Origin of the sequence: Paenibacillus sp. FSL R5-0713 (assembly GCF_037973325.1) — a bacterium.
Taxonomy (GTDB): domain Bacteria; phylum Bacillota; class Bacilli; order Paenibacillales; family Paenibacillaceae; genus Paenibacillus.
The window spans coordinates 634,386-749,728 of the sequence record NZ_CP150229.1; the positions used below are offsets into that span (position 1 = coordinate 634,386).

Below are 115,343 nucleotides of genomic sequence, written 5' to 3' on the forward strand. Positions count from 1 at the left end.
GACTTTGGTAGTGGAACGAATCTGTTGCTTGGATTCGGTGTACTGTTATTTATCATCCTGATGACTCGTTTTACAACTGGATTCATCCGTTCCATCTCGGTACTGATTGGTCTGCTCGTTGGTACGGTGGCGGCAGGATTTATGGGCGAGGTTAATTTTGCTCCTATTCGCGATGCAGGCTGGTTCCATGTTGTTCAGCCGTTTTACTTCGGTACACCGACCTTTGAGATTGTGCCTATCTTGACAATGATTCTGGTGGCGATTGTCAGCGTGGCTGAATCCACAGGTGTATTTATGGCTTTGGGTAAAATTTTGGACAAGGACCTGTCCTCCAAGGATCTGGCCCGTGGGTATCGTGCAGAGGGCCTGGCCATTGTGTTAGGTGGTATTTTCAACTCATTCCCGTATACAACGTATTCGCAAAATGTAGGGCTGGTACAGATGACACGTGTGAAGACACGTGATGTCATTGTTGTGGCTGGTGGAATCCTGGTGGTCATCGGATTTGTGCCAAAGATTGCGGCTCTCGCACAGCTCGTTCCAGGGGCAGTTCTTGGTGGAGCTATGGTGGCTTTGTTCGGCATGGTGGTATCATCCGGTATCCGAATTATCGGTAGTCAGGTCGATCTGAATCGTCATGAAAATCTGTTTGTCATTGCTTGTTCTGTAGGCATGGGGCTGGGAGTTACCGTTGTACCTGAGTTATTCGCTGGTGCACCGGACTGGGCTCAGATTATGCTCGGTAACGGCATCATAGCAGGAAGCTTCACAGCGATTTTCATGAACCTGCTGTTCAACGGTCTGGGCACCAAGGAAACGGCTGCCAAGATGGCTGAGCAACAAGCAGATGCCATCCTTGGAGAAGCAGATAAGTCGGCTTAATCGCCGAACTAGACCTATAATCCAGCATGATTGTTATGTTAACGTCTTGGAAATTAACCTTAACAAGATGAACATTTAAGCAGGTTGATACATCGTGATTTACAGCATGAATGGTTTATGACATACATCATTTATATTGTGAATGTTCAACCACATGAATAAAGTCATTTTTACATGCTAAACAACGAATGTATATAGAAGCCGATATATAATTAAAAGACGATCCACACCCTGTTTGAAAGGGGGGATCGTCTTTTCTTTTGCATCATGTCTTCCTAAAGTTACAGATGGCGCATCTGTTTCTCTGCAAAATCGCCAACCCACGGCAGCTTTAGCCATTTCCCCTGCAAGCTGGTGACCACCATGATGAGCCAGACCACCACACCGAGCAGGGATAACAAGGATGCCACCAGTGGTCCAAATAAGGGAAGAAAAGTCGATAATACATGCCCAACCATAATGATGCCAAAGACGGTTACGGATTGCAGCGCATGAAATAGCACGAACCGACTCCGCTTCTCTACCGCGAGAAAAACAATCCCGCCTACAAAGGTAAACAGATAACAGAGCATACCGGCAATATTTTCATCCAGACCGCTAGACGATTTCATGGGGGACATCCGGTCCAGCCTCCTTTAACCTTTTTTTATTAGGCTATGAAGGAGATGGACAGAACTGAACCTGTGAATTTATCCGACTAACAAATCAAACAATATTATCTTCCGCCCTCGATCTGTCTACGAGGGTTTGTGATCTTGCCCATTTTATCTGTATCGTTTTCCTTGGGAACCAATCTTTCATCGGTACGTCCTTCATGATGATTATCAAAAGCATACTCCGTCAGCTTCCATTCTGACTTGCCGAGAACGGGATCTGCCGGGAAGTGTTGCCCACGATGCAGATGTTCCTCACGTCCAGCTTCGTTGATATATACTCCGTCGACTTCCACCTTTTCATGTGAAAGGGGCAGCATATCCTGTTCTTTGCGTTCCATGAAACGGCGCCTCCTTTTAGATACCATTAATTTAACTGTATGGGTTGTCCGTGATAATATCCCCCGAATAGTTCAGTGTTATGCTGGATATATTAATTCCGTATAGAATGGTGGCATTCATAACACATGATTCGGAATTAAACTTTTTGGGCATGAAAACCGTTATATTTATTAGAGGAAATCGTCAAGTCGTAAGATACTTCCGAATATGATACAATAAGATTATGATTCATTCCGAATCATATCGGGTATTTATAGTGTCAGGTACTTGCTTTCTAGCGAGGTTCCCGACCTAAAGCTTGCTTTAAGCCGCGCACACAACTTCATGGATGGCATTTAAGACTTATTCGGCATTCTCTAAACGGAGCATTCACTTTCAACGTTTTGGGAGGGAATTACAATGGCAACGAAAGGTCACAATGAGGTCAAAGAAAGTTTGAGGGAAATGACTCGGATTTTCCGTCCTAAAGATCCAAAAAAATTCGTGAAGGAGTACGTGAGAAAATACCGGATTACGGGTGGATACGAGGAAGAATTGACTTCTGTGGTTGAGCATGAGCTTGTCAAGATGGATTCTTCCGTGTCCTGAAACAACACACAACTCTGATTATACTGTTCCGATAATGAATAGAACCGTCTTCCGGGCGATAAGCTCCGGCAGACGGTTTTTTTTGCGTTCCTGCTGCATATATATGGGAGTACACCTACAGCGGGAAGGATGAATGCATGTGGACCCTATTTTAAAAACCAAAGAAGAGATTGGCTACATGCGGGAAGCTGGACGAATTTTGCGAAGTTGTCACCAACATATTGAGCAGTGGATGATACCTGGGATCACGACAGCGGAGATCAATGAGCGGGTGGAAGGGTTTCTGGCAGCACATGGGGCCACACCGGAGCAGAAAGGATATAAAGGATATCCGTACGCCACATGTGCCTCTGTCAATGAAGTGGTCTGCCACGGATTTCCGGGAGAAGAAGAACTGGCGAGCGGGGATGTAGTGACCATCGATATGGTGGTGAACAAAGACGGCTGGCTTGCTGACTCGGCCTGGACATATGGCATTGGTGAACCAAGCAGATCCATTCGCAAGCTGATGAGACGCACGGAGAAGGCCCTTGAGCGGGCGATTGCCCAGGCAGTTCCAGGGAATACGCTCGGAGATATTGGAAGTGCCATTGAACGAACAGCCAGATTGTATCGTTACGGAATTGTAAAGCCCCTCATTGGTCATGGAATTGGTCAATATATTCATGAGCCGCCAAATGTGTTGCCGTATGGCAAACGCAGAACGGGCACGATGCTCACCGAGGGCATGGTCATTACCATTGAACCCATATTTACGAAAGGCAGTTCCGGGGCCGTTGTATGGGATGAAGATGGATGGACAGTAAGGACGGTAGATGGCAGCTGGGGAGTGCAGTATGAGCATACAGTTGCGATTACTGGGGATGGCCCCTTGATTCTGACCAATGGTACATGAGAAGAATTAAGGTGAAGGTGAAGATGAGGAAATGAATTGAACCTTTCGGAGGAATGCTCCATGCTGTTTTGAGCTTGAATGTAGCGGTATGGAGCGATAGGCATGTTTTCTGAATGGACATGGAAGAGGTCTTCCATAAAATCGGACCTTTCTTTTGCATAATATCGCATGTTTTGAATGTGAGAAAAATCACCAATAAATCGAGTTTTATCACCGAAATTTGGCAAAAATTTTCAAATGTAGAGTGTAATACTTTTAACTGAAATCGTTTGCAAATCAAGTTGTAGAGCGGTTTTTTACATAAAGTGAACAATTTGTGAACATGTGTCCAAAGATTGACAAAATCATACCCTCAACTTATATTTAATAAGTGATTGAAGCATATAGAATGAATTGGAAGAATGCGCAGACATGCCCTGAGCAGGAAATCACGGGAGTACTGGAAGCGTTATTTTTGTAAGCGTTCTGTATGATGAAGAGGATTATGCGTATCGTGCTGAAACGTACCTTTTGTTGCCTTTCTACTGAACGACAACGGTAATCTACGAAAACGTAAAAAAGTGGGGTAGATCAATGATGAAACAGTGGCAGGTTGCAAAGCGAATTCTCCCCTTGCTGGCGGTGTTCTCTTTGCTGCTATCCGCATGCGGGCGGGAAGACTTGTCGGTAATGAAACCTCAGGGTCCTGTGGCGCAAGGCCAATATGATCTGATGAAGTTATCCATCACGATTATGATCGTGGCGCTCATCATTGTATTTGCTATAGCGGCCTATGTTCTGATCCGGTTTCGTAGAAGATCCGGGCAGACCGACATGCCTGAACAGGTTGAAGGTAATTTCAAGCTGGAAGTAATATGGACAGCCATTCCGTTATTGCTGGTTATTGTGCTGGCAGTACCGACAGTCCAAACGATTTTTGCCCAAGGCGAAGATCTGTCCAATGACAAAAATGCACTTAAGGTCCAAGTCACCTCGCATCAGTACTGGTGGGAATTCACTTATCCTCAATATGACGTAACCACCGCTCAAGATCTCATCATCCCGACCGGAACAAAAATCGCATTTGAACTTAAAACCGCTGACGTGCTTCACTCCTTCTGGGTGCCGTCACTTGCGGGCAAAATGGACACAAACCCGGATGGAACACTTAACAAGTTCAGTTTCTCTGCACCGAATGAAGGCGTTTACCGCGGTAAATGTGCCGAGTTATGTGGCAGATCGCATGCCTTCATGGAATTCAAGGTAAAAGCAGTGAGTCAGGAATCCTTTGACAGATGGGTGAATCAGATGAAAGCACCTGCAGTCCTTCCTGAAGATACTCAATTAGCCGAGAAATTCAAAACAAACTGCCTTTCTTGCCACGCTGTTGGCGATCAAGGTGGACCCGTAGCACCTAACTTGACGGGAATCGGCGGCAAGGAATCTGTCGCAGGCATTTTGCTGAATTCTCGTGAGGGACAGGAAGAAGGTAGTCCGGTACTGGATAACATGAAAGAATGGCTCCATGATCCACAATCCGTGAAGCCGGGCAATACCATGCCGAATCCCAAGGATCTTGGGTTGACGGATGAAGAAATCGACGGAATTGCCGAATATCTGGCCAACTACAAATTGGACTATGAATAGAACAGCAAGGACGAAGAAGGGGGTACACAACCTTGGCTCATGCGCATAGCGTCAAGAGGTACAGGGGCTTGATGGATTGGATCACCACCGTCGATCACAAAAAAATCGCCATTCTCTATTTGGTTGCGGGTGGATTTTTCTTTGGAATCGGCGGCATTGAAGCCATTTTGATTCGGATTCAACTGATGAAGCCTATGAATGATTTTGTATCGGCACAGGTCTTCAACGAATTGATCACCATGCATGGAACAACGATGATTTTCCTTGGTGTCATGCCACTTATTTTTGCCATTATGAATGCAGTCGTGCCTTTGCAGATCGGGGCACGGGACGTTGCCTTTCCTTTTCTTAACGCACTTGGTTTCTGGACGTTCCTTTTTGGAGGACTGCTGCTGAACCTGAGCTGGGTTATGGGGGGAGCACCGGATGCGGGCTGGACCTCATATACGCCGCTTTCGGGCAGTGAGTACAGTGGAACGCATGGTGTGGATTTCTATACCATCGGTCTTCAGATCGCGGGTCTGGGAACACTCATCGGGGGCATTAACTTTCTCGCAACGATTATTACAATGCGTGCTCCAGGCATGTCCTACATGCGGATGCCGATGTTTACATGGACGACATTTATTACATCTGCCATTATTCTTTTTGCTTTTCCTGCCATCACGGTAGGGCTTGTACTTTTGACGTTTGATCGTATACTGGGAGCGAATTTCTTCGATGTAGCAGGGGGCGGTAACCCCGTACTCTGGCAGCACATCTTCTGGATTTTCGGGCACCCGGAAGTATACATTTTGATTTTGCCGGCATTTGGTATCATCTCGGAGGTTATTCCGACCTTCTCGCGTAAACGGCTGTTCGGTTACAGCTCCATGGTATTTGCCACCATCCTGATTGCCTTCCTGGGCTTCATGGTATGGGCGCATCACATGTTTACAACAGGTCTCGGAAATGTAGCCAACGCGCTATTCTCCATCTCGACAATGTTGATTGCCGTACCTACCGGGATCAAAATCTTTAACTGGCTCTTTACGATGTGGGGTGGACAGATCCGCTTTACAGCGGCGAACCTGTTTGCTGTTGGATTCGTTCCAACCTTCGTTATGGGTGGTGTTACCGGTGTCATGCTGGCATCTGCTCCGGCGGATTTCCAATTCCATGATACGTACTTTGTTGTAGCCCACTTTCACTACGTTATTGTAGGGGGACTTGTACTCGGCTTGTTCTCGGGACTGCATTACTGGTGGCCGAAGATGTTCGGACGTATTCTGAGTGAAACACTTGGAAAATGGACATTCTGGACATTTATGATTGGTTTCCAATTAACGTTCTTTGTACAGCATTTCCTCGGTCTGATGGGAATGCAGCGCCGGATCGTTACATATTTGCCGAATCAGGATTTTGATCTGCTCAATCTGGTCAGCTCCGTCGGGGCATTTCTGATGGGTGTGGGAGTTATCTTATTCCTCGCGAACATCGTAATCACCATGAGAAAACCGGCTGGTGCGCCAAACGATCCGTGGGAAGACGGTCGTACTTTGGAATGGTCCATTCCTTCACCGCCGCCGGAATACAATTTCAAGCAGACTCCGCTGGTACGTGGAATTGATGCGTACTGGAAGGAAAAGATGGCAGGACATACGGAGATGACACCAGCAGAACCCGTGGGTTCGATTCATATGCCATCAGCAACGCCGTTGCCGTTTGTAATGTCTGTGGGGATCTTTATTGCCGGACTTGGTCTGATGTTCAGCAAGGATGAATTCGGTAATGCGTTTATGAATGTATTGTTTAACAATTATATTGTAGTTGTTATTGGTCTTCTGATTACATTTGGATCAATGGCACTGCGTTCACTTTATGATGATCATGGCTGGCATATTGAACCGGAGGATCAGGATGAAAAGGGGGCTAGAACATGACAACCTCACATGCCGAACCGGTGAACGACAAATTGCCGCATGAACCGGAGAAAGCAACGCTGGAGGGACGTAACAAGCTAATTGCCTTCTGGTTGTTCCTTGGCGGAGAGACGGTACTGTTCGGTACGCTCTTTGCTACCTTCCTGGCTCTTCGTGGCCAAACCAATGATGGACCTACGGCGAATGAACTGTTTCACCTGCCACTCGTGGCCGCTGCAACGTTCATTCTCTTGGTCAGTAGTTTGACGAGTGTATTTGCAATTCAGGCCATGCATAAGGGCAAGCGAGATGCACTGGCATTGTGGCTTGGCATCACGGTGGTACTGGGTATGGGATTCCTCGCGCTGGAGATATACGAGTTCTATGAGTATGTGAAACATAAAGAGTTTGGCATGACTACCAGTGCCTTTAGTTCAGCATTCTATACACTGGTCGGGTTCCACGGAGCGCACGTTGCTTTCGGTATTGTGTGGATCGGAATCATTATTGGGCAGCTGTTCAAAAAAGGATTGACGGTCGTAACTGCACCTAAAGTATACGTCTCCGCAATGTACTGGCACTTTATTGACGTGGTCTGGGTGTTCATCTTTACGGTCGTGTACCTGCTCGGAAAGGTGGGGTAACACATGTCAGCACAGGATAAGACAGATCAACAGCCTGTGAAGCACCGTCACCGGACGGAAGGGCCACAGAAACACGTCGTGGTGTTTGTTTTCTCCATTATTCTCACGCTGATTGCGTTTGCGGCTGCTTCTGCCGGAGGGGTCAACACAACCTTTACGATAATTATTTTGCTCGTGATGGCTATTCTTCAGGTATTCGTTCAGTTGGGTTACTGGATGCACATGAAGGATAAAGGGCATTTGATGCCAATCCTGTTCATGGCCTTTGGTTTCTTCGTAGCCTTTACGTGCATCATTATGGCACTTTATTGGGTCTGGTGGTAAAAGAGATGGCGGCGGCGCAATGCCGCCGTCTTTTCCCCTTTTTGGCGAATGAATCTTCACAAAGAAATAAAGGCAACAACCAAATCAGGTCACGGGGAGGTTTCCCGTATGCTCGGGTTGCAATATTTTAGCTTCAACGACTTATGGAGTCCACTTATATTGGCTTTATTTCTGATCATTGCTGCGGCGTATTTAGTGCTTGTGGGACCGTTAAGCGAGCAAATAAAAGATGCAGAGCCTGCGACTGCCGGTCAGAAAATCATGTTTATTACAGGGCTGTTTGTCCTCTATCTGGCTCAAGCTGGACCATTTAATCTGCTTGGTCACGTGATGTTTAGTTTTCACATGGTAAGCATGGCGTTCTCTTATCTGGTAGCACCGCCGCTGATGATGAAAGGTTTGCCGATCTGGGTATGGCGCAGAATCGTACGCTGGCTACCAACACGCCAGCTATCGTTCCTGGCTCATCCGATCGTTGCGGCAGTGATCTTTAACGGGCTGTTTTCGCTGTATCACTTACCGATTGTACATGATTACGTTATGCTGAATTTTACCGTTCACCGGTTGTATTATATTGCACTGTTTATCACCTCGATGCTCATGTGGTGGACATTGCTGAATCCGTTACCAGAAGGCAGACAAGCTTCGGGTCTATCCAAGATCGGTTTTATTTTTCTGAATATGGTGCTGCTCACACCTGCGTGTGGATTGATTATCTTTGCGTCCGAGCCGTTGTATCAGACGTACAGCAACCCGGCAGTATGGGCTGAAGCCATGCGGTATTGTGTGTCTGGGGATTCTACGGCTTTACTTCGCTCATTTGGTGGACCGGCCTTCTTCAACTTCCTGTCCTCGGCGAAGGAAGATCAGCAGGTCGGTGGCATTGTAATGAAGTTTATTCAGGAAGGGATCTTCGCCTCTATGCTGGCCTATGTCTTTTTCCAATGGTATCGGAAAGAGAAGCAGGAAGATGATGATGATTCGTATCCTGCTGGAGGCGCTGGGGGGCCACTCAATCCGGCTGCCAAATAATTAAGTCAATGTTCTGACAAGAGGGGGAACACACGATGGATATGTATTTTTGGCTACCTACGATCAGTACTTCTTTCATTGTGATAAGTGCAGTACTGGTGGGGATTGGATGGGTACTGATTATTCGGGGCAAACGCGAGGCTCATCAGTCCGCCATGGTAGCAGGTGCGATTGCAGCTCTAATCTTCTTTGTGATCTATATGTCTCGCACAATATTCGTAGGTAATACGGCTTGGGGTGGAGACCCGGATCTGGAGATCTTTTATCGGATATTTCTAATTTTTCATATTATCCTGGCTACCGTGGCAGCGATATTCGGTATTTCAACACTGGTGTTGGGGTTCAAAAAGAAGTTCGGAACACATCGCCGCTGGGGCAGGTTCACGTCCATGATCTGGTTCGGGTCAGCATTAACAGGTGTTGTTGTGTATGTTCTTCTATATCTCTTATATCCTGGTGGTCATACACGTCCGGTGTGGGAAGCTATTCTCGGCGTGTAAAAGTGGGGGCACAACCTCGGGCTAATCGTGCGTGCGTCACTATGATCTTCTGAAAATATGAAAATGGACGAATCTAGCAGAAGATTCGTCCACGCTACCTCTCTCATTCATTCATAGAATGAGTTCGAGAGGGGGAAACAAAATGAAAAAAACAGTCAATGTCAGTCAAACGTATCCACGCCTTACCGTGTATTCAGAAGAGAACTACAGAGGAAGAAGCCGCATCTATCGTGGCAACACGGGTCTTCGTAACCTGGACAATATTTTGGATGGGGTGGAGAGCCTGCGTTTTTTCTCAACAAGTTCCAATGCAACACTCGTTGTGTTCACACGGCCTAACTTTCAGGGGGGATTCCGTGTCTTCCGCGGCAACACCAACTTGAGAGATTTGGATGATCTGATCCGTGGCAATGACGTGGAATCCCTGATCTCCACGAATGAGCGGCTGACTCTGGCCGAGATTCGTGCGATCCGCGCCAACCGCAGTCTGCCTAGTGGTTATAACCTCGTTTAATCGCAAGGCCTCTTCTTCTAACAGGTGCTAGAGAACGGCAAAGGGCTGTACCCGAATTGTGTTTACACAATAACGGGTACAGCCCTTCTTTTGTGATCGGGAATGATGTTTGTTTAATCCCCGCCACCCCCACTGTCGCCACCGCCACTATCTCCTCCAGAATCGCTGCTACCACTATCGCTGCCGTGATGAGAATGTATGCCTGATGAAAAATCTGAATCATGATGTTTGTGATCCGGTGTGTGTCTGACATGTCGATCGTAGGATTCATCTCCTGTAATGACCGGATATCCCGAAGCAGAGTCGGCATAACCGTTGTTACGGTGTCTGCGGTGTCTGCCTTTTTTGGCAGAATGACGATGAGGTTCATCCCGGAGGATCAACCAGATAACGACGATAAGGAAAAGGAGCACAAACCCGATCTCGACCAGCCAATCCATAGTTGTAATCTTCCTTTCTTTGATCCGTGACTATAATTTATTTTAACGTAAATTTGAACCGTGTCCCATCCCATCTTCCTGATTCAGGAAAATTAGGGGTTGACGGGATCAGAATTCGGTCTGTATACTGTGTATATTGATATATACAGTAAACACAGTGATTACAGTGCGCAAGATGAGTGAATGACAACTGAAAGGCAGGCATGCATATGAACGAATGGAAGCAGGCGTGGTGGTTGACCCGCAACCAGACGAGTAAGGATAAGCTCCAATGGCTATGGTCTGCAATATTCATGATATACACTGGCGGCATGAGCGGTGTGATGTTATTGGGACAACAACAGACAGATTTCATTAATCCTGTAGTGGATTCCTTCTTTTTAATCATGTTGCCATTTCAAGGGTTCATGTTCTGCAGGCGCTCCTTCCGTTACATACAGGAGGATTCCTATACGCAGATGTTGGCCTACTATCGCAGAATCCCGATCCCTGAACAAGCGGTGATGTGGTCCAGGTTACAGCAAGCTCTAATGGCGTTTGCTTACAATGGTATTTTTTTCTACGGATCGTTATACGTGGTTAGCCTTCATGCCGAAGGATTCCGATGGGATCAATATCTAGCTTTTAGCCTGACCTGTACAGGTTATGGACTTTTGGTAACAGGATTATATATTTACGGAGAGTTTCTGAACAGTGGCAAGAAATACTTGGTTCTCAGTACGCTTTTTGTACCCCTTGCGATTGGCATATCCTTATTGATTCGAATGTCAGGCAGTTACGGCTTTCGAATGGTGATGGATGCGAGTAAATCATGGGGGTTGCTTTCCCCGATCATGTGGATTGCTCTGGTGGCCGGTATCGCAGGATTATGGTTGTTTAGCCGCTTGACGCTGAAGAAGCTGGTTCTTCGGGATTTAAATTAAAATGAGAGTTGAGCTTATGTACGAATACAGGATGAGACCGGCACGGTCAGGCAACAGACTGGAGTGTACCGGAGGGCGAGGTGCAAGATGTGAAAATACCCATTCAAATTAATGAAAATAGCGCTGAACCTTTATACCACCAAATTGAAAATCAATTAAGATCTTTAATTATAACGGGTCAATTGGAGGAGGGAACACATTTGCCGTCCATTCGTGAGTTCGCCGGAGCGCTGAATTGCAGTGTGATTACGGTTAGACGGGTCTATCAGGATCTGGAGAATGAAGGCCTGCTTCGTACGAAGCAGGGGACAGGTACATTTGTGGCCCAGGTAGAAGCCGGCGATAGAGAAAATTATAGATTGAAGGCCGCACAGGAAGCGATGCAGGCTGCGGTGCAGTCTGGAAAATCGGTAGGTTGTACGGAAGAAGAGATGGAGAGCCTGTTCCGGGAAGTCCTGAAGGCTATTTACGCGAAGTAAGGGAGTGATTCATACATGGAACCCATAGCAGTTCAGTTGAACGGTGTATCCAAGATGCGAAAACGCAGAGTAATTGGCCCGATTGATCTGACCATCCCGGAAGGGTATGTAGTTGCTATTCTCGGTCATAACGGTTCTGGCAAAAGCACACTTCTTAACATGCTGCAACAAGTGGTGCTGCCAGATGCCGGGCAGATTATATGGTTTGGGAAGGAACATGAGGGACCACTTCCCCTTGAACTGAGACAACAGATCGGTTTTGTGGCTGACAATGCCGGGCTTGAAGAGAATCGGATAACAGCACAGGAAGCAGCTGAATTTCGGGCCTACTGGTACCCGCGATGGGATATGAAGTTGTTCGATCAACTGATTCACGATATGGAAGTACCCGTTGATGTGAAGCTGAACAAAATGTCCAAGGGAGAGCGGCGGAAATTCGAGATTGCTGCTGCGATTGCAGCTCGCCCCAGATTATTGCTTTTGGATGAGCCTTCATCAGGATTGGACCCCTTTGCCTGGAAAGTGATGGTTGAGCAGTTCCGTACCTTCATGGCTGAGGGGGACACCACGATTCTGATTGCCACACATATAGCAGATGAAGTCAAAAGACTTGCGGATTACATCGTCTTGATGCACCGTGGTCAGTCACTAGGTATGGCCGAGAAAGATATGGTGCTCGATCAGTGGAAAGAAGTCTGGTATGAAGGAGACTTAAGGCCAGAGAGTATCCCGGGTGTTGTGGAATCTTCTTTGGAAGAAAGAGGGCTGGTTCGTGTCATTACAACCCGGGTCAGCGAAGCGCAGGAGAGACTGGAGCTATCGAATAACCGGGTATTGAAAATCCGCAACTTGGAATTGGATGAAGTGCTGGCGTTCTGGATTGCCGGGTATGCACCCGTACAGTGGAAATAACCGAAGGGAGACGATAAATGATGAACCGATTGGAATTGAAGCAAGTCGTCAAGCAATATGCAGACAAAACAGCCGTTAATGGAGTTACGCTCAATGTAAAAGAAGGGGAGATTTACGGACTGCTCGGAGCCAATGGTGCAGGCAAAACAACAACGATGCGCATGGTGCTTGGACTGATTCACCCGGACGGGGGGAATATCCTGTACAATGGCAAGCCTTACAACACAGAGTTGCAGCAGATTATGGGTTATCTTCCGGAAGAGCGTGGATTGTACCCGAAGGTGAAAGTCAGCGAACAGATTAATTATCTGGCACGGCTTCGTGGCATGAATGGTAAGGATGCAGATCAAAGCCTCAAATACTGGTTGGATCGGTTCGAAGTTCCGGAATATTACGATAAGAAGATTGAGGAGTTATCCAAAGGTAATCAGCAGAAGATGGGCTTTATTGCAGCTGTAGTGCATAGACCGCAGATTCTCATTCTGGATGAAGCGTTCAGCGGACTGGATCCGGTGAATGTGGAATTACTCAAATCCACTGTCAAGGAATTGCGTGATGAAGGTACAGCTATTCTGTTCTCGACACACCGCATGGAACACGTTGAAGAGTTGTGTCGTCAGATCACCATTCTGCATCGTTCCAACACGGTGGTACAAGGTGAGATCAAGGAGATTAAGAGCCGTTATCCACGTGAGCAGGTATTCCTGGGTACAGTTGGAAGTGTGGAGGGGCTTGAACAGTTGCCTGGTGTGAAGAAAGTCGAGCGGAATGAGCGTGGTTACCTGATACATATTAGTCAGGTGGAAGCAGCTCAAGAGATTTTGAGAACAGCCATGACTCAGACGACAGTGGAACACTTTGAACTGAAGGAACCAACGCTTAACCAAATCTTTATTCGTGAGGTAGGTGAGTCGAATGAATAAAATGGGAACGATTACGGGTTTTACATTTAAAAACAAGGTTAAAACGAAATCATTCATGGTGACGACCATTGTACTTGCACTTTTAATCTCAATCGGACTCAATGTTCCATATTTCATTACCTTATTCAATGGAGGTTCCATTGGCGGAGCTTCGAGTAGCAATCCTGTAAATATTGGTCTTCTGAGCGCAGGGCAACCTGAAGTTTCCGAGAAACTGGAGAGTTTCTCGTCGGCGCAAGGAGAGCAGGCCTATCGATTCATTGCCAGTGGAGACAAGGATGAAGCGGCTCTTGCAGCGGATGCGGAAGCAGGGCTTACCGATGGCTATCTGAAGTTTGAACCGGTTGCTGGACAGGAGTTCCCACAGCCCATTCTATATTCAGCAGAAGATGTATCACCTCAGATCATTGCATCCATTGAAGCTGCATTGCAGAGTGTGAAGCTGGATGTGGTTGTGAAGGATGTACTCACAGCGGAGCAGAAGGAACTGATTACAACACCTGTGAAGCTCACCGAGCAAAGCTTGAGTACGGATGGAAGTGGGGCCGGTGCTGAATCGGAAGGTGCGATGAGCCCGATTAACTATATTGTGGTGTACTTGCTGATCATCCTGCTGTTCACCTCGACCATGATGACAGGCAACATGATTGCTTCAGAGATCACAGCGGAGAAGAGTTCGCGTATTATGGAGATTCTGATTACGAGTGTATCCCCGCTCAGTCAGATGTTTGGTAAAATCATCGGTATTTTCATGGTGGGCATGCTGCAAATCGGGATCTTCGGAGCAGTGGTTGCCGGAAATATCCTGCTGCCGCATAACCGTGCAGTGTTAGGTGATTTCAATATGAGTCTGAGTGATGTGAATATTGCGGTTATTGTGTACGGACTCATATTCTACATTCTGGGCTACTTCCTGTATGCCGTGTTGTTCGCTGCCATTGGCTCAATGGTAAGCCGTACGGAAGAACTGGGTCAGGCTGTTCTGCCGATTACGATGTTGTCGCTTGTATCCTTCTATATTGCGATCTTCAGTATTTCTACACCGAACATTCTGTTGTTGAAAATCGCAAGCTTCATTCCATTCACGTCGCCGACCGCGATTCTGGTACGGATCGGTGCGGGAGTTGCACCGACTTGGGAGATTCTAACTTCATTAGCGATTCTCATTGTGTCCATTATCATCTTCGGATGGCTTGCAGCCAAAATCTATCGCACAGGTGTGCTGATGTACGGTAAACGTCCAACCTTTAAAGAGTTATTTAAGGCCATGAAGGCTTATAAGATCTAAGTAGAGTTCAGGAGAGGGCGGCTGATGATCATGCAGCAGTTAAAAGGGTTCTTTATACAGTTCTGGAGGGACCCGCTGTGGTTTAAAGCACTAATTCTCTCTACACTGCTACTTTCAATTGTGTTTAGCAGTTCGGCCTTTTCAGAGCAGGGCTACTACCAAAGCATCTCTAAACTAGCTATCGCTATTTTCTTCGTCTCATATGGAGTGAAGCTGCGGGGGAATCGGAAGGTTTCTATAGCATTCTTTTTCCTGGCTCTAATCAGTATCTATTTATCATGGAATAGCTTGGACTTTGCGAATATCTAGCATCGAAACTATGTGACGGATTCGTTTCTGTTATTTCTTATCTATTGAGAGTAATGAAGGGAAAGAGTGCTGCTCCGTTTGTGAGTGGCACCAATTCCCGCCTTTATCCGTAGTATCTAAGTATGTCCATTCTATCAAAATGATTGGAAATTATATTCATAAAGGAGAATACATAATATGAAGAATTGGAAACGCACGCTCTTATCTCTTACCATCTCGGTAGGCTTGCTCACATCTGCAGTACCGGCTATGGCTGCTCCACAAGAAACTTCTGTCAAGGTCAATGACCAGGCAGTGAAATATGCTACAGGAGCACCAATCCTAGATAAAGGTACAACCTTGGTTCCATTGCGGACTACACTGGATGCGATGGACGTGAAGCTAACAACTGCGACAGATGATACGATTACGGCTGTGATTGATGGCAAAACGATTACACTGAAAAGCAAACTTACACGTATCAACGGTGTGACGTATGCTCCAATCCGCATCGTTGGAGATGCAGCGGGTTATGAAGTGCGCTGGGATGCTGCAACACGCACCGTGCTGCTGGTATCCAAAGGTGGAGCAACGGAAACTCCTCAAACGGGTGGACGTGGCTTCATGTGGGAAGTGGAAAGCAATGGCAACACGGTCTATCTGGTAGGGTCTATGCATATTGCGGATGAGAGCTTCTATCCATTGCGTCCGGAGTTTGAGGAAGCATTTGCGGAAGCTGACTATCTTGGGGTAGAGATTGATATTAGCAAAGCGGCTGACGAAGAGCAGCAAAAGCTGGTTCTAAGCCTGGGTTCATATCAGGATGGAACAACACTGAAAGATCACATTTCCAGTGAAACCTATACGAAGCTGGGCGATGTACTGAAGAAAAATGGTTTAGAGCCTAACGCTTTGGATGCATTTAAGCCATGGGTAGCAGAGAGCACACTCGCAAGTTTGAAGTCCGCAACGGCTGGATACGAAGCGTCAGCAGGAGTGGATCTGTATTTCATCCAGAAAGCAATCGAGCGCAAACTCCCAGTTATTGAGTTGGAAAGTTATCAATCTCAACTTGGCATGTTTAACGACTTTTCCAAAGAAACACAAGAGGAAACTTTGAAAGCGACAATCGAGAACTTCGACGTGTTGGATAACAGTGTGAATCAGATGGCTGAGATGTGGAAAACGGGTAATGACGAGCAATTACTAGAACTGACTAACAGCTTCTCCACGAACGAGGAGTACAACAAAGCAATGCTGGTTGATCGTAACATTGGTATGGCGGACAAAATCGATGGTTACTTGAAAAACGGCAAAGGCGAGGAGTATTTCATTGTTGTTGGCGCGGCACACTACCTGGGCGAACACGGTATCGTGAAATTGCTTGAGGATAAAGGATATAAAGTAGAACGTAAATAAATATAGATTATTATAGAAGGTAACCCTTTCGTCTCGAATAAGAGAGTTGAGAGGGTTACCTTCTTATATATAGAAGAAAGACAGATTAGATAGTGAAGATCAAGTGTGCATGATAACACAAATGAATAGAGGATAACATTGTAAATTCAAGAGCCTTTAATAGGGTTAGATTGTAAAATTAATATTTTTAGAAATTAACTCTTTACAAGTACGTATGCTGCATGGTATATTCTATTTCCGGCCAAAAAACACGAGAAACACGGTGCGGCAAGCGAATCAAATAAGCTTCGAAAGAAACTTAAAAAAAGAGCTTGCAAAGTTGGTTCGGACATGATATTATATAAGAGTTGCTGAAGAGAACGACATTCGGTAACGAAACAAGTTTGATCTTTGAAAACTGAACAACGAGTGAGTAAACATTCTGCTTGCAGAATGAACGCGAAAGTTTGAAACAAGCCTTGGCTTGAATCGACTGGAGCACAAATGAGATGTTTAATCTCGTCAGATTCAAAATGAGCTTATCGCTCTTTTCAATACTTTATTGGAGAGTTTGATCCTGGCTCAGGACGAACGCTGGCGGCATGCCTAATACATGCAAGTCGAGCGGAGTTGATAAGAAGCTTGCTTCTTTGAGACTTAGCGGCGGACGGGTGAGTAACACGTAGGCAACCTGCCCTCAAGTTTGGGACAACTACCGGAAACGGTAGCTAATACCGAATAGTTGTTTCCTTCGCCTGAAGGAAACTGGAAAGACGGAGCAATCTGTCACTTGGGGATGGGCCTGCGGCGCATTAGCTAGTTGGTGGGGTAACGGCTCACCAAGGCGACGATGCGTAGCCGACCTGAGAGGGTGATCGGCCACACTGGGACTGAGACACGGCCCAGACTCCTACGGGAGGCAGCAGTAGGGAATCTTCCGCAATGGGCGAAAGCCTGACGGAGCAATGCCGCGTGAGTGATGAAGGTTTTCGGATCGTAAAGCTCTGTTGCCAGGGAAGAACGCTTGGGAGAGTAACTGCTCTCAAGGTGACGGTACCTGAGAAGAAAGCCCCGGCTAACTACGTGCCAGCAGCCGCGGTAATACGTAGGGGGCAAGCGTTGTCCGGAATTATTGGGCGTAAAGCGCGCGCAGGCGGTCATTTAAGTCTGGTGTTTAATCCCGGGGCTCAACCCCGGATCGCACTGGAAACTGGGTGACTTGAGTGCAGAAGAGGAGAGTGGAATTCCACGTGTAGCGGTGAAATGCGTAGATATGTGGAGGAACACCAGTGGCGAAGGCGACTCTCTGGGCTGTAACTGACGCTGAGGCGCGAAAGCGTGGGGAGCAAACAGGATTAGATACCCTGGTAGTCCACGCCGTAAACGATGAGTGCTAGGTGTTAGGGGTTTCGATACCCTTGGTGCCGAAGTTAACACATTAAGCACTCCGCCTGGGGAGTACGGTCGCAAGACTGAAACTCAAAGGAATTGACGGGGACCCGCACAAGCAGTGGAGTATGTGGTTTAATTCGAAGCAACGCGAAGAACCTTACCAGGTCTTGACATCAGCATGACCGGGCTAGAGATAGTCCTTTCCTTCGGGACATGCTAGACAGGTGGTGCATGGTTGTCGTCAGCTCGTGTCGTGAGATGTTGGGTTAAGTCCCGCAACGAGCGCAACCCTTGATCTTAGTTGCCAGCATTTCGGATGGGCACTCTAAGGTGACTGCCGGTGACAAACCGGAGGAAGGTGGGGATGACGTCAAATCATCATGCCCCTTATGACCTGGGCTACACACGTACTACAATGGCCGGTACAACGGGCTGTGAAGCCGCGAGGTGGAACGAATCCTAAAAAGCCGGTCTCAGTTCGGATTGCAGGCTGCAACTCGCCTGCATGAAGTCGGAATTGCTAGTAATCGCGGATCAGCATGCCGCGGTGAATACGTTCCCGGGTCTTGTACACACCGCCCGTCACACCACGAGAGTTTATAACACCCGAAGTCGGTGGGGTAACCGCAAGGAGCCAGCCGCCGAAGGTGGGATAGATGATTGGGGTGAAGTCGTAACAAGGTAGCCGTATCGGAAGGTGCGGCTGGATCACCTCCTTTCTATGGAGAATCGTTTCCCGCGTGGAAACATTCAAATACGCAGCTTAGCTGCAAACTACTCACTCGTTGCTCAGTTTTGAGAGCTCAAACTCTCAAACAGCTTGCTTTTGCATGGAGCTTGTTCTTTGAAAACTAGATATCGAAACGAAAGTAAATGCGAATTAGAACATTCCTTTTTAGCTGAACTTGTGTATAACAAGTTTCAATAAAAACGGTAGATTGCACGTACGATGGTATCGAATGGGAGCGACTTTTGGCTTTGCGCAAGCAAAACAAGGGAAGCGAGCAGTCGAAACCGGAGCACGAGGTTAAGCTACTAAGAGCACACGGAGGATGCCTAGGCGCTAGGAGCCGATGAAGGACGTGGCGAACAACGAAACTGCCTCGGGGAGCTGTAAGCAAGCTTTGATCCGGGGGTGTCCGAATGGGGAAACCCAGCTGGGGTAATTTCCAGTTACTCATAACTGAATACATAGGTTATGTAGAGGCATACCAGGGGAACTGAAACATCTAAGTACCCTGAGGAAGAGAAAACAATAGTGATTCCGTCAGTAGCGGCGAGCGAACGCGGAGAAGCCCAAACCAAGGAGCTTGCTCTTTGGGGTTGTGGGACGTCTCACATGGAGTTACAAAGGAACCGGTTAAGCGAAGAGGTCTGGAAAGGCCCGCCAAAGAAGGTAAAAGCCCTGTAATTGAAAGTCTGTTCCCTCCGAGACGGATCCCGAGTAGTGCGGGGCACGTGAAACCCCGTATGAATCCGGCAGGACCATCTGCCAAGGCTAAATACTTCCTAGCGACCGATAGTGAAGCAGTACCGTGAGGGAAAGGTGAAAAGCACCCCGGAAGGGGAGTGAAATAGAACCTGAAACCGTGTGCTTACAAAAAGTCAGAGCCCGTTTTAGGGGTGATGGCGTGCCTTTTGTAGAATGAACCGGCGAGTTACGTTCCCGTGCAAGGTTAAGGTGAAGAGCCGGAGCCGCAGCGAAAGCGAGTCTGAATAGGGCGAATTAGTACGTGGACGTAGACCCGAAACCGGGTGATCTACCCCTGTCCAGGGTGAAGGTGCGGTAACACGCACTGGAGGCCCGAACCCACGCACGTTGAAAAGTGCGGGGATGAGGTGGGGGTAGCGGAGAAATTCCAATCGAACTCGGAGATAGCTGGTTCTCCCCGAAATAGCTTTAGGGCTAGCCTCGGAAAACAGAGTCGTGGAGGTAGAGCACTGATTGGGTGCGGGGCCCGCAAGGGTTACCAAGCTCAGTCAAACTCCGAATGCCATAGACTTACTTCCGGGAGTCAGACAGTGAGTGCTAAGATCCATTGTCAAAAGGGAAACAGCCCAGACCATCAGCTAAGGTCCCCAAGTGTGTGTTAAGTGGGAAAGGATGTGGAGTTGCACAGACAACCAGGATGTTGGCTTAGAAGCAGCCACCATTGAAAGAGTGCGTAATAGCTCACTGGTCGAGTGACTCTGCGCCGAAAATGTAACGGGGCTAAACACACCACCGAAGCTATGGCTTGATGCTTGCATCAGGGGTAGGGGAGCGTTGTATAAGGGTTGAAGGTGTACCGTAAGGAGCGCTGGACATTATACAAGTGAGAATGCCGGTATGAGTAACGAAAAGATCAGTGAGAATCTGATCCGCCGAAAGCCTAAGGGTTCCTGAGGAAGGCTCGTCCGCTCAGGGTAAGTCGGGACCTAAGGCGAGGCCGAAAGGCGTAGTCGAAGGACAACAGGTCGAAATTCCTGTACCACCGTAAGCCGTTATGAGCAATGGGGGGACGCAGTAGGGTAGTGACGCGGACTGATGGATGTCCGTCTAAGCAGTAAGGCTGATGTGTAGGCAAATCCGCACATCATAAGGCTGAGCTGTGATGGGGAGCGAAAATTGTAGTAGCGAAGGTCATGATCTCACACTGCCAAGAAAAGCCTCTAGCCAGGTGAAGGTGCCCGTACCGCAAACCGACACAGGTAGGCGAGAAGAGTATTCTAAGGCGCGCGGAAGAACTCTCGTTAAGGAACTCGGCAAAATGACCCCGTAACTTCGGGAGAAGGGGTGCCCCGGTAGTGTGAATAGCACGAGGGGGCCGCAGTGAAAAGGCCCAAGCGACTGTTTAGCAAAAACACAGGTCTGTGCGAAGCCGTAAGGCGAAGTATACGGGCTGACGCCTGCCCGGTGCTGGAAGGTTAAGGGGAGTGGTTAGGAGCAATCCGAAGCTGTGAACCGAAGCCCCAGTAAACGGCGGCCGTAACTATAACGGTCCTAAGGTAGCGAAATTCCTTGTCAGGTAAATTCTGACCCGCACGAATGGCGTAACGACTTGGGCGCTGTCTCAACGAGAGATCCGGTGAAATTTTAATACCTGTGAAGATGCAGGTTACCCGCGACAAGACGGAAAGACCCCATGGAGCTTTACTGCAGCTTGATATTGAATTTGGGTACGATCTGTACAGGATAGGTGGGAGCCTTTGAAGTGGGAGCGCAAGCTTCCATGGAGGCAACGTTGGGATACCACCCTGATCGTATCTAGGTTCTAACCTGGTACCGTAATCCGGTGCGGGGACAGTGTCAGGTGGGCAGTTTGACTGGGGCGGTCGCCTCCTAAAGAGTAACGGAGGCGCCCAAAGGTTCCCTCAGAATGGTTGGAAATCATTCGAAGAGTGCAAAGGCATAAGGGAGCTTGACTGCGAGACCTACAAGTCGAGCAGGGACGAAAGTCGGGCTTAGTGATCCGGTGGTACCGCATGGAAGGGCCATCGCTCAACGGATAAAAGCTACCCTGGGGATAACAGGCTTATCTCCCCCAAGAGTCCACATCGACGGGGAGGTTTGGCACCTCGATGTCGGCTCATCGCATCCTGGGGCTGAAGTAGGTCCCAAGGGTTGGGCTGTTCGCCCATTAAAGCGGTACGCGAGCTGGGTTCAGAACGTCGTGAGACAGTTCGGTCCCTATCTGTCGTGGGCGTAGGAAATTTGAGAGGAGCTGTCCTTAGTACGAGAGGACCGGGATGGACGTACCGCTGGTGTACCAGTTGTTCCGCCAGGAGCACCGCTGGGTAGCTATGTACGGACGGGATAAACGCTGAAAGCATCTAAGCGTGAAGCCCCCCTCAAGATGAGATTTCCCAGTATGTAAGACCCCTTGAAGACGACGAGGTAGATAGGCTGGGGGTGGAAGTGCAGCAATGCATGGAGCTGACCAGTACTAATCGGTCGAGGGCTTATCCAATAGCAAGTGATAGTTCGCATGTTTCGTTTCGAATCTAGTTTTCAGAGAACGATCTCTGAAATGAAAATTGGTACATCACAGAATGTGTGTATGATTTTCAGTTCCATATCTGATTTCAAGAAGCTATGCTTCGACAAATCGCGTTTGGTGGCGATGGCGGAGGGGTTCCACACGTACCCATCCCGAACACGACCGTTAAGCCCTCTAGCGCCGATGGTACTTGGACCGCAGGGTCCTGGGAGAGTAGGACGCCGCCAAGCAATCGAAGGACACACTTGATCATATCGAGTGTGTCTTTTTTGTTTTTATTTACACAGGGAAACAACTAACTTTACAGATCAGAGTGCACCAGGGCCTACACTGTATGATTAGACTGACTATTGTTAAAGCTGCTATATGTGGACTCTCATAGCTTCGTTCAGCAACCTTTCAGTTGATTTTAACGTACGTTTCAGTGGGATGGGATATAGTGAAGCCATGTAAAGAGGAGGAGGACCATAATGAATATATCTTCTGCAGCCAGCTCCACAACATCATACATATCGGCATTTTCGAGTTCGGAAAATTCAAGTAGTTTAGAGAAACAAAAGACGAAGCTTGAGGCTCAACTGGAGAAAGTCCAGTCCAGCAAGGACGATGAGAAGACAAAGGAGACAAAGACCAAACAGCTTGAACAGCAGATCAAGCAGATTGAGGCGCAGATTGCACAGCAAAGCTCTCAAGGAGCAGGTACAACCGTTGCTAAGGAGGCGCCACCTGCCCAACCCTCAGCCAATGGAAAGGGCATAGCTACCCCTAAGGAAATTGCAAACGCAACAACGGATAGCAATGGCCGATTCGATATACGTATCTAATTGCTTATATCTAATATAGTGCAAAACATAACAAAGCCCTGACCGATCTTTATGGATCGTGCAGGGCTTGTTTAGATTTTTGTTAAATTATTTATGGGGTCTTCCTGCATGTTATCTACGTTTCATTTATCTCCCATCTAATGCCGTTAACTCATCTGATAACGTTATTCAGCCTGCAACGCGTTTATTCGTTCCGTAAGGGATCGTTTTCTATAGTATACGGCTATAGTTGCAAGAACGAGCATCTCAGATAACGGTACGGCAAGCCATACACCCGTTACACCAAAGAGGGAAGGGAGGACTGCAATCAGTGCAATCATGATGATCATCTCACGTGCAGCTGTAATCCAGATGGCCATTTTGGCATTACCTACAGATTGAAAATAGGTGCTCATGACAAAGTTAACACCCATAAACACATAAGCAAATGTAAATATACGTAATCCGTATACGGCATTATCCGTTACGCCGCTACTGAAGTTTCCAAAGATTTGCACGAAATAAGGTGCACCGATTTGAACAATAAGCAGTAACAGTAGACCGCATGCCAGAGCCGTTTTCGTGGCTAAACGTATCGTTTGTTGTACCCGTGTAACCTGACTGGCACCGTGATAATAGCTTATCAGAGGTTGGGCAGCGGATGCCAGACCCAGGAAAGCCAACAATACAACACCATGAATGTAGTTCAGCACGGTAAAGGAAGCTACACCATCCGTACCCGCAATGCGGTCCATGGAGATATTGTGAGAGACAGAGAAGACCGACATGCCAAGTTCAGCCAGAAAGCTGGGGAAACCAATAAGAAGTAGGGAAGCCAGCAGTTTGTTGTTCCATTTGAACCGGGTGAACGTGAGATTATTTGTTTTTTTGAAAAAGTGAGTGAACAGGACAAGCAGCGCAAGAGACGCCGATACAATTGTACCGATAGCCACACCGCGTACACCCCATTCGAGCACATACAATGTTACATAATTAATGACGATATTGGCCACAGCAAACGTAATCTGAGCGTACATGGACGTGTTGGGATTCCCATCGTTTCGTACAAAAACAGAAAGAGCATTCTCAATAGTGAAGACAAATCCGAACAACAACATGATATTCATGTAGTCCGAAGCAAACGGGAAAGTCTCGGCATTAGCACCGAGGGAGTATACCAGCTTGTCTTTAAACGTAAATGCAGTATAACCAATAGCCATCGTAACGAGCATTATGAGCATAATGGATTTGGTAAAAATTTGTTTGGCTGATGTGATATCTTTTCTACCCATCGCGTTAGAGTACAACGTTGCCCCGCCCATACCAATCCACAGCGACATGGCAACAAAAAGCGTGTAAACAGGAGAGGCAATGCCGATCCCTGCCATCGCGGTAGAACCCAGTTTGTGTCCAACCATAATACCGTCGATAATAAAATTAAAAGCAACCACCAGCATCCCCAATACAGAAGGCACAAGGTAGCTAATAAAAGCTTTGCCTACCGATTGCCCTTCCAATGGATGCGTCCAATTCGTATTCATAATGACCTCCGTTAGTAAACTGAATGTTCATTCTGTATGCAATAATACTGAACGTTCGTTCTGTATGATAACACGGCTTGAATTCTCTTGGCAACTTTTGCGTTTGAATATCGTTTATGTGGTAGAGTAGGTTGATATTTTATAAGGCGGGAGGAATCTCTTGATGAAACAAAATAAATACGATGAATCGGAATTTTTTGATAACTACAGTAAGATGGCTCGTTCTGTTCAAGGGCTGGAGGCTGCTGGAGAGTGGCATGAACTGCAGACCCTTCTGCCGGATTTGAAAGACAAGCGTGTGCTGGATTTGGGATGTGGTTTTGGTTGGCATTGCCGGTATGCACGCGAGCAACAAGCGAGTTCAGTAATTGGTGTAGATTTGTCTGAGAATATGCTCCAACGTGCTCGTGAGATGACGGACGATCCACAGATCCAGTACGAGCAGCTGGCGATTGAAGATATTGATTTTGCACCGGGACAATTCGACGTTGTGATCAGTTCGCTGGCTTTGCATTATATTGAACAGTTAGACACGGTGTATGCCAAAATCAATGACTGTCTTGTTCAAGGTGGCACGTTTGTCCTTTCCTCTGAACATCCCATCTTCACCGCTCGTGCGGCGCAGGATTGGCATTACGGACCCGAAGGTGAGATTCTTCACTGGCCCGTGGATGATTACCATGATGAAGGCAGGCGTGTGGCGAACTTTCTGAATCAGGATGTGGTTAAATATCATCGTACACTGGCAACACATATCAATGAACTTATTAAGGCCGGGTTTGCCATTCAAAAGGTGGCTGAGTCCAAACCATCACCGGAAATGATTGAACAGGTTCCTGGGATGAGAGACGAGAATCGGAGACCGATGTTTCTGATGATTGCTTCGGTTAAAGTATGAAGGAGTAAGGAGAAATTTGATAGTAACAGCGATCAGAAAGTTGATCGGTCATTCAAATGACCGGAACTACTTGAATAAATCGGTGTGTTCAGTGATATTGAACACGCTGTTTTTTATTTTGCTACAATAATAAGAAATAATGTTCAAAACAGGGAACCAAACCACAATTGATCCAGTCATATTAAGTGAGGTGAACAACAGTTGGATTATCAATTTCTGGCACAGGCTCAGACCATCGACAATTACACACTTAGCAGCATGATGGATGACTACGGAAACGACGTGTGGAATTACGCTTATTTTCTGACCAAAAGTGCCGAACAGGCAGATGAATTGTCACAGGAAGTTTTTATTCGGGCGTACTCGGGGGTTGCTCATTATCGCGGAGAGTGCTCACTAAAAACATGGCTGTTGACGATTACTAGAAACACGACTTTTACATATCGAAAATCTAAATTTTTTCGTAGCAGTCTGTGGGGAGAGACCTTACCCATGGAGACAGAGTGTGTGGGTTCGAGCCAAAGAGTCATGATTGCAGAGCAGCCTACACATCCTTCGGCTGAGATGGAAGTGATGCGTAAGGAGCATGTCCATGAAATCTGGGATATTGTTCTGGCTTTGCCGAAGAAGTTCAGGGAGATTCTTTTGCTGAATCTGAAGTATGAGCTTACGACAAGTGAGATTGCAGAGATGTTGAAAATCAGCTCAGGCACAGTAAAATCCAGACTATCCCGAGGTAAGGATAAGGTACGGAAACAATGGGAGGAGCGAAGCGAATGAAACACAAGGATGAGCAATGGGAAAAGGAGATCCGAAAGGGACCGTTTGCATCGTCTCCTTTTACAGCGGATCACAAGCGAAATGTGCTTCAACAGGTGGAGTTGATGAAGAAGTCTGAAGAAGGTAGTCTGGGAAATGACTCGGAGCAAAGTTATAGGTCGCCCAGACCGTTTAGACCGCAAGTAGACAACGTGTCACTCAAGCGTCGCCTTAGAAGAGGGCCCCTTGCTGCAGGCATGAGTGCTTTGGTTATTGCCGCTGGATTGTTCCTATGGAGCTGGGATGAGGGAAAACTGGTGAAACCTGTGATCGAGCAGGTCTATCCGACAGCAGCATTACAGTTATCCGATGGTTTGAACACAAATCTGCTGACCGACAAAATGAAAAGAAATGTTGCGACTACGATGCGAGATGATCTGGGTAAACAGCTGAAGATTACGAAAGTGGAAGATTTGCCTGTGTCCGGCAGAATATATGTAGAGGCTGGACATGAAAGTGAGAAGGAGTATGCGCAGATATGGCTAGATGCGACAACAGGCAATCTGCGTGAAGTAGGAATGAGACGAGAGATGCAGCCAAGCGAGCTGGAGCACCGTTACCTGCGTCAAGTTCCATCGCTTTTGCAAAGTATAGGCAGCACTCCAACGCTTAAACCTGTATCCGTTCAACGTTATGTGAGTATGAAGCAAGGGGAGTTGGAGCCGATATCACATACGACATTAACATTAGTGAATGAGAGTAATTATGGGGAGATTGTATGGCAACAGGATCAGGCTATCTCGATTACAGGCGAGCTTAGTCCTGATCAGGTATCTCAGGCAGTGCTGGCAGATGCGGAGGATGCCGTTAAGGCAGTATTCGGTGAAACTTCTCTAAAACTTAGGGGGGTAAGTCGTACCAAAGATGATGAAATTGGGAGAGATGTAATTAATCTTAGTTTCAATGATCATTATTTAGTTCAAATGATTGTAGGAGAAGAAACTAAAGTTTACTCTGTAATTGGGGAGAATTTATATCGAAATGATTTTACTAATTGGGACGAAGTAGAAGCGTATCATCAGGAGATTTATGACGTAAAGGAGTCTATCCTCAGGGAGCAGGTAGGGGCGATGATTAAAGAGGTATTTAACGTTAACCTCCAAGGATACACTCTTCATAGGGAAGTTGATAATCCGGGGATTGCCATATTTAAACTAGAGTCGCCGAAAGATGTTATACGGGTTCGCTACAATGAAGATGTAAAAATTACGATGATCACCAGAGGCGAGTTATAGAGCTTGATCTTACATGTTACAATTTAGTTCATCAATAGAATGAACACAAGGAGATAATGATGAAATATTTGGTGAGTTCTTGTCTGGCGGGGATAGCTTGCCGTTACAATGGAACAGCGAGCCTGGATGAGAAGATTCAGGAGCTTGTGGAGCAGGAGCAGGCGAAGATGGTGTGTCCGGAGTTACTTGGCGGATTCTCCACTCCACGGGAACCGGCTGAAATTATCGGTGGAACAGGCAAGGACGTACTGGCAGGCATTGCAAAAGTGATCGAGAAAAGTGGCAAGGACGTCACGGACCTGTATATCAAGGGAGCCTATCAGACGCTCGATTGGGCGCGAAAATTGAATGTGTCATGTGTGGTATTGAAGGAGTTCAGTCCGTCCTGTGGTACACAGATGATCTATGATGGGAATTTTGCCAACCACAAGGTAGCTGGAGAGGGTGTCACCTCAGCATTGCTGAGACAAGAAGGATATACCGTCATTTCTGAAAATGAATTTATGGAGCAACTGTAAACTTCATGTGTGAAAATATGCCGTCTGGGGAGAAGATATATGATCCAGCAACGGCTATTTTCCTTGTTAGGACACAATAGTTACTTTTAGAAACTTAGGAACAATAATGTGCTTACTTTTCATTTTAGGATATAGATTCTAAACTAATACTTAAGCAAATCCAAAATTAGAGAATAACGATTCAACATAAAAATATAAAAAAGGACGTGGAGCTCCATGGAAGTTACAGCAAAGTCAAAGAAAAAGGAAGACATCTTAAAGGCTTATCATTTCCGGCATGCAACAAAGATCTTTGATGATACCCGCAAAATTTCGGATGAGGATTTCCAATTTATATTGGAAACCGGCAGATTATCTCCAAGTTCCATTGGACTTGAACCGTGGAAATTTCTGATTGTACAAAATCCGAACCTGCGCAAGCGTCTGTCCGAAGTTTCTTCCGGCGCTCAAAAGCAATTGGCAACAGCAAGCCATTTTGTTGTTATTTTGGCCCGGTCCGATGCCAGTTATAATTCTCCCTATGCGGAATACATGTTGAAGGAAACAAAAGGAATGCCGGAGGACGTATTTGAGCTAACAAGTCAGGCTTATGGAAAGTTCCAAAATAACCAGAGAATTCTGGATAATCCACGATCATTATTCGACTGGGCATCCAAACAGACGTATATTGCACTTGGCAACATGATGACGGCGGCAGCTCAAATCGAGATTGATTCTTGTCCGATCGAAGGTTTCAGTCGTGACGATGTCCATCGAATTATGGAAGAAGAGGGTTTGCTGGAGAATGGTGCATGGGACGTCTCAGTGATGGCAGCCTTCGGTTATCGGGTAGAGGAGCCCACGCGTGAAAAGTCCCGACAATCGGTTGAGAAAATCTCCCAATGGATTAACTGAATTCAGCAAAATTCAACATGAGTCAAGGAACGATGATCTAATATCAAGGTTTAAGATCAAGATCTAACATTATAGTATAGAGGATCAGAAAAACAAAACAGGATCGAAACAGCCCGATAGTTTCCACAGGTACAAGGATGGAAACTATCGGGCTTTTTTGTTTTTAGATAAAAAGAACTTGAACATACATAGATGTCTATGTATAATGAGGTCATGCCAAAATACAACGCAATTGCACTGATTGCAAGAATCAGAGATCATGTCAACAAACGGATTGTTCACGAATTGGAACAGCATGAAGTGACAGGCATTGTACCTTCTCATGGGGATGTATTGATGTTCTTGTACCGTGAAGAGACGCTGTCAATCAAGATGTTGGCAGAACGTGTTCAACGCACGCAACCAACGGTAACGGTACTGGTCAACAAGCTGGAGAAGCTCGGTTATGTTGAACGCAGCAAGAGTGCCGAAGATAGCCGGGTGACGATGATTCGCCTCACTGAGCAGGGGAAGCGGCTCGAACCGATCTTCCATCAGGTATCCGAGCAGATTAATGACATCATCTATAGTGGCCTGTCCGATGAACAGTCGGAGCAATTGGAGAGTTTGCTGTCCATTATTGTCCGAAAGTTATAATGAATGAACTCTTCTGTCTGCAACCCTTTCCAGATTTGACTGGGATGGAGGCAGAGGAGCCCTAATATTTTTTACCCATATACATAGATATCTATGTATTCGGGAACGTATCAATGTAACCCCATTTTCGAAACCTAACTCAAACCAAACCTGGAGGGATTCACACTATGAAACATCTTATCGTATATGCTCACCCGCACACAGACAGCTTTAATAACGCAATCCTCAATACTGCTGTAGAAGCTCTCGAAGCTCAAGGCCATGAAGTGGTTGTTCGTGACTTGTATAAGCTTGGATTCCAACCCGTACTGACTGAAGCCGATACAGCTTCCATGCGCGCAGGACAGACACCACAGGATATCGCGACAGAGCAACAGTATGTTACCGACGCAGAAGCCATTACATTCATCTATCCGATCTGGTGGACAGGACTTCCTGCCATTATGAAAGGATATGTTGACCGTGTATTCGCCTATGGTTTTGCATATGCAGCGGGTGAAGCGGGTATCGAGAAATTGCTGACAGGCAAAAAAGGACTCATCATCAACACACATGGTACACCAAGTGAAATTTATGATCAGATTGGCATGACTGCTGGATTGAAAATAACTTCGGACGTAGGTATCTTCGATTTTGTAGGCATTGAAGCCGTAGATCATCTGCTCTTCGGTAGTATTGGATACCTGGATGCACTTGCATATCAAGCCATGTTGGATCAGGTTAAACAGACGGTAACGACCAAATTCTAATATAGATTTTGGTTCTCTATAGGAATTCCATATGATACCAGACCGACTCGATCATGAGTCGGTTTGTTTGTTCATGTGTTTGCAAAATGCCTGAAAGGGGGTATAATCGTACCCATGGAACCTATACTTATATTCAAAGCATTATCGAACGAGACACGTAGACAAATCCTGTTGTGGCTCAAAAGCCCGGAGCAACACTTTTCACCGCTGGAACTGTCCCAGCATCCGGATGGGGGCAAAAACGGAATCTGTGTCGGCACGATTCAACTGAAGGCTGGACTGGCTCAGTCGGTTATATCCAGTTATCTGCTGACCATGCTCAAGGCAGGGTTACTGCTCTCCGAGCGAAGAGGACAATGGACGTATTATCGGCGCAACGAAGAGACGATCCGTCAGTTTGCCGAGTACGTGCAGAACGAGTTATAAGCCGGATGCCGGAACGGAAACTAGGATGCACATGCAGGCAGGGATTCCGTCCGGATGTAAACGGCTAGTTCAGTATCACATCACTACATCCAGTTGCGATTTAATTAATCTATATATCTGGATATACAAAAATATAATCATCGAGGGGATTAAACGATAATGACTACAGAAAATACAGCTTCATCTCATAAAGAACATATCCAAGACGTTAAGCTTTCCATCCTTGATTTAGCTCCAGTTGTTGTAGGCGCAACACCAGCCGATGCCTTGCGCAACAGTCTGGATCTGGCACAGCATGCTGAGCGTTGGGGATATCACCGTTACTGGGTAGCAGAACATCACAACATGCAAGGTATTGCTTCTTCTGCAACCTCGGTCGTTATTGGATATCTGGCTGGTGGAACCAAAACGATTCGTCTGGGTTCAGGAGGTATCATGTTGCCCAACCATGCACCGCTTGTCATCGCTGAGCAGTTCGGTACACTGGAATCCTTGTATCCTGGCAGAATTGACTTGGGACTGGGACGTGCACCAGGCAGTGATCGCCGGACATCGCTTGCGCTACGCAAAGATCTGAATAGCGGGGAAGATTTCCCGGAGCTGCTCGCAGAGCTCAGAGCATACTTTGATGCTTCGGCGACATCTTATCATGCGCCTGTTCGCGCAGTTCCTGGAGAAGGATTGAATATTCCAATCTATCTGCTCGGGTCCAGTGATTTCAGCGCACGTCTGGCAGGTCAGCTGGGATTGCCGTTTGCTTTTGCCAGTCACTTCTCGCCCGATTACACCCGGATTGCACTGGAAACGTATCGAAACAATTTCCAACCATCTGATCACTTGAAGGAACCACATGTGATTGTTGGGGTCAACGCTGTTGTTGCGGATACAGATGAGGAAGCAGCATGGCTGGGTACAACGATGCAACAGCAGTTCCTGAACATTATTCGCGGCACAACGGGATTGGTACAGCCTCCGGCTGAGATGGAAGGCAAGTGGACGGACCGTGAGAAAGCTGGTGTGGAGCAGACGCTGAAGGCCGCTGTTAATGGTTCCCCAGAAACCGTTCGTGGACAGCTGGAATCCTTCATTCGGCAGACGCAGGCAGATGAGCTGATTATTACGTCGATGATCTATGATCATAAGGCGCGTCTGCATTCCTATGAGTTAATCGCACAATTGGCGGGAAAAGCCTAATCTTAAATTTTCACCATAAAAGCTGGCTTAACAGTAAGCTATAGATCCAAATTTACGGTTCGTCTCCCAGTGAGGCGGACCGTTTTTGAATAGGGAAAATTTTCAAATAATTCATGTGGGGCAGAAGACTCATTATGGGGTAAAATGACTTTACCGGTTTAATTTGAAACGGTTAATCAGCGCCATACGTATAAATCCAGAGAGTTATACATATGTTGGCTTGTACAAGGGACTTTATTTTTTTCAGGCAAGGGACATTTATCAGATTTACAGCTTGTTTTGATTAAGGATACATATGAGAGGACGACACGCCTATGGAGCAACCTGAGCAACCCCGCGTTTGGCCGGAGCGGTTCAAGCGATTTTTTCTTAACAACAAGTTTGTCCTATTTCTGCTGATTCTGCTGTTGGTGGGACTAAACGTCATGGTTTTGACCAAAGTATCCTTTGTTCTTCATCCACTCGCAGTACTCATCAAAACCATTGTTTTACCTATCATTCTGTCAGGCATACTCTACTATCTGTTGAATCCGATTGTGGATGTGATGGAGAGATGGAAAATCAAGCGCGGCTGGTCCATTCTGATCCTGTATCTTGCAATTGGAGGCATTCTGACAGTCGTCGTGTTGGCGGTTATTCCGGTTGTGCGTAACCAGATTGTGGGGCTGATTGAGAATTTCCCAACGTACAGTGAGACGGTAAAACAGCAGTTTGAGGAGCTTACGGGCAGTAAACTGTTCGGTCAGTTCCAGGAGACGGTGAATTTGAATTCTCAGGATTGGTGGGGAACCATCTCCCAAAAGGCCACTGAAATTCTGAACTCGACCTGGACCAAGTTGGGCGGATTCCTCGGAGCTTTCACGGAGACCGTGCTGTCCATCGTAACGGTCCCGTTCATCCTGTTCTATCTGCTGAAAGACGGCAAGAAGCTGCCGGCGAAAATTCTGTCTTTCCTGCCAATCAAGAGTCGTACAGGCGCCATGCATGTGCTGGAAGACATCAATCACCAGATCAGTTCATTCATCCGTGGACAGATTATCGTCAGCTTCTGCATCGGTATTCTGCTCTACATCGGATATATGGTCATTGGTCTGGATTATGCACTGATTCTTGCAATAATCGCATCGTTTACAAGTGTTGTTCCGTACTTGGGACCTGCAATTGCCATTACACCTGCGTTGATCGTGGCACTCGTCACTTCGCCGGTGATGCTGCTGAAGATGGTTGCGGTATGGACGATTGTGCAGTTAATCGAAGGTAAATTCATCTCACCACAGATCATGGGTAAAACGTTGAAGATCCATCCCATCACGATTATCTTTGTCATCCTGACTTCGGGTAATCTGTTCGGAGTCGTAGGCATTCTGCTCGCTGTTCCAGGATACGCGGTGCTGAAAGTATGTGTATCGCATATCTTTAACTGGTTCAAGGACAGATCCGGCCTGTACGATCCAAACAAGAACAATCTTTTATAACCGAAGTGGTATGCTCCAACTGATCGGTAATGGGAAGGGATAGTCACTTTGTATTCTGTACAAAACGGTATCCTTACCAAGAAGAACCCCCGTCCATCGGCATATAGCCGAGAGGCGGGGGTTCTTCTTCATGAACCAGCTTGGCGGCTGCCTAGCTGTGTTTAATATGCTGGAGCGTTTGCAGGAAAATCTGCTCAATATGAGTATCATCCAGAGAGTAGTACACGGTCTTGCCTTCCTTGCGCCGCTTGACGATCCGCATATTGCGGAGTGAACGCAACTGGTGTGAAATGGCCGACTGTCCCATGTCGAGCAGAACCGTCAGGTCATGCACACATAATTCCTTCTGTAACAGCGCATCAATAATACGTAGCCGTGTTGGGTCGCTGAATGCCTTGAACCAATCTGCCATCTCGGAAGAGGTATCCCGATCTATGAGTGAAGTGCGAATCGTCTGCACATCCGCTTCAGTACCCGAGCAGGTTGCATCACATTCGCTTGGTGCTTTAACCGGTTGTTCCATTTCATATCACCGCCTATGTTAACAACTATAGCTCTATTATATCCAAAAACGGCCTAAAGCGAAATGATTACTATTAGCATAATCTGTATGAAAAATCAACAACGGATGTTGACACTCATGTTTGGGCGTGCATATAATAGGGGTAATTAAACATATGAATGAATGCTCATATATTGAATGTAGTTGGATGATAACATTGTTTTTGTACTGCAAAGGGGAGAATTCACATGGGAACCGGACAGGAACAGGTGAAAAGGGAACTGCTGCTTGATGGATTAGACTGTGCGAACTGCGCATTAAAGATCGAGAACGGCGTTAAAAAAATTAAGGGCATTAATGAATGCTCCGTCAATTTTGTTACTAAAACATTATCGCTACACACCACCTCCGATATGGATGAACAAGTAGTGGAAGAAGCGAAGCGCAAAGTGCTTCGGCTGGAGCCTCATATTCGTATCTCGGAAAAAGGAAAACAAGTAAACGGACATGTACAGACTCATGCAGGGAGTGCGGCTGGTTCACACGAACACAGTCATGACCATGCCGGACATGATCATGGACATTCACATACACATGGCGATCACTCGCATACTCATGATCATGGAGATCCGCAGGGAAACACACACGATCACGGAAGTCATGCTGGACATAATCACGATCACAGCCATACCCATGATCACGATGCTCATGCAGGCCATTCACATGAACATGGTGCAGGTCAGACCAAAATATTGCTTGCTCGTCTTGCTGCCGGTTCTGTGTTGCTCGCAGCTGCGATCTGGTCGCCGCTGGAGGGCTGGGCACAGTTCACCCTATATGCGCTCGCGTATCTGATTGCCGGGGGAGATATCGTGCTCCAGGCGTCCAAAAACATCATCCGCGGTCAGGTGTTCGATGAATACTTCCTCATGTCCGTCGCTACCTTGGGTGCCTTTGCCATTGGAGAGTATCCGGAAGGGGTAGCGGTCATGCTCTTCTATCAGCTCGGAGAGCTGTTTCAGGGCATGGCGGTTAATCGGTCACGTAAGTCCATTCAGTCCCTGATGGACATTCGCCCGGACTACGCGAATATCCTGACGGGTTCGGGTGACGAGACACGGCGGGTATCTCCGGAAGACGTACGGATCGGTGATCGTATTGTCGTGAAGGCAGGAGAGCGAGTACCGCTGGATGGTATCGTTCAAGCTGGGCGTTCCATGGTGGACACTTCTGCCCTGACAGGTGAGTCAGTACCTCGTGAGCTGGAGCCCGGACGTGATGCACTTAGTGGATTTGTAAACAAAAACGGGATGTTGAGCATTGAAGTAACCAAAACGTTTGGTGAATCAACGGTATCCAAAATTTTGGATCTGGTGCAGAACGCGAGTAGCCGGAAGGCAAAAACAGAGCATTTTATTAGTAAATTCGCCCGTTATTACACCCCGGTTGTTGTGATCCTTGCAGCCCTGATTGCATTTGTTCCGCCGTTGATACTCAGTGGTGCAACATTTGCCGACTGGATCTATCGTGCATTGGTCTTCCTGGTCATCTCATGCCCTTGTGCGCTGGTGGTATCTATTCCACTTGGATTCTTCGGTGGTATCGGAGCGGCTTCACGTAACGGGATTCTTGTCAAAGGCAGTAACTATCTTGAAGCATTAAACGATGTGAAAGTTGTCGTTTTTGATAAAACGGGTACACTAACCAAAGGTGTATTCAAAGTAACAGCCATTCGCCCCGAAGGCGAACGCACGGAAGAAGAACTAATGAAACTGGCAGCCATTGCCGAAGCTAATTCCAATCATCCGATTGCCGAATCCATTCGCGCAGCTTGGGCCAAAGCGATTCCCGCGCAAGGTGTAGAAGGTTATGATGAAGTTGCCGGACACGGGATCAAGGTGAGCGTGGATGGTAGGGAAGTGCTGGCAGGCAACGCTAAATTAATGAAGCAGGCCGGTATATCCTATACCACACCTGAGACGGCCGGAACGATAGTGCATGTTGCTGAAGCTGGCACATATGTTGGTCATCTGATCATTGCTGATGAAGTGAAGGACGATGCAGCAGCTGCTATTCAGGCGCTGAAGAAGCTTGGCATCCGCAAAACGGTTATGCTGACAGGAGATGCCAAAGCCGTGGGTGAAGCGGTAGGACGCGAGCTGGGTGTGGATGAGGTCTATGCTGAATTGTTGCCACAGGATAAAGTCGAACGACTGGAGCAATTGGAAGCGGCCAAATCTCCGAAGGAAAAAATGGTGTTTGTCGGTGATGGTATCAACGATACACCTGTGCTGGCACGAGCCGACGTGGGCGTAGCGATGGGTGGACTCGGTTCAGATGCTGCCATTGAAGCGGCAGACGTGGTCATCATGACCGATGAACCGTCCAAACTTGCGAGCGCAATCCGCATTGCAAAGCGTACACGCATGATTGTGTGGCAAAATATCGCGTTTGCTCTGGGGGTTAAAGCGATCTTCCTGCTACTGGGTGTGTTCGGCATTGCCACCATGTGGGAAGCGGTATTCTCGGATGTCGGTGTCACAGTACTGGCTGTCCTGAACGCCATGCGTGTACTTCGTGTGAAGAATATCTAAGTTTACGAAACGATCCAGGCGGCTCTTCGTATATACGTAGAGCCGTTTTTATATTTTTATGTAGATAAGTCTAACTGACTGCACAATTTACACGAGAACGGAGAAGACGAAATAACCTGAAAGGTTATTCTGTCATCGAAGTGCCAGTGTAAGCAGGTCGATGGAAGACAACAGAGAAGGGGAGAACGTTTTGACAGGAGCAGTAGTTGGGATCATCATTGGTGTGTGCTATTTCATTCTGGGGTTAATGGTGTTCAAAAAACCACCGAAAATGATTAACGGGATATATGGGTATCGAACCCCGCGTGCAATGAGTAATCCCGAGTTGTGGGACGAAGCGCAAAGTTATAGTGCCAATCTGATGATGCAATTTGGTGTGATTATCACGATATTTGGCATTATCGGTTTCTGGCTTACAGATGTACGAGCTTTGGTGCTGAGTCTGGTTGCTACAGGGTTCTATACGTTCAGACTGTTTACCAGAGTTGAAGGTCGTTTGAAGCAAATGCAGCGAGCGCAACAGCAACAAAATGAGCAGAACGGTTAAGGAAAGGTGAAATGAATAGTGTAGAGAGGAAGACTCGCGAGTGAAGCGGGTCTTTTTTGTTGATATTGGAGAAAGCGAACACGCTGTTAAACTCGCTAAGACTTAAGGCATGAAATCTAACGTTGACGTTAACGTCAATATTATATATAATTATATACATAACATTACGGACATATAAGAGAGGTGAGGGAAATGAGTTTATATAAAATCGATGACGTAGCCAAGGAATGCGGTTTGACCAAGCGAACCATTCGGTATTATGAAGAGATTGGTGTCATGCCTTCACCTCAGCGGACAGATGGCGGAACGCGGTTGTACACTCGTGACGATATCAATTTTCTGAAGAAGGTGGTTCGTGCCAAAGAGGTACTTGGATTCTCTCTTCAGGAGCTACATACTTATGTGGCAACAGCAGATGCACTGAACGAACAACGTTTTGACTACCAGCAGACGACCGAAGTGAGAGAGCGTATTGAGAAGCTCAACACGATGGAAACAACACTGGATGGTCAGCTGCAACTGATTGAGCAGAAACTTCAGAGCATACATGCCGTACAGACTGAATTGGAAGAGCTGCGTGAACGCGTTCGGAGCGGTATTCAGAAATTACAGGCACACGATCCGCAGCGTGATGAAGACGGGTAACCCTAACCCGAATGGCAATCAAAGTTATATACAAAACCGTATATACACATAATCGCTACATGGAGTGAGCACCATAGTGACTGTGGCAATCCTGTACAAACACCGGATGTTCCGGTGTCATTTGTGCCGCTTTGTCACCTCTAATTCTGAAAATGAACACGGGTTTTCATTGTCTTTCGCAACATTTTCAAATAAAAAAATTCACCACATAAATCATTCACAGGAGGAATTACGTATGAAAAGAGAGCCATCGTTACCGGACGAATTGCCGTCATCTCGTGGGGGCTTGCTGTCTCAACCGAGAGCGGTATGGGCGGTCGCCTTTGCATGTATCATATCCTTTATGGGTCTGGGTCTGGTTGACCCGATTTTGCCGGCAATTGCAGATCAGCTGCATGCTTCCAAAAGCCAGGTGTCGCTGCTATTCACCAGCTATAACGCTGTAACGGGGGTAGCGATGCTGATTACGGGTGTCGTATCCAGCCGGATCGGTGTGAAATGGACGCTGCTTAGCGGCATATTGTTGATTATTATCTTTTCCTTCCTTGGGGGTACCTCAGACACGGTAGGTGCATTGGTCGGATACCGGGGCGGTTGGGGACTTGGTAATGCCTTGTTCATCGCAACAGCGTTATCCGCTATTGTGGGACTGTCCACTTCAGGGACAGCCAAGGCTATTATTTTGTATGAAGCAGCACTCGGTCTCGGGATTGCAGTTGGTCCGCTGCTAGGTGGTGAGCTGGGTTCCATCTCTTGGCGTGGCCCGTTCTATGGCGTGGCTGTACTAATGGCAATTGCGTTTATCAGCATTACATTTATGTTGCCCAAAATGGCAAAACCAAAAACACGCAGTTCGTTGTCTGATCCGTTCAAAGCATTAAGTTATCCTTCACTGAAAACTTTGGCGATTACCGCCTTCCTATATAACTTTGGTTTCTTTACTTTGATGGCCTATTCACCTTATGTCATGAATCTGGATGAGCACGGCTTGGGTTATGTATTCTTTGGTTGGGGACTGATGCTGGCCATTACGTCGGTATTTGTTGCTCCAAGACTGCAACGCCGATTCGGCTCGGTGCCGTCCATGAGTGTCATGCTTACATTGTTCGCGATCGATCTGGTTGTTATGGCCATGGGTACGGTGATGGGGTCACCAACTACCGTTATAGTGGCGGTCATTGTGGCAGGGATCTTCCTTGGGATTAACAACACATTGATTACAACGGCTGTTATGGAAGCTGCACCTGTGGAGCGTTCGGTTGCTTCTGCTGCATACAGCTTCGTTCGTTTCCTTGGTGGTGCACTTGCTCCATGGCTTGCAGGTAAATTGTCCGAGTGGTTCCTGCCGGAAACACCGTTTTATTTTGGCGCATTAATGGTTCTCATTGGTGTCGTTGTACTGTTAGTACGCCGTCGTCATCTGCGGGATATCGATTCCGCCATTACATCGCATTAATTCACAGGAGGAATTGCAATGCTGAAACGTATATTGGTTGCTGTTGATGGTTCGGATCATGCGCATAAGGCTTTGGAGCAAGCGCTGATTCTGGCTGAGGATATGAAACAACCCGCAAGTCTGTTGATCGTGCATGTCAATCCTGCTATCTCTATTAATGAGCCTGCATTGGGTGTTGATTTGGAAGCTCGGATTGCTGAAGAAGGGAAACATATCATAGAACCTGTGACCAGACAGTTGTCTGGGAGAGACGTTGCATATGAGACCCTGCTGATTGCGGGTGATCCCGTCAATGAGATCTGTCGTGTGGCGCGCGAACGAGATTGTGGAATGATCGTAATAGGTACAGGCGGGAAAGGCATGCTCGCAGAGATGATTTTGGGTAGTGTCAGCCATGGCGTATTAAAACATGCAGAGTGCCCTGTCCTGACGGTTAAATAAGTGAGTGGGTTGAGGGGCCAAAAGTAGTGTATAAATAGATAAGGTAATATAACGCCATATTCTTGTAGTCATTATTGGATGGAGGATACAGCATATGAAAAAACAACATCTGTTCATCGGTGGCAAACCGACCGAATCCGTAGATTATAAAACACTTCAAGCACCATACTCCGGGGAAACGCTGGCAGAAGTCTCGTCGGCTTCAGCCGAGGAAGCGGAGGCTGCTGTTGCAGCTGCGGTTCAGGCCGGGAAGGCAATGCGCCAGATGCCTGCACATCAGCGTGCAGATATTCTGTACAAGTTGTCCTCCATGCTTGAAGAACGCAAGGAAGAAGCAGCGCGAATCATTGCGCTTGAAGCGGCGAAGCCGATTACCGCAGCACTGGCCGAGGTTGACCGTACGGTGGAAACGTATCGTTTTGCCGCCGAAGAAGCCAAGCGGCTGACCGGTGAGACGGTTCCGATGGATGCAGCCAAAGGGGGAGAAGGGCGTATCGGCTATACGATGCGGCAACCTCTAGGTGTCATCGGTGCGATTACGCCTTTTAATTTTCCGATGAACCTGGTAGCACATAAGGTAGGCCCAGCGCTGGCAGCAGGCAATACCATTGTTCTCAAACCTGCGGAGCAGACACCCCTGTCCTCCTATTACATCGCTAATCTGCTTCAGGAAGCCGGATTGCCGGATGGTGCACTGAACGTGGTGAGTGGTGACGGTAAAACTATTGGGGATGTGCTTGTTGAACACCCTCGTGTTGCCCATATTACGTTTACAGGCAGTCCAGCAGTAGGTACGAGCATTCGCAGCAAAGCAGGACTCAAACGCGTCACATTGGAGCTTGGGTCGAATGCAGCGGTGATTGTGGATAAGGACGCAGATCTGGACAAAGTGGTTCCGCGTTGTGTGACGGGTGCTTTTACGTATCAGGGACAGGTATGTATTTCCCTACAGCGCATTTACGTACATCGTGATATCTCGGAAGAATTCATCCGGCGTTTCGCTGAAGCGGCTAAACAAGTGGTGATTGGAGACCCACTGAGCCCGGATACGGTGGTGTCTGCACTGATTACCTCCAAGGATGTACAGCGTACACTCGACTGGATTGAAGAAGCCAAACAGGCCGGGGCTAAAGCGGCAGCAGGCGGTCAAGCTGAAGGAGGCGTTCTGCGTCCAACGGTGCTGGTGAACGTTCCACGTGATGCCAAGGTATCCTGCCAGGAAGTGTTTGCACCCATCGTGGTGATCAATCCGGTAGATTCCGTTGAAGAGGGTATTGAACATGTCAACGATTCTATCTACGGACTTCAGGCAGGGGTATTTACAAACGATATTCATACCGCCCTCCATGCTGTCGATCAGATCGAAGCAGGCGGAGTTATGATTAATGATATTCCCACGTTCCGAGTGGATCATATGCCTTACGGCGGTGTGAAACAGAGCGGTATCGGTCGTGAAGGTGTAAAATATGCAGTAGAAGAAATGACAGAATTGAAGTTTGTCATGTTTAACAAAGGATAACTTTCTTCCATTATTTTATTCAATATACCGTATGTTAAGGAAAAATATAACTACACGCTCCTGTGCCAGAATAGTGGCACAGGATTTTTTAATTGAAGATCATGGAAAAAGTTTAAAAAATACATACGGATTCTTCACTGACTGCGGGTTCACATCTGATGAGACGGGTATAACATAGTTAACATACCGCAACTTAACTGACCAAACGCCGCTCATATTACCGAAGCATGATGTACCCAACCATAGCACGAGCGGAATGAAGCGGTATAGCACTGCCGAAAGTCTTATATTCTCTCATTATTCAAATAAAATGCAGTATGAAATAATAAGCCTGAACTCTGGAGTTGCAGGACAGGCAGGAGGTGTATTCAAATGGCATATTCCATGGTTGATGTATCAGGAATGTCAGGCGTAAGTCTGAACGAACTGAGCCAGTATGCGCAGACAGGTCTTCTGAATCCGGCCTTTGGGGATTCGGATGAAGCTATCTATTATGAAAAGCAGGAATTAATGAGACTCCAGCAAATCCTTTTCTGTAAGGAAGTAGGTATGGAGGAAAATGAGATTGGCCCTATGCTAAGGGATGATCCTCAGGATGTCATACGCATCATGAAACAGCATCGCATTGAGATTCTGGAGAAGGCACTCCGCTTGCATGGTTTGATCCAGACACTGGACAAAACGATCGCGCATTTGCTAGGAGAACAGGAAATGGACGAACATGAGCTGTATATCGGTTTTGTGGATAAGGGGCGTCATCAGTTATTAAATGAATCGGGTTCTAACCCTGTCAATAATGATGTGAAACGAATGCAGAAAGAGGGCGTTCAGAAGTCGGACCAGGAGTTAAAATCGAAAGAAGATTATCTGGATTCCCAAGCGAAAATTGATCAGGTTCATCTTGACTTGCAACAGGCCATTGAGGATGGATTGGAACCCGGTAGTGCGAAAGTGCAACGGATTATTGACAGGCATCTTGAATGGATCAAAGGTTATTATACACCCACTGCTGAGATCTATCGGGATTTGGCCAATCTGTATGTAGAGCATAAAAATTTCCGCCAGATGTATGATGGTTACCACCCGAGGCTGGCTGAATTCCTGCGGGACGGGATGATGATTAAAGCGGAACACGATCTATCCTAGATGCATAAAGTAACATGGGCGAGCAAGAACATGGGTGTGAAACAACTTGGATAACAAAGAGCGCAGACCTCTAGGAGGACTGCGCTCTTTGTTATTACAGGTCATTCACCATCGTGTGTGATGAAGTCTCCGATCACCTTGTTCATCATTTCCTAAATAGATACGGTTGCTTCCAACTGCTCAGTAAGCAGGCTTACGGCTTTCTCCAGGAAGATGCGGTCTTCGTCATCAAAACGGTTTTTAATCGGGCTGTCGATATCCAGCACCCCGTACAGTTCACCGTTTATGATAATAGGTACAACAATCTCACTGTTCGATGCTGCATCACAGGCAATATGGCCTGGGAAGGCATGAACATCGTCAACGACCAGGGTACGTTTTTCCGCAGCAGATGTGCCGCATACCCCACGTCCCAGTGGAATTCGGATACAGGCAGGCAGTCCTTGGAATGGTCCGAGGACCAGTTCTTTTCCATCATACAGATAGAAGCCGACCCAGTTGGTGTCGGTCATAAATACATTGAGCAGCGCAGCAGCGTTCGCCAGATTGGCAATCGCACTAGGTTCATCGCGGATCAGAGCACTTAACTGTCCCAGGACGGCGGTGTGCTGCTCACTTCGTGTTCCTTCATAGGAAACAGCTTGAAACATGTAAATCACCCTCCCGAGCAAAATGGTACTTATTTTCAAGATAGTGCAGAGTATGCGGTTAGTCAAGCGGAGGATTTCGGAAAGGCAAGAGAATACCAGAAGAATCCTCCTGTTTCTCAGCTTCTCGCGTGGGGTAATTACTTAGCAACCACGGAGGGCTACAACCCGGGAAGGAGCTTGGCTTATGCATGCAGAGGTACAGAATCTATTTGTACGGATTCATCTACTATATTTCGCCCAAAATCAGGATTTGAACGTTAGCGAGGCGCTACCCCTATTGGAAGAACGGGGATATCGCGTTGGAGAGCGGGAGATCAAGCAGGAGCTTGAACACCTGACACAGGAGAACTTCCTGACCGCCCACGGGGACCAATGGAGCCTAACCGGGACTGGTATTGAAGAATTCAAGGAAATCACCACCGTACTTGGCCGGGTTAGCGACGAATTGCTGGCGAAGGACAAGAAAACGTCCAAAGCCTAGAATTTATTCGGACAAGCACGATGACGTGATTCATTCAAACTTGAATGGATCCATACGGACAACAAGACCGGGAGCGATATTGGCCCGGTTTTTTGACGTGTATCCGTGACTGAACAGTTGCCATTCGGCGCAGGTTATGATTAGATGACTAATGAATCTTATGGTCTGCGGAGATGGATCGGATCGGAGTGTCTTATATGTATAAATGCAAAGGAAGAATTCCCGAAATGGAGACTGCGCGGCTTCGTCTGCGTAAAATGCGTCGCAGGGATGCGGCCCAGATGTTCGCATGCTGGTCAGATCGCGAGGTGACCCGTTACATGAATCTTGCACCCATGATTGGGACAAGCGAAGCGGCGGACATGATTGGACTGCTCAACCAAATGGCAGGGGAAGAGGACGCGATCCGCTGGGGGATCGAACTCAAAGAAACAGGCAAGCTCATTGGCAGCTGTGGATTTAACACATGGCAGCTTGAAGGCGCATTCCGTGGGGAAATCGGTTATGAGCTGGGACGGGACTATTGGCGTCACGGTTATATGACAGAGGCTTTCTCGGCATTGCTGCCCTTCGGGTATGAGACCATGGGGCTTAATCGAATTGAAGCGCTGGTTGATCCGCGTAATGTGGCTTCCGGTGAGTTCCTGACGAACCGCGGCTTCACGCGAGAAGGGCTGCTGCGTCAGGTGCAACATACATCCACCGGATACAAGGATATGGTGATGTATTCGATGTTGTATGATGAGTTTCTTCGCAAGAAAGGTAAATAAAGAGACAGTATATATTTGTTTTTTATTTACACGTAAACGAAGAAACAGAACAAAGTTGGAGAAGCACCAATTATATAGAGAACAAAGAGAGAAGGGTTCGTGTGAATGCAACTGGAGGTTTGAAGCGCAGTTTCATCTTGACGGGGCTGTTGCTCGCAACATTTCTGTCAGCGATTGAAGGCACCGTAATTGGTCCGGCAGGGCCTACCATTGTCAGTGAGTTGGGGAGTGTACAACTGCTGAGCTGGATTTTCACTGCATACCTGCTGACGATGGCTGTGAGTACGCCCATTTTCGGCAAAATTAGTGACTTGTATGGACGAAAGCCTGTATTTCTGATTGGTTGTGCCTTATTTTTGCTGGGTTCACTCTTATGCTGTCTGTCGCAGAATATGGAGCAATTGATCATTTTCCGTGCTATTCAGGGGATTGGTGCGGGGGCGGTAGTTCCTGTTACATTTACGATTATTGGGGATATCTACTCCATTGAAGAACGTGGCAAAATCCAGGGCTGGATCAGCTCCGTTTGGGGGATTTCGTCTTTGGCAGGACCGCTGCTTGGCGGTTATTTTGTAGACAATCTTGGTTGGCAGTGGATCTTTGGTTTTAATGTGCCGTTTGGACTGCTCGCGATGTGGTTTGTATTTCGTTACCTGAAGGAAGATATCTCTCCACGGACAGCCAAAATTGACTATGTCGGTGCGCTGACCTTCACGGTGGGCATTACCGCATTGTTATTTGTCCTGTCGGCTGGTGGGCAGTATTATGCCTGGAGTTCTCCGTTGATTGTAGGACTGAGTGTGGTTGCCGCTCTGTTTATTATTTTATTTTTTGTGGTGGAAAAAAGAGCTCAGGCCCCAATGGTTCCACTACATCTGTTCCGAATTCGGGACATTCGTGTGGCGAATATCGCCGGATTGTTAACCAGTACCCTGATGATCGGTCTGACCAGTTATTTGCCGCTCTGGGTGCAGGGGGTTCGGGGAGGCAATGCGACTGAATCGGGGTTGCTACTCGCACCGATGTCGGTCGGTTGGCTCATTGGTAGTGTGCTCGCAGGTCGTCTGCTGATGAAGATTGGATCACGGTTGACCGCATTGATTGGAGTAACCGGCATTGCGGTCGGATCGGGTGGGCTCTTTCTGGTGGGAGGGACATCCCCGCAGGCTGTGCTATTTATTTTGACCTTTATTTATGGTCTCGGCTTCGGATTTGCGTTTACGATCTTTACCATTATCTCGCAGTCTTCCGTAGGATATAAGGAACGTGGTTCTTCTACGGCATTGCATACGTTCATGCGTACCTTGGGACAGACGATTGGTGCAGCAGCTTTTGGCACTTGGTTGAATTATCGGATCTCCACGTTGTCGAGTGAGCAGAATCTGGCTGAGGCCGGAATATCGGAGAATGATCTGAACGAACTGCTAGCACCACATACGGATGCGGCGCTATCGGATGATAAGTGGGCGCTACTGCGGAGTGTGCTGGAAGGAAGCTTGCATTCCCTGTTTGTCATTATGTTTGTCATTGCACTGGTCTCCTGGGTAACGACGCTTGCTCTACGCAAACGTTTAATTGTACCCGAAGATGCAGATGCTCCACCGCAACCTCAAGGCTCGAAGTAAAAAGTGGATGTATACGAAAAACCGGATTCGCCGATGTCAGGCAAATCCGGTTTTTTTGTTGATTGGCACACATGCATTGGACTAGAGTGTACCTTCACTCAGGAGAGGGATACGCTGGAGGATGTCCGAGTCAAAAGCATTTTGAAGTACATGCTCATCCTGGTGAATCTTCCAGACGAATGACGAATTTCTAAGGAACGGAGGACGTCTTATTTGACCTTCTGCTGGTCTTTTTAAATTGTAAGAAACATGAGACACGTTATGTCCCGAAATCACCTGAAAAACACATTGTATACGGCTGTTTATTCAAAGATATCGTGTGTCAGATTCCTTAAAATGCTGCGAGCGCTTCAAACCCCTGAATATGACGTCACAGGTTCGTTAGGACTCCCGCTCCATATCTGCTCCAGAACATTCAGTTACGCTCCAGCTTTCGGCTGGTTTGAAGATAAGCTCTAGCTGTTCGCTGATAAACGGTCTGCAGAATGTGCAAGCCTTCCCAAAAGTTCGGACAGCAATTCCTTGTCTTCCTCACTCAGTCCACTGACAGCACGATCGATCTTCATCGCATAGCCTGGATAGATGTCATCCATGGTGCGCTGGCCTTCTTCCGTTAGTTCCACAAAAATGATCCGTCTGTCTTGCGGACAATGTTTGCGGTGCAACAATCCTTTTTGCTCCAGCTTATCAATCACATAGGTCACATTCCCGCTTTGCAGCAGAAGCTGTGCACCAACCTGTTGAATCGGCTGAGCTCCTTTCATATATAACACTTCGAGCACCCCGTATGCGGTGGGGTTGAAGCCATGCACTTTGCTTCCGGATACAGCGTGTTCATTCACGCTCTTGAATGTCTGGGCCAAGGTGCGGTACAGATGAAGTGAACGTTCGGTTCCGATTTCTTGTAATTCCAGCATGCTGATCCCGCCTTTTCTGATTAGTTTTATAAGTTGAAATGATGAAGTTACAACCTATCACGATGAGCATAGAACAACCTTCCAATCACTGTTATCCCCATCGTTATGCTGTTCATGTTAAAAATAATTTCAACTTATATGCGTTGGTTAGTTGGTTAGTTATGTTTGAAGATTCAGGTTGTCACCATGGTTTAATTGTAAACTTCTATTTCTACGAAAAACATGCGATATGTCACAAGATTTGCATTTTTAGCATTTAAAATTTGATCATTCACCATACCGAAAAATCATCCTTGAGGTTCCGCTTCTTCTCCGCCTCTGGCAGGAGGTTGAGTCAAGCCCTGCTCTCTTATAATGAGTTCATATCATGAATTCGGAAGGTAATGGGGGAGAAGAAGCATGACAAGTGATTTAACGTTTGAAGGACATCGACCGCTGAAGAATAACCGATCTTTTGTAACATTGATGGTAGCTCAGGCCATTTCCAATCTGGGAGATTGGCTGCATCTGCTCGCAATCCTGACCCTCGTGGGTATCCGCTGGAATGCAACGCCATGGGAGATTACATTTGTCACACTATCTGCAGCACTACCTGTTCTGTTGACAGGGCCATTCGCGGGCACGCTTGCAGATCGTCTGAACCGAAAATGGCTGATGATTGTAGCTGATGGTGCACGGATCATCATCGTGGGTGCGTTGATTTTTGCTGATCAGATCTGGCATGTCTACCTACTGCTTGTCCTCAAATCCCTGTTCGATGTCATTTTTTCTCCTGCGAAGAACGGAAAACTGAAAGAAATTGTACCTCATGAGCAGCTTGCGCAAGCTGTATCCATTAGCTCAATCATTGAACAGATGTCCAAAATTATCGGTCCAGCGCTTGGTGGGCTGTTGGTAGCCGCTTTTGGCATCACCTGGTGTTTTGTTCTCGATTCAGCGTCTTTTCTGATTTCCGGCATCATTTTATTGTGGATTCCTGGAACGCGGGTGATCCAATCTGCAATTCATAACGTAACAGAAGTAGAGGAAGAGACAGCTGGGGGTGTTCGCAACCGCCCTAAAGACTCTTTTTGGAAGGATACACAGGAGGGCATCCGCATGCTCGCATCTCTCCCTCATGTAGGAACGTCTCTGATCTTGCTTGCTTCAGCCATACTTTTTCTGCAATTTGCCGATTCACAGACCGTGGTGTTATTCAGACAGCTTCCCGGAATTTCAAGTGATCTGCTGGGATGGTGTGTGGCGGCCAGTGGTGTAGGTACATTAATTGCAGCGATGAGTGTGCGGAAGTGGAAGCATGCAGGGCATGTTTTGAAAATGGGTCTGGGTACCATACTCATGGGTCTGGTTATCGGCGGAGCCGGTGTTATTGTTGGAATTTGGCCGCACGCCGGGCTAGGTGCCAATCTGCTGTTGGTATCCCTCTTTGCCTTGGCCGGTGTTGGAATTGGGTTTGCGATTGTACCCTTTCAAATCCTGTTGCAGGAACAGACACCCGAGCCAATGACAGGCAGGGTATTTGGAACGGTAGGCAGCATTATGACAGCCAGTAATATTATGGGCCCGGTGGTAGGTGGATTCATGGTCACCTCATTCGGTGTAGTGCCAGCTTTTGTCTGTTCAGGTATTTTGCTGACCCTGCTTGGTTTGATTTATTTGATGAGACGCAACAGGGAAAAAGCCGATCTGAATGGCTCCATTGCCGCCAAGACCATGATTGCAGGCGACTAAAAACATGCCGGATCTGTTCAGGTTAGAACAATTGAAATGAAGGTTTGAATTTACTTCAAATTTTAAGTTTTTGATTAAAATGCGTTTGAGTAAACGCCTTCACGTTTAATGAGGAACAGGCAGAAATCCCTGTATTCTAATTATTCCTAGGGGAAAACTCATATGCCTTGTCCCACCAACGCAGTAGCGGAAAGGGGGTGAAGCAACTTGAATGTAAAGTTACCAAAATCCATAGTACGTCTTGGAAGCATACCACTGGCAATACTTGCCGGGACCTTGATGCTGGGGTTTGGATCTTCGCATGTGTATGCGGATGATGCTCAGATATCTTCTGAAAAACCGTCCAGCGGATTGTCGCTGAATCTGCTCTCACGCGATTCGGATGGCGGGTTGAACCTGACTCCGTCGGTATCGGTGTCCACACCATTATTGGATGTTGAAGTTCCGTCGATCAAAGCGAATGAATCCACAGGTAAGCTGAGTGTATCTGAGCTGAAAGTAGATACACCGCTTGGATCGGCCGGAACATCAGAGATAGGTATTGATGCGAAGGAGGGAACCGTTGAACTGCCGTCTGTACAGGCGGATACGCCGGTGATCAAAGCCGATGTATCAAGCAGTCAGGTGAATCTGAACGAAGGTACAGCTTCCTTGCCCGAGGTTACCGCAGAGGTACCCGAGGTAATCAAGGCAGAGACGTCTGCTGTGAAAACTAACCTTCGGCAGGGTAAGGTTGAATTACCTTCCGTGAAGGTGGATGTACCCGAGGTTACTTCGGTCAATATCTCTTCATCTCAAGTGGATCTGAGTAAGGGGAATGTCCAGCTACCTTCTGTGAAAGCAGAAGTTCCTGTTGTAGACGTATCCGCTGAACTCAATCCTGATCAGGAGAAGGTGGAGATTCCAAGTGTGAAGCCGGAACGGCCTGTAGTCACTCCGGAACAACAGCCGGTCGTCAAAACACCGAATGTTAAAACTTCCAATACGAGTGCACTCGCAGATCCTGTTTCATCACAGAACAACGTGGAAGGGCAGGACGCAGTTCAGGTTACGGGCAACGTGATTGAGGTCACCCCGGAACCAGGAGTACGTCCAGAACAACCTGTTGTCCCGCAGGCACTGCCTGTTGACGGAACCGATCTGACACAGGATTCCGATGTCAATGCAGATTTGCCTGATAACGAGTTATTCCTCGTGGATCAGAACACTGTTAAACCATCTGTCACTGAACAAGTGCGGAGCAACCTGGAAGCCAATTCGAAACAAGATGATGATAATGCAGCATCTCCATTGCAGCCTCGCACAGAACGACCAACAAGTTGGTCTGTTGCGGCAACTTCTCCCGGAGCAGCGAATGCTTCCGCCGGGACAAGCTCCGGTGCGTCAGGTGTAACTGGAGGTGGAGCAACCGCTCCAGCAGCTGCACTTCCGGGAGCAACAACAGGTCTGGTTACGCCGGATTATGATTTTGCTTTCCGAATGGAACGCCTGGATGGGTTCAGTCAATGGTCACAGGCACCACCGGGACGACCGCCGCAATATACCTCTTTCTCATAGACAACATTGGCGTTAATTCAACCAAAATTGAGAAGGAGTGTATATAATCATGAAAAAAGTGAATCGTTGGGTAAAATTGTCGGTATTGTCGGGTACGTTGGTGGCTGGATTGCTGGGAGCTTCGCAGTCAACTTACGCAGATAGCTATAGCAATAACAGTAATGGTAATCTGGATCTGAATGCAGGTTTGCGTCTGGAACTGGGATCTCTTCTGTCAGGACACCGGGACACAGGTTACGGTACCAATGGTAGCTATGGAGGTTCATCCAGTGCAAGCGGAGCATTGAATTTGGATCTTGGACTCAATGCCGGCTTATCCTCAGAGAGCACGAACCGATACAATGATCATTCTTCCGACCACACTGCTGAGCGTAGCAGTTCTGGCAAGCTAGGCCTTGGCTTGAATGCCAATGTGTCGGGAGAAGGTACAACGATGAGCGATTATTCACGAGGCGGCGATGGTCGGAACGTAAACAGCAGCTATACGAGCGAAAGCCGTGGAGCGCTGGGTCTCGGTCTGAACCTTAATGCGGAAGGTGAGAGTGCAACAATGACTCAAACTGAACGCAATAACAGCGTGAACGACCGTGAGCGTAACACGAGCAGTAATTTCATGAATGAAAGCCGTGGTGCGCTGGATCTGGGTCTGAACGCCAAAGCGGAAGGTGAGAGCGCAACAATGACTCAAACTGAACGCAACAACAGCGTGAACGACCGTGAGCGTAACACGAGCAGTAACTTCATGAATGAAAGCCGTGGAAGCTTGGATCTGGGCCTGAACGCCAAAGCGGAAGGTGAGAGCGCAACAATGACTCAAACTGAACGTAACAACAGCGTGAACGACCGTGAGCGCAACACGAGCAGTAACTTCGCGAATGAAAGTCGTGGAAGCTTGGATCTGGGTCTGAACGCCAAAGCGGAAGGTGAGAGTGCAACAATGACTCAATCTGAACGTAACAACAGCGTGAACGACCGTGATCGCAACACGAGCAGTAACTTCATGAATGAAAGCCGCGGTGCGCTGGATTTGGGTCTGAACGCCAAAGCGGAAGGTGAGAGTGCAACAATGGCTCAAACTGAACGCAACAACAGCGTGAAAGACAGCGAGCGTAACGCAAGCAGTAACTTCACGAACGAAAGTCGTGGAGCACTGGATCTGGGTCTGAACGCGAAAGCCGAAGGTGAGAGTGCAACAATGGCTCAATCCGAACGCAACAACAGCGTGAAAGACAGCGAGCGTAACGCAAGCAGTAACTTCACGAACGAAAGTCGTGGAGCACTGGATCTGGGTCTGAACGCGAAAGCCGAAGGTGAGAGTGCAACAATGGCTCAATCCGAACGCAACAACAGCGTGAAAGACAGCGAGCGTAACGCAAGCAGTAACTTCACGAACGAAAGTCGTGGAGCACTGGATCTGGGTCTGAACGCGAAAGCCGAAGGTGAGAGTGCAACAATGGCTCAATCCGAACGCAACAACAGCGTGAAAGACAGCGAGCGTAACGCAAGCAGTAACTTCACGAACGAAAGTCGTGGAGCACTGGATCTGGGTCTGAACGCCAAAGCGGAAGGTGAAAGTGCAACAATGACTCAAACTGAACGCACTAACAGCGTAAACGATCGTGATCGCAACACGAGCAGTAACTTTACGAATGAAAGTCGTGGAAGCTTGGATCTGGGTCTGAACGCGAAAGCCGAAGGTGAGAGTGCAACAATGGCTCAATCCGAACGCAACAACAGCGTGAAAGACAGCGAGCGTAACGCAAGCAGTAACTTCACGAACGAAAGTCGTGGAGCACTGGATCTGGGTCTGAACGCCAAAGCGGAAGGTGAAAGTGCAACAATGACTCAAACTGAACGCACTAACAGCGTAAACGATCGTGATCGCAACACGAGCAGTAACTTTACGAATGAAAGTCGTGGAAGCTTGGATCTGGGTCTGAACGCGAAAGCCGAAGGTGAGAGTGCAACAATGGCTCAATCCGAACGCAACAACAGCGTGAAAGACAGCGAGCGTAACGCAAGCAGTAACTTCACGAACGAAAGTCGTGGAGCACTGGATCTGGGTCTGAACGCCAAAGCGGAAGGTGAAAGTGCAACAATGACTCAAACTGAACGCACTAACAGCGTAAACGATCGTGATCGCAACACGAGCAGTAACTTTACGAATGAAAGTCGTGGAAGCTTGGATCTGGGTCTGAACGTAGATGCGGATGCAGAAAGTGAAACTACATCTGTGGTGGAGACAAATCGGTAATATGAGATTTTCACTGTAATATGAAGAAGCAGGGGCTCCGGAACCCCTGCTTCTTTTTTTGCCGAAATAAAAACGCTCAAAATGATCAAACAAACAGCTCACAACTCGTATACAATAAAATGAGTTGATCTAATAAGCCCCGAATCAGAACAGGAGTGTTCGATATGAAGATAGAGCATGGAGGTACAGTTACACAGGAGTCCATATTGGACGTACATATTACAGAGGCAGGATACGAGCCAGGACAATCGACCATTCGCAATATTCGAATGAATGTGGCGCGAGGAGAGCTGGTAGGTATTATCGGTCCAAATGGTGCGGGCAAAAGTACCACGATCAAAACACTGCTTGGTCTGCTGGAACATGCAAACTATGAAGTGACAATTGGGGGAGATGGTCGCTATGCCTATATCCCGGAGCAACCGGTTTTTTACGAATATATGACCCTATGGGAACATCTTGATCTGGCCGCAGCAGCGTATGAAATGGAAGAAGAGGTCTTTGTCGCCAGAGCGGAGGAGTTGTTGGTTCGCTTCGGCATGGACCACGTTCGGAATGATCTTCCAGCCAGTTTTTCGAAGGGCATGCGGCAGAAAATGATGCTGATGATCGGTTTTCTGTCTTCGCCGGATATCTATATCGTGGACGAGCCGTTCATCGGATTGGACCCCCGTGCAACCAAGGATTTTCTGAAATTACTTGATGATGAACGCCGCCGTGGTGCGGGTGTGCTCATGTCTACGCATGTGCTGGATACCGCTGAACGAATCTGCGACCGATTTATTCTGATTGCTTCTGGCAGATCTGCTGCCGAGGGTACATTGGATGAGATCCGTGAAGTGGCAGGACTGCCGGGAGCCTCTTTGTTCGACTGTTTTGATATACTGACGACTTAGATAGAGAGGGTGAGAGAGGATGGAAACTTCCCGGCGTTATACACCACTTCGTTTATACAAGCGAAGACGCAAAGAGCATTTCAGGGAGCAGATGAAAAACCTCAGACTCGTCGTGGATTGGACGGTGTGGGTATACCTGCTTGTTCCGGGTCTGCTCTATCTGATTGGGTGGTACATGAGTTTATGGACCAAAATGCTGCCTGCATGGGCAACAGGATTACCACTTCCCGTACTGACCGGGCTAATTGACGTGGTCATGCTTACCGGGGGTGTGCTGATATTTGTGGAGGAAGCGGATGTATTGTTTTTGAAATCAAGGTCGTTGTGGATGCGCACCCTAATGAGGCAAGGGCTCTACCGGTCCTGTCTGCAACATCTGGGCAAGATGATCTTGGTTACAGCACTAACTGCTCCTCTGTGGTCCCGTGTCTATGAGATGTCGAATCTCCAGATTGCACTTATGGCTGTCTGGTTCGGCGCAGTAGCTTCATTTCAAGCGATAACACTACATATCACGAAGGTTCGATATACGGGTTGGCGACGCTGGATTCGGATGGTCCCTCTCGTGATTGGCATAGGTTATATGACCATCCATGCGACATCATGGATGCATGAACAGACGTGGAAAATTATCTTTGGCATCGTGCTTATCATGCTTCTTCTGATTACCGTTGGACAGATGAGGCTGTTAATGAAGGGAACGTTTGAAGGGGATGTACGAGAGGATCTGCGGAGCAGGCTGCAGCTTACAGCTCTAATGTTAAGTCGGGCGGTGAGCAAGCCGAAAGCTCCACGAACACGGTCCATAATCTTCCGCAAACCACGGAAACTGTTACGCAATCGTTCCATCGCGAATCGGACAGCAGAGATTGCGTTCAAGGCGTTTTTTCGGAACTCGGCCACGATGAAATTGTATTTGCAGCTTGGCGGACTATCCATTGCAGCAGTTGCATTACCCCCTTTTCCGGTCAATGTCATCGTGTGTGCGTTATTAATCATCATGTTGACGGTGATGTTTTATCGTTCCTGGGATGTTTTTGCAACGTCGGACTATGTTCAGCTTATAACGTATGACTCGGAGGCCCTGCATCGTGCAGGTTCTATGATGGTTCGAATGTTGTTCGTTCCGATTGGTATTCTGATGGGATTCATGCTGGGATTGGCCTGGCTCGGCTGGATCGTGGGTATTCTGACAGCTGCAGGGGCGGTGGCCTTCGGACTTTGTGTATTAACTATTGCCGGATGGGTTCGGCTTACACGTGCCTAAAGGAATTCCTTACTAAGTTAGAGCATATCACGCGCTATAACTGACCATGCTATAGAAGAAGAATCTCATCTATGAGTGATGAGAGATTAGCTGTAGCAAGGAGGAAGAGATAATGATGATGGATAATAGCGAACTACAGGTGCATTTCTCAGACGGTTCAGCGTTGAATGCCGCCAAGGCAACCTTGGAGGAATTGGGATATAAGCCATATCAGTCTGGCCCGCTGGAATTGTATATCCCCACAGATCGCCAAGATCCTCAGTCTGCTGTAGAGATTGTACAATCTCATGGGGGAAGTGCCGTATTTGCCTCGCAGACGGAAGAACTGGATCAGTTTCAGAACATATCAATTCCGGCTCATCTCGTGAATGAGGACTGGAATGAGGGGTATGCGAGCGGAAACCAGAGAAGCCAGACGGAGCAGGGCAGACATAACTATAGCGAGGACCCGACATACGATGATTCGGCTGATGGATTCTCAGGCAGTGTCAAGGCATAGAAGGGAAAGATCACAAGCTAAGAGTGGTTCGTTCCGTCTTACTAAAATGAAATAATGCCCAAAAACCCCGATACTCCACAGACAGTGGATATCGGGGTTTTTGACATCTGAAGCAATTCATCGCTGATGATGCCAGTAGGCATGAGTTGTAATCAAAAGCGGACTTTTTTGAACAACCTCTACTATAATGTAGCGTGCTTATATTCAGCCGCATGCATGCCAGCCGTATATCCGGTGGAGAAAGCAGCAGTGATATTATATCCGCCGGTGTAGCCGTGAATATCCAGCACTTCACCGCAAAAGAATAGTCCAGGCAGCAGCTTGGATTCCATTGTTTTTGGGTATATTTCCTTTAAGTGAATTCCCCCCCCAGTGACGAAGGCTTCTTTGAGTGATCTCGTTCCGTCTGCACGGAAGGTAAAAGCTTTCATTAACCCACATAAGTTGCTTAACATGCCTTTGGGGAAATGGTGGAACGTAAGGTCATCACAGATCTCTGCCCGTTTCATCATTAATGGAATCATGCGCTCTGGAACCCATGTTTTCAGTATGTTTTTGACAGCCTTGCGGGACTCTTGTTCCAATACCTGTTGAACCTGTGCTTCCAATGCACCTGCGGACAACTCTGGGAACAGATCAATGCTCATGATGACCTGTGGGTTTCCAGACTTCATCTGAACTTTGCGGATAAATTGGCTACAACGCAATGCAACCGGTCCAGACACTCCAAAATGCGTGAAGATCATATCCCCGCGATGAGAGATGACGGTTTTTCCTTTGGCATCCAATACAGATAAGCCGATATCCCTCAATGACAAACCTTGCAGTTCTTTGGATTGAATCCAACTCTCCCCAGATACAATAGGCACTTCGGTTGGATACAACTCCGTAATCGTGTGACCCGCAGCCTCAGCCCAGGGGTAACCGTCTCCGGTTGATCCGGTTTGAGGTACGGATTTGCCACCAGTAGCGATAATGACAGAACGTCCAAGGATCGTTTTGCCGGACATCAATTTAACACCCTGTACTTGCTGACCGTTCTGAATGAGTTCCTTCACCGGTTCTTTGGTACGAATCTCAACGCCGAGGGAGACAATTTTGCCTACCAGCGCATCCACAACTGTTTTTGCTTTATCGGTTACTGGGAACATTCTGCCGTTGTCTTCTTCTTTCAGGGCGATTCCGAGATTCTCGAAGAAACGCATGATTCCCTGGTTGTCCAGATTCTGAAATGAACTATATAAAAAGCGTCCATTACCCGGAATGTGTCGGATGAGTTCATCCGTTTCCTTGGCATTGGTTACATTGCATCGACCTCCGCCAGATATGCCGAGTTTACGACCCAGTTGATCTCCTTTATCCAGCAGAAGCACGGATGCTCCATGCTCGGCAGCTGCAACGCAAGCCATCAGGCCCGCGGATCCGCCACCAATTACAATGACATCATACATATGTTATTACCCTCTTTTTTCATTGATTTTGTCTGTTTTACGTAAACTGTGTCTACTCCTGGCTTTTTCTGAAATATAATGGAGTTGAGGCAGTTCTATTGTGCAGTCTTAAGGGATATATTGTAATATACTGTCGCCTATGTTTTAATCAGAAATACATGAGGGAATGTGCAGGCAGAGGAGGAGATGGCATTGTGGTTGCGTTAAAGGACATGCTTTTACAAGTACTGCTGGCAGGGACGGCGGTATTTCTGATTCCCTTATTCCGTCTGGTACTCTCCAAGCGGGCTATTGCCAAAATGGATCATGCCGGAACCGTTTATACCAGTTTTGCTGTGACAAGTGCCCTGAGCATGCTATTGTGTCTGCTATTTGCACTCTATGCAAGCCCGGTAGCTGTACCCATATCATTAAGTATTGTACCTGTGATACTTGTTATTTTGTATTGTAAAACCGCTATAGGCGTAACGCTGTCCATTCTACATATTCTCTTCTATTTTCTGTTTGCGCATCCCTATGATCTGTACGGATTTCTCCTTCATACGGGCATTCTTCTCTATCCTATTGTATGGTTGTCTGCCAAACGATTCAAGCATAATACACCTTCACGCAAAATGACGATCCTCATTATCCTAATTACAATGGAACTGGTTGTAACGAGTCTGTTATGGATCGCATCCCTCCAGAATGAATCCACGTACTCTGCAACCTACCTGATACTTACAGCTCTTGGATATACCGCAGGAGCCATTGTTGCAGGCATTCTGAGTCTGCTATGGCTGGAACGGATGAAGCACTATCGCGGACTGGAGCAGCATCTCTCGGAAGTACACAACCGATACATAGACGAATCGGAGAAACTTCATCAGATTCTGAACGCAGTGCCGCTCTCCATTGCCACCGTAGATAAACAAGGCACAGTGATGTTTGTCAATGAGATGATGAAGCAAATGGCAAGAGAACAGCTTCCCTGTACCTCCACCCCTGATCTCATTGGACAGCCTGCCACTCAATTTGTTGAACAAGGTCAGGCGGACAAGATGGATAAAAGCATTCGCAGAGCCGTCGTTCATGGTGAGATTAGTGGATTGACCGTTCGTTACGGTGCAAACGTCTTGCAATCCCGAACCGTTCCGATCTATGCCTTTTCAACAGAGTCTGCGAGAGAAGTAACAGGAGCCATGCTGATCATTCAGGATATCACGGAGCTTGAGATGCTGCGAAGTGAACTCGATAATGTGGATCGTCTCAGTCTGGTAGGGCAGATGGCTGCAAGCATTACGCATGAGGTGCGTAATCCCATGGCAGTTGTGCGGGGCTTTCTTCAACTGATGCAGGAAAAGAGTCCGGACTCCCTGGATCACTATTACCGGATCGTTCTGGAAGAGCTGGATCGGGCCAACAGTATCATTAATGATTTTTTGTCTCTGGCTCAGAATCGTATTGCCGAGAAAGAGGAATCCCAGCTGCACGATATCATCCATGAACTCAGTCCATTGTTATGGGCGGATGCGAACCTGCGTGGTCAGAGTATTGAACTCATGCTCGCCCATAATGTGCCGAAGTTGCATCTCAATTCAAAGGAAATCAAACAGGTGGTATTGAACCTGGCCCGTAACGGGATGGAAGCCATGAATGAGAAGGGTGTGCTTACGCTGGAAACGCGGATCGTGGATGATAAGGTGGAACTGTGTGTACGTGACACAGGACCGGGTATACCCCGGGTGAAGAAGGAAAAGCTGTTTGAACCTTTTTACACGACAAAAGCGAAGGGAACCGGGCTTGGATTGTCGATGTGCCTGAGTATTGTGGAACGACATAATGGAACCATCACTGTGGAATCAGAGGAAGGTCAGGGTACCACGTTCAAAGTGGCATTTGAACGTTAGTCATTCAGCATATTTTGCCAGACAATGAGACATAATATTATAGAGAAAGCCTTTCCGCAGGCGGTTTCTGAATCTTGCTTTCATTGCTTATGGATGTATAATAGGAATAGCACCTCATTACATCCATAATGTTCGATATGAATGTAACGTTGTTTTGGAGAGTTATTCGCCTTTAATTCGATCGAGATCATAGAACAACCATTTATAAGGAGTGAAACCGAATGTCAATGTCATTTGATCAATACATGAAAGATATGGTTCAACCCATGCGGGATGAGTTAACTCGTCTAGGAATCCAGGAGTTGCGTACTCCTGAAGAAGTGGAAGCAAGTCTTCCAGATGCAAAAGGAACAGCACTGGTTGTCATTAACTCTGTCTGCGGATGTGCCGCAGGTCAATGCCGTCCAGGGGTGTCCCAAGCACTTCAACACGATATTACACCGGATCACCTGTACACTGTATTTGCTGGTCAGGACAAGGAAGCAACTGCAAAAGCACGTGAATTCTTTGCACCGTATCCTCCATCTTCACCGTCCATCGCTCTGATGAAAGACGGAGAACTCGTTCACTTTATCGAGCGTCATCAAGTGGAAGACCGTTCTGCAGAGGAAATTGCGGCTGATCTGACAAATGCATTTGAACGTTATTGCCGTTAATTCGCTCCATAGAACGCCCCGCCCTTCGGATCACCGATGCCGGGGCGTTTCATTTTGGATAGATAAGGTTATTGAACCATTCGGACCTTTCAAGATGGACATCAAATTTCATTAATTTAGAAACGGGGTGTGTGAACGATGAGTTTGCAACAACAGATCATCGCTGAATTGAAGGTTAAACCAAGCATTAATGAAGAAGAGGAAGTACGCAAGCGTGTTGATTTTCTGAAGACGTATGTTAAGAATGCGGGTGCCAAGGGTTTGCTGATTGCGATCAGCGGCGGTATTGACAGTGCAGTGGCAACGGCGCTTTGCAAAAAAGCGACGGACGAGCTTACGGAAGAGAATAAACAAGAGTACAAAACGCTGGGTGTGTTCCAACCTTATGGTGAACAATCCGATATCGACCACAGCTACGCTGTAGCGAAAGCATACGATCTGAAGCATGTTGTGGAAACGAATATTGAAGATGCGGTGAACGAGATTGCACTGGAAGTGGAGCAAGGATTCAAATCCTTGGGTAGCCCACGCCATATGACTCACCAAGGCAAAGGTAACGTTAAGGCGAGAACTCGTATGGTGATGCAATATGCGCTTTCGTTTGAAGAAAACCTGCTCGTTGTAGGTACGGATCATGCGTCCGAAGCCATCACGGGCTTCTATACCAAATGGGGCGATGGTGCTGTGGATATCACACCACTGAGCACGCTGAACAAACGTCAGGTACGCCAGCTGGCAGCATATTTGAAAGTGCCACAGGCTATTTTGGACAAGGCACCATCTGCAGGGCTATGGGAAGGTCAGACGGACGAAGATGAGCTGGGAATTTCGTATGAAGCGAACAGTGATTATCTCGAAGGAAAACAGATCGATCCGGCTGCCCAAGAGCGCCTCGAAGCGTTCTATACGCGTACACATCACAAACGCAATGCCATTCCGGGTATCTAATACGGATGGATGAGCAAGCTTGTTATAAGCTGTTAACACCAATATTGAAATACATTCCCTCTTAGGGAATGCAAAAGAGTCACTGCTCACACAGTGACTCTTTTTTTATGTGGAACGAGAAACTGCAAAAATCCAGGTGACTACAATATTAAAGAAGAGTTAGCTACTCCAGTCTTTGATCTGTTGCAGGGTCTGGGTGATGACTTGTTCCAGTTGCGGAGTTGTTTCTTTAAATGGATGAACAGTATTGAAGGTATGGTTTCCCTCATTAATCTGGTGCCATGGGATATCAGGACGGGCTTGAACAAGTGCAGCAGAACCCTCCCGAAGACGCTGCGGATCTTCCGTTCCCTGAATGAGTGCGACTCGCAAAGGTGAAGAAGACAGGCGGTCAATAATAGCGTAACGTTCGCTGTGCTTGTCCAGGTCTTCCAGTATAGACACGTCCAGTGGCATCTGCTGACCTGTACGTCCGTTAACGACATGGCTGCGGCCCTGCGTACGCATTTCTTCTTTTTGCTCCGCTGTGAAGAGATCCAGATTGGTTACGCCATTCCAGGAGATGACACCTGCCACCTGTTCGGGATGATCCAGTGCATAGACGAGACTTACGCCCGCACCTCGACTATGACCAACCAGATATACAGGAAGTCCGGTGAATTCAGGTTGTGTAGCTACATGCTCCAGTACCAGGGCAAGATCGGCAAGCTCCCGGCTGTAGGTATTCACTGCGAACTTTTCCAGTTCGGAGAATTGCTCCGGATATTCACCGATACCGTTGTGAGAGAAATTAAAGGTCAATACATGATACGTCTGGCTTAGCTGTGAAGCTGCGTAAGGGAACATGCCCCAGTCTTTGAAGCCTTTGTATCCGTGAGACAGAATGATGACGCCCTGAGCGGGGTGTTGTGCAGGGAAAAAGTCGCCGCGAATGATAGCATCTACGTCAGTGGGCAATTCAAAAGTGATGGGCATAATTCAGACCTCCTCAGAATTTCAGACGATTCCTGATTTATATTTTAGCATATATGGTAATGCCGATAGGTACTCGCTTCTGGACGCCCCTCCTGCTACAATAGAATACGTGTTCGGAGAGTTACGGATCATGTGATTGAATGGGGATATTTTACAATGCATGTTCAAAAAGAGCGGTTTTCAGTACCGAGAAGGTGGGACTTTTGAACAACCTCTTACAGTATAAAAGATTAAGCGGGTGAAGCGTTGATGATATATGGCATTGGCAATGATGTGCTGGAGATTGGACGTATGCGGAAGCTGCTGTCCGGTCGCCATGCGGAAGCTTTTTTGAAACGAATATTAACGCCAGCAGAGCGGGAGATTGCGTTCCATCGGGGGAAGCGGATGACGGAGTTTGTATCCGGTCGATTTGCAGCGAAAGAAGCGGTGTCCAAGGCATTTGGGTGCGGTATTGGTGGCATTATGGGCTTTACTGACATCGAAGTGCTGCCTGATGGGACAGGACGTCCGGTGGCCTCGCTGTCCAGTCAGGCCTGGGAACGCCTGCAGCTGCCATACGACAAACAATATGACATACATTTGAGCATTACGCATCAGACGGAATTGGCAGCGGCCTTTGCGATCGTAGAACAGATGGAAAAGTAGCTAGCTTGGCAATAGGAGAGGACGGAAATATGGGTTTACAGGAACAGAAACAACATTTCAGCGTGAATTTGCTGGACTGGTATATGATCAACCGACGGGATTTGCCGTGGCGTCGCCACAACAATCCGTATTTTACGTGGGTATCAGAGATTATGCTTCAGCAGACACGGGTCGATACGGTCATTCCGTATTTCAATCGTTTTATCGGGAATTTTCCAACCGTGCAGGCACTTGCGGAAGCACCCGAGGAGGATGTTCTGAAAAATTGGGAGGGACTCGGCTATTACTCCCGTGCACGTAATCTTCAGGCGGCTGCGAGACAAGTCATGGAGCTGCACGGAGGCGAGATGCCTCAGGACAAGCAGGCTGTCTTCGCATTAAAAGGGGTAGGCCCCTATACGGCCGGGGCCATTCTCAGCATTGCCTTCAACCAGCCGCAGCCTGCGGTAGATGGCAATGTTATGCGGGTCCTGTCCCGATACTTCCTCATTGATGAGGATATTATGAAGGGCAGCACCCGGGTGTTGATGGAAGAGCTCGCAGGAGAGCTCATTCCGGAAGGGCGAGCGCGTGATTTCAATCAGGCGCTGATGGAACTTGGCGCGCTGGTGTGCACGCCCAAAGCGCCGCATTGCCTGACTTGTCCGGTCATGGAGCAATGTTCCGGCCGCATCGCCGGAAGAGAGCTTACGCTGCCGGTCAAGACCAAGGCGAAGCCGCCGCGGCCTGAGCAGCGGCTGGTCGCGATTGTGGAGGGCCGCGGCGATCACCGCGGCCAAGTGCTTGTGCGCCAGCGCCCAGACACGGGCCTGCTGGCCCGGATGTGGGAGCTGCCGCATGTGCTCGCGGCGCCCGCCGCAGCCAGCAAGAAGGCGGCGCCGCTGGCGGATGAGCCGGCCATGGCCTTGCTGGCCGGCAGTCTGTGGGCGGAAGGCTTCGCTGCCCGCCCGGAAGGGCTGGCTACCCATGCAGAGCATGTGTTCAGCCACATTGTCTGGAGCCTGCAGGTGTACAAGTGCACCGAGCAGGACCAGAGCAGTGAGCTTCCGCTAATCGTAGCGGAAGCCAGAGCCGCCTACGACGCACAGGCGGCAACGAAGGAGGGCACAGCCTCATCTTCTGCTGTGTCACCTGAGTCAGCCACAACGCATTCATCGGAGCCAGGCACGCCTAATTCGCAGAACATTATCTCAACATCGCTTAACGATGGAGAGAAGTTAATGTCCCCATCTGATGTTAGTGACCTGGCGCTGAACACTCCGACACTGACAGGGAAAGGCGATGGCTTGACCTACCGCTGGATCGGACCGGAAGATATGGACAAGATGGCATTTCCGAATATATTTCTGAAGCTGATCAGCAGTTATTTTGCCGGTGCGTATGATCAAGTGAATGATTAAATGGGGGAGCTAACGAATCTGAGTGACGTTATCTTAGCTAAATTAACCTAAAAGTGCGAATCAACGCCCTTATTTTGGGGAATAGTTACGCTGAGATTCGTTAGGTTCACGATACGATGAAATATGGAGCAATAGCGTGTCAGTGGTTCGTTTAGAAAAGATATCCATTAACTATAACTATACCGATTGCGATAGCAAAAAAGAGAGCCTGATCACGGTCACGATGACCGAATCAGGCTCTCTTTTATGTTAACTGTTGCATGCGAACAGTCTTATTTTGCAGAAGCGTAACGCTTGTTAACTTCATCCCAGTTGATTACATTCCAGAAAGCACCGATGTAATCAGGACGTTTGTTTTGATATTTCAGGTAGTAAGCGTGCTCCCATACATCCAGACCCAGAACCGGAGTCAGACCTTCGAAGAGAGGGCTGTCTTGGTTAGGTGTGCTAGTGATGGACAACTTGCCATCTTTGCCAACTACGAGCCAAGCCCAGCCGGAACCGAAGCGAGTTGTAGCTGCTTTAGCGAAATCTTCTTTGAATTTATCAAAGCCACCCAGTTCGCTATCAATTGCTGCAGCGATATCGCCTGTAGGAGCGCCGCCGCCGTTAGGTCCGATGATTTCCCAGAACAAGCTGTGGTTAGCATGTCCACCACCATTGTTGCGAACCGCTGTGCGGATGCCTTCAGGTACGCTGTCAAGGTTAGCAATCAGATCTTCCAAGCTTTTTTCTTGCAGTTCAGGAGCGCTTTCCAGAGCTGCGTTCAAGTTCGTTACATAAGTATTGTGATGGCGATCGTGGTGAATTTCCATCGTTTGTGCATCGATATGTGGTTCCAATGCGTCGTTAGCGTAAGGAAGTGCCGGTAATTGAAAAGCCATAATGAAATACCTCCTGAGATTTTAGGTTTTTTTAAATCAGGTACATATGTAATAATACCCTTGCCACTAATATTAAACCGCATTCGGGCTAATTAAGCAACATTTTTGTTTATTAAGTCCCCCGAAGCGTTGATTTAATCATGGGCCAGAGATAACAAACATATTTTACCCTTTATGAATATATTTATGTGATTTTAATAGACAAAAAAGCAAAAACTTGAATAATCGTATTGTAAACGGTTACAATTAAGCGCTTTCAAAAGAAAATGCGTGTTTTATGGAGTAAAGTATGGTTTAATTGACGAAGAAGCGGTATTTTCTCGTTTTTTGTCATTATATGAACATTGGGTTTTTGGTAAAAGGGAACTCCTTTTTGTAAAAAACCTCATCTAAGCTAACGAAAAGGGAGATTTAAGACATGCACGTTCGTTCCTTTCAGTTGAGTGATGCAAGCCAGATGACGGAGCTTCTCCAGGTTGCGCTATCGGAAGAGTGTTATGAGAACACGATGGGCCCGTTTGCCCGTCAATTGTCATGGGATTCTGACCTGATCATGGTTGCGGAAGAAGAGGGAGACCTCGTCGGCGCTTTGATCGGTACGATTGATCAAAACCAGGGTTGCATCTACCGTATTGCGGTACATCCAGACTATCGTCGCCGTGGAGTCGGCAAAACACTTGTCGAGGCTATGGAACAAAGGTTCCAGCAGCGTAAAGTCAGCCAGGTATGGGTGGCGGGTGATGAGCACAACAAAGTAGCCATGCCTCTATATGAAGCTATGGGTTACGGTGCCAATCAGATTATGAGCGCTTTCCAGAATCTTAGTATTTTGTCTAAAGCTTAGTTTGCATGTTTAAAAAGAAATAAAAAAGATGTTCATTTCATATTAGGCATATCTCTTTAACGTGTAAAAACGTGAGAGATGTGCCTTTCTATTTGTATGAAGGACCTTTACGTAATATTCCTCTGATTTTCTCATTCTCTGAACACGCTTCGGTGTCTCACATTCAATTAGACCACTGCGCCTAACCAGGCTATACACATGATATCCAAGGTATTGGTGCTCATAACCAATTGTTTCACTCTTCCAAATGAAGTAGACTGAAGGGGAGTATGATCATCATTGTGCAAGCTTAATTCAACTAATTAATAAATGAGGTGTCCCTTTGAATTCCAATCATCATTCAATGGAACATATGGCTTCCGAGGAACGTAATCAACCGCCAAAGCCTGAACAACCGGAGAAATCCTGGGTGGTCGAGCTGTGGGACTGGGTCAAAACGATTGTTGTTGCTTTTGTCATCATGATGCTGCTGAATCTGTTTGTGTTTAATCTGTCGATGGTCAAGGGACAGTCCATGCAGCCGACATTGGTTGAGCGAGATCGTCTTTTCGTCAACAAAATTGTATATCATCTGGATACACCTTCCCGATCCGATGTAATTGTACTTCGTGATCCAAGTGAAGGTGTGGAGAAGAAGGATTTTCTGGTAAAACGGATTGTAGGACTTCCGGGAGATACCATTGAAGTCAGGGATCACCATCTGTATGTGAACGGCGAGCGTCAAGCGGAAACGTACACCGATATCGAGGTGCAAGATCCCGATTTTGGCCCAATCACACTGGAGCCGGATCATTTCTTCGTGATGGGAGATAATCGTCATGAAGGCAAAAGTAAGGATAGCCGAGTGTTTGGCAGTATTACATCTGACCAGATTGTAGGCAAGGCTGAATTTATTTTCTGGCCGTTTTCTGAATTGAAGAAATTGTAAAATTATGACAGGACAACAACTTCAGACTGCATTTTGCGTTAAACCATATAGACTCGATCCGTTTTGAATGCAAGTAAGCAAGGCATATATAGAAATTAACGCCTGTCCTCTTACCGTGAGGCGGGCGTTCACTATTTACGGAATACGTGTCGGAAGAAGAGAGGGAAGAGAAATGACGAGCGTACAGACCGGGGCAGCACAGGAAGCCTCCGTATGGGAGAAGTTAAAACAGGAGATCAAGGCAGCTGGCCCCGGACTGGGCATTGATGATATCGGATTTGCTTCGGCGGATCCCTTTGTTTCCCTGAAGTCGCTGTTGGAGCAGTCGCGGGATAAGGGGTATGCTTCAGGTTTTGAAGAACCAGATATTGAAAAAAGGGTACACCCTTCCTTAAAGGAGGGCGAACCGGCGTCTCTTATTGCGATAGCAGTAGCGTATCAGTCCAAGATGGTGAATCCACCGAAATCGGAGCCTGGTGCGTATCGCGGCATTTTTGCCCGTTCAGCTTGGGGTCAGGACTATCATCAGGTGCTGCGTACAGCGATGGACAAGTTGGTAAACTTTATACGTGAACGTGTACCTGAAGCCATGATCGAAAGCATGGTAGACACAGGAGCACTGGTGGATCGTGCGGTGTCCCAGCGTGCGGGGATTGGTTTTAGCGCCAAGAACTGTGCCATTATATCACCCAAATTCGGTTCATGGATTTTTCTCGGGGAACTGGTAACGAATATTCCCTTTCAACCGGACACTCCTGTGACCGAAGACTGTGGTGAATGTACGAAATGTATTGATGCTTGTCCGACAGGCGCATTGGTTGGGCCGGGGCAGTTGAATTCACAGCGTTGTATTTCTTTTGTAACCCAGACGAAAGGGTTCGTGGATGAAGAATTTATGCTGAAAATAGGCAACCGTCTGTACGGTTGTGACACATGTCAGATTGTCTGTCCGAAGAACCGGGGCAAGAACTGGGATCACCATCCCGAGTTTCACCCCGATCCGGAGATTGTGAAGCCACTCCTGCTGCCGTTACTGGATATCGGTAATCGGGAATTTAAGGAACGTTTCGGTCAGAGTTCTGCCGCTTGGCGGGGCAAGAAGCCAATTCAACGCAATGCCGTTATTGCCCTGGGCAATTTCAAAGACAAAAGTGCTGTACCCAAACTTACAGAAGTATTAAAACGTGATCCGCGCCCCGAGTTGCGGGGAACCGCAGCCTGGGCGTTAAGCAGAATTGGAGGAGAAGACGCCATGAGAGCAATTGGGGAAGCTGCCGCTAACGAACAAGATGGGAACGTACTAAGCATGCTGCAGAAGGCCGAGGAGCGACTGAGTTCGTCCGAGACCTTACCCAAACAGCCAGAGGCTGGACAAGTGAGTGAGAAGCAGCCAGAGCAACAGAAAGAGCGCAATGCATTACAGGCGTTACAACAGGATTTGAAAATGGAAGCGGGGAATGAACCGGGTAGTGAGCAGCCTGCACAGCCTGCCAAACCAGAAGCCGCAGCGTGGAGACCTTCTGCAGTTACGGGTCTTCATGGCAAGCCCGTATACTACGATGAGGTACTGACACCGATTGGTACACTTACGTTATGCGCGACGGATGAAGGACTGTGTCACATTGATTTTGGCGCATTTCACGTACGTGAGGCTCATCTGCAACAATGGGCCCGTACCTGGATTGGCGAGTATCGATATGAGAAGAATGAAGAGAAGCTCAGCGAAGCTGCAAAGCAGGTACAGCAGTATTTTGCAGGGGAGAGAAAAACGTTCGACTTGCAGCTTGATCAGCTTGGAACACCATTCCAGCTACAAGTATGGCAAGTTCTGTCCGATATATCTTATGGAGAGGCCTCATCACACCAACAGGTTGCGGAAAAGATCGGCAGACCCAAGGCTGTTCGTGCAGTTCTGGACGCCATTAGCAAAAATCCGATTCCGATTATTATTCCCTGTCACCGCATCAGCGGTAAAGACGGAACCCTGGTGGGTTATGTAGGCGGTCTGCAAACCAAGGAGCAATTGCTCGCATTGGAGCAGCAATCGTAAGAGCGGGGGACGTTCATGAAGTATGTAAACGTGGAGAGCGTGGAAGCGGGGGAACTTCTGGGCAAGACGGTATATTCCAGTAACGGTACGGTACTGTTGTCCGCCGGAGTCCAGCTCACCGTATATATGGTCAATACGCTGAAGCGTATTGGCGTGACCATGCTATACATCCAGGATGAAGCGTACAAAGATGTGGATACAGAGGACATTCTGGATGAAACCACGAAACGGGCAATAATTAACGAAATGAGTGTCACACTCGAATCCATTCGATCCGGCAAAGATTGGAGTCCTAGAAAGGTCGCCCTCAGTATAGAGAAGTTGCTAAACGATGTACTGAACGGACGTGAGCTGCTCGTGCAGCTTACCGATATTCGTACCAAAGACAATGCACAGTATGTTCATGCGATGAATGTATGTTTGTTATCTTCGGTCATCGGACTGAATATGGGACTCAATTATAATCAACTGAAGGACCTTGCTGTGGGGGCATTATTGCATGATATTGGCAAAGTGGGGGAACCTCCTGGCAGTGGCTCGGTTGCAAATTCTTCGCTGCACCATACATGGCGGGGATTCGAAGTGATTAAGAACAAGCGGGAGTTCAGTCTGTTGGTCGCCCATACAGCCCTGCAACATCATGAGCATGTTGATGGTACAGGTATGCCAAGAGGTATTAAAGGGAATGACATCCATCTGTTTGCGAGAATCGTCAGTGTGGCTAATATCTATGATAATCTTATTAATGGGTTATTGAAGGACAGTCTGTTGCCACACGAGGCATGTGAAGAGATGATGGCGTTGTCTGGTACCAAGCTGGATCGGGACATTCTGATCGAGTTCAACAAGAGTGTATCCGTGTATCCCAACGGTACTGCAGTACGACTGTCTACCAAAGAGACTGGCGTCATTGTGCGCCAACATCGGGGATTGCCCGGCAGACCTGTAATCCGGGTGGCGCGCGGAAGTACGCGTTATTCTCTGGATGTGGTTGAAATTGATCTGGCTCAGCATACAACCGTTTTCATTGAAGCCGTCATGACGTAGCTTATGTGCGGTTCAACTGGAAAATCCGTTTGCTCAAGGCGTGCGGAAATGCTATGATACTTTCAGGAAATCCGGTCTGTGTCAGGTTTGCAACATATGCGCTTAACATCATGAATTGACACGGATTATCAGGCTTTTTAGAATGCATACAGAGGTGTCTAAGAGATGGATATTGTTATACCGATTATCACATTGATTGTTGGTCTGGTCGGGGGATTTTTCATCGGGGTGTTCTACTTGCGTAAACAACTTGAGAAAATGCAAAGCAATCCGGACATGCTTCAGAAAATGGCGAAGCAAATGGGCTACAACCTGAATGGCAAGCAAATGCAGCGTGCCCAGCAGATGATGAAGAATCAGCAGCCAGGAGCGAAAATGCCTCAGCCGCAACAGCATCCTGCGCGTAAAAGTTCGGGCCGCCGAAAATAATAGCAGGGAATGGCTGCTTAAAGTGCGTGTTCAAAAAAGTTGGATTTTCAGTACCTGAAGCGGACTTTTTGAACAACCTCTTACAGTAGTGGTTCGAAAGGAGGCGTTCGGCAGTGGCTGGCGTTAAAGATTATGTGAATTCAAAAGTATCCGACAATCGGGAAAAGATCGAGTATCATGTAGAGCAGATCCTGAAATTGATCGGAGAAGATAGTACACGTGAAGGGCTGCTTGAAACGCCTGCACGTGTGACCCGAATGTATGAAGAAATTTTTGGTGGATATGAAGTAGATCCGCGCGATGTGCTCGGTGTCACGTTTGACGAGAATCATGAAGAACTGGTTATCGTCAAGGATATCGTCTACTACAGCCAGTGTGAGCACCATATGGCGCCATTTTTCGGCAAAGTGCACATTGGGTATGTACCCAGCGGCAAGATCGTTGGTTTGAGCAAAATGGCTCGTCTGGTTGAAGCGGTAACACGTCGCCTGCAGGTTCAGGAACGTATTACTTCACAGATCGCTGACATTCTGACAGAAGCTGTCGAGCCTCATGGCGTGATGGTCGTGGTGGAAGGTGAGCACTTGTGCATGTGTTCCCGCGGCGTGAAGAAACCGGGAAGCAAGACGGTAACGTCTGCTGTACGTGGTTCTTTCCGTGAGAATCCGGCACAACGTGCAGAGTTCCTGTCTTTGGTAAAAGATTAAAATTCGGTACGTCCACTTCATGGACAAGCCGAATCAGTAGGTCCTTGTGGTTTTGGAAGCGGGAGCTTCTGAAGCCGCAGGACAGGATATAAATAAGCCGTGTTCCCAGGGGAACCGGCTTATTTATATATGGCGTTATCATTTCTATATATACTGAATACATACGAATTCGTTAAGCCGGAGGTAATGGAACGATGAGTGCATCTTCCCATTCAAGAGACCCGATACAGTCGGAAAAGAAACTACAAGCAGATAAACATGCTACATTGCGCCTGCAAATCTGGGAGACACCACTCAAGCGACAAGGCAGTAGTGTACTCGACGCTTTTGCATGGGAAGAAGTCATGTGCAGACGGGTTGGGGCAGGGCATCTGCCAGTTGCACACATATGGCGACATCCAGATGCCTTTGTAGCCGGTCTGCGTGACCGCAGGTTGCCACGGGCTGTAGAAGCGATGGAACGGATAAGAAGCCAAGGGACAGCAGTCTGTGTTCGACCTTCCGGTGGAGCGGCCGTACCTCTGAATCCAGGGGTAGTTAACGTGTCATTGATTCTGCCTAATCCCGGACATGCGATCAATATCCATGATGATTTTCGGGAGATGGCTTCGATTATTGCCGACTCGCTGACGCCATGGTCAAACCAGGCGCAAACAGGTGAGGTCCAGGGTGCTTTTTGCCCGGGGGATTATGATGTCAGTGTAGGTGGGCTGAAATTCTGTGGTATTGCCCAGCGCAGACAGGCAAAGGCGTATATTATTACTGCTTTTATCATCGTGGAGGGGCAGGGAGATCAACTGGCAGCAGACGTGCGTCAATTCTATCAACATGCATCAGGCGGAGCCAGTGAAGGATATCCTGATGTTCAGCCGGGCACGATGGCCAGTCTGAAGGAGTTGGCAGGTGTCCCTTCTGCCGCAGCCTATACCGCCTCATTGGTACGAACTCTGCGTGATCGCTATCCACAGGCGGAAGCTAGCAAAGTGCTTAGCGTTGGCTCTGAAGAAGTGCGTCTGACAGCTGAGCAGATGAAGCTGCGCTATGACTGAGTTCTTGATAATCGGACTTGGAATTGGGTAATAGAGATGATATGATGTGATTTCGGAAGGAGAGTGTTAGGATGGAGACGTTGAGATATACGTACTTATATGAGGTTGTATCTACAGGCGAAAAGTCTGAGTTCAGCCAGATGGCAACAAGCAAGGAAGAGGCTGCTGCACTGATCGTTGCTCGTATCGCCGATCTGGAGTTTACCGATGAGGCAGATATCAAGCTGGGCGACCTGATCGCTATTAGCAAACAAGTTGGCGACAACTATGTAGCGTGCGAGGGCTGTGCTTCTTAAGTGAGCATAAGCATTTTGAAATAGAAAGTCTCTCAAAAGATAAGCAAGTCTCTATTACATGGGGCTTGCTTTTTTGTTTACACCAAAAAGAGATATCTTGCAGTCATTCGGCTGGAGATATCTCTTTTCATTCCATCTAACTAAGCTCAAGCTTAATAAGGCGGCCACAACAACTTGCGTGCTGTTTCGTAACGCTCGGCAACAGCGGGCCAGTAGACGACATTCCACCAATCCTCGATATACTTTTTGCGTTCATTCTGGTGTTTCAGATAATAGGCATGTTCCCACACATCCAGCGGCAGGAGTGGAACGATATCGGACTGGGACAGGTTCTGGTGTTTTTCCGCCTGCAAAATCTCCAGACGATGTGCTCTTGGGCTCCAGACAAGCATCGCCCAGCCACTGCCTTCCACTTTGTTCGCCGCTTCCGTGAATTGATTCTTGAACGCTTCATAACTTCCGAAATCCCGCTTGATCTGCTCTGCGAGCATGCCGGAAGGTTTACCGCCGCCAGCAGGATTCATAATTGTCCAGAAGATCGTATGCAGGTAGTGGCCTGCCCCGTTGAAGGCGAGTTCACGTTCCCAATGCTTGATGAGTTCAAAGTTATTCTTTTTTCGCGATTCCGCCAGCTTCTTCTCTGCTACATTTAGTCCGTCCACATAAGATTGATGGTGTTTATCGTGATGGATACGCATCGTTAGCTCATCAACATGTGGCTCCAGCGCCTTATACGCATAGGTGAGGGGCGGCAGGGTATGTCCTCCAATGGGAACCGGCTTTTCTTTTACTGGAGGTGCTGTAGAGCTGGGCACGGCTTGTGTTGTTCCGGTAGAAGGCGCCTGAACGGTTGTGGATTGAATCTGTGCTGAAGTAGCAGGTGCGTTTACATTCCCCTCTTGAGAAATTGGAGCTTCTGAAGCTTGGCGATGGGTGGTTGCTGAGCCTGACGTATGCAGTGCATTTTCCAGAAAAAGTGACGGCTCCAAATTTGTTTCTCGCAAGATGCCAGGTTGGCCAAGCGTATCCAATACGCCCAGAAAATACTCTGATTCGCGGATCAAATGCAAAATAAGTACTTTGGCAAGCGGAACAACTTGCACCGCAGCACTTTGCTCCAGAAGAACATACAGCTGTTTGATGAACTCTCTCGATTGCTGCCGAGCAGCCGACACAAGTTGATCGATACAACGAACGATGTAGGGAGCAGGCGGATGGGTTGCGGGCAATAGTTGTTTTAACAGCTGATTCGCTACTCGCTCAGTGTTCGCAAAGGTAGCCTCCCATTCCTCTAAAAGCTTGACGTATGGGGGCTCCAGATCGGGCACCAGTGCATGAATGACGAGTGTATGTTCTTTCTCCTGCTCTTTCCAGAAACGGATTTCTTCCAAGGTCCGCAGAGGCAGCAGGTGACCATATCCATCCCAGTTCATATATGGTGGGCCTCCTTCAGTTGAATTTCATCGCATATGTAGACCGTTGCTTCATGCGTCCCAAGAGTATATTCCGCCGGGCTGTTGTCCTATGAGTGCAAAAAAAAGAGCCCCTGAGGGGCTCAAGAATCAACGGAAAATCCGATGATTGAAATTTGGTTATTCTCCACTATTCGTGTTCTGCACATCGTCACTGCTTGTTTTCGTTACATGACTCAGGAAAGTCGAGACACGGCGCAGATATTCCTTTGGATGCTCCCGGAAGATCAACTCATGGTGTGCATCCTGGACGATCCATACATCCGAGTACGGATTGGTCTGGTTGGCGGCGAGCTGTTCTGCAATCGGGTAAGGCGCCTTCTCATCTTCCGTACCATGAATGAAGAAAATCGGGAACGGATAATCTTCCTTTTTCACTTCCTGGTATGGAATCTGCTGCAATCCAGTACCATTCAGAACAGGGAACAACAGTTTCATGATCTCCAGTGTAGGCTGACGCGGCAGATCGATCTGGTTATGAATGTTGTGGTACAGCGTATCCGGCTCAAGCAGGAACGTACTGTCCAGAATCATCGCATCCACTTCCTGTGTAATCAGTCCGGTTTGAAGCGCCGTACCGGCACCCATGGAGAAACCCCAGACTACCAGTTCCTGCGCACCGCGCTGCTTGGCGAACTGGATGGCACCCAGCAATTGCTGTGACTCAGCCTTGCCACCTGTGGCTACAGCTTTGTTCACCTGTGAGGCGAAGCCATAATCGAACATGACCACATTGAAGCCAAGTTGATGGGCATAGTGTGCCAGGTCATACATGGGTACCCATGTTTCTTCACGATTGGCACCATAGCCGTGACTGAAAATAATCGTTTTGCTTGCGGCATTGTCAGCAGGGATATACCATCCTTGCATTGTCCGGCTGCCATCTGCTGCCGGGAACGTGATGTCTTCGTACTTCATATTCTTGGCCTGCATCGGATTGGAGAAGACAGGCGCTACAGTCGGGTTGGATAATACCCATGCGATGTAACCATGCAGTGCAATAAAACAAAACAATAGAAAAAATACAACGGAGAGCAGCAGCGCTACGATAATATGTTTGAACCGAATCAGCCTCGGTGATAGGGAAGAGGGCAGATCGGACACTTTTGTTTGCAGCGGGGCTTCGCTCTGGGATGTTGGATACATGAATGCCCCTCCTTTGAAGTTCAGTTGAAGATAACAACGACATGAAAAGAGAATTGCGTTTATTTCAGAGCCTGCTTCAGAGCGATATCTTAATGTAATATATCTTTATCGTATGTTCCAATATAGTCAAAGTCAATTGATTGAGGGCATTTGTTACGCAATTGTTATATAGTTCTTAAGATATATGGGTAACATTACCTTAGTGTGTAAATTACAGGGGATTAAGTCTTATAAAAAGGAAAATTTTACACGTTGGTCTATTTCAATTTTGGCTCTTTTTGGTTTACAGATGAGACCGTTTCTCATATAATTTATGTAACCAAGTTTCATGTGATGAAACATGAGGAGGGCATTATGCCATGGAAGATCGCAAGTTAACCGTCCGGGCTGTGGAACGGGCGCTGGATATATTATTATGTTTTACCACACGCAGTGATCTGGGACTCACCGAGATTGCCAGCCAGATCGGCCTGCACAAAAGTACAGTGCACCGCTTGATGGCTACACTGGAGGATCGAGGATTCGTAATCCGCGATGCAGCAACAGAGAAGTATCGACTAGGCATCCGAATCTGGGAGCTGTCGGCTCATATGTCCCGCAGTGATGATCCCGCTATTCTGCTGCTGCCTGCGATGGAGCGACTGAGAGATCGATTGGGGGAGACCGTGAGTCTGTACCTGCGGGATGGCAGTGAACGGATTCGGATTCAGGCGGTGCAAAGTGATCAGGCGATTCGCCGAGTCGCTCCAGTCGGTGTTAGACTCCCGCTGTCTGTTGGCGCATCCAGCAAAGTCTTGATGGCGTTTGCCACGGACGAGGATCGTGAGGAACTGATGAACGGGCCGGAGTGGCCGGTGTTTATTGATCCGGCGGTGTATTTGGCGCAAATGGGAGATATCCGGGATAACGGATATGCGACGAGTTATGAGGAGCGTGAGCCGGGAGCTGCAGCGGTATCTGTACCGATTATGGATCGCCGAGGCAATATTGCAGCTGCTCTCTCGGTCTCAGGGCCTGTCAGCCGACTTTCGCAGGAGACTTTGCACGAATACGCACCTGTGCTAAAGGAAGCTGCTACGCAGATGGGGCTCATGTTATCCTGATATTGATGTAAGGTTTTTCTCCAATTGGGTTGGTGTTCTGGAATATAAAGGTTGTTTTTATGTTCCGGTTGCGCTACTCTGTAATGGACGGCCCATCGGGGTCAGCTTCATTGAATATGAACAGCGGCTTATGTATGCCGCAACTTTTAACGTTACTGGGGGAGTCCGAATTGTCCGGACTGAGACGGAATCGCATGAGATTCCGGACCCTTTGCACCTGATCTGGATCATACCAGCGTAGGGAAGTAATCGGCGATATGACCACAACCACCACATGTGTGACTCTTGCAGGACTCCGTTATGGAGCTGCAACCAGGAGCATTATTGGTGATGGGCATTAAAGTCGGTTCCTTCGGGGGCCGGCTTTTTTTATATACAGTGGACGGGCGAGATAATACACATTCCATGGACTGTTTTTTCAATAACCTGCAAAAGTGGGCTTGGAGAGAGCAATCATTATAGATTTATGATCTGTGGTAACCTCCGTTCTGTCGTTAACTGTACATGAATAATGTCTCCCCCTTGGTCTGGTGTAGGATCGCTCTTTCTTCTCTGCGCTCTGCATGATTTGGGACAGGTGCGTAAGCGAGCTGATGACGATGCCAACCAAACCAAGTGAACGAACACGGAGGAGGAGACGAGCAAACATGAGTACAGGAAACCAAACGGGACAACAAGCGATGGAACAGGAACATAACGGTCAGCAGGTGGAAAAGGAAACAGGAGCGGCCGGACGGGTTCAGCCCTTTCCGGGTAGCCGCAAAGTCTACATTCAGGGCTCACGGCCGGACATAGTTGTACCGGAGCGTGAGATAGCCCTTCATGACACGAATACTCCCCAAGGGGTGGAGCATAACGAACCGCTGCGTGTCTACGATACGAGCGGCCCCATGACTGATCCCGAATTCCAGATGGATATTCGGAAGGGGTTACCCGCGCTCCGAAATCATTGGATTATGGAACGCGGTGATGTTGAAGCATATGATGGCAGAGCCGTTCAACCCGAGGATAACGGACTAAAGCCCGGAGGGCGGAGAGCCGGGGCAGAGGAATACCCTGGATTTCGGGGACAACCACTGCGTGCTCAGGCTGGGCGCTGTGTCACCCAGATGCACTACGCAAGGCAGGGCGTCATTACACCAGAAATGGAGTATGCCGCTATCCGTGAAGGGGTGGAACCGGAATTTGTGCGGCAGGAGCTGGCAAGTGGACGGGCGATTCTGCCATCCAACATCAATCACCCAGAGAGTGAGCCGATGTTGATCGGTCGTCATTTTCACGTGAAGATCAATGCCAATATAGGTAACTCTGCCGTATCTTCCTCCATCGAGGAAGAGGTTGAGAAGATGACCTGGGCGGTACGATGGGGATCGGATACCGTGATGGATCTCTCGACAGGTAAAAACATTCATACCACCCGGGAATGGATCATCCGCAATTCACCTGTACCGATTGGTACGGTGCCGCTGTATCAGGCACTGGAGAAGGTGAATGGCGAAGCGGAAGCGCTGACCTGGGAATTGTACCGAGACACGCTCATTGAGCAGGCAGAGCAGGGCGTGGACTACTTTACGATTCATGCAGGTGTGCTGCTGCGTTATATCCCCATGACCGCCAAGCGGATGACAGGTATTGTATCCCGGGGCGGGTCCATTATGGCAGCATGGTGCCTTGCGCATCATCAGGAGAATTTTTTGTACACTCATTTCGAAGAAATCTGCGAGATTATGAAAAGGTATGATGTGGCGTTTTCGCTGGGAGATGGACTTCGTCCAGGCAGCATCTACGATGCGAATGACGAAGCTCAGATGGCGGAACTGGCTACGCTCGGGGAACTGACGCAGATCGCATGGAAGCATGATGTGCAGGTAATGATCGAAGGCCCGGGGCATGTACCGATGCACAAGATCAAGGAGAATGTGGATCTACAGATGGAGATATGCCAAGAGGCACCGTTCTACACTCTGGGGCCACTGACGACCGATATTGCCCCGGGATACGATCACATTACGTCCGCCATTGGTGCGGCTATGATTGGCTGGTTTGGCACGTCGATGCTCTGTTACGTCACGCCAAAAGAACATCTGGGCTTGCCTAACAAGGATGATGTACGGGAAGGGGTTATTGCCTACAAGATCGCGGCCCATGCCGCTGATCTGGCGAAAGGCCATCCGCGTGCTCAGCGCCGGGATGATGCATTGTCCAAGGCACGCTTCGAGTTCCGCTGGCGGGATCAGTTTAACCTGTCACTCGACCCGGAACGGGCACTGTCCTACCATGATGAGACGTTGCCGGCAGAAGGGGCCAAAGAAGCTCATTTCTGCTCGATGTGCGGACCGAAGTTCTGTAGCATGCGCATTACGCAGGACATTCGTGCCTTTGCGGCGGATAAAGGATTGTCCGAGAATGAGGCTGTAGCAGCGGGCATGCAGGAAAAGGCTGAGGAATATCGGACACGGTCCTAGGCGCTGGTACAGCTTAACCTTGGCAATCTGAAATAGTGATAAAGCCGTTCTTCTCTGTCATTGCAGAGAAGAACGGCTTTTTTTGATTCAATGATATGATTTTAAACTCTATGAGCGCTCTCCGTGTTGTTCAAAACTAGCTTTGCGACTGTTCGTGGTCCATAGCTTATATAAAATGCCTGTGATAACAAATAGGAGGGCATCACTAAGTTTAGGGGCACCTCCGTATAGAAATGCAGAACAGGAAAAACCTACGATAAACAGAACAACAATATAGAGGAAATGCATATTAGTTCACCTCGTTAATTAGTGGTGTTAGTTAGTAAGTGAGTTCATTGCGGTGCTATGCCCAAATTCTTCTCCAAATGCGCCGCAAGCAATGCCAACGGACTATGGATCGCAATGCCTGTGTCTGCAGTAACCTGTGCAGCAGCGGGAGCCATAGACAGTTGAGCTGCCACTACCGTTTTACCCGGATACTGCTCAGCAATCTGCTGTAATCCCTCACGTACCGCTTCGAGATACCCTTGCTGATCTCCACGCATAATTAACTCAAACGTCCCAGGGATACACACCACTTCCGTCTGAGATGCCTTGGCAACGTGTGGCTGCCCATTCTCATCCTTGTGCTGTAACGCCTGATTCACCCGTGCCATCGTTCCTTCAATGGTTGCCGGGTTGGTGAAGGCTATGATGTAATCTCCTGGTACTCGCCGCAACTTCTGCAATAGCGGATCATCTATGCCAATCACAGGCACAGGGACCTCTGTGGCTTCCTGCTCCAGTACTGCCGCAAACAGGGTACACGTGACCAGAATGGCATCGGCATGACACTCGGCGATCCATCGGAGCGTCTGAGCTACTTTCTCGTGGATGACGACATCGGAAAAGTCAGCGTCATGTTTAAGACGATCCAGGCCTGGATCGACGTAATGGACCAATTCAACTTCATAAGCAGCAAGCGTCTCTTCAATTAAGGCGATGTTGGAATAGTGAGCGTGAAAACAACCGATGGTGATCATGTGCTAAATCCCCTTTTACAGTTCGTATAATGTGATGGTAATCGTAGATATTTAAACCATTATAGAAACATGCCTGAGAACTGTACAGTTGTTTGCGATTCAACGCCAATAACCGTCCTCCCGCCAAGCTGCGGAAAGACGGTTCATAACCGGACTGGCAATCGTCCAGCTTTCATTTTATCTAAGGGAAGGAGAAGCATTTTTCTTCGCCATTTTTTGCTGTAAAATTTCATGAAAGGATAGACCTTGAGTGTTCTCATTCTCCTTTTTAGGAGCAGTGGTCGCCGTGTTGCGCGGATATTGGTGATGGTACGGGATCATTTGCTGAATAGGCATGCGGATCATCTTGGTTCCTCCTTTGAAGCATATTTGTGAATTATGTATTTCGACTGGTTACCCTGCCAGGTGCGCATATAGGTATATGTGACTTGTTAGACGAAATAGAAGAGTTTAAAGCGTAATTCCAATTGGATTGTAGTGATTTTACCCCGTATTCAGGAGATGTAAACGGTTTTAGGGAAATTCAGGAGTAAAGAACCTGATTTGAAAGGTTTTGTGTGGGAGGATGGAATCGGTTGTTATGTGAATAGTCCCAATTTTAAGGAAGTCAATGGTACCCGCTTATGAGGCATATTGTCTGGTTGAATAGGTAGATTACATGCTAACTAACTTGGTACTATAGGCGGTTGTATCACGGGAGGAACATCAAAAAAACTGCCGGGTGAACTCGGCAGCTTGCATGATATGCAGAAGGATGTGAGGAAAATTAGGATCCAGTCTGAGTTGATATAGTGTTGGTTTTATCTACTATCTCGAACGGCGATGTATATATCGACTTGTACATTTTCGGGGTTCAGGCTGCGTTCATCATACAATTCAAAATCTCCGGTGAACGTACGATCACTTTGCTTCTCCCATGCCCATACGGCTCCCCAGGCTTCGTGAGCAACCTCTGCCATTGGCCCTTTTCTGGAAGTGAATACGGCGTAAGTTGCAGGCGGGAGCAGAATGTCGTCCAATCCTTCAGGCAATGATTCCTCCGAACTGATCTCATGCCCTACCAGTATGGTGTACTCTCCGTTTATGCCATCGGTATAATTCGTGTAACAGCCATAACGAGCAGCTTCGGGTGCAGGGAGGTGCTCTGAGGCAAAATAATTGTTCCAGAGACCTTGGATACAGCCTTTGCCACTAATCTCAATGGCATTGGTTGTGCGGGCGGATATGCCGGCCAGGCGTTTGCCTGGGAGTGTGACATAACGAACGGGCTGGGCAGATAACGATAGAGTTGTTGTAACCTGACCCGGTATAGCGGAAGTGGCAGAGTTTTCAGCCGGAGATACTTCGTGTTGATCCGTTGTATTCGTGCGCCAACGTTTCAAAAAAGGAAGCTGATTACGCAGCATCGAACGAGCGGATTCCTCATCCATGCCCTCGTCCTTCAGAATGGCGGTGCACATCTCCGTCATGCCTTCAAGCGAGATTCCTGGCTGTGCAAACTTCCCATCCTTGTAACAATAGATACAGTACTCACGGGTTGTGCCTCCATCTGCCTCCGTTCCGAATTGGGCAGGGGTGGTGAGTGGCATGCCGCAGCTTTGACATACAGTAACGTTCATCTTTTATTCCTCCTTGGGTATATATGCAACTTCAACCTGAACATATTTGAAGTATACGGGGAGGAACTGGACAGCTGTCTGTCAGGTTTGAGCGGAGGTTTTATAATTTTGAACAATTTGTTCGGCTATACGGCACACATTATCCCGAATATGCAACGGTTCCAGCACCTCAACATCCGCCCCAAAGCCCAAGATGAAGCCGTACAGCCAGTTATCTTCTGGAAAAGCGACCTGGCTGATATAATAGCCGTTCCCGTCAGGCAATACATTTTCAATACCGAACCATTCCTCTGCAAGATGATGGACACGGGCATGGAATCTCAGGGTAATCCCAATCTGGTTGTCTGGTCGGCTCCATTCCTGCTGCCACGGTCGGTCTTGAAGGTTGATGGATTTTCGTTCAAAGTGCTCTGCAGCAAGAGAGACGTCTTTCATACGAACCAGCTTGAACATGCGGAATTCATTTCGTTCATGGCAAAAAGCATACAGATACCACGCGTGCCTCTTCAGTACAAGCGTGTGGGGTTCAACTGTACGATAGGTCTGTGCACCTTCGGCGCTGCAATAGGCAAAATAAATGCATTGAAGCAGATCGATTCCCTGATCAATAACTTTTAATTTCTGTTGTAGCGCTTCAGGGTGCGTCCATGTTGAATGATCCACGATGAATCGGTGCGTGCTGGCTTGAAAATCTTCATTTTTGGCTTCCGGAACGATACTGCTTAGTTTCTCCACCAGTAGTTCACGTGCAGCATTTGTATGTGAGGTGGATATGCTGCGCAGGGCGGTGACGATGGAAACAAGATCCTTGTCGGTTAACAGATTGCGATCCAGACGATACCCTTCCGCCAGACCGATGCCTCCGCTTGCTCCCTGATAGGTCACGACCGGAATCCCGGCTTGTCCCAATGTGTCGATATCCCGATAGATCGTCCGGATGGAAACTTCAAACATATCGGCCAGGTCTTTTGCCTGTAATCGCCCCCGGTTGATAAGCAGTACAACGATGGCTAACAAACGCTCCAGTTTCATAGCTACCTCTTCCTTTTTTTATTTGTGTTTATATAAATGAGCTATTTCTTTTACACTTGAACGGAGAGGACAGAAAAAACCTGGAGAAGCGAAGCGCTCGCCTAAAAGCTTTCTGGAAGGAAGCTTCGGAAGCATACGCTATCACCGGATTTTCCCCTTTGGAAGAGGGAACATTGCTTTCAATTGTTTATCTTGTACTTATCTGTTAGATTCATAGGTGTTATATTGCTCAGCATCCCATATAGGAGTGAAATAAGCAATGAAGCGAATTACGATTCTGATTGCGGACGATGAAGTAGAGATCGCGGATCTGGTGGCTTTACATTTACAAAAAGAAGGATATCATACCGTCAAGGCATCTGACGGACAGTCGGCACTACAGGCGATTCAGACATATGCCATTGATTTGGCCGTACTGGACATTATGATGCCGGGTATGGACGGGTACGAGGTGACTCGTAAAATACGGGAGCAGCATCATTTCCCGATCATTTTCCTGAGTGCCAAAACCTCGGACATGGATAAAATTACGGGGCTGGTGATGGGTGCCGATGATTATATGACCAAACCGTTTAACCCGATGGAGCTTGTAGCACGCGTGAATTCTCAATTGCGGCGCTCATTGCAATTCAGCCAGTCCACAGCGGCGGTTCAGCGCTCGATTCTGGAAAAGGGCGGACTTGTCATTGTACCGGAGCAGCATAGCGTGACGCTTTACGGTAAACCGCTGGAGTTAACACCGAAGGAATTTGATATTTTAGTGTTGCTTGCGAGCAATCCAAAACAGGTCTTTAGCGCAGAAAGCATTTTTGAAAAGGTATGGGGAGAGGCTTATTTCGAAAGTGGCAATACCGTTATGGTACATATCCGGACGCTGCGCAAGAAGCTCGGAGAAGATGTGGACAAGAACAAGTTTATCAAAACCATCTGGGGCGTGGGGTACACGTTCAATGACTAAACGCAGAAGCTTTCGCACAACGATGATTATGCTGGTCGGTCTGAGCATGCTGTCTTCTGGCGCCGTAACATTTATCGTGTACAGGCTGTTGCAGATGTATTATGCAGGGGTCAGGAGAGAAGATCCGCTGGCGGAATATCGTAATATCATGAGAAGTATTGGCGATCTATATGTCTTTATGCTGCTCTTCATCCCGCTTGCAATTTTGTTTTTCTACTTGTTTACAAGACCCTATGTCACGTATTTCAAAGAGATTTCCGCAGGCATTAATCACTTGGCGAATGGAGACTTTCAGCATCGTGTACAGATTTCTTCGAAGGATGAGTTAGGTACGATTGCGGAGGATGTGAATCTGGCAAGTGAGAAGCTAAGGGAAGCGGTGGAACGAGGTGACTTTGCCGAGAACAGCAAAGACCAGCTTATCGTAAACCTTGCGCATGACCTGCGAACGCCGCTGACCTCTGTGCTTGGATATTTGGACCTGCTCATGAAGGATGATCAGCTGACAGAGGAGCAAGTAAGACACTTTACATCGATTGCATTCACCAAATCACAGCGTCTGGAGAAGCTGATTGATGATTTGTTCGAAATTACCCGCATGAATTATGGCATGTTGCCTATAAACAAAACACGGCTGGATCTTAGCGAACTGCTGAAGCAGATGAACGAAGAGCTCTATCCTGTATTTGAAAAGAATCATCTGATTACCCGGTTGAAAATAGACACTGAACTTACCATCTCCGGTGATGGTGAGCTGCTGGCTCGTGTGTTCGAGAATCTGCTGATTAACGCTGCACGGCACGGCAAGGACGGCATGTACGTGGATATTAACGGATATCGTGAAGCAGACCGGATCATTATTCAGGTGATTAACTATGGGGGACATATTCGTCCGGAAGAATTGCCGCATATCTTCGATATGTATTACACAGGAGATCGTGCCCGAACCCCTCAAGAGGGTGGGACAGGCCTTGGCCTATTTATTGCCCGCAATATTGTAGAGCAACATGACGGTACGATTTCGGCCCAGAGCGATGTGGTACGGACGCAATTCGAAGTTCGTTTGCCGGTATTCCAATAAGGTTCAACGTATAATTTAAGAAAAACTTTAAAATTGCCCTGCTTTTTCTTTAACTTGTTTTGTCTATCCTTGATGTATGAGTTAAAAGGAGGAACAAGCATGAAAAAGTGGGGCTTTTTAATATGTATCGTTTTGGTTGGATATATTGTTACACAATCACCGGGATGGCTTCAGCAGAAGAATGAGCTGCCCATCGAGATTCAGAATACGCGTGAAAATCCCGCAGGTTATACGGTATCCGTCACAGGAAATATTCAGGATCAGGTACATAAGGGCAATTTGTTACTGGTTAATAAGCAATACCCCGTTCACGAGGAGGGGGTTAGATCCGATATTGTATATGTGGCGGATGAGGATGATCTGCTTCGTGGATATGGAATAATGGATCGGAAAATCATGTTATCCCGACTGGTGGCGCAGGAGTTTCAGAAGATGGTTGAGGCAGCAGGGGAAGAGGGAGTTCGATATTTTCTCATGAGCAGTGGGTACAGGGACTTTGAGAAGCAGGACGAGCTATATCAGGAAATGGGTTCAGACTATGCACTTCCTGCAGGTCACAGTGAGCATAATCTTGGCTTATCCCTGGATGTCGGTTCAAGTCTGGCTGCCATGAATGAAGCACCGGAGGGTGACTGGCTGGAGAAAAATGCATGGAAAAACGGATTTATCTTGCGTTACCCGAAAGATAAAGTAAGCATCACGGGTATTCAATATGAACCATGGCACTTTCGGTATGTGGGGTTGCCCCACAGTGCGATCATGCATAAGAACAATCTGGTACTGGAGGAGTACCTAGATATGTTGAAGGAGAAGGAGAACATCTCTGTTGAAGTAGAGGATGAGACGTATCATATCCGCTATTATCGGACCACTGGAGATACGACTGTTTACATACCTGAGCACGGCGAAACTGAAATATCGGGTGACAACATGGACGGCGTCATTGTCACCGTAAAGAAATAACAGGGCAACACAAGGGAGGCCAAACAACATGAAACACAACAACCAGGAGAAAAGCAAACATTACATCCTTTGGACTGCCGTGTTCATTATCTATTTATATCTGCTTACGAAGCTGATCCTGTTCAAAGGAAGTGCTGTCGACTTTGGCATCGTGAAGGTTCGACTGATGGCATTCTTGCAACAACCGGATCTGATTCATACGCGAACCGTCAACCTGACGCCATTTCAGGAAATTTCACGAGACTGGAACAGCCTGTCATCACATCGTCCAGGTACAGCTATCCATCTGGTAGGGAATGTTCTGGCTTTTATCCCACTGGGTATCTTCATTCCTGTTCTGACGGGCAACAAACTATTCTCTGGAATAAAGGTATTCCTGCTGTCCCTGTTGCTCAGTCTAGGCTATGAGGTGACACAGTTAGTGACTGGCATGGGCATATTTGATGTGGATGACCTGATGCTTAATACGCTCGGCGGCTTGATTGGATATATCATTTTCACCATGGCCATTGGCCTGAAAAGGGTGTTGGTGGGAGGAGAATCCCGCGAGACGACGAAGTTAACCTCTAAGGAGAGTCACGTGTAAGGAGGGATTACGTTGATTATCATCGCGATACTGTTCATTAGCGTAGGGCTAATGTTTCTCGTGTATCCACACAAGGTAACGGATGCTTCGGAAAAACAGATTACGGAGCGATTGATCATGTCTAGATGGGTCGGAGGCTCGTTAATTGCTCTGTCGTGTCTGTTTCTGATCATGGACACGATTCAACTGTTCGATCAAGCCTCACATCACATTGGGCATTAAAAGGCAGTTGGCCTTGAAGCAACGGAGAATACACACATACTGAAACCAAAGGCTCTCCATCACTGTGCAGATTGCACGTTACGGGGAGTTTTTTGTTGTTTCATAAGGTATCGAATTTAAGATAGGACCAGTGAACTTTGCGAGTAACATCGTAAATGAGGTAGAGTAGAGATGATGCGTTAGTACCTATTCCTTACAAAAAAAGGAGGACATACATTGTATTCATTAGCTAAAGAACTAGCAGGAACCATGAAAGTCATTATGCAAATTGAAACCGAAATTGCTGAAGCTACGAATAATCACCACGATGAAGAAGTAGTGCGTGATTTAGAACAGAAAAGAACTGATCTGATAAAAGCTTGTACACGTGATGAGTTGCTGGTTATAAAAACGGTCATGAAAGTGGGACAATCGGAGAGAGGATATCGTCATTATTTCGAGTCGAATGATGTTGAGATTATTCATCTCCCTGTTGAGTTAAACGAGCATGAGTTGATGCAGAAATATTCCTATTATCTTATACATAAGACTGAAAGCGAACTTGCGGATAGCATTGAGTACTATACCGCTGTGTCGGAACAACTGAGAGAAGGTATGGAGATCTTAAAACTCTAAACTGTGATCTGTAAGTTCTAGGAGGGTTGTAAATGTTAATGAAAATTGTTGTATATCACTTTGATGTGTTCTACTATTACGTTCCCAATCAATATGCAGGAAAAATTGGCGAGTGGAGAGGAGAATTTATCGATTTTTTGCAGAGCCTAGAATATAAGCACCCATTCACCCTGTATATCGAGTCTATTGATCATGAGGGAAATAAGGAATATGCTCACTTTATTCGTAGTTACGGGGCGGATGATTTTGTAGACTGGATCAATGTGGAGAAATTAAAATGCAGAGGTGTATATCGTATATCTGAGCCACCTGATGATTCAGAAGTTGGATTAAATTTTGAGTTTTAAATTGTTATAAATCTAGTTAAGATTAAATTGATGCAGCATATCGACAATTAAATAATATTAAAAAAGCTCCCCATCATCGTGCTGAGTGCACGTAATGGGGAGCTTTTCTGTCTCACTTTATCACATTAATGATTCATATCATTAAGCTTTTTTCATCATTTGACGCAATACGGTTTGCAGGATACCGCCGTTATGGTAGTAATCCACGTCAACCATACTGTCCAGACGAGCGATAACAGGGAAGTCGAACTGCGTACCGTCTTCACGAGTTACGGTAACTTTCAACTCTTGTCCTGGCTTCACATCATTGCTGAGACCCGTAATGTCATACGTTTCACGTCCGTTCAGACCAAGGCTGGACCAGCCGTGACCCTCTTGGAATTGCAATGGCATTACGCCCATGCCGACCAGGTTACTACGGTGAATCCGCTCGAAGCTTTCGGCGATAACGGCTTTGACGCCGAGCAGGAATGTACCTTTTGCCGCCCAGTCACGGGAGCTTCCTGTACCGTACTCTTTACCTGCGATAACGATCAGGTTCTGTCCTTCATCTTGATACTTCATGGAAGCATCGTAGATGGACATTTCTTCGTCCGTCGGCAGGTACTTCGTGATACCGCCCTCGGTGCCCGGAGCAACCTGGTTACGGATACGAATATTGGCGAACGTACCACGCATCATTACTTCATGGTTACCACGACGTGAGCCGTAGGAGTTGAAGTCTTTGCGCTCTACGCCATGCTCTTTCAAGTACAGTCCAGCCGGGCTGGATACCGCAATATTACCTGCTGGCGAGATATGGTCCGTTGTTACGGAATCCGCAAGCAATGCCATAACGCGTGCAGAACGGATATCTGCGATATCGTTCAACTTGTCGCCAAGTTCTTGGAAGAACGGAGGATTTTGAATGTACGTAGAATTTGGATCCCACTCGTACAATTCACCTTCCGGTACAGAGATTGCATTCCAACGCTCATTAGCTGTAAATACGTTCTCGTACTTGTTGCGGAACATCTGAGCGTTCAGGGAGCTAGCGATGGTATCCTTGATTTCCTCGGAGCTAGGCCAGAGGTCTTTCAGGAATACAGGCTCATTGTTCGTATCATAACCGATTGGATCGGTTTCAAAGTCAATATTCACAGTACCTGCAAGTGCATATGCCACAACGAGTGGTGGAGATGCCAGGTAGTTGGCTTTAACCTGTGCGTGCACACGGCCTTCAAAGTTACGGTTACCGGACAATACAGCCGCAACGGTCATATCGTTCTCAGCAATCGCTTCGCTCACTTCGTCTGGCAGTGGGCCGGAGTTACCGATGCAAGTCGCACAGCCGTAGCCGGCAACGTTGAATCCGAGTTGGTCCAGATATGGAATCAGGCCTGCTTTTTCCAGGTACTCGGTGACAACAAGGGAACCTGGAGTCAGACTGCTTTTCACATATCCTGGCTTGGTCAGGCCGCGTTCAACTGCTTTTTTCGCCAGTAGTCCTGCTCCAACCATAACACTTGGATTCGAAGTATTCGTACAACTTGTGATCGCCGCGATCACAACAGCGCCTGCTTTCAATTCACTGGTGGAACCGTTCGGGTGCTTGACAGGTACGGTTTGTTCGATTTTCTCATCGCTCAGCCCGTATCCGCCTTTATCTACAGGTGTACGGATGATGCTGTTGAAGCTTTCTTTCATTTGTGTCAGCTCGATGCGATCCTGTGGACGTTTTGGTCCTGCAAGACTTGGTACAACAGAGCCGAGATCCAGTTCAATTACATCTGTGAATTCAGGGTCAACGGTGCTGGAAGTACGGAACATGCCTTGAGCTTTGTAGTAAGCTTCAACCAACTCCACTTGCTCGTCAGGACGGCCAGTGCTGCGCAGATAGTTCAACGTTTCACTGTCGACAGGGAAGAAACCGATCGTTGCGCCGTACTCTGGTGCCATGTTGGCTACTGTTGCACGGTCAGCCAGACCGATGTTGGCAAGACCAGGTCCGTAGAACTCTACGAATTTACCAACAACGCCTTTTTTACGAAGCAACTGGGTAACTGTCAGTGCCAGATCCGTTGCTGTTGCGCCTTCACTCAGGCTGCCTGTCAGTTTGAAACCGATAACGTCCGGTGTTACAAAGTAAAGCGGTTGGCCCAGCATACCTGCTTCGGCCTCGATTCCACCAACACCCCAACCAACAACGCCAAGTCCGTTGATCATGGTGGTGTGGGAGTCAGTACCTACGAGGGAATCCGGGAATACAACGGTCTCGCCGTCAACAGTTTTCGTTGCTGCCACGGAAGCAAGATACTCCAGGTTAACCTGGTGAACGATCCCTGTGGATGGTGGAACTGCACGGAAGTTGTTGAATGCCGTTTGCGCCCAACGCAAGAAGCGGTAACGCTCTTCATTACGCTCGAACTCAACTTTGATATTGTAATCAAGTGCATCGTTGGTACCAAAAGCATCAACCATAACAGAGTGGTCGATAACGAGATCGACGGGTACGAGCGGGTTGATCTGTTTCGGATCGCCGCCTGCTTTTTTCACAGTATCACGCATTGCAGCGAGGTCAACGACAACCGGTACACCGGTGAAATCCTGCAGTACGATACGTGCAGGAATGAATGGAATTTCCTTGTTATTATCACGGCCATCTGCCCAGCCGGTCAGTTGTTTTACATGTTCTTCGGTAATGGCACGTCCGTCGAATTGACGAATTGCTGCTTCAAGCAACACTTTAATGGAGAAAGGGAGTCTGGAAAGATCGCCGTGGCCGTTTTCCTGAAGAGCATCGAGACTGTAGTAGCGGTAAGACTTGCCTCCAACCTCAAGACTGCGAGCGGCGGAGAAATGATTCTTTGCTGACATACATGTACCTCCTTGGGATGTGTCGGTGAGATGAAGAAAACGTTCATTTAGGTGAAGAACAGGCCTTCATCGTTCCGTGTTCTTGTTCGTTAGTTTCATCAGATGAAACGTAATTTCATAATCATGACTTTAGTATTAAGTATACCGTTTTCACCTCCGTACGTAAAGGTCTTTTTGCCTGATCAAGCAAGCATTTGGACCAATGAAGGCGTTTTCGTGAAGCAGGCAGGAATAAGATATCTCGTGTACCTGTATTTGCCGAATTTTGGACCTCCTTCCCGAGCCGTGTACATACAACTGGGGACCCTCTCATATGAATAGTAGGAGTTTATATACGCAATGAATATTCCGGACAGAACTCATGCCAAAGGGGGACATAGGCTTGGAACGGGAATGGAAGAGTGCCTTATATACTTACGTGAACCAGTACAATCGCTGTGAGATCGACTACCGTCCACAGACCAGCGAACGGATCGTTACCGATCCTGAATTCGTGGTGGAACGGGGAGAGCGTATGGCAAGGCTGGACGAATGGTATCGTAAGCGGCGCGCCGTGCCTCTTCGCAGCGAGACCAGCGCCAAGCTTGTGCGCACGCTTATGGATGGACAGGAAGAAGCTGTGGTGGATGTACAATTGTACAGCAGACTGTTCTATGAGAAGAGCGGTATTACCCACCGGGAGGACCGGATTGAGCGGGAGCGGTTAACCTTTCTGCGGCAGAGTGGTGGATGGATCATTGGACGGGTTGAGCGAGAAGTGCCGGAGCGTCGCCCTGCGGGGGAAGGGCGTCCGTTTCAACAAGCTGATTTTGTACAGGCGATGAATCGACCGCTGCTGAATCGGGAAGTGTTGGGTCAGGGAAGAAGCTCACGGCAACAAGCCTATCGCAGAGATTTGGCGGTTGCCTATGCGGATCGGTGGTGGAATGCGGGGAATCCGGCCTTTGAGGAATTTGATGTGGATTGCACTAATTACGTGTCTCAATGTCTCTTTGCAGGGGGGGCACCCATCCACTATACTGGTAGAAGAGAAGCCGGCTGGTGGTATAAGGGGTATGTGAACGGCTCCGAAATGTGGAGTTACAGCTGGGCAGTTTCCAACAGTCTGGAGCGTTATTTGTCAGGCAGCAGCTGGGGTCTGACCGCGACAGAAGTGGAGCGTCCTGAGCAGCTGATGCTCGGTGATGTTATTCTCTACGATTGGGATGGAGATGGACGATTTCAGCACAGCACCGTTGTGACCGCGTTTGATGCAGGTGGTATGCCGCTGGTCAACGCACACACGGTTAGCAGCCGTCACCGATTTTGGGATTACCGGGATTCTTACGCTTGGACGGAGCGGACGGTATACCGGCTTTTTCATATTTCAGATGAGTTTTGAACACGAAAGATTTTCGGGATGCGGTGACGCAGACATCCAGTTCCGTGTAAAATAAGACCAGATAACACAAGCAGAAAAACAAGGGTGCTGAGCATGCAAGCATGACAGCATCAGGCACAGATAATCGGAGGGTACACATGAGTATGGATAAATTAAAAGTAGGCGTCGTGTACGGCGGAAAATCAGGCGAGCATGAGGTGTCGCTACAAACGGCGTTTGCTGTAACGAACGCATTTGATTACGAGAAGTATGAACTGGTTCCTTTTTATATCTCCAAGCAGGGGACGTGGAAAAAAGGACCTGTCATGCATGCGCCGTTCGCGCAGATTGAAGATTTGAAGCTGGAGCAATCGGCGGGTGGAACGCAGGATGCGCTGAACGCACTGTTTGGTCGATTGTATGGCGGAGCAGAAGCGCTGGACGTAATGTTCCCTCTGCTGCATGGTACGTTTGGCGAGGATGGCACCATTCAGGGCATGTTCGAGATGGCGGATATGCCATATGTAGGTGCAGGTGTACTCGCTTCGGCTGGCGGCATGGACAAAGTGGTCATGAAAAAGCTGTTTGCACAGGCTGGCATTGACCAATGTGCCTTTACGTATTTTAATGCTACACAATGGAAGCAGACAGAGCACGAAATGATCGTACAGGTCGAAGATCAGCTGGGGTATCCTTGTTTTATCAAACCGGCCAATCTGGGCTCCAGTGTGGGCATCTCCAAAGCGCGTAACCGCGATGAGCTGAAGACAGCTGTCGAGTTCGCACTACGGTATGATACGAAGGTGGTCATTGAGGAGTTCGTTGAAGCACGTGAAGTTGAGGTTAGCGTGCTCGGCAATGACGAGCCAATGGCTTCCGTTCCAGGCGAGATCGTATCCTCCGGTGAGTATTATGACTATGCAGCCAAGTATATTGATGGTCAATCACAGATGCTGATCCCAGCTCCACTGGACCCGGAGGCCGCAGATCGCATTCGCGAGGCAGCTCTGCAGGCGTTCCGTGCGATTGAAGGTAACGGCATTTCACGTGCGGACTTCTTCATTCGGAAAAATGACGGCGCATTGCTTATTAATGAAGTGAACACCATGCCTGGTTTCACACCCTATAGCATGTATCCACTTCTTTGGCGTGAGACAGGTGTCTCGTATGCCGAATTGCTGGATCGCATGATTGAGCTGGCACTGGAGCGTTACAACCGCAAGCAGGCACTGAATTACGAGAACGGCGTACAGGCGTAGCCTGCAACCACAAGATCAGGAGGGATATGCATGGGATTTCAGACTGAATTCAATTCCGTATGCAAGTTCAAGAGTGAGCAGGAGCTGTTCGAACTGCTTGAATACGGACGCGGCAAAATGGTCAAACAGGGCTTCCGGGTATTTCCTACCGGCCAGAAAGTGATTGCATACACACCGGATAACGTGGCTGTAGCCATCGTGAAGATCGTGGTTTCCATTGCAGAGATCAACTTCCAGGGGCAAGAAGTAACCGAAGTGGAGATGCAACTGATCCGCAAACTGACGGAGGAAGAATCACGTATCCAGACCGCGCTTGCCGATGAGATGTTCTTTGGAGAACAAGCGCAGGAGTAGTGATTTTGACCGGGAATGCGGGTTGGATGGACTGATTTGCCAGAATACGATTATGGTCACTCTTTTAGGGTAAAACTTGGTTATATACAGTGACGGTACATCCTGACGGCTGAACATGCCGTGCAGGTTCTCCGCCCTAATAGAGAGGAAGAAATTCATGCTCGTACGCTTTGGTTACGTGGCCATGTCCGTGCTCATAGAGAATGCCTCGCCTTCCCGGACCATGACCATGTCGAGTTTTAACAAAATCGATGACAGGGAAGCAGCGATCCGCAAGCTCGAACGGATTGCAGCCGAGAACCTGCATAATACATTACGTTTGCTCAGGCACAACAAGGGCAGCCATATTCATGTATATCGCTTCTCTTCCAAATTGATTCCACTGGCAACACACGAGGATCTGAATGACTGGGACCCGTTCCCGGCTCTGAAGCAGGACTTTGCGGCCATAGGTGATTTTGTGAAGGAAAATCATATGCGTGTCTCCTTTCATCCGGATCATTTTACCGTACTTAGTACACCCCGTGAGCAAGTTCTGCGCAACTCGATTCGCGACCTTCGTCATCATGTTCGGATGCTGGATGCCATGGGGCTGAATGCCACTGCCAAGAACAATATACATATTGGTGGTGCATACGGGGACAAGCCTTCGGCGGCGCTTCGTTTTGAAGAAAATTTTTTGAAGCTGGATCGGGACATTCAGGAGCGGCTCACACTCGAAAATGATGACAAAACATTCAACGCACCCGAGACACTGGCCGTGTGCCAGCGCCTGGGATTACCCATGGTATTGGATATCCATCACCAGTGGGTGAACAACGAGGGAGAACAGCCATGGGATCTGTGGCCTGATATTTTGAAGACCTGGGAGTCACCGCTTGCCCAGGCAGATTCACCGGCTGATCAGCCATTGCCACCCAAAATTCATGTCTCCAGTCCGAAGAGTGAAAAGGATGTGCGAGGTCATGCGGATGGCGTGGAGGTAGAGCCTATGCTCGACTTCTTGCGTCATATCGCAGCAGACACCCCAAGGCTTGACGTGATGATTGAGGCCAAACGCAAGGATGAGGCTCTTGTGCAGCTGATGCAGAAGCTGGCATTCTATCACGAAGAAGGCGTGGAGTGGGTGGACGAGTCTACCGTCATCATTCATCCGTAGAGCCAAAAGGGGCTTGGGCAACGAGAAACTTTACGACCTGCGGGGCGTATACTTTTAACAAGTATTTCAACTTTTCGTAGATTGATATAGAAAGTAGAGTGAACGCTTTGAATGAGAAGGAAAAGATACCTTATGTCGTGACAAGCAAAAGCTATACTGCCGTTGCTATTAATGCAGCTTCCAAAGCTGGCGAATGGATCAAAAGCCGTCTTGGGACGGTAGCTGAACTTGGCACCAAATATTCACCCCAGGATCTGGTGACCGAAGTGGATAAAGGAGCGGAGCAGATGATCCGCCGCCTGATTCTTACGCATTTTCCCCACCATGCCATTCTGGGTGAAGAAGGCGTAGAACCGGGACCGGAAGCTTCGGCAAAAGCATTGAAAGAGGCCGAGGAAGAAGAGTTCCTGTGGATTGTTGATCCGGTGGATGGAACGACGAACTTCGTACACGGATTCCCGTTTTACTCGGTGTCTATCGCATTGGCTCATAATGGTGAAGTCATTGTCGGCGTGATCTACGACCCTTCCCGTGATGAAATGTTTGTTGCGGAAAAAGGTAAAGGAGCTTACGTTCACGGCAACAGGATGCAAGTATCTGGTGAACAGAATTTGGCTCAGAGCCTGATCGCGGTTGGATTCCCGGCAGACACAACCTTTGCGTTGCCACTGAATATGGCTGCTGTGCAGGCGCTGGCTCCGCAAGTTCGTAACTTGCGTGCAGGCGGATCTGCCGCTCTTCATCTGGCATATGTTGCCGCAGGGCGTCTCAGCGCCTACACCGAAGTTGGGTTGAAACCGTGGGATATTGCCGCAGGTGCGCTGTTGGTTGAAGAATCCGGCGGCAAGGTGACCGATACCATCGGAACACCTTATCAACTGTCAGTAAGTCATGTCGTTGCCAGCAATGGCAAAATCCATGATGCACTGACGGATGTGTTGAAGGAAGCGAAAGCAACGGGTCTGGAGTGAGTTTATTCAACTCATCGATGCTTTAATTATTTTTAATTGTACATTAACGGAGGGGACAGAAAGCATCTGAAGAAGCGGAGCTAAAAGCTTACTGAAAGAAAGCTGCTTCGTAAGCATATGCTACGCCTTTATCACCGGATTTCTACCTTGGAAAGGGGATCAAAGAAATCTGGGGATAACAGCGATCGGAAGATGGTTCTGTACACGAAGTGAACGTACAATAGCAATATTTAACGCATGTATGACTTTAATTAAAGGAGCGAGAACAATGGATGAATCCAAAGAACTGGAACGACGGCTCAGTGATATGCTGACGGAAGGGGACATGGAAGAGTCCGGCGACACCGATCAGCGTGAACGCCAGCTGATTCCTCCCAAATATGAAGTGCGAATCCAGACAGAGCGTGATCCGATTGTCGAGGAAACGTTAAAGTACCGGAAGATGGCACGCGAATTGGATGATCGTTATGATCGATATCTGGAGCGAGCTACCGGGAACAAACCGGAGAGCGACAAGGGTCATTCGAATGCCCAAGACTCGGATAAGCCGCAATCTTAACTAATCACTGAATGTCATAACTGTGCTTCACCAGTAACAGACTCCCCATCCGGGAGTCTGTTATTTCATGCGCACTTCCAGCAGAGAGGACAGCGCCTGCTTTAAAATGATAGAATAGAGTAACACGAACTTATATCATTGGAATGAGCGATGTACTATATATTAGTGTGAATGAAGATAGATTCACGAAAAGGAGTGTTACCTTAATGAAGCGTAAACGGATATGGGAAAATACGGCTGCCGGTTTAACGGCGAGCATGTTGGCAGGAATGCTGCTCTTCACATCTTCTGCATTGCCTGCACACGCGGCTGACACCAAAACCGGTGTACTGCCAGCGGGTACAAACGAAGCTTCGCTGACTGCGAAGAAAGATGCAGTAGTCGTAACGAAGGAGTTCCGCATCGTCACATTGGGAGATTCCATAACGGTAGGTTATGAGCCCAACACGAAAGAATTGCCTTATGGTTATGTCGAACGTCTGCAAGAGCAAGGTTTGCTGCACGGACGTACACAGGTGGACAACTACGGGATTGCGGGACTTAAGACCAGTGGTCTGAAAAACTTCACTACTGCAATTAAGGATGGCAAAACACTGACTTCCGAAGCCATTCAACCAAGTCTTCCTGATCCAAGAGCAGGGCAGATCGGAGCCAATATTGTTGCAATCCGTGAGAGTGTAGCGCAAGCCAATCTGGTTGCAATTACCATTGGGGGAAATGATGTATCTGAGCTTCTCGGTACAGCAGACAAACTGAGTGATCAGGAACTGCAAACAAAATTAAAAGAATTACTTGCAACATATACAGACAATGTTAGTGCAACGATTAATACGATCCATGAAATTAATCCGACCGCTACAATTGTCATCGCAGACCAATATCAACCGATGCCAGAAGTAGCGGGCAAGGCACTCTATGCCAAACTGATGGAGGCATCCCAAGGTTTCACACAGACGATTGATGGAATCGCAGCTAAATTCTCTGCTCAAGGAACCAATGTCAAAGTCGCACACGTGGCCAAAGAGTTTGTTGGCGGTGAAGGCACGATGACTCATATGATCAAAGATCGTGATTTCCACCCGAATCAATTCGGATATGCGGCCATTGCCGAAGTATTTGCCAAAACGATCTGGGGAGATTACACCAAGCTGACTGCACCTGCCACAGGTGAACCCATGAATATTATCGTGAGTGGTAAAACCTTGAATACACCGTACAAACCAATTATCCGTAACGGCAAAAACTTTGTGGCGATTCAAGATATCGTGAACGCTGTTGGTGCCACTACGGTATGGGATAACAAGACTTCAACCGCAACCATTACATATGGAGATCGGAAGGTTGCTGTGAAGATTGGTGCCAATGCAGTGAAGGTAAATGGAGCATCGGTTAACGTGGATACACCTGCATTTCTGAATAAGGTAGGCAAAGAGTCTAAAACCTATGTACCCCTTGCCATGGTAGCTGAAGGACTTGGCTTTGATGTGCAATATGTAGCGAAGCTGAAAACTGTTTTTGTTAATCCGTAAGATATGTTTCATGCTTTAGCATGATGTGATTCAACAGCCAGAATGCCTTGATTTGTTCAAGGCATTCTGGCTGTTTTGTGTTCTTTTTGAGTTGCTGACACAGATGGATCACTCCTCTAATGACCTGAAATGTTGGATAAATATATCTTGTCAGATGCCCAATGGATGTGTAAATATGAAAATAACTTACAATAAAACGATTAAACCATAACACGACAGCACCCTTCGCAAGGCAAAGGAGCGCTTAGGATGACTAAAATTAAGAACGCTTTCACAACACTGCCGATTCATCACAAAACGATTCTTCTTATTGGCATTTTGATGTTAATCAGCTTTACGTTTTATGCGTCTGTGCTCCGATATGTGTTCAGCATCTATGATCGTCAAATCTACGAGAAGTCCTCGCAAGTCCTCAATATGTCTTCAGTAGGCATTGAGAATCAACTGCGTGAGATGTCCAGTCTCTCTTTCAAGGTGATGTCAGATGAGCCGCTTCAGCAATATCTGCTTCAACTTGAAAAGGCCGAGACAGGTTACGAGAAAAATGGTCTGCGCAAAAAAATTACTAACCGGTTAGTAGCTTATGCAGGGTCTGAGAAATACGTCTATTCCATGCTATTTATCGATAATGATAATAACGTTATGGCTGCAGGGAACCGGGAAGGAATTTCGGAGACAAAACAGAAGGAACTGGTGACACTGGGAGACCGATATTCGGGGTCCAATGTGTGGCATACCAGCGGGGATCAACAAGCTAGGCTTTTATCCGTCCGACAGGTGAAATCTTTTACGGGTGGGGCGTTTACGCTGGAAAAGCTCGGTACGCTGATTATCCGTGTCCGTCTGGACCGAATTGTCCAGGATCAGATGCAAGAACCGGCAGAGGACTCCCAGTTGTTGATTACGGATGGAAAAGAAGTGATCTATCCAACAGAATCAGCAGTCAGTGAAGCTGAGATAGAGTCAGAATTGAAGCGGACCCAACCTTATGGCATCGCCATGTTTGAGCATGGTCGTTATTTTGTCGCCCGGGCCAACTCTTCCTACACTGACTGGACTTACCTATATACGACGCCTTTTGATCAGATGTTTAAACAAATTCAGTTTGTCAAACAGCTGGTCACGGTCATCTTTATTATGATTTTTCTGGTCGCACTGATTATTGGAGCGAAGTTTTCTCGCAGTATCACCCACCCAATTGCGCAGTTGATCAAAAAGATGCGTAATATCGAAAAAGGCGATTTGGATAAACTGGAGGAGGCTGCCCTTGGCAATGTTCCCATATCTCCACAGAATGAGGTGGGGCTGCTGCATCGCACCTTCAAGATGATGCTTCAACGGATACGTGAATTGATTGATGAGAACTATGCTAAGCAATTGGTGATTCGTGAGACGGAGTTGAAAGCGCTTCAGGCGCAGATTAATCCACATTTTCTATACAACACGTTGGAATCAATTAACTGGTTGGCCAAAGTGCAGAAGCAACGACAGATCTCGGAAATGGTTGAGGCGCTTGGATTTCTGCTGCGCAGCTCTGTGAATATGTCCGAGAAGTGGATCACGCTTGAAAGAGAGCTGGACATAGTCCGCAGTTACGTTACGATTCAGCGCACTCGTTTTGAGGAGAGACTTAATTTTGACATGGAGATTGCCCCTGAGGTGGGAACGGCCCGGATTCCCAAGTTAACGTTACAGCCACTCGTGGAGAACGCCATACATTATGCACTCGAACCAAGCATTGAACCCTGCCGAATTCGTATTCGGGCGAGAGCAGATGGAGATAAGGTGATTATCGAAGTCGAAGACGACGGTCCGGGGATGACACCGGAATTTCTGGAACAACTACACGAAGGACGTATTCAGACAAGAGGACAGGGCATTGGGTTATCTAACATCCAGGAACGAATCAGACTGACCTTCGGTGATGAAGGTGGAATGGTGATGAGCAGCAAGCCCGGATCAGGAACTGTAGTATCGATCAGCATACCTTGGATCAGAGAGGACGATGACGATGTACAAAGTGATGCTCGTAGATGATGAACGTGTCATTCTGGAGGGGATTTCCCAAGTGGTCGATTGGGCCGCGGCAGGTACGGAATTGGTGGGTACGGCGAGGAATGGGATTGAAGCATTGGACAAAATCGGGCAGTCGAGACCTGACATTATTATTACGGATATCTCCATGCCTGGTCTGGATGGTCTCGGACTCATAGAGAAGGCATCGGAAGCATATCCAGGGGTACGTTTCATCATGTTATCCGGCTACAAGGAGTTCGAGTATGCCCGCAGGGCGATGCAATATGGTGTGAAGCATTATTTGCTCAAACCATGTAATGAGAATCAGATCCATGATGCGTTAACCGAACTGTTGCAGGAACATCAGGATGCTCAAGTGAAGGAGCATGTTGCTGGGGAGATGAAACAGCGATTGCAGCGTGTCCTTCCGCATGTGAAGGAGCAATTTCTGCTAGAATTCATGACCAACCGAACCTATGGGCCAGTTGATCTGGAATATTATCAGGAGCTGTTCGATCTGGAGCTTGAAGAGAACACAGTTCGGTTACTGTTGTTCCGAATCGTAGATGAGCATGATTACAGTCACTTATTTGCGATCAAAAACATTGCCAGTGATCTGCTACCGGATGTACTGTTAAGCACTACCATTGAAGGCAAACTTCTGATTCTGCTTGCGGATTCAACTGATCCGGGCCGATTGGAAGAAAATATTGAAGAGGTTCGGGCTGCATTTACCAGACTATATAAACTGGAAGTGACCGCTGCACTGAGTGAAGCAGATCGAATGATCCAGTCCCGGCGGTTGTTTCGTGAGGCATTGCAGTATCTGAACCATCGCTTTTTTATTGGTGAAGGCAAACTGATCACGAAGAATGATCTCGTTCTGGCAGGAGAATGCGACGGCGTGCATGTAGAACAGGATGCGGAGCAACTGTGTCAGTTGATCAAATCGGGCAATACAGAAGAAACCGCGGCAGAGGTGGATCGTCTGTTTGATCTATTATCGCGTCAGCAGTTGGAGATTGAGGTGACTCGTTCTTATGTAGTGCAGCTGTATTCTGCGATGGTTCATGTATGTCCGCCCGAGGAGGCAACAGAATTCACCCAGCGTATGGCGGAACTGCCTCATATCGATACGTTATCTGGATTAAAAACTTTTGTTGCAAGCAGTGCAGCCCGGCTAACTTCCGGGTATTACAAAAACCATATCAGCCGCCAGTCTTCCGCCGTGGAGAAGATGATGGATATCGTGGATCGTCATTATGGAGAGGCAGATCTCTCGCTCAATGGAGTCGCTCATCAGATGTTATATATGAATCCGGATTATCTGGGCAAGATTTTCAAAAAAGTCACGGGCGAGAATTTCTCCAATTACGTCAATCGTCTGCGCATCGAACGGGCGTGTGATCATATCCGCAGAGGCGGGGATGTTAAAGTATTCGAACTAGCTGAGTTGTTCGGATTCGGCGGTAATTCGCAATATTTCAGTCAGGTGTTCAAAAAATGGACCGGTATGACACCTACGGAATTCCGCAGGATCGGCATATAACAATGAGATATCAATCGTATGGCTCATGTCTGGGGAGGATGAACAGCGCTGAGAGGGGGCTGTTGTCCTCCTCTGTTTTTTGAACCAACAAGACGGTTTTGTGTATTCAACTCTGGTCGTACATTTGCGAAAATGACATTAACAAGTTTGTGAAAGCGTTATCAGAAATAAGAGGGTAACGCGTTCACACAACCATATCAACATAAAAGGGGAGATTGGCATGGTGAAAAAGGCAATATTCCTGATGATGGCTGCGTTGCTCGTTTTTACAGCGGCATGTAGTTCAGGTGGAGGAAGCGAACAGGGGTCTTCGGATGGATCGGTTACTCTGCGGATCGCTTGGTGGGGTTCGGATGCACGGCATGAATATACACAGAAGGTCATTGACCTATACAAGTCGAAAAATCCGAATGTCAAAATTGACGTGGAATATGCTTCATTTGATGACTACTGGAAAAAGCTCGCACCACAAGCAGCAGCAAATCAATTGCCTGACATCGTTCAGATGGATATTTCCTACATCAGCCAATATGCACAGAATGGTCAGCTTGAGGATCTAGCTCCTTATCTGGGCAACCAGATCAAAGTGGACGATGTGTCTGAGAATGTAATTAGCACAGGTGTAATTAATGGTAAACAATACGGTGTACCTGCCGGTGTTAACGTTCTGGGCTTCCAATATGATCCGGCGTTGCTTAAAAAAGCAGGCGTGGATGCAATCCCTGACAATATGACTTGGGAGTCGTACGAAGCACTGGGTAAACAAGCCGCTGAGAAAGGTCTGTATTTGGATGGAGGGGTAGCTCCGGATATCTTCTTCCATTACTTCCTGCGTACCAAAGGGTTGTCGCTATACAATGCGGAAGGCACAGGTCTTGGTTATGATGATGACCAATTGTTTGTTGAATTCTTCGGACTTATGCGCCGCATGATTGAGCAGGGCGCAGCACCTACACCGGATGTAGCCAACCAAACCAAAGGCATTATTGAGGAATCGGATCTCGTGAAGGAAAAAGGAATTGGCGTATGGCAGTGGTCCAACCAGTTCGTAGCTTTGCAACAGGTAGCGAACCGTCCGCTCGAAATTGCTCCAATGCCAGGACCTGATATGGAAAAAGGACTTTATATGCAACCAAGTATGTATTGGGGTGTAACGTCCAACTCCAAAGTGAAGGAAGAAGCGGCTAAATTCATTGATTTCTGGGTGAATGACGTGGAAGCCAACAAACTGATCAAAGGGGAGCGCGGTGTACCAATCTCCGGAGCAATCAAGGAAGCCATCGCACCTGAGCTGAGTGACGCCACGAAACAGGTCTTTGAATTCGTAGCCGCAATGGAGCCTAAGGCTTCACCAATGAGTTCACCGCCACCGGTGGGTTCACCGGAAGTAATCTCTGCTCTGGCCGATGTGGTTGAAGAGTTGAACTTTGGCAAAATCACACCTGAACAGGCAGCAGAAACATTCCGCAAAAATGCCGAATCGGTACTTGCAAACAATAAATAACAGTTGAATGATAGCTTGCTCGTCCCACTTCAGGGATGGTCGGGAATGGGGCTGCTCGCGAATGCGAGGGCCTTTCCCCGTCCAGATGACCGAAGTAAGGATGAGAGAGCAAGCTGATCCATGAAGGAGGTTCGTTCCATTGAGGCAGTATTCGTCGTTACGTCGAAACTTAACCGGATATGCGTTCATAAGCCCGTTTATTATTGGATTCCTGGGCTTCACACTCATCCCCATGTTTGTATCCTTATATATGTCGTTCACGAGTTATAACTTGTTCACTTCTCCGCGGTGGATTGGGCTCGATAACTACACCAAAATGTTTTTTGATGACCCGAAATATTGGAACTCGGTCAAAGTGACGTTTCTGTATGTATTCATTGGGGTTCCGTTAAGATTGATCTTTGCCCTCTTCGTAGCGATGGTCCTCAATACTGGCTCTCGTATGATTGGAACGTACCGGACGTTGTATTACCTGCCATCCATTATCGGCGGTAGTGTGGCTGTATCTATTATGTGGCGTAACCTCTTCAGTAATGAGGGTGTTATCAACAGCGCTCTAACGGCAATTGGGATTGGGCCTATAAGCTGGTTTGGTGACCCGAATGCGTCCCTGGTTATGCTGATCTCACTGTCTGTGTGGCAGTTCGGTTCGTCCATGCTGATCTTCCTGGCTGGTCTCAAAAACATTTCCCCTGAGATGTACGAGGCAGCAGGTGTGGATGGTGCGAATCCGGTTCGAAAATTTTTCAGCATCACCTTGCCGCTTCTTAGCCCAATCGTCCTGTTCAATATGATCATGCAGACAATTGGGGCATTCATGACCTTCGTACCTGCTTACATTATCTCCAAAGGCGAAGGCGGCCCAATGGATGGTACCATGCTGTACTCCCTGTATCTGTTCCGTCAGGCATTTATGTTTAACAACATGGGGTATGCTTCGGCAATGGCCTGGATCATGCTCATTATGATTGGAATACTCACGGTGGCTGTCTTCCTGACATCCAAGTACTGGGTATTCTATGAATCTGAAGGAGGGAAGTAACGATGATGGTATGGAAAAATGTAAAATGGCCCGTGTATCACCTGTTCGTTGCAGCTCTTGCCCTCCTGATGCTCTATCCCGTACTCTGGATGCTCTTCAGTTCATTCAAGGAAAGTCGTACGATCTTTGTTACCGCAGATACCCTGTTTCCAGCAGAGTGGATCTGGAGTAACTATGTGGATGGTTGGAAAGGAACAGCAGGAAGACCGTTCATGGATTACATCACCAACTCCCTTGTAATTGTAGTTATATCTACCATCGGTGCTGTGATATCGTCATCGCTGATCGCTTTTGGTTTTGCCAGACTTAGCTTCAAAGGTCGTAGCTTCTGGTTCTCCATTATGATGTTGACGCTGATGCTGCCACATGACGTGGTCTTGGTTCCTCAATACATTATCTTCACGAAGCTGGGTTGGCTGAATACGATTCTGCCAATCGTTGTCCCTACATTCTTCGGAATGCCGTTCTTCATCTTCCTGATGGTACAGTTCATTCGAACAATTCCGAAGGAGCTGGATGAGGCTGCAACCATTGATGGATGTAACAAATTCAGATTATATATTCAGATTATTATGCCGCTGATCAAGTCATCTCTGGCAACAGCAGCGATTTTCTCCTTCTACTGGAGATGGGAGGATCTGCTCGGCCCGGTATTGTACCTCAACTCGCCTGAGAAATATACCGTCTCGATGGCACTGAAAATGTTCCTGGATAGCGAATCTGCTTCCAACTGGGGCGCCATGTTTGCGATGTCCATCGTCAGTCTGGTTCCGGTTGTAGCTGTGTTCTTCATCTTCCAGAAACAAATTGTTCAAGGGATGAGCACCAGCGGATTGAAAGGATAAGCAGGCTTAACTGTATAACTTCGTATCTTGCCCGATTAAACGTTTACGAAAGTTAACCAAGGAGGTTATCGCTTTTGAATAAAGCTCAGGATCGTCAGGCCGTTGCCATGGGAGCAGCGGCAGAGGGCCAGGCAGTGTCCGTGACCAGCTGGAAGTATAACTTTGGACCGGACTCGGGAAGAGCAGATGAGACAGGGGATTATCTGAAAGTAACTGCAACAACCGCATATGAGGAACGAGGCGGATACGGATTCGAAGCGGGTTCTCTGGTGTATGAGAAACAACGCATCGGAGATGATGACGTGTCGAATTCCACGAAACAACATCATAACAATCCGGGGCAGACAACCATGTCTGCCCGATTGCGTTCGGGCTTCTGTATTCCGCTCAAAGCATCCTTCATTGTGGATGTTCCCGATGGAACCTATCAAGTTTTACTTGTTGCAGGTGATGAATTGGCTGAGACAGTGACCCGTGTGAAAGCTGGTGAGGGCAGGCTTGTACTGCCAACCATTCGTACACTTCCCGGGCAATTTGCAGAGGTGCGATTCTCAGTCGTTGTTCGTGGTGGCAGACTTCGTCTGTCATTCTCCGGTCCCGCGCCAAGAATTAATGCGTTAGAGATCACCCTTGCGAATCAGACCATGACTATATTTCTTGCCGGGGATTCAACCGTAACGGACCAGCCGGAAAGTGGGTATCCGTATTGTGGTTGGGGCCAGCTATTGCCAGCACAGTTCAAACATGATGTGGCAGTGGATAATCATGCCCAGTCAGGGCGCAGTTCCCGCAGCTTTATGAATGAAGGCAGGCTCAGCGCTATTCTGGAGCGAATCAAACCCGAGGATTTTCTGTTTATTCAATTTGGACATAACGATGAGAAGCCGGACCCTGAACGTGGGACCGACCCATTCACAACATATAAGGAATATCTGAAAAAATATATCGATGCTGCCCGTGAAGCCAAGGCTCGTCCGGTGCTCATAACCCCGGTACATCGTCGCTATTTTGCGGATGATGGCACATTGACCGATACGCATGGCGATTATATCATCGCCGTACGTGAGCTGGCGGAACAGGAAGGTGTACCGCTGATCGATCTGGCTGAGCGCAGCCGCCTTCTGTTCGAGCAGGCGGGCGTTGAGGGCACCAAGGACGACTTTATGTGGGTGCTGCCAGGAGAGTATGTGAATTTCCCTTCGGGTGTGGAGGATAACACGCATTTTCAAGAACGCGGCGCCCGCCGCCTTGCCCAGCAGGTGGCAGAAGCCATCCGCGAGTTGCAATTACAACCGTTGCAGATGTATCTGCGGTAGGTTCATGCCCTTAATTATTAAGCGAGTTAAACGAAGTAACGAGCCAGCAAAAAGCTGCCCAGCGAAGAGCGAAGGCAATAATTTTTTAAAATCAGTTCGGCGAGCGTAGCAGTGGAGGAGGACGGAATCGGGTAGAGGGAGCGAAGCGTCCGCCTTTGGAGCGGGATTTCCCCTGATGAGGGGGAATAAATAGAAATCCCGAGCCAACAAGCGGCCCGCAGCCTGATCCGCCCGCCGGAGCGCCAGCTCCGCGAGTTATTCAGGGTTTAAAAACGGTAGCGAGTTAAACGAAGTAACGAGCCAGCAAAAAGTTGCCCAGCGAATAGCGAGGGCAATAATTTTTTAAAATCAGTTCGGCGAGCATAGCAGCGGAGGAGGACGGAATCGGGTAGAGGGAGCGAAGCGTCCGCCTTTGGAGCGGGATTTCCCCTGCTGAGGGGGAATAAATAGAAATCCCGAGCCAACAGCGGCCCACAGCCCGATCCGTCCACCGAAGCGACTACCGTGCGAGCCCATCGGATTTTTAAGAGTTTGCCCCCGCGAATGAGCCAAAGAAATCCCGAGCCAACAGCGGCCCACAGCCCGATCCGTCCGCCGGAGCGACAGCCCCGCAAGCCCACCCGATTTTAACTTAATGATTGGAGGATATATTTCAATGACATTGGAGCCGACCAAACAAGGTGCATCAGCCCATAAGAACGATCCGACAGCCACAGGTCATACCTACTGGGTTATCCCTGATGGCTACATCCCGCCGGAGAGCAGCGGCACACTGGAAAGTCACGAGAGCATCTGTGTGTTAAACACAGGTGCCGTCGATGCGGAGCTGAACATCACAATCTATTTTGAAGACAGAGAACCACTCGAAGATATTGTGGCGGAGGTGCCAGCGAGAAGAACAAAACATATTCGTACCGCATCGCTGCAATCGGGAGAGCAGTCTATCCCGTCAGGCGTACCTTATGCCATCACGGTTTCAAGCAATATCCCAGTCATCATTCAGTACAGTCGTTTGGACACCACCCAGCCAGAATTGGCTCTGATGAGTGTCATGGCTTATCCATTAAAATAACGTATCGACTTGCACGAAATTCAAACCCAAAAGAAGACCAGTACTTGCATGTAATGCAGGTCACAGGTCTTCTTTTATTTACTGTATTTATACGTGCTTGCATTAAGGATATCCACATGCACTTCCACTTTACCAAGCTTGAAACGCTCAAGGGGATCAGACCGTTGAGAGATCTCTTGCTGCCACAAGGGTAGATTGTGGCGATAGAGATGTTCTGCAAGACCATATGAATCAATCTTGCGTGACTTGTTTTTTTCGAACGTATCTCGAATCTCGGATTCGATCTGTTTTTCCGCTTCTTGTTCCATGGCGTGTGGCGTGCGCGGGGCTCCATGGTCTTCGGTGATGGAACTTTTGACCGAGGTAACCATATCGAATGTGACCCCGTCTCCTTGTTTCCTGGCCGTGATTCTGGTCTTGGGATTACGAAGCATCAGGGTTAAATCAGGAGTCTTTCCGCCATTCCCATACACGTACAAAGGATATTGATGAACACGCTTATATTTCACGTATCGTGTACCGTCTGCATCTGCTCCTGCAACTCTACCTTGACTTTTGCCTTGGGAAATGACATAAAATCCATCCATTCTAACCAGAGGTGGGTTTTTATCGCCATTGAACCACGTCTCATTCCTTGTGGAGACCGAAGGTAAGAGAATGACGGAAGCTGGTTCCCGTAATCCATCGAGAAGTTGATGTAGCCGAATAGGTTCGTAACCGGAATGCTGTTTGTATAGCCTCATGGGTTCGAATATCTCAATGGTCTGGGCGGATTGGTTCAGCAGCGCAGAAGGGGATAGTACTTCCGGAATGTCCTGCTCAGTCGCATAAATCCAAGGTGTATATCTCAGTTGACCTGAATGCAGCAACGTATTAAATATATCCTCCAACTTTCCGTCCAAAGCATTTTTTGATAAAACAATGGCCTTAACATGAGTCCAGAGCGTTTGCTGCTGTGATGTTTCATACAAGTCGTTAATAGCCATGCTCAGAGTTGTACCCTCGCCTCGTCCTATCCACATGTCCCTTGTTTCCCGGGAAGTTGGTGTTTCCTGTTTTGCAATACTCGAGAAGTCTATCAATTGGGCATACGCAATATATTGGTTGTCCACATAGTCTATTCCTATCGCTGTGATGAAGTTAATACTTTGCACTTCCTTGGAATCCCAGCATCCAGTTAGCAGGATCAAGCACCCCACAAGTAGGCAAGTCATGGACGTCCATCGGATCATGGGCGTTTTCTCCGACGAGTTGAATCTTGGGTGTGAAGTGCTTCCGGACGCTTATTTTTATTCATGGACGGTGGCATGGATACGGCCTGCGTGAAATCTCCTGGAATGTAAGGAGAGACGGGCGTCAGATAAGACACTCCATAACATTCTAAGGATACAAGGTGAACCAACAGGGCGAATAGTCCAATCATGAATCCGAATAATCCAAGAATGGAAGAGATGAGAAGCATCCCGATCCGAACCTGGGCGGTAGCTCCGCTCAGCACGGTGTTCACGAGAATATAACTGGAGATAACTGAAATGGCTACCGTGACTATGATGGTGGGAGACGTAATCCCCGCGCGAATAGCGGCATCCCCAATGATAAGTCCGCCGACCACGCTGACGGTCTGGCCCAATGCACGTGGTAACCTGCGACCAGCTTCGTTGAATAGCTCGAACATAAAAATCATCAGAAATGCTTCCAGTGTCACAGGCATGGGCAGGCCCATTCGAGTACCAGCAATTGTAGCCAAGAGCGGTAGCGGTATCTGTTCCACATTGAAACTGGTCAGCCCAATATAGAAGGCTGGGAAGAAACAGGCAATCAGCAGTCCGGAGATGCGCAAGATTCGTTCGAAGGTAACGATGAAAAAGGGTGTACTCCTATCTTCAGGAGATTTCAATTGATTGAAAAGTGTAGTTGGCGCGATGACTGCTACTGGAGAACCTTCAATGAGAACGGCAAAACGTCCATTTAACAGGGAATCGACAACAAAATCAGGACGTTCAGTGTTATCCGTGAGCGGAAAGATGCTCCGAACCCCTCCCATGACAGCTCGCTCCATGATGGAGCTACCTATAATGCCGTCAATCTCAATTTGATCCAGATTGTGTCGTGCTTCTTTTAGAATGTCTGGATTAATAATATCTTTTACATACAGTAGTCCAATGGCAGTTTGAGTACGACCGCCTTTGACATATTTCTCGTAACACATCGAAGATGTTTTCATTCGTTTGCGAATAAGGGCGATGTTGGTCGTGAGTTCTTCGGTGAATCCATCGCGAGGGCCTTTAACTGAGGTCTCAATAGCTGATTCTTCAGGACTACGTCCTGGTATATCAGCAATATCCAGACTGCAGGATTGAACACCGTTATCGAAGATGATCAGTAGCTGTCCACTAAAAATCAACAGATTAAGTTTCTTGAAATTGGTGATATCCTCAATCGGATTTAAGGTTAATCCCAACTCTTTGGGATGTGATTCCTCAATGATTAGAGCGTGCTGCTCCAGACGTGGAATAATAAATTGGTTGATTTGTTTACTGTCGACAAGCCCTTCGCAATACAGTAAGATTACCGGCTGATCGGAATCATCTTTGACAGGAAAGGTCTGAATAACAACATCTGCGCATGGATTGAACTGCTCTTTCAAAGAGGCAAGCAGTGTTTCATGGGACGTGGTGTCAATCTTTTGATGCTCCATGATGTTTCCTCCTCTGATGGCGTGAATGGATAAAGGCAACCGTCGTTGCTATAATCGCAAGTCCGCTCAGATATATGAGATTGAACGGGAATATGTATTCGACCAGAAGCTTTTCGAAGGTCATATCATCCAGAGGATACAACATGGTCAGGATAAAGAAGACACCCAACGAGATACAACTGATAAGCCTTTTGGTAGAGCTCTTAATATTCCATATTTCTATTACAATATACATGGCAAGACTAATTCGGGTGAATGCACCTGCCAGCCATTGGTAGATGGAAAAGAAGTCGGTCTGGGCAATGTATTTGCCCAAAGAGGCAATTCGCCATTCTTCAAAGGCGGGATATCTCATTTTGGCAGCCTCAAAAGGATCGAATTCCACAATCGCCCCAATGAGTGGGCCGACAGTTAGTCCTACAAGAATGAGTGCGAGCATCAAATACTGCCATACACGTATACGTTTGGTGAGATGAGGCTGGATGTACCAGATGAACAGCAGTTCAAACATGCCTGCAAGACTGTAGACCATGCCATTAAGAATGGGATGCCATCCATGTTCAAGAACAGGCAACAGACGACTGTAGTCCTTGTATTGCGTATTTACGATAGCAACATAGAAACCTAACAAGACAACTAGTGGCAGGACTAACCCTGCGGTAAAGGCCAGCGAGCGAATACCTTTATACGCAGCGTAGGCACAGAGAGACATCAGGGCAATACTGGTTACCAATACGGGCGTTTCGGTCAGATAGTTCGTTTTAGCCCAAGCCGTGGTATCGTGCAGGGTGAAGTAGATGACGCTGAGAAAAAAGAGGCTGTTACCAACTCGAAATAACATGCCAATGGGCTTTCCGAGACGGGAAGTTAACCAATCATGCAGCGTTTGATGCCGAAGGAAACGAGAGACATAAGCGAGCATTAGCGCGAATATCAGAAAGGGTCCGGCAGATAGCAGGACGGAAATCCAAGAATCCCTTTTGGCCGCAGCCAAAAGGGCAGGAATAATCAGAACATGGCTGATCAAGCCAACGGATAACATGATCAACATCATGGCTTGTAAAAAAGAAGGCTGTGTTCGTTTCATGCTGAAGAGTCCCCTTTTCCCAATAGACTGTCCTCAGCAGTGTTAACGTGTTTGAAGTCCTTCATACAGGCATTGCATGGAGAGATCAAAATAACGGATAATCCTGGCTTTACGTACCTCAAGCATCGTATTACATGTGACCTGTAGAGCCTGTCGCGTTCCTTCTATAAGAAGCTCTTTCACAATCTGCTTGCGGAAAAAATGATGATAGATGAAAAACAAGGCAGATATCCGGTGTTCCGGATCAGTACGATGGATGCAGGCAGGATCAGTTTTGGCCTTGGCCGGTCCCACTGACCAACTTGTGTTTGCGGCCGCTCATATTGGTGCCAAGCACACCTGCGATAATCAACAATGCTCCAATATAGTGATGACTACCAACAGGTTCGTGCAATATCCATGCACCTCCTACGATGGAGATGAGTGTGGACAGGTTGCTGAATACACTCATCTGGGACGCCTCCAGGTGCGTCAGGGCATAACTCGCAAGCAGGGTGGAGATCATGGTGGAAAGAATGGCCAGATAAGCAAGGGCTCCCAGATAGGAGGCATCTCCCAGTGGTTTGATGTAGTCCATCATGGAACCGCTTGAAGCATGTCGGACCAGGGAGACTGCGTTAAATACAACACAGCCAACCATCAGCGTGACCCATGTTAATTCCATCGGTTTGTACTTCTGGGTTAATGGTCTCGCAAGTACGCCATAACCTGCAAAACACACCGTGGATAACAGCAATAATGCAATGCCCTTCAGGTTACCCAAAGACATGCCATTACCTTGCATCATGAAAATAAAAACAACTCCAGCGACAGACAGCAGCAGGAATAGTTTCTGCAGGGTGGATGTTCGTTCTTTCAAGAAGACAGAAGCGAGAATGAGAGTGAAAACAGGGGCCATAGCCTGAATAATACCCGCTTCCGATGAGTTGGACGAGACGAGTCCAAAGGCTTGAAAGGCAAAAAATAGGACGGGAGATAACAGCCCAAGTGGAATAATTCGCCACAGATCATGAAGGTTCAGTCGGATTTTGATCCAACCCAAAACGACAGGAATGCTAACAACGATTAGCGACAGCGCAAATCGGTGGGCAAGCACATCAATGGGATGTGCAACAGTGACCGTCATTTTAACAAATAGAAAAGATAGACCGATAATAGCCGCGTACAATACAGCTGCGATATATGCGTATCCCCGAGTATGTGCTGTGTTCATGAATGCTCCTCCAATACATTTGTCATAGCGTATGATCTTTATCATCCTGAAATATGTCAGGTTCAAGGCACGTGCTTGCCTTATTCAATATACTGCCGGGTGCATCGTGCTACAATAGATAAAAGGTTAAACTGTATCGGTACAGTTATAGGAGAGGAGTGGGTGCGGTGAGAAAATATGAAGTGATTGCCGAAGCTATAAAGCAATGGATTCAGGAACAGATGCAGCAGCAGGATCGTCGCCAGTGGGCAGATAAGGGCATCCGACTGCCAGCCGTGCGAGTTATAGCTGAACAGTATCAATGCAGTGTAAGCACAGCAATTCGTGCATATGAATGGTTGGAACAGCGGCATTTGGTGTACGCCATCCCTCAATCCGGTTATTATGCCGTACAGAATGGGACAGGCGCGCAGGATATGGACTGGCAGGGATCGTTGGACTTCGCTTCGGCTGCTCCGGATCCGCGGGTGTTCCCTTATGCGGACTTTCGTCATTGCGTGGATCAGGCGATGGAGAAGAAACAGGCAGAGTTGTTTATGTATGGAACAGATCAGGGATTGCCTTCGCTAATTCTGCTGTTGCAGAAGCAGTTTGCGGATTATCAGGTTTTTGCAAGAACGGAGCAGTTTTTTATCACATCAGGTGTGCAACAGGCGCTGGCTGTACTTGCGTTGATGCCTTTTCCCAATGGAAAAAGAACAGTAATGCTTGAACTACCGACCTATCACAATATGCCTTCTCTACTGAGTGGATTAAATGTACCTATTGCTGGTGTGAGACGTACCCAAGATGGGCTGGACTGGGCATCGCTTGAACGTCAGTTCGCAGAGGAAGAGATCAAGTTTTTCTATGTCATGCCACGCTTTCACAATCCGATTGGTACATCGTTAACGATTGCGGAGAAGAAGAGACTGATCCGGCTTGCTCAGCGGTACGATGTGTATCTGGTGGAGGATGATTATCTGTCTGATCTGGATGACAATACGAAACAGGACCCGCTATGGTCCTATGATACGGAAGGCCGGGTCATCTATCTGAAGAGTTACTCCAAAATTCTGTTTCCAGGCTTGCGTATTGGTGTAGCCGTTCTGCCCTTACCACTCATTCAATCTTTTGGTGCTTACAAAAAAATGCTTGATATCGATACTTCAGTCCTGTCTCAAGCTGCTCTGGAGATCTATGTCCATAGCGGCATGTTTGCTCATCACAGGAAAGTGATTCGTAACCGCTATGCTGCTCGGATGCACACGGTGCAGGAGCAGCTGGACGCTTATCCAGACTTTGCTCCGTTTATGGACGCTCCTCGAACAGGAGGAGAGCATACGGTGTTACCTTTGGCGGGTGATATGCCGCTTTGTGTTCTGCTGTCCCGGCTTCAAAAGCGCGGAGTCATCGTTGATACGACTGAACGGTATTATCCAGAGGGAACCTATCAGGTACATCAGGATCAGATGTTGCGATTGAACATCTCCAATGTGCCGAAGCAGCGAATCGAGGAAGGGATGCAGGTGATCCGAGAGGAAATTTTGAAGCTGCAGATCAGTCAGAGATAAGTTAAGTAATGGCAGGATCATAACAGTGCACCCTATTAATAAGCTACGCTTGAAGATGTTGCATAACATCTCATCCTAACCCTAACCCTATGTAAACCAATCACCCCTATTTGTAAAAAACAAAGGCGTCCGCACAAGTTGAACACTTGTTGGACGCCTCTTTTCGTAGTTGCTGTCTCTCAACTATTGTTTGTACGTTACATTTGGATGGGAGATATTCGGATTATTCCTGAGCCATTGCCTTGAAGGAAGCTTCTGCGGCTTCCAATGTAGCCTGAACATCCTCGTCTGTATGAGCCGTAGTCAGGAACCAAGCTTCGTACTTGGACGGAGCGAGGTTAATGCCACGGTCCAGCATGTGACGGAAGAAGGAAGCGAAGCGTTCCCCGTCCGTGTCTTGGGCATGATCGTAGTTCGTCACCGGGTGATCACAGAAATGGGTGGAGAATGCACCGCGAATCCGGTTGATTGTCAGTGCAATCCCATGACGGTCAGCAGAAGCTTGCAGACCTGCTGTCAGGTCGATAGCAAGGTGTTCCATCTCCTCGTATACACCTGCGCCTTGCAGGACCTCCAGACATGCGATACCCGCCGAGATGGATGCCGGGTTACCAGCCATCGTTCCCGCTTGATAAGCCGGGCCGAGTGGAGCAACCTGCTCCATAACGTGTTTGCGTCCGCCGTAAGCACCGATGGGCAGGCCGCCACCAATAATTTTACCAAGAGCCGTTAGATCCGGTTCAATCTCCGCATGATTATCGAGCCCGGCATACGTCTGTGTGGAACCGTAATGGAAACGGAAAGCCGTAATCACCTCGTCATAGATAACCAGTGAGCCGTTGGCCCGTGTCATGGCACAGAGACCTTCCAGGAAGCCGGGTTCCGGCATAACCATACCGAAGTTGCCAACGATCGGTTCAACCATGACCGCGGCAACATCATCACCCCAGTGCTCCAGTGCAGCTTTGAGGCTATCCAGGTCATTGTAAGGCACGGTGATGACCTCTTGCGCAATACTGGTAGGAATGCCGGCACTATCCGGGATACCCAGCGTGGACGGGCCAGAACCGGCCGCCACAAGCACCAGATCCGAGTGACCATGGTAACATCCGGCGAATTTTACGATCTTGTTGCGTTTGGTGTAGGCACGAGCTACCCGAATCGTAGTCATGACCGCCTCTGTACCGGAGTTAACAAAGCGTACTTTATCCATGGAAGGAATGGCTTCCTTCAGCATTTTGGCAAGCTTGATCTCTAATTCAGTCGGGGTACCGTACAGTACTCCATTGGCTGCAGCTTCCGTAATTGCCTGCGTAATATGAGGGTGGGCATGTCCTGTAACAATCGGACCGTAAGCGGCCAGATAATCAATGTAACGGTTGTCATCAACATCCCAGAAGTGGGCGCCCTGGGCTTTTTTCATAAATACAGGTGCACCGCCGCCAACGGCTTTAAACGAGCGTGAAGGGCTGTTCACCCCTCCTACAATATGTTCAAGTGCTTCTGCGTATAGAAGTTCGGATCGGGAACGTGATGGTTTCATAAGATAACTTCCTTTCGTAATTCAAAATATAATAAAGGTACAAGCCACAGAAAGATATGATGATTTTCTCATAATAGTATAGCCGGGCACAACGAGAGGGCAGCGTAATGGCTGCCCTCTGCATGTTTAGATTACTGAGCCGGTTGTTCTGACTTCTGATCGTCACCACTGGCTGTTTTATCTTCGGTGCTGGTCGTACTATCATCCGTTGTAGCAGGCGGGTGAATAATATCCTGAATATGCTGCTTCAATTTTTCTTCATTTGTAACCGTTAATACTTGCGCACCACCTGCTGTACGTTCTTCTTTCAACAGGTTCATTGGTGGGATCTGCTCACTGCCGTTCATGCTGCTCTGGTATCCGAGTCCACCCAGCTTCCACATATCGGAGAGTGTCAGATTCGTATCTACGTAGGGATTAACCTGTTCCAGAATGGCAGGCAGTTTGGCTATGGTAGTGGTGGACTGCATTTTTGCCGTAACAGCTTTCAGCAATTCACGCTGACGCTCGGAACGAGCGAAATCCGACATCGCATCATGACGGAAACGAACGTACATGAGAGCTGTCTCGCCATCCAGATGCTGATACCCTTTTTTGAGATCAATATCGTATTCGTTATTGTCTGCTTTACTTGTATAGTGCATGTCTTTCTCCACATTAAAATCAACACCGCCAACGGCATCCACCAATTTGATGAATCCTTGGAAATCCGTATACACATAATACTGTACAGGAATGCCGAGCAGGTCGCCGGCAGCTTGCATCGCTGCATTCGGGCCATGGGTGATGGCAGTGTTGATCCGCTCTTTACCATACCCGTCAATATCGACGTATGTGTCGCGCAGAATGGAGAACAGATTGATTTTTTTGGTAAGTGGGTCGAGCGATACGACCATCATGCTGTCGGAGCGGGGAACTTCACCTTTTTTCAATCCGCGCGCATCGACACCCATAACGAGAATATTGACCGTCTCTGTGCCTTCCCATTTGGGTGGGTCAGGTGTATTTACTTTCTCCACATTTTCGATACCGGCGAATGGTGATTCGTCACCGTCTTTTGCCAAACCGTCCAACTGATTGAGAATAGAACCGAAATAGTATGCCGCAGCTCCTCCGACAATTAACACGAAGGCGGCAAGAGAAATCCAGATGGTTCTCTTCGTCTTTCTGGTCATGCTAGCTCTCCTTTGTATTTGAGATGAAATAAAAAACGAGTTCAGGTATTGCTGAATTTTGACTGATACCATTATAATTTCTTTTTGGGCTACAAGCAATTTCAACAAAATCCAAGTGAGGTATAATCATGCTGGCGATTGATGTCAAAGATTTGCGCAAGTCGTTTAGCGTCCAGAAAAGCCGAGGTGGGCTGAAGGGCGCGTTCCAGGACCTGTTTGCACGTCAATACCAGGAGGTATTGGCTGTAAATGATATTTCATTTCAGATTCCGCAGGGCGAAATATGCGGATATATCGGGGAGAACGGTGCCGGTAAATCAACAACAATCAAGATGTTGACCGGCATTTTGGTGCCTACTTCAGGGCAAATATCGGTTGGTGGATATGTTCCGTATCAGGAACGGGAGAAGTTTGTACAGAATATTGGTGTTGTTTTTGGTCAGCGCAGTCAATTGTGGTGGGATATTGGCGTTATCGAATCCTTCCATTTATTGCGCAAAGTATATCGTGTAGGAGAGGTCGATTTCCGTAAAAGGCTGGATGAACTGGTTGAGCGATTGCAGCTTCAGGACCTGCTAAGTCGTCCGGTGCGGAAGCTCAGTCTTGGTCAGCGTATGCGCTGCGAGTTGGTGGCAGCATTGTTGCACAACCCGAGTATTGTTTTTCTGGATGAACCAACCATTGGTTTGGACATTGTGGTGAAGTCGGAAATTCGGGATTTCTTGAAGGACATGAACAAGGAGCATGGAACAACCATTCTGCTCACAACCCATGATTTGCAGGACATTGAGGCCCTATGTTCCAGGGTGATCATGCTTGATGCGGGTAACATCATCTATGATGGAGGTCTGGATCATCTGAAGTCCCAATGGGGCAAGGAACGGGAAATTCGCTTCAAGTTCGGTTCAGCTCACAACATGAGTCAGATGCAGGAATGGACTGCGGCGTTACCTGTGCGCTGGACGGTTGAGAATGAATTGTCTGCATCCGTATGGATTCCACTGGAATTGAACGTTTCGGATGTACTCGGACGTGTCGTTGGACAAGCCGATATTACCGATATTCAGATTATCGAGATCAACACGGATGAGATTGTGCGCAGTATTTACCAATCCGGTTCCGCCGAGCGTCCCGAGATTGTGGGAGCAGGGAAAGAAGCGGTGAGTGTATCCTAAGATGAATAGTGCATTTATTGATTTCATGCGCATCCGTTTTCTAACGATGCTGGCATACCGGGTGAAT

The 115,343-nt window shown here is 47.7% G+C and carries 105 protein-coding genes, 3 rRNA genes and 1 riboswitch (2 of these 109 cut by a window edge); of the genes, 85 read left to right on the forward strand and 23 right to left on the reverse strand.

Annotated features, from left to right (window positions below; translation table 11 throughout):
• A protein-coding gene (locus MKZ12_RS02970) for a nucleobase:cation symporter-2 family protein (protein ID WP_339258657.1) crosses the window boundary here: on the forward strand, positions 1–882 show its 3' portion. Its footprint begins 480 nt before the window's first position; the window shows 882 of its 1,362 coding nt (coding positions 481–1,362); its start codon lies off the left edge, out of view; the stop codon is at positions 880–882.
• 281 nt (positions 883–1,163) lie between these two features.
• On the opposite strand, the gene MKZ12_RS02975 is transcribed toward MKZ12_RS02970, so the two are convergent.
• Positions 1,164–1,502, reverse strand: coding sequence for a hypothetical protein (locus MKZ12_RS02975; RefSeq protein ID WP_076332729.1), 339 nt, complete (start codon positions 1,500–1,502; stop codon positions 1,164–1,166).
• A 95-nt stretch (positions 1,503–1,597) separates the two neighbouring features.
• The gene (locus MKZ12_RS02980) at positions 1,598–1,876 is read right to left on the reverse strand and encodes a transposase (protein WP_091018633.1); all 279 of its coding nucleotides are present in this window, start codon (positions 1,874–1,876) and stop codon (positions 1,598–1,600) included.
• Between the two features lie 400 nt (positions 1,877–2,276).
• Between MKZ12_RS02980 and MKZ12_RS02985 the strand changes: the two genes are divergently transcribed.
• The 9 genes from MKZ12_RS02985 (at position 2,277) to MKZ12_RS03025 (ending at position 9,901) form a co-directional block, all read left to right on the forward strand.
• The gene (locus MKZ12_RS02985) at positions 2,277–2,465 is read left to right on the forward strand and encodes a hypothetical protein (RefSeq protein ID WP_017690840.1); all 189 of its coding nucleotides are present in this window, start codon (positions 2,277–2,279) and stop codon (positions 2,463–2,465) included.
• 133 nt (positions 2,466–2,598) lie between these two features.
• Positions 2,599–3,360 carry a type I methionyl aminopeptidase gene (map, locus tag MKZ12_RS02990; RefSeq protein WP_339239360.1) on the forward strand — a complete coding sequence of 254 codons (762 nt, stop codon included), beginning with the start codon at positions 2,599–2,601 and terminating at the stop codon, positions 3,358–3,360.
• 573 nt (positions 3,361–3,933) lie between these two features.
• A complete protein-coding gene (gene coxB, locus MKZ12_RS02995; RefSeq protein ID WP_339258658.1) occupies positions 3,934–4,986 on the forward strand; it encodes a cytochrome c oxidase subunit II in 1,053 nt (350 codons plus the stop codon).
• A 32-nt stretch (positions 4,987–5,018) separates the two neighbouring features.
• A complete protein-coding gene (ctaD, locus tag MKZ12_RS03000) occupies positions 5,019–6,908 on the forward strand; it encodes a cytochrome c oxidase subunit I (RefSeq protein WP_339239361.1) in 1,890 nt (629 codons plus the stop codon).
• Positions 6,905–7,531, forward strand: coding sequence for a cytochrome c oxidase subunit 3 (locus tag MKZ12_RS03005; protein WP_047840264.1), 627 nt, complete (start codon positions 6,905–6,907; stop codon positions 7,529–7,531). The genes ctaD and MKZ12_RS03005 overlap by 4 nt, the downstream gene beginning before the upstream one ends.
• 3 nt (positions 7,532–7,534) lie before the next feature.
• Positions 7,535–7,855, forward strand: a complete 321-nt coding sequence (locus MKZ12_RS03010; RefSeq protein WP_278297054.1) for a cytochrome C oxidase subunit IV family protein — start codon at positions 7,535–7,537, stop codon at positions 7,853–7,855.
• Positions 7,856–7,963: 108 nt separating this feature from the next.
• On the forward strand, positions 7,964–8,887 hold the full coding sequence (ctaG, locus tag MKZ12_RS03015; protein ID WP_339258660.1) for a cytochrome c oxidase assembly factor CtaG: 924 nt from the start codon (positions 7,964–7,966) through the stop codon (positions 8,885–8,887).
• 35 nt (positions 8,888–8,922) lie between these two features.
• Positions 8,923–9,387, forward strand: a complete 465-nt coding sequence (locus tag MKZ12_RS03020; RefSeq protein WP_339258662.1) for a DUF420 domain-containing protein — start codon at positions 8,923–8,925, stop codon at positions 9,385–9,387.
• Positions 9,388–9,529: 142 nt separating this feature from the next.
• Positions 9,530–9,901, forward strand: a complete 372-nt coding sequence (locus MKZ12_RS03025; RefSeq protein WP_105601396.1) for a hypothetical protein — start codon at positions 9,530–9,532, stop codon at positions 9,899–9,901.
• Positions 9,902–10,014: 113 nt separating this feature from the next.
• Here the strand turns inward: MKZ12_RS03025 and MKZ12_RS03030 are convergent, their stop codons facing one another.
• Positions 10,015–10,341, reverse strand: coding sequence for a hypothetical protein (locus MKZ12_RS03030; protein WP_339258663.1), 327 nt, complete (start codon positions 10,339–10,341; stop codon positions 10,015–10,017).
• Between the two features lie 209 nt (positions 10,342–10,550).
• On the opposite strand from MKZ12_RS03030, the gene MKZ12_RS03035 reads away from it, so the two are divergent.
• From MKZ12_RS03035 to MKZ12_RS03080, 10 genes are all read left to right on the forward strand, one after another.
• Positions 10,551–11,264, forward strand: coding sequence for a hypothetical protein (locus MKZ12_RS03035; protein WP_339258665.1), 714 nt, complete (start codon positions 10,551–10,553; stop codon positions 11,262–11,264).
• Between the two features lie 89 nt (positions 11,265–11,353).
• Positions 11,354–11,743, forward strand: a complete 390-nt coding sequence (locus MKZ12_RS03040; protein ID WP_339261296.1) for a GntR family transcriptional regulator — start codon at positions 11,354–11,356, stop codon at positions 11,741–11,743.
• Between the two features lie 15 nt (positions 11,744–11,758).
• Positions 11,759–12,655: an ABC transporter ATP-binding protein gene (locus tag MKZ12_RS03045; RefSeq protein ID WP_339258667.1), complete on the forward strand. Its 897-nt coding sequence runs from the start codon at positions 11,759–11,761 to the stop codon at positions 12,653–12,655.
• Positions 12,656–12,675: 20 nt separating this feature from the next.
• Complete coding sequence (locus MKZ12_RS03050; protein WP_339242897.1) at positions 12,676–13,578, forward strand: ATP-binding cassette domain-containing protein; 903 nt, start codon at positions 12,676–12,678, stop codon at positions 13,576–13,578.
• Positions 13,571–14,866 (forward strand): ABC transporter permease, encoded by a 1,296-nt coding sequence (locus MKZ12_RS03055; RefSeq protein ID WP_339258668.1) that lies wholly within the window; start codon positions 13,571–13,573, stop codon positions 14,864–14,866. Before MKZ12_RS03050 ends, MKZ12_RS03055 begins: the two co-directional genes overlap by 8 nt.
• 486 nt (positions 14,867–15,352) lie before the next feature.
• On the forward strand, positions 15,353–16,573 hold the full coding sequence (locus MKZ12_RS03060) for a TraB/GumN family protein (RefSeq protein ID WP_339258670.1): 1,221 nt from the start codon (positions 15,353–15,355) through the stop codon (positions 16,571–16,573).
• 538 nt (positions 16,574–17,111) lie between these two features.
• Positions 17,112–18,663, forward strand: a 16S ribosomal RNA gene (locus tag MKZ12_RS03065).
• Positions 18,664–18,969: 306 nt separating this feature from the next.
• A 23S ribosomal RNA gene (locus MKZ12_RS03070) occupies positions 18,970–21,894 on the forward strand.
• 143 nt (positions 21,895–22,037) lie between these two features.
• Positions 22,038–22,154 (forward strand): 5S ribosomal RNA (gene rrf, locus MKZ12_RS03075).
• Together the 16S, 23S and 5S rRNA genes form the textbook arrangement of a ribosomal RNA operon.
• A 240-nt stretch (positions 22,155–22,394) precedes the next feature.
• Entirely contained in the window at positions 22,395–22,748 is a 354-nt protein-coding gene (locus tag MKZ12_RS03080; protein WP_339258672.1) for a FlxA-like family protein, read from the forward strand.
• Between the two features lie 164 nt (positions 22,749–22,912).
• On the opposite strand, the gene MKZ12_RS03085 is transcribed toward MKZ12_RS03080, so the two are convergent.
• On the reverse strand, positions 22,913–24,268 hold the full coding sequence (locus tag MKZ12_RS03085; protein ID WP_339258674.1) for an MATE family efflux transporter: 1,356 nt from the start codon (positions 24,266–24,268) through the stop codon (positions 22,913–22,915).
• A 163-nt stretch (positions 24,269–24,431) separates the two neighbouring features.
• Here MKZ12_RS03085 and MKZ12_RS03090 point away from each other — a divergent pair, with 163 nt between their 5' ends.
• From MKZ12_RS03090 to MKZ12_RS03135, 10 genes are all read left to right on the forward strand, one after another.
• Positions 24,432–25,166 carry a class I SAM-dependent methyltransferase gene (locus tag MKZ12_RS03090; RefSeq protein ID WP_339239374.1) on the forward strand — a complete coding sequence of 245 codons (735 nt, stop codon included), beginning with the start codon at positions 24,432–24,434 and terminating at the stop codon, positions 25,164–25,166.
• 201 nt (positions 25,167–25,367) lie between these two features.
• The gene (locus MKZ12_RS03095) at positions 25,368–25,946 is read left to right on the forward strand and encodes an RNA polymerase sigma factor (RefSeq protein ID WP_339258675.1); all 579 of its coding nucleotides are present in this window, start codon (positions 25,368–25,370) and stop codon (positions 25,944–25,946) included.
• Positions 25,943–27,220 carry a hypothetical protein gene (locus MKZ12_RS03100; protein WP_339239377.1) on the forward strand — a complete coding sequence of 426 codons (1,278 nt, stop codon included), beginning with the start codon at positions 25,943–25,945 and terminating at the stop codon, positions 27,218–27,220. Before MKZ12_RS03095 ends, MKZ12_RS03100 begins: the two co-directional genes overlap by 4 nt.
• Before the next feature lie 59 nt (positions 27,221–27,279).
• Positions 27,280–27,738 (forward strand): DUF523 domain-containing protein, encoded by a 459-nt coding sequence (locus MKZ12_RS03105; RefSeq protein WP_339242899.1) that lies wholly within the window; start codon positions 27,280–27,282, stop codon positions 27,736–27,738.
• A 216-nt stretch (positions 27,739–27,954) separates the two neighbouring features.
• Positions 27,955–28,632 carry an NAD(P)H-dependent oxidoreductase gene (locus MKZ12_RS03110; protein WP_339239378.1) on the forward strand — a complete coding sequence of 226 codons (678 nt, stop codon included), beginning with the start codon at positions 27,955–27,957 and terminating at the stop codon, positions 28,630–28,632.
• A 213-nt stretch (positions 28,633–28,845) separates the two neighbouring features.
• Positions 28,846–29,268: a MarR family transcriptional regulator gene (locus MKZ12_RS03115; RefSeq protein WP_091018819.1), complete on the forward strand. Its 423-nt coding sequence runs from the start codon at positions 28,846–28,848 to the stop codon at positions 29,266–29,268.
• Between the two features lie 167 nt (positions 29,269–29,435).
• On the forward strand, positions 29,436–30,017 hold the full coding sequence (locus MKZ12_RS03120; RefSeq protein ID WP_339239379.1) for an NAD(P)H-dependent oxidoreductase: 582 nt from the start codon (positions 29,436–29,438) through the stop codon (positions 30,015–30,017).
• Between the two features lie 114 nt (positions 30,018–30,131).
• Positions 30,132–30,443 (forward strand): ArsR family transcriptional regulator, encoded by a 312-nt coding sequence (locus MKZ12_RS03125; RefSeq protein WP_339239380.1) that lies wholly within the window; start codon positions 30,132–30,134, stop codon positions 30,441–30,443.
• 159 nt (positions 30,444–30,602) lie between these two features.
• On the forward strand, positions 30,603–31,637 hold the full coding sequence (locus MKZ12_RS03130; protein ID WP_339239381.1) for an LLM class flavin-dependent oxidoreductase: 1,035 nt from the start codon (positions 30,603–30,605) through the stop codon (positions 31,635–31,637).
• Between the two features lie 314 nt (positions 31,638–31,951).
• On the forward strand, positions 31,952–33,112 hold the full coding sequence (locus MKZ12_RS03135; RefSeq protein ID WP_036614215.1) for an AI-2E family transporter: 1,161 nt from the start codon (positions 31,952–31,954) through the stop codon (positions 33,110–33,112).
• 151 nt (positions 33,113–33,263) lie between these two features.
• On the opposite strand, the gene MKZ12_RS03140 is transcribed toward MKZ12_RS03135, so the two are convergent.
• Complete coding sequence (locus MKZ12_RS03140; protein WP_339239382.1) at positions 33,264–33,635, reverse strand: metalloregulator ArsR/SmtB family transcription factor; 372 nt, start codon at positions 33,633–33,635, stop codon at positions 33,264–33,266.
• 227 nt (positions 33,636–33,862) lie between these two features.
• Between MKZ12_RS03140 and MKZ12_RS03145 the strand changes: the two genes are divergently transcribed.
• From MKZ12_RS03145 to MKZ12_RS03175, 7 genes are all read left to right on the forward strand, one after another.
• Positions 33,863–36,208, forward strand: coding sequence for a heavy metal translocating P-type ATPase (locus MKZ12_RS03145; protein WP_339258677.1), 2,346 nt, complete (start codon positions 33,863–33,865; stop codon positions 36,206–36,208).
• Positions 36,209–36,398: 190 nt separating this feature from the next.
• Positions 36,399–36,755 carry an SdpI family protein gene (locus tag MKZ12_RS03150; protein ID WP_339239384.1) on the forward strand — a complete coding sequence of 119 codons (357 nt, stop codon included), beginning with the start codon at positions 36,399–36,401 and terminating at the stop codon, positions 36,753–36,755.
• A gap of 192 nt (positions 36,756–36,947) precedes the next feature.
• Positions 36,948–37,400, forward strand: coding sequence for a MerR family transcriptional regulator (locus MKZ12_RS03155; RefSeq protein WP_339239385.1), 453 nt, complete (start codon positions 36,948–36,950; stop codon positions 37,398–37,400).
• Positions 37,401–37,635: 235 nt separating this feature from the next.
• On the forward strand, positions 37,636–38,856 hold the full coding sequence (locus MKZ12_RS03160; protein WP_339239386.1) for an MFS transporter: 1,221 nt from the start codon (positions 37,636–37,638) through the stop codon (positions 38,854–38,856).
• 18 nt (positions 38,857–38,874) lie between these two features.
• Positions 38,875–39,297 (forward strand): universal stress protein, encoded by a 423-nt coding sequence (locus MKZ12_RS03165; protein WP_339239388.1) that lies wholly within the window; start codon positions 38,875–38,877, stop codon positions 39,295–39,297.
• A gap of 94 nt (positions 39,298–39,391) precedes the next feature.
• On the forward strand, positions 39,392–40,816 hold the full coding sequence (locus MKZ12_RS03170) for an aldehyde dehydrogenase family protein (protein WP_339258678.1): 1,425 nt from the start codon (positions 39,392–39,394) through the stop codon (positions 40,814–40,816).
• Positions 40,817–41,188: 372 nt separating this feature from the next.
• Entirely contained in the window at positions 41,189–41,962 is a 774-nt protein-coding gene (locus tag MKZ12_RS03175; protein ID WP_339258680.1) for a TipAS antibiotic-recognition domain-containing protein, read from the forward strand.
• Positions 41,963–42,114: 152 nt separating this feature from the next.
• Here the strand turns inward: MKZ12_RS03175 and MKZ12_RS03180 are convergent, their stop codons facing one another.
• Positions 42,115–42,612 carry a GAF domain-containing protein gene (locus MKZ12_RS03180; RefSeq protein ID WP_339239392.1) on the reverse strand — a complete coding sequence of 166 codons (498 nt, stop codon included), beginning with the start codon at positions 42,610–42,612 and terminating at the stop codon, positions 42,115–42,117.
• Between the two features lie 184 nt (positions 42,613–42,796).
• On the opposite strand from MKZ12_RS03180, the gene MKZ12_RS03185 reads away from it, so the two are divergent.
• From MKZ12_RS03185 to MKZ12_RS03195, 3 genes are all read left to right on the forward strand, one after another.
• On the forward strand, positions 42,797–43,093 hold the full coding sequence (locus tag MKZ12_RS03185) for a hypothetical protein (RefSeq protein WP_339239393.1): 297 nt from the start codon (positions 42,797–42,799) through the stop codon (positions 43,091–43,093).
• A 197-nt stretch (positions 43,094–43,290) separates the two neighbouring features.
• Positions 43,291–43,863: a GNAT family protein gene (locus MKZ12_RS03190; protein WP_339239394.1), complete on the forward strand. Its 573-nt coding sequence runs from the start codon at positions 43,291–43,293 to the stop codon at positions 43,861–43,863.
• Positions 43,864–43,982: 119 nt separating this feature from the next.
• Positions 43,983–45,488 (forward strand): MDR family MFS transporter, encoded by a 1,506-nt coding sequence (locus tag MKZ12_RS03195; RefSeq protein ID WP_339261298.1) that lies wholly within the window; start codon positions 43,983–43,985, stop codon positions 45,486–45,488.
• 455 nt (positions 45,489–45,943) lie between these two features.
• On the opposite strand, the gene MKZ12_RS03200 is transcribed toward MKZ12_RS03195, so the two are convergent.
• Positions 45,944–46,405 carry a MarR family transcriptional regulator gene (locus MKZ12_RS03200; protein ID WP_339258681.1) on the reverse strand — a complete coding sequence of 154 codons (462 nt, stop codon included), beginning with the start codon at positions 46,403–46,405 and terminating at the stop codon, positions 45,944–45,946.
• A gap of 399 nt (positions 46,406–46,804) precedes the next feature.
• Between MKZ12_RS03200 and MKZ12_RS03205 the strand changes: the two genes are divergently transcribed.
• From MKZ12_RS03205 to MKZ12_RS03230, 6 genes are all read left to right on the forward strand, one after another.
• Complete coding sequence (locus MKZ12_RS03205; protein WP_339258683.1) at positions 46,805–48,136, forward strand: MFS transporter; 1,332 nt, start codon at positions 46,805–46,807, stop codon at positions 48,134–48,136.
• A 207-nt stretch (positions 48,137–48,343) separates the two neighbouring features.
• A complete protein-coding gene (locus tag MKZ12_RS03210; protein ID WP_339239398.1) occupies positions 48,344–49,693 on the forward strand; it encodes a hypothetical protein in 1,350 nt (449 codons plus the stop codon).
• A 49-nt stretch (positions 49,694–49,742) separates the two neighbouring features.
• On the forward strand, positions 49,743–51,947 hold the full coding sequence (locus tag MKZ12_RS03215) for a hypothetical protein (protein WP_339258685.1): 2,205 nt from the start codon (positions 49,743–49,745) through the stop codon (positions 51,945–51,947).
• Positions 51,948–52,111: 164 nt separating this feature from the next.
• Positions 52,112–52,843, forward strand: a complete 732-nt coding sequence (locus MKZ12_RS03220) for an ABC transporter ATP-binding protein (RefSeq protein ID WP_339239401.1) — start codon at positions 52,112–52,114, stop codon at positions 52,841–52,843.
• Positions 52,844–52,862: 19 nt separating this feature from the next.
• Positions 52,863–54,110 carry an ABC transporter permease gene (locus MKZ12_RS03225; protein WP_339258686.1) on the forward strand — a complete coding sequence of 416 codons (1,248 nt, stop codon included), beginning with the start codon at positions 52,863–52,865 and terminating at the stop codon, positions 54,108–54,110.
• Between the two features lie 112 nt (positions 54,111–54,222).
• Positions 54,223–54,609, forward strand: coding sequence for a hypothetical protein (locus MKZ12_RS03230; protein WP_339258688.1), 387 nt, complete (start codon positions 54,223–54,225; stop codon positions 54,607–54,609).
• Between the two features lie 182 nt (positions 54,610–54,791).
• Here the strand turns inward: MKZ12_RS03230 and MKZ12_RS03235 are convergent, their stop codons facing one another.
• On the reverse strand, positions 54,792–56,060 hold the full coding sequence (locus MKZ12_RS03235) for an NAD(P)/FAD-dependent oxidoreductase (RefSeq protein ID WP_339258689.1): 1,269 nt from the start codon (positions 56,058–56,060) through the stop codon (positions 54,792–54,794).
• A 194-nt stretch (positions 56,061–56,254) separates the two neighbouring features.
• Here MKZ12_RS03235 and MKZ12_RS03240 point away from each other — a divergent pair, with 194 nt between their 5' ends.
• The 3 genes from MKZ12_RS03240 (at position 56,255) to nadE (ending at position 59,553) form a co-directional block, all read left to right on the forward strand.
• Positions 56,255–57,949: an ATP-binding protein gene (locus MKZ12_RS03240; protein ID WP_339239405.1), complete on the forward strand. Its 1,695-nt coding sequence runs from the start codon at positions 56,255–56,257 to the stop codon at positions 57,947–57,949.
• Between the two features lie 221 nt (positions 57,950–58,170).
• On the forward strand, positions 58,171–58,605 hold the full coding sequence (locus MKZ12_RS03245) for a BrxA/BrxB family bacilliredoxin (RefSeq protein WP_278297014.1): 435 nt from the start codon (positions 58,171–58,173) through the stop codon (positions 58,603–58,605).
• A gap of 138 nt (positions 58,606–58,743) precedes the next feature.
• Positions 58,744–59,553: an ammonia-dependent NAD(+) synthetase gene (nadE, locus tag MKZ12_RS03250; RefSeq protein ID WP_339239406.1), complete on the forward strand. Its 810-nt coding sequence runs from the start codon at positions 58,744–58,746 to the stop codon at positions 59,551–59,553.
• Positions 59,554–59,712: 159 nt separating this feature from the next.
• Here nadE and MKZ12_RS03255 read toward each other — a convergent pair whose 3' ends face one another.
• Entirely contained in the window at positions 59,713–60,528 is an 816-nt protein-coding gene (locus tag MKZ12_RS03255) for an alpha/beta fold hydrolase (RefSeq protein ID WP_339258691.1), read from the reverse strand.
• Positions 60,529–60,777: 249 nt separating this feature from the next.
• On the opposite strand from MKZ12_RS03255, the gene acpS reads away from it, so the two are divergent.
• Positions 60,778–61,176 carry a holo-ACP synthase gene (acpS, locus tag MKZ12_RS03260; protein WP_339258692.1) on the forward strand — a complete coding sequence of 133 codons (399 nt, stop codon included), beginning with the start codon at positions 60,778–60,780 and terminating at the stop codon, positions 61,174–61,176.
• 29 nt (positions 61,177–61,205) lie between these two features.
• Positions 61,206–62,576, forward strand: coding sequence for an A/G-specific adenine glycosylase (gene mutY / locus MKZ12_RS03265; RefSeq protein ID WP_339258693.1), 1,371 nt, complete (start codon positions 61,206–61,208; stop codon positions 62,574–62,576).
• A gap of 272 nt (positions 62,577–62,848) precedes the next feature.
• Here mutY and MKZ12_RS03270 read toward each other — a convergent pair whose 3' ends face one another.
• Positions 62,849–63,460 carry a superoxide dismutase gene (locus MKZ12_RS03270; RefSeq protein WP_150364015.1) on the reverse strand — a complete coding sequence of 204 codons (612 nt, stop codon included), beginning with the start codon at positions 63,458–63,460 and terminating at the stop codon, positions 62,849–62,851.
• Positions 63,461–63,878: 418 nt separating this feature from the next.
• Here MKZ12_RS03270 and MKZ12_RS03275 point away from each other — a divergent pair, with 418 nt between their 5' ends.
• From MKZ12_RS03275 to MKZ12_RS03310, 8 genes are all read left to right on the forward strand, one after another.
• Positions 63,879–64,304 carry a GNAT family N-acetyltransferase gene (locus tag MKZ12_RS03275; RefSeq protein ID WP_278297013.1) on the forward strand — a complete coding sequence of 142 codons (426 nt, stop codon included), beginning with the start codon at positions 63,879–63,881 and terminating at the stop codon, positions 64,302–64,304.
• Between the two features lie 322 nt (positions 64,305–64,626).
• Positions 64,627–65,232: a signal peptidase I gene (gene lepB / locus MKZ12_RS03280; RefSeq protein WP_339239412.1), complete on the forward strand. Its 606-nt coding sequence runs from the start codon at positions 64,627–64,629 to the stop codon at positions 65,230–65,232.
• A 172-nt stretch (positions 65,233–65,404) separates the two neighbouring features.
• The gene (gene queG, locus MKZ12_RS03285; RefSeq protein WP_339258695.1) at positions 65,405–67,282 is read left to right on the forward strand and encodes a tRNA epoxyqueuosine(34) reductase QueG; all 1,878 of its coding nucleotides are present in this window, start codon (positions 65,405–65,407) and stop codon (positions 67,280–67,282) included.
• A 15-nt stretch (positions 67,283–67,297) separates the two neighbouring features.
• Entirely contained in the window at positions 67,298–68,329 is a 1,032-nt protein-coding gene (locus MKZ12_RS03290) for an HD domain-containing phosphohydrolase (protein WP_339239414.1), read from the forward strand.
• Between the two features lie 165 nt (positions 68,330–68,494).
• A complete protein-coding gene (locus MKZ12_RS03295) occupies positions 68,495–68,758 on the forward strand; it encodes a YneF family protein (protein WP_017690778.1) in 264 nt (87 codons plus the stop codon).
• Between the two features lie 113 nt (positions 68,759–68,871).
• The gene (folE, locus tag MKZ12_RS03300) at positions 68,872–69,465 is read left to right on the forward strand and encodes a GTP cyclohydrolase I FolE (RefSeq protein ID WP_339239415.1); all 594 of its coding nucleotides are present in this window, start codon (positions 68,872–68,874) and stop codon (positions 69,463–69,465) included.
• Between the two features lie 194 nt (positions 69,466–69,659).
• Positions 69,660–70,514 carry a lipoate--protein ligase family protein gene (locus tag MKZ12_RS03305; RefSeq protein WP_339258697.1) on the forward strand — a complete coding sequence of 285 codons (855 nt, stop codon included), beginning with the start codon at positions 69,660–69,662 and terminating at the stop codon, positions 70,512–70,514.
• Positions 70,515–70,585: 71 nt separating this feature from the next.
• The gene (locus tag MKZ12_RS03310; RefSeq protein ID WP_091039003.1) at positions 70,586–70,810 is read left to right on the forward strand and encodes a hypothetical protein; all 225 of its coding nucleotides are present in this window, start codon (positions 70,586–70,588) and stop codon (positions 70,808–70,810) included.
• A 152-nt stretch (positions 70,811–70,962) separates the two neighbouring features.
• Here the strand turns inward: MKZ12_RS03310 and MKZ12_RS03315 are convergent, their stop codons facing one another.
• Both MKZ12_RS03315 and MKZ12_RS03320 read right to left on the reverse strand, forming a co-directional pair.
• Entirely contained in the window at positions 70,963–72,243 is a 1,281-nt protein-coding gene (locus MKZ12_RS03315) for a Fe-Mn family superoxide dismutase (protein WP_339258699.1), read from the reverse strand.
• Positions 72,244–72,402: 159 nt separating this feature from the next.
• Positions 72,403–73,428 (reverse strand): alpha/beta fold hydrolase, encoded by a 1,026-nt coding sequence (locus MKZ12_RS03320; RefSeq protein WP_339258701.1) that lies wholly within the window; start codon positions 73,426–73,428, stop codon positions 72,403–72,405.
• A 359-nt stretch (positions 73,429–73,787) separates the two neighbouring features.
• On the opposite strand from MKZ12_RS03320, the gene MKZ12_RS03325 reads away from it, so the two are divergent.
• Both MKZ12_RS03325 and thiC read left to right on the forward strand, forming a co-directional pair.
• Positions 73,788–74,531 carry an IclR family transcriptional regulator gene (locus MKZ12_RS03325; RefSeq protein ID WP_076216717.1) on the forward strand — a complete coding sequence of 248 codons (744 nt, stop codon included), beginning with the start codon at positions 73,788–73,790 and terminating at the stop codon, positions 74,529–74,531.
• A gap of 147 nt (positions 74,532–74,678) precedes the next feature.
• Positions 74,679–74,792, forward strand: a riboswitch (TPP riboswitch).
• A gap of 419 nt (positions 74,793–75,211) precedes the next feature.
• Complete coding sequence (gene thiC, locus MKZ12_RS03330) at positions 75,212–76,996, forward strand: phosphomethylpyrimidine synthase ThiC (protein ID WP_339261299.1); 1,785 nt, start codon at positions 75,212–75,214, stop codon at positions 76,994–76,996.
• A gap of 332 nt (positions 76,997–77,328) precedes the next feature.
• Here the strand turns inward: thiC and MKZ12_RS03335 are convergent, their stop codons facing one another.
• The 4 genes from MKZ12_RS03335 to MKZ12_RS03350 all read right to left on the reverse strand — a co-directional run bounded on the left by MKZ12_RS03335 (position 77,329) and on the right by MKZ12_RS03350 (position 80,669).
• On the reverse strand, positions 77,329–78,018 hold the full coding sequence (locus tag MKZ12_RS03335) for a hypothetical protein (RefSeq protein ID WP_339258703.1): 690 nt from the start codon (positions 78,016–78,018) through the stop codon (positions 77,329–77,331).
• 177 nt (positions 78,019–78,195) lie between these two features.
• The gene (locus MKZ12_RS03340; protein ID WP_017690769.1) at positions 78,196–78,363 is read right to left on the reverse strand and encodes a hypothetical protein; all 168 of its coding nucleotides are present in this window, start codon (positions 78,361–78,363) and stop codon (positions 78,196–78,198) included.
• Between the two features lie 455 nt (positions 78,364–78,818).
• The gene (locus MKZ12_RS03345) at positions 78,819–79,637 is read right to left on the reverse strand and encodes a zinc ribbon domain-containing protein (protein ID WP_339258705.1); all 819 of its coding nucleotides are present in this window, start codon (positions 79,635–79,637) and stop codon (positions 78,819–78,821) included.
• An 81-nt stretch (positions 79,638–79,718) separates the two neighbouring features.
• Positions 79,719–80,669, reverse strand: a complete 951-nt coding sequence (locus tag MKZ12_RS03350) for a YafY family protein (RefSeq protein ID WP_339258706.1) — start codon at positions 80,667–80,669, stop codon at positions 79,719–79,721.
• Between the two features lie 259 nt (positions 80,670–80,928).
• On the opposite strand from MKZ12_RS03350, the gene MKZ12_RS03355 reads away from it, so the two are divergent.
• From MKZ12_RS03355 to MKZ12_RS03385, 7 genes are all read left to right on the forward strand, one after another.
• Positions 80,929–81,627 (forward strand): response regulator transcription factor, encoded by a 699-nt coding sequence (locus MKZ12_RS03355; RefSeq protein ID WP_339258707.1) that lies wholly within the window; start codon positions 80,929–80,931, stop codon positions 81,625–81,627.
• Positions 81,620–82,708 (forward strand): HAMP domain-containing sensor histidine kinase, encoded by a 1,089-nt coding sequence (locus MKZ12_RS03360; protein WP_339258709.1) that lies wholly within the window; start codon positions 81,620–81,622, stop codon positions 82,706–82,708. The genes MKZ12_RS03355 and MKZ12_RS03360 overlap by 8 nt, the downstream gene beginning before the upstream one ends.
• 99 nt (positions 82,709–82,807) lie before the next feature.
• Positions 82,808–83,671, forward strand: a complete 864-nt coding sequence (locus MKZ12_RS03365; protein ID WP_339258710.1) for a M15 family metallopeptidase — start codon at positions 82,808–82,810, stop codon at positions 83,669–83,671.
• A 28-nt stretch (positions 83,672–83,699) separates the two neighbouring features.
• Complete coding sequence (locus tag MKZ12_RS03370) at positions 83,700–84,257, forward strand: VanZ family protein (RefSeq protein WP_339258712.1); 558 nt, start codon at positions 83,700–83,702, stop codon at positions 84,255–84,257.
• Positions 84,258–84,269: 12 nt separating this feature from the next.
• The gene (locus MKZ12_RS03375) at positions 84,270–84,479 is read left to right on the forward strand and encodes a hypothetical protein (protein ID WP_339258714.1); all 210 of its coding nucleotides are present in this window, start codon (positions 84,270–84,272) and stop codon (positions 84,477–84,479) included.
• Positions 84,480–84,695: 216 nt separating this feature from the next.
• Entirely contained in the window at positions 84,696–85,094 is a 399-nt protein-coding gene (locus MKZ12_RS03380) for a hypothetical protein (protein WP_339258716.1), read from the forward strand.
• Positions 85,095–85,126: 32 nt separating this feature from the next.
• Positions 85,127–85,441: a hypothetical protein gene (locus tag MKZ12_RS03385; protein ID WP_339258718.1), complete on the forward strand. Its 315-nt coding sequence runs from the start codon at positions 85,127–85,129 to the stop codon at positions 85,439–85,441.
• A 141-nt stretch (positions 85,442–85,582) separates the two neighbouring features.
• Here the strand turns inward: MKZ12_RS03385 and acnA are convergent, their stop codons facing one another.
• Positions 85,583–88,297: an aconitate hydratase AcnA gene (gene acnA / locus MKZ12_RS03390; protein WP_124118742.1), complete on the reverse strand. Its 2,715-nt coding sequence runs from the start codon at positions 88,295–88,297 to the stop codon at positions 85,583–85,585.
• Positions 88,298–88,673: 376 nt separating this feature from the next.
• On the opposite strand from acnA, the gene MKZ12_RS03395 reads away from it, so the two are divergent.
• The 14 genes from MKZ12_RS03395 to MKZ12_RS03460 all read left to right on the forward strand — a co-directional run bounded on the left by MKZ12_RS03395 (position 88,674) and on the right by MKZ12_RS03460 (position 104,832).
• Entirely contained in the window at positions 88,674–89,678 is a 1,005-nt protein-coding gene (locus MKZ12_RS03395; protein WP_339242904.1) for an amidase domain-containing protein, read from the forward strand.
• A gap of 137 nt (positions 89,679–89,815) precedes the next feature.
• Positions 89,816–90,916 (forward strand): D-alanine--D-alanine ligase, encoded by a 1,101-nt coding sequence (locus MKZ12_RS03400; RefSeq protein ID WP_036614110.1) that lies wholly within the window; start codon positions 89,816–89,818, stop codon positions 90,914–90,916.
• Positions 90,917–90,946: 30 nt separating this feature from the next.
• Positions 90,947–91,270 (forward strand): hypothetical protein, encoded by a 324-nt coding sequence (locus MKZ12_RS03405; RefSeq protein ID WP_062837611.1) that lies wholly within the window; start codon positions 90,947–90,949, stop codon positions 91,268–91,270.
• A 157-nt stretch (positions 91,271–91,427) separates the two neighbouring features.
• Positions 91,428–92,429 (forward strand): UV DNA damage repair endonuclease UvsE, encoded by a 1,002-nt coding sequence (gene uvsE, locus MKZ12_RS03410; protein WP_339239429.1) that lies wholly within the window; start codon positions 91,428–91,430, stop codon positions 92,427–92,429.
• Between the two features lie 98 nt (positions 92,430–92,527).
• Entirely contained in the window at positions 92,528–93,400 is an 873-nt protein-coding gene (locus tag MKZ12_RS03415) for an inositol monophosphatase family protein (protein ID WP_339258719.1), read from the forward strand.
• 268 nt (positions 93,401–93,668) lie between these two features.
• Positions 93,669–93,959 carry a hypothetical protein gene (locus MKZ12_RS03420; RefSeq protein WP_339258721.1) on the forward strand — a complete coding sequence of 97 codons (291 nt, stop codon included), beginning with the start codon at positions 93,669–93,671 and terminating at the stop codon, positions 93,957–93,959.
• 206 nt (positions 93,960–94,165) lie between these two features.
• Positions 94,166–95,488: a stalk domain-containing protein gene (locus tag MKZ12_RS03425; protein ID WP_339258723.1), complete on the forward strand. Its 1,323-nt coding sequence runs from the start codon at positions 94,166–94,168 to the stop codon at positions 95,486–95,488.
• 249 nt (positions 95,489–95,737) lie between these two features.
• Positions 95,738–97,525 carry a histidine kinase gene (locus MKZ12_RS03430; protein ID WP_339258725.1) on the forward strand — a complete coding sequence of 596 codons (1,788 nt, stop codon included), beginning with the start codon at positions 95,738–95,740 and terminating at the stop codon, positions 97,523–97,525.
• A complete protein-coding gene (locus MKZ12_RS03435; RefSeq protein ID WP_339239436.1) occupies positions 97,500–99,053 on the forward strand; it encodes a response regulator in 1,554 nt (517 codons plus the stop codon). The genes MKZ12_RS03430 and MKZ12_RS03435 overlap by 26 nt, the downstream gene beginning before the upstream one ends.
• Before the next feature lie 220 nt (positions 99,054–99,273).
• A complete protein-coding gene (locus tag MKZ12_RS03440) occupies positions 99,274–100,557 on the forward strand; it encodes a sugar ABC transporter substrate-binding protein (RefSeq protein WP_339239437.1) in 1,284 nt (427 codons plus the stop codon).
• Positions 100,558–100,696: 139 nt separating this feature from the next.
• Entirely contained in the window at positions 100,697–101,599 is a 903-nt protein-coding gene (locus MKZ12_RS03445; protein WP_253429934.1) for a sugar ABC transporter permease, read from the forward strand.
• Between the two features lie 5 nt (positions 101,600–101,604).
• Positions 101,605–102,444, forward strand: coding sequence for a carbohydrate ABC transporter permease (locus MKZ12_RS03450; RefSeq protein WP_339242906.1), 840 nt, complete (start codon positions 101,605–101,607; stop codon positions 102,442–102,444).
• Between the two features lie 74 nt (positions 102,445–102,518).
• Positions 102,519–103,760 (forward strand): rhamnogalacturonan acetylesterase, encoded by a 1,242-nt coding sequence (locus MKZ12_RS03455; RefSeq protein ID WP_339258727.1) that lies wholly within the window; start codon positions 102,519–102,521, stop codon positions 103,758–103,760.
• 655 nt (positions 103,761–104,415) lie between these two features.
• The gene (locus MKZ12_RS03460; protein WP_339258729.1) at positions 104,416–104,832 is read left to right on the forward strand and encodes a sensory rhodopsin transducer; all 417 of its coding nucleotides are present in this window, start codon (positions 104,416–104,418) and stop codon (positions 104,830–104,832) included.
• Positions 104,833–104,906: 74 nt separating this feature from the next.
• Here MKZ12_RS03460 and MKZ12_RS03465 read toward each other — a convergent pair whose 3' ends face one another.
• From MKZ12_RS03465 to MKZ12_RS03480, 4 genes are all read right to left on the reverse strand, one after another.
• Complete coding sequence (locus MKZ12_RS03465; protein WP_339258731.1) at positions 104,907–106,064, reverse strand: Ger(x)C family spore germination protein; 1,158 nt, start codon at positions 106,062–106,064, stop codon at positions 104,907–104,909.
• Positions 106,061–107,530, reverse strand: coding sequence for a spore germination protein (locus tag MKZ12_RS03470; RefSeq protein ID WP_339258734.1), 1,470 nt, complete (start codon positions 107,528–107,530; stop codon positions 106,061–106,063). Before MKZ12_RS03470 ends, MKZ12_RS03465 begins: the two co-directional genes overlap by 4 nt.
• The gene (locus tag MKZ12_RS03475) at positions 107,511–108,617 is read right to left on the reverse strand and encodes an endospore germination permease (protein WP_339258736.1); all 1,107 of its coding nucleotides are present in this window, start codon (positions 108,615–108,617) and stop codon (positions 107,511–107,513) included. The genes MKZ12_RS03470 and MKZ12_RS03475 overlap by 20 nt, the downstream gene beginning before the upstream one ends.
• 268 nt (positions 108,618–108,885) lie before the next feature.
• Positions 108,886–109,830, reverse strand: coding sequence for a DMT family transporter (locus MKZ12_RS03480; RefSeq protein ID WP_339258738.1), 945 nt, complete (start codon positions 109,828–109,830; stop codon positions 108,886–108,888).
• Between the two features lie 167 nt (positions 109,831–109,997).
• Between MKZ12_RS03480 and MKZ12_RS03485 the strand changes: the two genes are divergently transcribed.
• Positions 109,998–111,383 carry a PLP-dependent aminotransferase family protein gene (locus MKZ12_RS03485; protein ID WP_339258740.1) on the forward strand — a complete coding sequence of 462 codons (1,386 nt, stop codon included), beginning with the start codon at positions 109,998–110,000 and terminating at the stop codon, positions 111,381–111,383.
• A gap of 223 nt (positions 111,384–111,606) precedes the next feature.
• On the opposite strand, the gene MKZ12_RS03490 is transcribed toward MKZ12_RS03485, so the two are convergent.
• On the reverse strand, positions 111,607–112,926 hold the full coding sequence (locus tag MKZ12_RS03490) for a glutamate-1-semialdehyde 2,1-aminomutase (RefSeq protein WP_339258742.1): 1,320 nt from the start codon (positions 112,924–112,926) through the stop codon (positions 111,607–111,609).
• 131 nt (positions 112,927–113,057) lie between these two features.
• On the reverse strand, positions 113,058–114,101 hold the full coding sequence (locus MKZ12_RS03495) for an LCP family protein (RefSeq protein ID WP_339239448.1): 1,044 nt from the start codon (positions 114,099–114,101) through the stop codon (positions 113,058–113,060).
• 128 nt (positions 114,102–114,229) lie between these two features.
• On the opposite strand from MKZ12_RS03495, the gene MKZ12_RS03500 reads away from it, so the two are divergent.
• Positions 114,230–115,276, forward strand: a complete 1,047-nt coding sequence (locus MKZ12_RS03500; RefSeq protein ID WP_339239449.1) for an ABC transporter ATP-binding protein — start codon at positions 114,230–114,232, stop codon at positions 115,274–115,276.
• A gap of 1 nt (position 115,277) precedes the next feature.
• Positions 115,278–115,343 carry the beginning of an ABC-2 family transporter protein gene (locus tag MKZ12_RS03505; RefSeq protein ID WP_339239450.1) on the forward strand. Its footprint extends 729 nt past the window's final position, so only the first 66 of its 795 coding nucleotides appear in the window; it begins with the start codon at positions 115,278–115,280; its stop codon lies off the right edge, out of view.

What these genes read in the sequence shown, in the direction of transcription:
- MKZ12_RS02975 (WP_076332729.1), bottom strand. Translation starts at nt 1,502, where the DNA reads ATGTCCCCCATGAAATCGTCTAGCGGTCTGGATGAAAATATTGCCGGT.
- MKZ12_RS02980 (WP_091018633.1), bottom strand. Translation starts at nt 1,876, where the DNA reads ATGGAACGCAAAGAACAGGATATGCTGCCCCTTTCACATGAAAAGGTG.
- MKZ12_RS02985 (WP_017690840.1), top strand. Translation starts at nt 2,277, where the DNA reads ATGGCAACGAAAGGTCACAATGAGGTCAAAGAAAGTTTGAGGGAAATG.
- map (WP_339239360.1), top strand. Translation starts at nt 2,599, where the DNA reads ATGCATGTGGACCCTATTTTAAAAACCAAAGAAGAGATTGGCTACATG.
- coxB (WP_339258658.1), top strand. Translation starts at nt 3,934, where the DNA reads ATGATGAAACAGTGGCAGGTTGCAAAGCGAATTCTCCCCTTGCTGGCG.
- MKZ12_RS03005 (WP_047840264.1), top strand. Translation starts at nt 6,905, where the DNA reads ATGACAACCTCACATGCCGAACCGGTGAACGACAAATTGCCGCATGAA.
- MKZ12_RS03010 (WP_278297054.1), top strand. Translation starts at nt 7,535, where the DNA reads ATGTCAGCACAGGATAAGACAGATCAACAGCCTGTGAAGCACCGTCAC.
- ctaG (WP_339258660.1), top strand. Translation starts at nt 7,964, where the DNA reads ATGCTCGGGTTGCAATATTTTAGCTTCAACGACTTATGGAGTCCACTT.
- MKZ12_RS03020 (WP_339258662.1), top strand. Translation starts at nt 8,923, where the DNA reads ATGGATATGTATTTTTGGCTACCTACGATCAGTACTTCTTTCATTGTG.
- MKZ12_RS03025 (WP_105601396.1), top strand. Translation starts at nt 9,530, where the DNA reads ATGAAAAAAACAGTCAATGTCAGTCAAACGTATCCACGCCTTACCGTG.
- MKZ12_RS03030 (WP_339258663.1), bottom strand. Translation starts at nt 10,341, where the DNA reads ATGGATTGGCTGGTCGAGATCGGGTTTGTGCTCCTTTTCCTTATCGTC.
- MKZ12_RS03035 (WP_339258665.1), top strand. Translation starts at nt 10,551, where the DNA reads ATGAACGAATGGAAGCAGGCGTGGTGGTTGACCCGCAACCAGACGAGT.
- MKZ12_RS03045 (WP_339258667.1), top strand. Translation starts at nt 11,759, where the DNA reads ATGGAACCCATAGCAGTTCAGTTGAACGGTGTATCCAAGATGCGAAAA.
- MKZ12_RS03050 (WP_339242897.1), top strand. Translation starts at nt 12,676, where the DNA reads ATGAACCGATTGGAATTGAAGCAAGTCGTCAAGCAATATGCAGACAAA.
- MKZ12_RS03055 (WP_339258668.1), top strand. Translation starts at nt 13,571, where the DNA reads ATGAATAAAATGGGAACGATTACGGGTTTTACATTTAAAAACAAGGTT.
- MKZ12_RS03060 (WP_339258670.1), top strand. Translation starts at nt 15,353, where the DNA reads ATGAAGAATTGGAAACGCACGCTCTTATCTCTTACCATCTCGGTAGGC.
- MKZ12_RS03080 (WP_339258672.1), top strand. Translation starts at nt 22,395, where the DNA reads ATGAATATATCTTCTGCAGCCAGCTCCACAACATCATACATATCGGCA.
- MKZ12_RS03085 (WP_339258674.1), bottom strand. Translation starts at nt 24,268, where the DNA reads ATGAATACGAATTGGACGCATCCATTGGAAGGGCAATCGGTAGGCAAA.
- MKZ12_RS03090 (WP_339239374.1), top strand. Translation starts at nt 24,432, where the DNA reads ATGAAACAAAATAAATACGATGAATCGGAATTTTTTGATAACTACAGT.
- MKZ12_RS03100 (WP_339239377.1), top strand. Translation starts at nt 25,943, where the DNA reads ATGAAACACAAGGATGAGCAATGGGAAAAGGAGATCCGAAAGGGACCG.
- MKZ12_RS03105 (WP_339242899.1), top strand. Translation starts at nt 27,280, where the DNA reads ATGAAATATTTGGTGAGTTCTTGTCTGGCGGGGATAGCTTGCCGTTAC.
- MKZ12_RS03110 (WP_339239378.1), top strand. Translation starts at nt 27,955, where the DNA reads ATGGAAGTTACAGCAAAGTCAAAGAAAAAGGAAGACATCTTAAAGGCT.
- MKZ12_RS03115 (WP_091018819.1), top strand. Translation starts at nt 28,846, where the DNA reads ATGCCAAAATACAACGCAATTGCACTGATTGCAAGAATCAGAGATCAT.
- MKZ12_RS03120 (WP_339239379.1), top strand. Translation starts at nt 29,436, where the DNA reads ATGAAACATCTTATCGTATATGCTCACCCGCACACAGACAGCTTTAAT.
- MKZ12_RS03125 (WP_339239380.1), top strand. Translation starts at nt 30,132, where the DNA reads ATGGAACCTATACTTATATTCAAAGCATTATCGAACGAGACACGTAGA.
- MKZ12_RS03130 (WP_339239381.1), top strand. Translation starts at nt 30,603, where the DNA reads ATGACTACAGAAAATACAGCTTCATCTCATAAAGAACATATCCAAGAC.
- MKZ12_RS03135 (WP_036614215.1), top strand. Translation starts at nt 31,952, where the DNA reads ATGGAGCAACCTGAGCAACCCCGCGTTTGGCCGGAGCGGTTCAAGCGA.
- MKZ12_RS03140 (WP_339239382.1), bottom strand. Translation starts at nt 33,635, where the DNA reads ATGGAACAACCGGTTAAAGCACCAAGCGAATGTGATGCAACCTGCTCG.
- MKZ12_RS03145 (WP_339258677.1), top strand. Translation starts at nt 33,863, where the DNA reads ATGGGAACCGGACAGGAACAGGTGAAAAGGGAACTGCTGCTTGATGGA.
- MKZ12_RS03155 (WP_339239385.1), top strand. Translation starts at nt 36,948, where the DNA reads ATGAGTTTATATAAAATCGATGACGTAGCCAAGGAATGCGGTTTGACC.
- MKZ12_RS03160 (WP_339239386.1), top strand. Translation starts at nt 37,636, where the DNA reads ATGAAAAGAGAGCCATCGTTACCGGACGAATTGCCGTCATCTCGTGGG.
- MKZ12_RS03165 (WP_339239388.1), top strand. Translation starts at nt 38,875, where the DNA reads ATGCTGAAACGTATATTGGTTGCTGTTGATGGTTCGGATCATGCGCAT.
- MKZ12_RS03170 (WP_339258678.1), top strand. Translation starts at nt 39,392, where the DNA reads ATGAAAAAACAACATCTGTTCATCGGTGGCAAACCGACCGAATCCGTA.
- MKZ12_RS03175 (WP_339258680.1), top strand. Translation starts at nt 41,189, where the DNA reads ATGGCATATTCCATGGTTGATGTATCAGGAATGTCAGGCGTAAGTCTG.
- MKZ12_RS03180 (WP_339239392.1), bottom strand. Translation starts at nt 42,612, where the DNA reads ATGTTTCAAGCTGTTTCCTATGAAGGAACACGAAGTGAGCAGCACACC.
- MKZ12_RS03185 (WP_339239393.1), top strand. Translation starts at nt 42,797, where the DNA reads ATGCATGCAGAGGTACAGAATCTATTTGTACGGATTCATCTACTATAT.
- MKZ12_RS03190 (WP_339239394.1), top strand. Translation starts at nt 43,291, where the DNA reads ATGTATAAATGCAAAGGAAGAATTCCCGAAATGGAGACTGCGCGGCTT.
- MKZ12_RS03200 (WP_339258681.1), bottom strand. Translation starts at nt 46,405, where the DNA reads ATGCTGGAATTACAAGAAATCGGAACCGAACGTTCACTTCATCTGTAC.
- MKZ12_RS03205 (WP_339258683.1), top strand. Translation starts at nt 46,805, where the DNA reads ATGACAAGTGATTTAACGTTTGAAGGACATCGACCGCTGAAGAATAAC.
- MKZ12_RS03215 (WP_339258685.1), top strand. Translation starts at nt 49,743, where the DNA reads ATGAAAAAAGTGAATCGTTGGGTAAAATTGTCGGTATTGTCGGGTACG.
- MKZ12_RS03220 (WP_339239401.1), top strand. Translation starts at nt 52,112, where the DNA reads ATGAAGATAGAGCATGGAGGTACAGTTACACAGGAGTCCATATTGGAC.
- MKZ12_RS03225 (WP_339258686.1), top strand. Translation starts at nt 52,863, where the DNA reads ATGGAAACTTCCCGGCGTTATACACCACTTCGTTTATACAAGCGAAGA.
- MKZ12_RS03230 (WP_339258688.1), top strand. Translation starts at nt 54,223, where the DNA reads ATGATGATGGATAATAGCGAACTACAGGTGCATTTCTCAGACGGTTCA.
- MKZ12_RS03235 (WP_339258689.1), bottom strand. Translation starts at nt 56,060, where the DNA reads ATGTATGATGTCATTGTAATTGGTGGCGGATCCGCGGGCCTGATGGCT.
- MKZ12_RS03245 (WP_278297014.1), top strand. Translation starts at nt 58,171, where the DNA reads ATGTCAATGTCATTTGATCAATACATGAAAGATATGGTTCAACCCATG.
- nadE (WP_339239406.1), top strand. Translation starts at nt 58,744, where the DNA reads ATGAGTTTGCAACAACAGATCATCGCTGAATTGAAGGTTAAACCAAGC.
- MKZ12_RS03255 (WP_339258691.1), bottom strand. Translation starts at nt 60,528, where the DNA reads ATGCCCATCACTTTTGAATTGCCCACTGACGTAGATGCTATCATTCGC.
- acpS (WP_339258692.1), top strand. Translation starts at nt 60,778, where the DNA reads ATGATATATGGCATTGGCAATGATGTGCTGGAGATTGGACGTATGCGG.
- mutY (WP_339258693.1), top strand. Translation starts at nt 61,206, where the DNA reads ATGGGTTTACAGGAACAGAAACAACATTTCAGCGTGAATTTGCTGGAC.
- MKZ12_RS03270 (WP_150364015.1), bottom strand. Translation starts at nt 63,460, where the DNA reads ATGGCTTTTCAATTACCGGCACTTCCTTACGCTAACGACGCATTGGAA.
- MKZ12_RS03275 (WP_278297013.1), top strand. Translation starts at nt 63,879, where the DNA reads ATGCACGTTCGTTCCTTTCAGTTGAGTGATGCAAGCCAGATGACGGAG.
- queG (WP_339258695.1), top strand. Translation starts at nt 65,405, where the DNA reads ATGACGAGCGTACAGACCGGGGCAGCACAGGAAGCCTCCGTATGGGAG.
- MKZ12_RS03290 (WP_339239414.1), top strand. Translation starts at nt 67,298, where the DNA reads ATGAAGTATGTAAACGTGGAGAGCGTGGAAGCGGGGGAACTTCTGGGC.
- MKZ12_RS03295 (WP_017690778.1), top strand. Translation starts at nt 68,495, where the DNA reads ATGGATATTGTTATACCGATTATCACATTGATTGTTGGTCTGGTCGGG.
- MKZ12_RS03305 (WP_339258697.1), top strand. Translation starts at nt 69,660, where the DNA reads ATGAGTGCATCTTCCCATTCAAGAGACCCGATACAGTCGGAAAAGAAA.
- MKZ12_RS03310 (WP_091039003.1), top strand. Translation starts at nt 70,586, where the DNA reads ATGGAGACGTTGAGATATACGTACTTATATGAGGTTGTATCTACAGGC.
- MKZ12_RS03315 (WP_339258699.1), bottom strand. Translation starts at nt 72,243, where the DNA reads ATGAACTGGGATGGATATGGTCACCTGCTGCCTCTGCGGACCTTGGAA.
- MKZ12_RS03320 (WP_339258701.1), bottom strand. Translation starts at nt 73,428, where the DNA reads ATGTATCCAACATCCCAGAGCGAAGCCCCGCTGCAAACAAAAGTGTCC.
- MKZ12_RS03325 (WP_076216717.1), top strand. Translation starts at nt 73,788, where the DNA reads ATGGAAGATCGCAAGTTAACCGTCCGGGCTGTGGAACGGGCGCTGGAT.
- thiC (WP_339261299.1), top strand. Translation starts at nt 75,212, where the DNA reads ATGGAACAGGAACATAACGGTCAGCAGGTGGAAAAGGAAACAGGAGCG.
- MKZ12_RS03335 (WP_339258703.1), bottom strand. Translation starts at nt 78,018, where the DNA reads ATGATCACCATCGGTTGTTTTCACGCTCACTATTCCAACATCGCCTTA.
- MKZ12_RS03340 (WP_017690769.1), bottom strand. Translation starts at nt 78,363, where the DNA reads ATGATCCGCATGCCTATTCAGCAAATGATCCCGTACCATCACCAATAT.
- MKZ12_RS03345 (WP_339258705.1), bottom strand. Translation starts at nt 79,637, where the DNA reads ATGAACGTTACTGTATGTCAAAGCTGCGGCATGCCACTCACCACCCCT.
- MKZ12_RS03350 (WP_339258706.1), bottom strand. Translation starts at nt 80,669, where the DNA reads ATGAAACTGGAGCGTTTGTTAGCCATCGTTGTACTGCTTATCAACCGG.
- MKZ12_RS03355 (WP_339258707.1), top strand. Translation starts at nt 80,929, where the DNA reads ATGAAGCGAATTACGATTCTGATTGCGGACGATGAAGTAGAGATCGCG.
- MKZ12_RS03360 (WP_339258709.1), top strand. Translation starts at nt 81,620, where the DNA reads ATGACTAAACGCAGAAGCTTTCGCACAACGATGATTATGCTGGTCGGT.
- MKZ12_RS03365 (WP_339258710.1), top strand. Translation starts at nt 82,808, where the DNA reads ATGAAAAAGTGGGGCTTTTTAATATGTATCGTTTTGGTTGGATATATT.
- MKZ12_RS03370 (WP_339258712.1), top strand. Translation starts at nt 83,700, where the DNA reads ATGAAACACAACAACCAGGAGAAAAGCAAACATTACATCCTTTGGACT.
- MKZ12_RS03385 (WP_339258718.1), top strand. Translation starts at nt 85,127, where the DNA reads ATGTTAATGAAAATTGTTGTATATCACTTTGATGTGTTCTACTATTAC.
- acnA (WP_124118742.1), bottom strand. Translation starts at nt 88,297, where the DNA reads ATGTCAGCAAAGAATCATTTCTCCGCCGCTCGCAGTCTTGAGGTTGGA.
- MKZ12_RS03400 (WP_036614110.1), top strand. Translation starts at nt 89,816, where the DNA reads ATGAGTATGGATAAATTAAAAGTAGGCGTCGTGTACGGCGGAAAATCA.
- MKZ12_RS03405 (WP_062837611.1), top strand. Translation starts at nt 90,947, where the DNA reads ATGGGATTTCAGACTGAATTCAATTCCGTATGCAAGTTCAAGAGTGAG.
- uvsE (WP_339239429.1), top strand. Translation starts at nt 91,428, where the DNA reads ATGCTCGTACGCTTTGGTTACGTGGCCATGTCCGTGCTCATAGAGAAT.
- MKZ12_RS03420 (WP_339258721.1), top strand. Translation starts at nt 93,669, where the DNA reads ATGGATGAATCCAAAGAACTGGAACGACGGCTCAGTGATATGCTGACG.
- MKZ12_RS03425 (WP_339258723.1), top strand. Translation starts at nt 94,166, where the DNA reads ATGAAGCGTAAACGGATATGGGAAAATACGGCTGCCGGTTTAACGGCG.
- MKZ12_RS03430 (WP_339258725.1), top strand. Translation starts at nt 95,738, where the DNA reads ATGACTAAAATTAAGAACGCTTTCACAACACTGCCGATTCATCACAAA.
- MKZ12_RS03435 (WP_339239436.1), top strand. Translation starts at nt 97,500, where the DNA reads ATGTACAAAGTGATGCTCGTAGATGATGAACGTGTCATTCTGGAGGGG.
- MKZ12_RS03440 (WP_339239437.1), top strand. Translation starts at nt 99,274, where the DNA reads ATGGTGAAAAAGGCAATATTCCTGATGATGGCTGCGTTGCTCGTTTTT.
- MKZ12_RS03450 (WP_339242906.1), top strand. Translation starts at nt 101,605, where the DNA reads ATGGTATGGAAAAATGTAAAATGGCCCGTGTATCACCTGTTCGTTGCA.
- MKZ12_RS03460 (WP_339258729.1), top strand. Translation starts at nt 104,416, where the DNA reads ATGACATTGGAGCCGACCAAACAAGGTGCATCAGCCCATAAGAACGAT.
- MKZ12_RS03465 (WP_339258731.1), bottom strand. Translation starts at nt 106,064, where the DNA reads ATGATCCGATGGACGTCCATGACTTGCCTACTTGTGGGGTGCTTGATC.
- MKZ12_RS03470 (WP_339258734.1), bottom strand. Translation starts at nt 107,530, where the DNA reads ATGGAGCATCAAAAGATTGACACCACGTCCCATGAAACACTGCTTGCC.
- MKZ12_RS03475 (WP_339258736.1), bottom strand. Translation starts at nt 108,617, where the DNA reads ATGAAACGAACACAGCCTTCTTTTTTACAAGCCATGATGTTGATCATG.
- MKZ12_RS03480 (WP_339258738.1), bottom strand. Translation starts at nt 109,830, where the DNA reads ATGAACACAGCACATACTCGGGGATACGCATATATCGCAGCTGTATTG.
- MKZ12_RS03490 (WP_339258742.1), bottom strand. Translation starts at nt 112,926, where the DNA reads ATGAAACCATCACGTTCCCGATCCGAACTTCTATACGCAGAAGCACTT.
- MKZ12_RS03495 (WP_339239448.1), bottom strand. Translation starts at nt 114,101, where the DNA reads ATGACCAGAAAGACGAAGAGAACCATCTGGATTTCTCTTGCCGCCTTC.
- MKZ12_RS03500 (WP_339239449.1), top strand. Translation starts at nt 114,230, where the DNA reads ATGCTGGCGATTGATGTCAAAGATTTGCGCAAGTCGTTTAGCGTCCAG.